We start from the raw sequence: 115343 nt of genomic DNA, 5'->3' as shown, positions 1-115343 counted from the left end.
CAGACCGGTCTGGTAGCTCCAGAAATGGCTTTTGTTCTCGTACTTGAAATCACCTGCTGGCGTGGTACGACCGCCAGTGCTGTAACCGCTAGAGGTGGTCTCGTAGTCGTCGTAGCGCAAGCCGAGGTTCAACGACCACTGCTCGTTGAATTTCAGCGTATCAAACACATAACCCGCCAACGTGTCGGTGTCAGTGTCGGTATAGGCCTGGCTGTCGGTGATGGTGCCAGTCCAGCCCGAATCCGGATTCGGGTTGCTCAACGAGGTGCAGTCGCCATTGGCAATCAACGCCGCATTACAGGTAGAACCACTCACCGCAGAAGTCACAACATAAGGGCGGTTATGCACGCCCTGACGGCTGATTTCGATACCGGTTACCAGCGTGTGCTCGATGCTGCCGGTGTTGAACAAGGCCTTGAGGTCGGTCTGGTTGATCCAGCTTTCGTTGGTTGAGTTACGGCTCTTGGCCGAACGATATACAAAACCATCATCGACGTTGCCACGGCTGTCATCCGGGTTACTCACCACGTAGTCGAGGGTGGTGCGCGCCGCGCGGAAGTTGTTGCTCAGTGTCAGGTTGTCGTTCAGGTCATGCTCAAGCTTGATCGTGCCGGCATCACTGGTGCTTTCGCGGTAATCACGCGAGTCGATACCGTAGAAGTTATCTTCATCGGTGTTCACCGGTGTACGGATCGGGTTGCTCGCGCTCGCCTCAGTCAGAGGAATGCCGTAGTCAGGCATGTCGTCTGTTTCAAGGTGATAGTAAGACAGCGTCAGACGCGTCGGCGTATCAAAACCAAAGGTGATAGTCGGCGCAACGCCCCAGCGGCTTACATCGACACCATCGCGACCGGCGACGTTGGCTTCATGCTTGAGCAGGTTCAAACGCCCGGCGATGTTGTCCGCCAACTTGCGGTTCACATCCAGCGTATAGCGGTGAGTCTGGTCGGAGCCGTAGGTGAAGCTGGCATCACCGAAGTCATCCATTTTCGCCGACTTGCTGATCAGGTTAAGGCTACCACCGGTAGAACCTGCACCCGTGTAGGCAGAGCCCGGGCCTTTGCTGACTTCGATCTGCTCGACGTTGAAGATCTCGCGGGTCTGCGAGCCAACATCACGCAGGCCATCAATAAAAGTATCGCTCTCGGCGTTGAAGCCACGAATGATCGGGCGGTCACCGGCAGGGTTGCCACCCTCGCCCGCACCGAAGGTGATGCCGGAAGTGGTGCGCAATGCATCTGCAAGGCTCAGCGAGCCGGTATCCTTGATCACCTGATCAGAAATGACCGTAACGCTTTTTGGGGTTTCGCGCAGTGGCGCGGTGTATTTAGACGAAGCCGACTCAGCTTTGTATTCGCCTTGTTGTTGGCCAGTAACAGTGTCTGACCCCAGCGATAACACCTCATCGGATGTTTTCTGCTCTTCTGCCTGCGCCCAACCGGCAGACATCGCGGTGGCGGCACCTACCGCCGAAACCAAAAGCCGCGTTTTGAACAGATTACCTTCAACTCCACCACGCATGAATCAACCTCCCCTGTGAATTTCAGCGCCAATCTTAAATCGCAATCACAACGAATTACAATTACTAACGATTCGCATTTGACAGAAATTTAAATTAGTATCACGTCCTATCAAATACCCGTATCCCCTCTTGGCACACGTTGTCATTCAGCCATCTGGAGCTTTCCATGCTTGTCCACATACCTGCAGTCTTCACCCGCGACGAAGTCCTGCGTATTCGCGAGGCACTTGAGGCGGCGCAGTGGGTGGATGGCAAAGTCACGGCGGGTTACCAGTCGGCGCAAGCCAAGAACAATATCCAGTTGCCCGAAGGCAGCCCGCTGGCCAAGGAAATCAGCCAGGCCATGCTTGAGCGGTTATGGCAAAACCCGCTGTTCATGTCTGCCGCCTTGCCCAACAAGGTCTTCCCGCCCCTGTTCAACTGTTACCGCTCCGGGGACGATTTCGGCTACCACATCGACAACGCCGTGCGGCAGGTCAAGGGCTCTGCTGAACGCGTGCGTACGGATCTGTCATCAACGCTTTTCTTCAGCGACCCGGATGAATACGACGGCGGCGAACTGACCATTCAAGACACCTACGGCGTGCAGCAAGTGAAATTGCCAGCTGGTGATCTGGTGCTCTACCCGGCAAGCAGCCTGCACAAGGTGGCGCCGGTCACCCGTGGCGCTCGTTTTGCTTCGTTCTTCTGGACCCAGAGTCTGGTCCGCGAAGACAGCCAGCGCGCCTTGCTGTTCGAGATGGATAACGCGATTCAGCAACTCACCCAGGATGTGCCCGATCACCCGGCACTGACCCAACTCACCGGCAGTTATCACAACCTGTTGCGCCGCTGGGTCGAGGTTTAAACGCTGTGGACTATGTGCTGCGCCGCCGCGAGCCAGAAGCATCCAACAACCCTAACGCAACTGCAGCCGACAACCCACGGCAAACTGCGCAGTGGCTGCTTGCCTGCGCCGCTCAAGGCGAGCTTGAAGCGCAAGCGCTGCTCGGCCAGATATTGCTCGATGGGCATGGTATTCAGCGCGACCCGGCATTGGCCCGGCGCTGGTTTTCTATTGCCGCTGCGCGCGGTCACTCCATGGCCATCAACATGCTCGGCCGTTGCCATGAGCATGGCTGGGGCGGCGCGACGGACTTGCCTGCTGCGCTGAACTGCTATCAGACAGCAGCAGCCAAGGGGTTGGATTGGGCCATGTATAACCAGGCCAATTTGCTTGCTACAGGTCGCGCCGGCGTGGTTGATTTAGCACAAGCATTCTGCCTCTATCAGCAAGCCGCAGAACTGGGCCATGCCAAATCAATGAACCTGCTCGGGCGCTTTTATGAGGAAGGCACGGTTGTTCTCGCCGACCCGCAAACAGCCCTTGAATGGTTCCGCCGCTCGGCGGAAGGTGGCGATTTCCGAGGCCAATTCAGCTACGCCGGAAGGCTGCTGGAACAAGGCGACCTGACGGGCGCAATCAGCTGGTTCAACACTGCACTGGCGACGGGAAACTTGAATTTTTTACGCAGTGCCAGCCGCACGCTGCAGGGGCTCAACCACCCCGAGTTATACGACATCAGCCAGCGTTATGCAAAGCGGACAGCAGAGTTAGAATCCAGCGTCTGACACCTGTGCGGAGCCCGAAGATCCAAGCCTGATCAGGCAGCATGCAGCGCAATCAAGCATTTCAACTGCGACAAAATACTGTGCGCGGACGTCGCTCGATCTGCCGACTGTTTCTGCTCACGTCTAGCGCAATGGGCAGGCGGCGCGCCGCCTGCTCATCACCTGATGACTGAACCTTACACCTGCGCCTCAAGGTTTTTCTCACACAGTGAAGCGGCAAAGCGGGCGATGCGCTGGCATGCGTCACGCAGAGGCGCTTCGCCCAGCACCAGACCGAGGCGGATATGGCCGGCGGCGCTAGGCCCGAATGCCTCGCCCGCCAGCACCGACACGCCGCATTCATCAAGCAGTTGATTGGAGAATTGTTGAGCGGACAAACCCGTCTCACGAATATCAACCATCACAAACATTCCGCCATCGGGCTTCAATGCGCGAATGCCCGGGCAATCTGCCAAACGCTCACACACCAGATCGCGGCGCTGACGATAAGCCTCGCGCATGGCGACCAGCTCCGGCAGTTGCGTTTCAAGGGCAACGCACGCAGCGTGCTGGACGAAATCCGGCAAGCCATAGAGCATGCACAAAGCCAGGTTGGTCAGATGATCGGCCAACTCTCGCGGCGCGACGACCCAACCGACTCGCCAGCCGGTCATGGCGTGCGACTTGGAGAGGCTGTTGATCGTAGCCGTGCGTTCAGCCATGCCCGGCAAACTGGCCGGGCTGATGTGCTCGCCTTCGTAAAGTAATTCGCTGTAGACCTCATCAGAGATCAGCCACAAGTCATTGCCAATACACAGTTGCGCCAGTGCTTCCCACGTAGCCTTGGGCAAGCTGGCACCGGACGGGTTATGCGGGCTGTTGACAGCAATCGCCCGGGTGCGTGGCGTGATCAGCGCCGCAACATCTTCGGCCTGCAGGCGAAAGCCATTTTCGGCACGCACCGGCACCGGTATTACCTTGGCACCACAAGCACCGAATACGGCCTCGTAGGTGACATACATCGGCTCGGCGACAATCACCTCATCGCCGGGATTGAGCACACACTGCGCCACACTGAAAAGTGCGCACTGGCCGCCCGCCAACACCACCACTTGCTCAGCCTCAACATTCGCTCCGCTGCGCTGGTTATGCCGCGCGGCAATACGCTCACGCAGCAACTGGTTGCCGCGCACTTCGGTGTAGTGCGTGTGGCCATTGTTGAGGCTGTCGATGGCTGCCTGAACAATCGGTTGCGGGGTGTCGAAGTCCGGGTCACCCACAGACAACAGCAATACATCTTCACCCTGTTCCTGGCGCGCCAGCGCGCGGTAGTGAATATCCCAGGCTGCAGCTCCTTCACCGGCAATACGTCGAGTCACATCAGAAAATCGCATCATGCTCTCCCGCCTGCGCTTACTGCGCGCACGTGTGTTTGAGTTCAATCAGGGTCACGCCAGCATGGGCAAAACCACTGTGTAAATCAGCTTCCAACTGCGCCAGGCTTTGTGGCTCGCGCACTTCACAACCGAAGGCACGCGCCAGCGCTGCGAAATCCGGATTACGCGGCAACACACCTATCGGCTCGATATCCAGCCCGAGCATGTCGTCACGAATCTGCCCCAGCGCATCGTTGTTCCACAGCAACACCACTAGCGGGCTGTCGAGTTCCTCAACCGCCGTGGCCAGCTCTTGTGCGGTGTAGAGAAAACCACCATCGCCGACCAAGACCAACCCGGGCCGTTGCGGGGCACCAAACTTGGCACCGATTCCGGCAGGCAAGCCATAACCAAGCGTGCCGTAACCGGTTGGATGCAACCAGCTGCGTGGCTGCGAGCTGGCAAACGCATAGTTACCGGTGTAGGCCAACTGGGTCATGTCGGTGCTGATAAACGCATTTGCAGGCAAAGCGGCCTGCACACGATCGAGAATAGCCTGATGAATTTTCTGCAAGGGGCCATGCGCGGCTTTGACCGCCGCCTGTACTGTGGCCACGGCATCCTGCGCCTCGCCAGAGGCAGCGTTTGCGGCAGGCAGTTGCTCAACAAGCGCGCGCACTGTGTGCTGCGAATCCCCTTGCAATGCCAGCGCACAGGGATAGAAATCGTTGAACTTGCGCGGGTCGATGTCCACGCGAATGATCTCGCCAGTCAGCGGTAAACGTTCGCGCCAGAAATCGGTATCAGCCATTTCAGTGCCGACGGCCAGCACCACATCAGCCTGCTCAATCAGCTGCCAGCCTGCTTCAGTGCACAAGGTCGAACCGGCATTAAGCGGCTCATCCACGGCCAACAGTCCCTTGCCGGCAACGCTGGTAAACACTGGCGCGGCTAAACGCTGGCTCAGTTGCTGTACCTCGGAAGCAGCGTTCAAGGCACCGCCACCGGCAATAATCATCGGCCGTTTAGCAGCCGATAATTTGGCCGCTGCGGCTGCCAGCACCTCAGTCGCTGGCACCCCGCGCGTCGGACGCCGCACCACCTCAGCGGTCCAGTCCCGGGCAATCGGCGCTGCCAGCACATCCAGCGGCACCGAAATATGCACAGGCCGGGGCCGCTCGCTGTCGAATACCGCGTAAGCACGGGCGATCAGTTCGGGCAGGTCTTCGGGCGTTAGCGCCACGGCCGAAAACGCCGTGATAGGTGCCGTCAGCGCACGTTGATCCTGAGTCTCGTGCAGGCAACCCCAACCTTTGCCCAAGCTGGCGGTATGGTTGACGCTGGAAATCACCAGCATTGGAATCGAGTCCGCATAGGCCTGACCGATTGGCGTCGAGGCGTTGGTAACGCCGGGGCCGGTAATCACAAAGCAGACGCCTGGCTTGCCGGTTACACGGGCGTAACCATCGGCCATGAATCCCGCACCCTGCTCGTGGCGAGTGAGTACGTGACGTATGCCGCTGCCGGGCAAGCCTCGGTATAGCTCGAGTGTATGCACGCCAGGGATACCAAATACGGTATCGACCTGATAGTTGGCCAGCAGGCGCACCAGCGCCTGCCCCCCGGTTAATGTGTCTTGAGTTTGCATCAAAAAATCCTCTTTGCTACGCATAGCCGAAGCCAAACGAGCGCCGCTGTTAAACCGAAAAGCGCACCCGACGTTTAAGCTGCACAACCAACAATGGCCCGACACTCAACATGACCGGGCCATTGCAATGTGCGCGTGGTTAGCCTGGGCTGAGCGCGGGGTTGTTCAACGCCTGCGCATCCGAGCGATCATTTTCCGGCGCGTGCAACGGCATGATCTTGATGCAAAAGATGCCGTAGATCAGCGCGATGATCGGGTTGATCCAGTTGAAGAACGCAAACGGCGCGTAAGACAGTGTGGCGACGCCCAAGGTGGCGGCCATGTATACCGCGCAAGCATTCCACGGAATCAGCGAAGACGTTACCGTGCCGGCATCTTCGATGGTGCGCGACAGGTTCACGGCTGCCAGCCCACGGCGCTTGTACTCTTCTTTCCACATTTGCCCCGGCAGCACCAGCGACAGGTACTGATCGCCGGTCAGCACATTGACCCCAAGGCTGGTTGCCAGCGTGGCGCCGATCAGCGCACCGACCGAATGCACGCTGCGCACGATCAGGCTCAACAGGAAGCGGATGAAGCCGATGCGCTCAAGCACCGCAGTCATCATCATCGAGCAAAACACCAGAAACGCCATAAACACCATGCCGGCCATGCCGCCACGGCTGAGCAGGCTGTCGACAACCTCGTTACCGGTTTGTGAGACAAAGCCGGTGGCCATTACGGTCCACAACGCTTTAACCACCATGAGCGGATGCGCCAGCTCACTTTCACCCATAAAGCGTTCAATGACCGGCATCTGAAACAGCACGGCGAATACGCAAGCCAGCACACTGCACAGCATGATCGCCGGGAATGCCGCAACTTTACGCACCGACAAAGTCAGCAATGCCACCAGCGGAATAAGGTTGTACCAGGCGATATTGAACGAACTGGCCAGCTGCGCCTTGAGCGCCTCGACATTGGCAACTGAATCACCATGTACATCGGCCTTCAACGCCAGAATAGAGAACAACACCAAGGCGATGATCAAGCTCGGCACCGACACCCAGGCCATGTGGCGGATATGGTCGAACAGGTCCGCTCCGGCCACTGCCGGCGCCAGATTGGTGGTTTCCGAAAGCGGCGACATCTTGTCACCAAAGTAGGCCCCGGCAACCACAGCACCCGCGGTAATTTCAGGCGACAGACCGAAGCCGTGCGCGGTGCCCATCAGGCCGACACCAATGGTCGCAGCGGTGGTCCAGGATGAGCCGATGCAGATCGATACGATCGCGCTGATAATGCAGGCCAATGGATAAAAAAAGCCGGGAGATAACAGACTCACTCCCGCATAGAGCAGTGTTGGCACTGTACCGGCAATAATGAACGAGCCGATCAGGACACCGATAGAAAGAAAGATAAAAATGGGTGCAATGGTTTTCGAGTTGGTGGCGATCACCTCGCGTTCCAACTGCTCCCAGCTGATGCCGTTTTTCATGCCGATGAGCGCCGCAAAGCAGCCCACCATAATCAGCGCGAGTTGCAATGGACCCGACATGGGATCATCGAAAAGGCTAAGAGAGCCCGCGATCAGCGCCAGTAAGACGCCAGCGACCAACACAGCGTCGATCGCAGAAAAGTTACGCAGCTTCATTTTTTTATCCCTAATACTCGTCAGGTCTGTTGCCTGACCTCCACTTCAAGTATTCACGGGAGATGTAAGCGCTGATTGACCGCAATGAAAGGACATGTAAGAAGTCGTAACAGCTTTGTTACAAGTCCAGCAGCTTGTTGCGTGCAGCGCTAACAGCCGCTGCCGTATGTTGCAGCAAGCGCTTCAATGGCTCGCGAGCCGCTGTGCATGCTGGCCCATCCTCGCGCTCTGCGGCCGCTTCAATCGTGTGCAGCGTATCAGCCAAATGCCGTGCACCCAGCGACTGGCTGGAGCTGGCCAGACGGTGTGAGTGCGCAACAATCTCGGGATAATCGAGCACTGCCAGTGCATCCAGAAGAGCATCGGCCTGCTGCAAGCTGGTTTGCAGGAGTGCCAACAAGTGCTCCAGTTTTTTATTGCCGAGCAACTGCTGATGGGTTTCCAGCACATGGGAATCCAGCGCGGCCTGATCGGGCCCGGCGGGCTTGCATTGCGCGACGTCGGCCAGCGCCTGGCGTAAACCTGGCAGCTGTACCGGCTTGGCGATAACACCGCGCATGCCTGCATCCAGATAACGCTGGACCATGGCCGGTTGCAGGCTCGCGGTAAACGCATAGATAGGCGTGTTCTGATTGAGCCCTTGCGGGTCTTGGCGCACCTGCTGACAAACACCAATGCCACTGCCGCCGGGAAGATGTTCATCGAGCAGAATCATATCGAAGAGATGGCGCTGGCATGCTTCAAGCGCCGGAACAACATCATCCACCATCGTCACCCGATGCCCCTCTCGCTCCAGCAACCCTTGCGCCACCTCGCGGTTGATTTCGACATCTTCGACCACCAGCACATGCAGTGATGCAATTGACTGTGCAGGCTGCGAGTTAGCCGGTTCACTCAAGGCCTGGCGGGTAATCGGCAGGCACAGCTCAAAGTAAAAACGACTGCCCTCGTCTTCACGACTCTGCAGAGTGATTTCACCGCCCATCAATTCGACCAGATGTTTGCAGATCGCCAACCCCAGACCAGCGCCACCGACGCGCTCATCAGCCTGAACGAAACGCTCGAAGATGTGGGTTTGAATAGCTTCGGGAATGCCGATCCCATTATCTTCCACAGCAAAGCCCAGCCGCTGATTGCCATCTTCCCAGCCCAGCAACTCAACGTGCAAATGCACACGTCCGTGCTCGGTGTACTTGATCGCATTGGCCAGTAAGTTCGTCAGCACTTGGCGAATAAACTGCTCAGGGCCCACACAATTACTGTGCAGACTCGGGTCGATGGTTAGCTGCAGACGGTTGTGATTGGCGTGTGCGTTGGGCTCAAGCAAGGTGAAGACTTGCTCGCACAATTCGCGCAGACCAAATTCAACCGACGAAGCCCGAGCCTCGCCACTGTCGAGCGTGGCAAAGTCGAGCAAGTCGTTAAGCAACGCCAGCAATCCTTCACCTGCTTTCTGCAAGGCGCCCAGCCTGCGCTGCGGCAACTCGCCAACAGTGGCCTCGTGTAACAACTCGGCCATGCCCAGAATGCCATTGAGCGGCGTGCGTAACTCATGGCTCATGGTCGCGAGAAACCGTGACTTGGCCAAGTTGGCAGCCTCAGCCTCTTCCTTGGCCCGGTGCAAACTGGCAGTACGCCGCTCGACCATGCGCAGCAGTTCATCCTTCTTGCCTTGCAAGGTGATTCGGTCTGCCTCGCTACGGCGGCGATCCTCAACAATCGCCTGACGCATTTCATCAAGGGCGCGGGCGACCGCATCGATTTCGTCCTCAACTGAATTCAGCGTCTTGTCGAGTTGCAGCGGCTGCTGCCATTGGCCCTTGGCGAGTTTGCGCGAGAACTCGGCCATCGCCAGCAAGTGCCGGGTCACCAATCGGTAGAACAACCACGACAAGGTGATTGCCAGCCCACAAATGAACAGTCCCATCCACAGCAGATTGGTCAGCCCGCTGGCGACCAGTCGGCGATGTACCGCAGCGATATCAATGCCGACTTCAAGTGTTCCGAGCGCGCGCGGCGCCTGGTTCTCGACCTGAAAGCTAAGGGGGAATTGTTCGACCTGAACCGACTCCAGCTCCAGCTTGCTGCCGTGCGTTATGTTGAAGTCATTGCTGGAAAGACGTACCCAGGTGATATCCGGAAAATCAACCAAGCCCTGCAACTGCACCTCAAGCTGATTGCGATTGAGGTCCCACACGCTGCGCTCGATGCTGGCTTGATAACCATTGCGGATCAATTCCAGACGTGAGGCGATATTGCTCATTTCACGCTGGTATTCGAAGTACATCTGCACGGCACTGGCCAACAAGGTGAAGCACAGGCTGAACAACAAGATGAACCGCAGCAACCGCTGCGACACGCCACCGGACGGTGTAACTTCCAGCGCAATCATGGTGCTGCCTGCATGGCCCGGTAATCCTTTTCACTGTCATGCAGCCATTGTTCGACCTCTCCGGCATCCACAATCCGCTGCAATTCTTGGTCAATTTCGGCCATGTGCGCCGCTAACGGCGAACGTTTGGAGACGGCGAAGTAAAGGTGATCCACAGCAACTGGCACTGGCAACACCTGAATGTTTTCGGCGCCAGCCAGGTGTTCGACGAACAACTGCCCCGTTCTGCGCTCCTGGGCAATGAAGTCGATTCGGCCGCGCACGAGTTTGCCGAAGTTCTGCCGGTTGCTGGTGACCCACTCGATGTTGCCGTTCTCGGCCACAAACTTGTCGAAGGCCTGCCCATAGCTTTCACCGAACAGCAATCCGCCGCGATACCCCTTGAGGTCTTCAAGCTTGTTGACTGTCAGGGGTTTATCACTGTTATAGAACAGCGCCACCTCTTCGCGCAGTAAAGCGACCTGACTGAATAACAGGTCTTTTGATCGCCCCTCGGTGCGGTAAGCGATGACCATATCGACTCGCCCTTGAGCGACGTCAGTCAAGCAGCGCTTCCAGCTGCCCAATACAACCACTTCAACCGGCATATCCAGGCGGGCAAAGACTTCACGCACAGCATGCGGGGCCAGACCACGGACTTCACCTGAGTTATCGCGCCAGGAAATGGGTGGATAAACCGGGTAATCACAGTAACGAATGGTCGCCATTGGCGAGTCGCCGGCCGGGGCCAGCTCAGCCGCGTTCGCCGCCAGCGCAGGCGTCAATGCGATGAGCATGAAGAGGCGGATAAAAAGCCGGCTCATTGGCGGCTGCTGACGTCTGAGCTGAACAGATAGCCCGCGCCGTGAATGGTGATAATTAACTGAGGGTCCGCCGGATCGTCACGCAACTTGCGCCGCAGTCGACCCACCAGCACGTCGATAGAACGGTCATTGGGCACCCATTCGCGATTACGCACCTGATCCATCAACTGATCGCGACTCAAGGTCTGCCCGGCATTGCGCAGCAACGCACTGAGCAATTGAAACTCGCCGTGCGTGAGCAGGTTTTCATGGCCTTCGGCGTCGATCAGGCGGCGCCGGTCGATGTCCAGCGCCCAGTCACCGAAGTATTTGATTTGCCGGCCCTCTTCGCTGCCAGCCGCCTCTGACTCGAGCGATTGTGCATGGCGAACGCGACGCACCAGATTCTTGGCCCGCGGGACCAGTTCACGGGGGTTAAAGGGCTTGACCACGTAATCATCGGCGCCCATTTCAAGGCCGACAATACGGTCCACCGCATCATCGCTGCCGGTGATCAGAATGATGCCGACTTCACTGCGTGCGCGCAGTTCGCGAGTCAGGGTAAGGCCATCCTTGCCCGGCAGGCGGATATCCAGCATCAGTAAATCAATCATCTGCTGCTCAAGGATTGTCTCTGCTTCTTCAGCTGTTTCGGCGCAAAGCACCTCATAGCCATCACGCTCCAGATAAGCCTTCAGCATCTCGCGGATGACCGGATCGTCATCAACAATCAGGACACGGGGTGTCGCCATCATCATCTCGCCCTCGTCGCCTCATGGTGCGATGATTATAAAAGGTATCGCTGTTCCATCAGCTTGCCGAGTGGCGCGCAAAGCGACCGCCTTGCCTGAAATGCGCCACGCCTGCGAATTGCAACGGCAAAGGTGGGCGTGCGCCAGCGGCGGGCAAATATTGAAATTGCTGCGCGCCAGCGTGAAGCCAGTTTGTTGCCACTGCAGCTTTGTGGGGCAATAACTCTACAGCAACAGCCAGGCCTACTTAAACGATTTAGCCCGGCCATCGCCTCGTCAGGCCACAACGTGCTGACGCAGACGGCTCTGGCTGCGCGTTCCAGGCCCGCTCAGCAGCCAGCCACAGCAGACCTACCCTTAAGGGGAATGGGCAAGCGGCCGAGTCATGGTCAATATGACCCCACCAACCAATTCGAAAAAAGAAAAAGGTGGGATTTAGTTTGAATAAAACCTTCGTTGCAATTTTCAGTATGGGCCTGGCTTTCAGCCCACTAACCAACGCTGCAAGTGAGACCAAGCCAAACACCCTGCACCTGTATAACTGGTCAGATTACATTGGCGAAAACACCATCAGCGACTTCGAGAAACAAACGGGAATCAAGGTCGTTTATGACACGTTCGATTCCTACGAGACAGTTCAAGGCAAGCTGTTAACCGGGCGCTCCGGCTACGACCTGGTACTGCTAAACGCCGCTTTAACACCACCGCTGATTGAGGCTGGAGCCTTCCAGAAGCTCGACAAAAACCAGCTCAAAAGCTGGAACAACCTTGACCCGCTAGTCCTCAAAAATCTGCAAAGCTACGATCCGGGCGTCGCCTACTCAGCGCCTTATACCTGGGGCAGCAATGGCGTTACCTACAACGTCAAAGAAATCAAAGAACGCATGCCCGACGCCCCCATTGGCTCACTGGCCATGATCTTCGACCCCAAAGTGGTGTCGAAATTTGTAGACTGCGGCGTGACCATCACCGACTCCCCGACCGATGTATTACCGCTGGCGTTGAAGTACCTCAACCGCGACCCCAACAGTGCCAGCAAAGAAGACCTCAAAGCCGCCGAAGAAGTAATCTCAGCAGTACGCCCTTATATCCGTAAATTTGACTCAGTCAGCTACCTCACAGGCTTAGCTAATGGCAACCAGTGCATGGCGATGTCATGGTCCGGCGATTACGCCACAGCCCAAGCCCGCGCAGACGAAGCCGGCTCCGATGTGAAGTTGGATTACTTCATTCCCAAAGAAGGTTCACTGATCTGGTTTGATGATTTCTACATCCCGGTCGACGCACCCAATCCCGGCAACGCGCATAAATTCCTCGAGTTCTTGTTGCAGCCCGAAGTCATTGCACAAGTCAGCGACTACATCCATTACGCCAATAGCAACAAGGCCGCAACGCCGATGCTTAAAGCCGAAGTCCGTGATAATCCGGCCATTTATCCAGACGACGAAACGCGCGCCAGACTATTCACTCAGCGACCTAAATCGCCCGCAGAAATACGTCGAATTTCCCGTACGTGGAACACCATCAAAACCGGTTACTAATCGCCACGGAGCTTCTGCGCAAGAAGCTCCAGCTAACCGCACGCTGAACTGAGGTAAAGACATGACAACTCCAACACCTGCCTTCTTTGAGCAATTTGACGACGAAGCGTTGGTTGCTGCCGACAAAGCGCACTACATGCACGGCTACCATGTGTTTGACGACCATCGCGAAAATGGCGCGCTGAACATTGCCGCCGGTGATGGCGCCTACATTTACGACACCAAAGGTAATCGCTACCTCGACGCAGTGGGCGGAATGTGGTGCACCAACATTGGTTTGGGCCGCGAAGAAATGGCCGATGCCATTGCCGATCAGGTGCGCAAGCTGGCGTACTCCAACCCGTTCTGCGACATGGCCAATGTCACCGCTATCGAGCTGAGCGAAAAACTTGCAGAGCTGGCGCCCGGCGACCTCAACCATGTGTTTCTGACCACTGGCGGCTCAACCGCGGTCGACACGGCTTACCGGTTGATTCAGTTCTACCAGAACTGCCGCGGCAAGCATGACAAGAAGCACATCATCAGCCGCGTCAATGCGTACCATGGTTCAACCTTTCTAACCATGTCGCTGGGCGGCAAAGCGGCGGATCACCCTGCCGAGTTCGATTTTTTACAGGACAAGATTCACCACATCTCTTGCCCGAATCCTTATCGCGCCCCCGAAGGCATGACCGAGGCCGACTTCCTCGAGTTTCTGGTTAATGAATTCGAAGAGAAAATTCTCAGCATTGGCGCTGATAACGTCGCGGCCTTCTTCGCCGAGCCAATTATGGGTTCTGGCGGTGTAATCATCCCGCCTACCGGCTATCACCAGCGGATGTGGGAAGTGTGCAAGCGCTACGACGTGCTCTATGTAGCCGATGAAGTGGTCACCTCCTTCGGCCGTCTGGGCGCATTTTTCGCCTCGGATGAAGTGTTTGGCATGCAGCCAGATATCATCACCACCGCCAAAGGCCTGACCAGTGGCTATCTACCGCTGGGCGCGCTGATCTTCTCAGATAAAATCTGGAACGAAATCGCCCAAGCGGGTCAGGAGCGCTGCTTCGCCCACGGCTTTACTTACAGCGGACACCCGGTCAGTTGCATCAGCGCGTTGAAGAACATTGAGATTATCCAGCGCGAAAAACTGCTGGATCACGTACAGGACGTGGGCAGTTACCTGGAAGAGCGCCTGCAGACTCTGGCAAGCCTGCCGCTGGTGGGTGACGTTCGCTGCAAAAAGCTCATGGCCTGCGTCGAATTCGTGGCGGATAAGCGCACTAAGGAACTGTTCCCTGAAGCGCTCAACATTGGCGAAAAAATTCATTTGAAGTGCCAGGCTCGCGGCTTGTTAGTGCGCCCAATCGTGCACCTCAATGTGATGTCGCCGCCGTTGACCATTACCCACGCTCAGGTTGACGAGATTGTCGAAACCCTGCGCGAAGCCATTGAGCAAACGGCTGAAGAGCTGCTCAAAGACGGCAGTTACGCTGGCAACTAAACCGTCACACGCAAAGGCCTGCCAGCAACCACTGCCAGGCCTGTTGCCGCGATACGGCGGGTTGTTTTGTTGCAGTATTTTGCAGGTTATCAGGGCAGTCAGTAGACTGCCCGCATGAACACTAAAGCCTCGCGTCACCCTTCCCTCACACCCAGCCTTGGTTTTCAGGCCTGGAACGTCAGCGTGGCCCAAGCCGTGGCCAACGTTGCGCAGGCCAATTTCCCCGCCTACCTGGACGATGCACTTAGCAGTTTATTGCCCGTCGAATGCGTACTTCTGGGCCTTGAATGCAAAGGCCAGCCGCCGCAACCAATCTATCAACGCGGCATTCCAGAGATTTACCTTGAAGACCTCACCAGCCGTTACTACGCACGCGGCTACTTGCTCGACCCTTTTTGTCTGGCGATTGAAAACGGCTTAGCCCAGGGCTTTTATCCGCTTGCCGAGATTGCGCCGGATAACTTCTTCAGCAGTGAGTATTACAAGAACTACTACCTCAAATGCGGGGCAGTAGAAGACAGCCACTACATCATCGACCTGGATGATCAACGCAAACTGTCGTTATGTGTTTATCAGGGCTGCAGCGGGTCACGCTTCAGTAAGTCGCAACTCAATTTACTCAGGTCTGCAGAGCCGCTCGTGCGCGAATTGTGTTTGCAGTTTGACCGCACAGGCGGCCTTGCCCAATGCCTGCCTGACGAGCATGCACCGAGTAATTTGAGCCGGCATATTCGCGCCGCATTTATGAGTTTCGGGGGCGATGGCCTGACCGATCGTGAGCGCGAAATTGCCCACCTGTTGCTGCGGGGGCACTCGGTAAAATCCAGCGCCAAGGTGCTGGAAATTTCACCGCAAACCGTGCGCATGCACCGCAAGAATCTCTACACCAAGCTTGCCGTCAACTCGCAGGCGGAGTTGTTTGCGCTGTTTATTGACTGGCTGACGCGCTATTAGCCCAGGCTTTTGCAGCCAATAGCGCGCCGCCAATCATCGGCGCTGTGAAGGCCGATGTGACGGATTCACCGTTACCGGCCCAACCGTCAAACAGCGTAGCTGACCTCGACCTCGTCACCGATTACCGCCGGGTCAAACGGGGTTCTGGCAAACACCCGCCGCAACATCGGCTCGAAGTGGCTCAGTGGCGGTGTTGGGTAGTTTGGATCGAACGACTTCTGATCCCACTTTTCGCAAAAGTCCACGCAGCTCTGATAGAACGGATGATCCTTGTAGCGATCCCGCTCATAACGGTCACCGCCGTAGTGGTGCGCGTAGTAGTAGTTTTGAAACAAACCGTGATGGTGAACAATCCACGTGACCTCACTGCGCACGTATGGGCGAATAATCGACGCGGCATACTGCGAGTGATTGTAGGGCGCGAGGCTGTCGCCAAGGTCGTGAAGCAGCGCGCCGACAATCATGTCTTCGTCCGCGCCATCAGCTTCAGCTCGGGCGGCGCTTTGCAGCGAGTGCTCCAGGCGGTTGACCTGATAACCGCTGAGCGTCTCAGCCGTTTGCTCCAACGCCAGCAGAATCCGGTCTACTAGGCCTTTGTTGTAGTCAGTTTCGAGCCGCTCAAGGAGGTGATACTCCTCGGCAGTACCCGCCTTCATTTCAATGAAATTAACGCGTTCCATTATTCTTGTCCTGCTGTGCTGGAGAGTAGCTTGTAGGTGCTGGCGAAGCGTTCCTTGGGGCCATCCAAGTCGATATAACAACCCTGCAAATGGCGATGCCCTTCGCTCGAGTCGTAGCTGGTCCGGCCGTGCAGCACGCGGCTGTTGTCAAACAGCATCAACTCGCCAGGTTCGAGGCGGAACTGGATTTCGTTACGGCTGTCGACAAACAATTCGCCAAGCCGCTGGCGTGCCCGGTGATAGGCGCGCAACTCAGCCACAGGCAACAACGGCAAACCATCCAGACGTGGGCTGTAATGCACGCCCAGGGTATTGCCGCGTTCATCGGTACTGATAATCGGGCGCTTGCTGCAAAGCTCTGTGCCTTTGTCGACAAAGCGGAAATTCACCGCGGTATTGCACAACAACGCATAGCCTTGGGGGTCTTCTGCAGCGAGTTGGCTGACCACATTGACGCTGTCGACCAGCGTCGACAAGCCGCCGGATGTCTGGTTGACCAGGCAATGTAAAAGCTGAATGCCAGGCACCGGGTTACGGTATGGGTTGTCGGTATGCGGGCCTAAATGCACCGAGCGATACGCCAGATCATTGCCGTCTGGTCGCGAGTACACCTCGAAATAGCGGCCAAAGTTGGTTTCTTTGACGTAACCAAACTTGCGCGCCACATCAAGAATGCTTTCAGGCTCAGTCGGCACATCGTGAACAATCACGAACCCGTATTTCAGGTAGACCGTCAGGGCATCAAGGAAGGCTTGCGGCTGGTCCAGCGTTTGCCAGTTGGCGCGCACCGCGCTGCGATCCAGATCGCTGCCCCAGGCCTGAGCCTGCGGGAAAATCGAGTGGCCGACAATTTCATCTACTAAACCACGAAAATCATACAGCGCGCGGTGTCCGTCGGTGAACGCGAGCCACGCCTGCTCTTCGGCGACAGGTTCGAGATGAGTGAGATTGATCAACGGATCAATGCCATGAGAATTGAACAGCCGCTGCTGGGTCATCTCATCGAGTTGCTGCGGCTCGCGGCTGCGCTCACGCAACCACAGAACCGGAATATCAAATACACCGACTTGCGAACTGAACGTAACGGTTGCAGCTGCTTCATCGTGGGAGAACGAAACATTGCTCATGGTGAGCTCCTGCCGATAGTGGCGAATGGCATGGTTCAGGTTCAGCAAGTGCGCTGCAGCACCAGAATGCGTGACAACAACTCATCACGATCCATGTAGCAGCCACGCAAGTGACGCATGCCGCTGGTCTGGTCAAACGCATTGCGTGCGTGCATGGTGCGGCGGTTATCGAAGCACCACATTTCACCGGCAGCCAGACGATGGCTGACAATAAATGCAGGGTCGCGGGTCAGCGCGAAGAAGCGCCGGTAAGCACGGTAGAAGGCTGGCATGTCTGCACCGGCCACATCGAACGGAGCCCGCAGCCAGTTGGCCAGACGAATCTCGCTGATCTCACCACGCGCATCCAGACCAATAATCGGCGCATAGCTGCGGTAGTCACTTTGCGGCGCCTTGTTGCGGAACGACACCGGCACTTCTGTGAGCAGTTTGAAATCTTCCGGGGACTGTTCGCGAACAGCTTTGGCAATCGCAAATCCGTCGACAAAGGTGCTTTCACCGCCGGTTGCATCGTTGACCAGACAATGCAAAAACTGCAAACCCGGCTGCAACTCACGGGTCGGCAGATCGGTATGCGCCGGCAGTTGCAGCGAGGTGTAGGCATTACTGTTGACTGCCTCAACCTTGGTGCGCACTTCGAACAAGGTGCCGAAGTTACTTTCGCGGATGAACGAAATACGGTGCGCGACCTGCTCCATGATGTCTTCGGTAGTGGGCATGCCCGTCATCAGCGTCAAGCCCGTGTCGCGCACGGCCAGCAGCCATTGCAACAGCGCCTGGTCTTCGCTCATCACCGCTTTGTAATCAAAGGTCGGAATCGCCAGATCCGTCTTCCACACGTTTGCAGTACGCAGCGTTTGCTGGCGCTCCTGGCGGCTGTCCGAGTCATAACTGTGGGCACGCAGCCAACCTGTGCCATAGGCACTTTCGTGGCCATCCTGCCAGCGCACCAGCAGCTCGTCGCCTTTCAACTCGGCCGTCTCGGCGTGCAAGTCTTCCGGCACATCAATGATTTCAAATATCTGTTCACGCGTGCCCGGATGAATGCACTGCGGGCACGGGCAGTTATCGCGCAACCACAAAAAGTGGTAATGACTGACGCGTTTATCATCCCACTCAATCGCAATGCCATCGCTCTGCAAGCGTGATGTCAGTGCCCGGTTAAGCACGGGAAAGTCGCGCCAGTCGGCGGAGAAATTTTCAAGTTCGGCTTGTTCGATTGCGCTCATGATGACACTCCCTAGTATCGATGCCGATTACCAAACCGGCGGCGTATGGCGTTAGGCGGATGGCTTCGGTGCCGGCAGGCCGATGCGTCGGCCTATGCTTCCTTGCGTTTCCAAGGCTTGATCAGCCTTGGCCATAAGAGCAACGGCAGACGCTACCGTCGGTGCCAGTGGTGTGGCTTTGGGCCCACTCATGTCGACGTTTAGCCAAAGCTGTTCAGCAGTCGCCAACGGCGGCTGTTCGCCCTGCAAATGCAGCGAAAAATTCAGGTGCAGGCGCTTGGCGTCATGCGCGATGATTTGCCCGCGCACCTCAACAACCTGATCAACCTTGACCTCACGCAGGTACTGCACATGGCTTTCAAGGGTGAACATCGAATGGCCGAGCCGTTCGCGCCCTTCTGGCCCGAGACCGATCTGCGCCATCAGCTCATCACCGGCAAAGCTGATGATCAGCAGGTAGAACGCATCACGCAGGTGGCCGTTGTAATCGGTCCATTCGCTTTGCACCGGGCCCGACCAGAACACCGTGGGTAGATTGCTCATATTGGCTCCTCAGTCTTCGATGCCATGGCGCGCTTTAACAGCGGCAATGGTGTCTTGAATGGATTGCAGGCAGTCATCGCGATAGCGCTCCAGCGCGGCTATATCACGCCCTGCCAGCTGCTCTTCGGCACCTGAAACCACACGATCAAGCAGGGTCTCGCTCAACTCTGGCGCCTCAAGATAGGTCCACGGCAGTTTGAGTGCGGGGCCGAACTGCTGCATGAAGTGGCGCATGCCGGACTTGCCGCCTGCCAGCGAGAAGGTCATGAATGAGCCCATGAATGCCCAGCGCAACCCGCAGCCATAACGCACGGCGTCATCGATTTCGGCGGGCGTGGCCACGCCGTCATTGATCATGTGCAACGCTTCGCGCCACATCGATTCCTGCAGGCGGTCGGCGATGAAACCGGGCACTTCATGGCGCACATGCAACGCCCGCATGCCCAGTTCGCTGAAGATGCAGCGGGCTTTTTCCAACGTCGCCGCGGAGGTTTTTTCACCGACGACCAACTCAACGAGTGGCAACAGGTAAACCGGGTTGAATGGATGCACGACCAGGCAGCGTTCCGGGTTCACGGCGTCACGGTAGAAGTCGGTTGGCAGCAGGCCCGAGGTCGAAGAACCGATGATTACATCCGGCCGCGCCGCTGCACTGATGCGCGCATGCAGATCGATTTTCAACTGCAGGTTTTCCGGCGCACTTTCTTGAATCAGATCAGCGTTGGCAACGCACTCTTCCACCGTGTCCACCATGCGAAAGCGCTCAAGGGACGCACCCTCGGCGAGCCCGGCACGTTCAAGCGCGGGCCATGCACTGGCAATCCGCTCGCGCATATTCTGCTCAGCGCCAGGGCCCGGGTCCCACGCCACTACATCCAGGCCGTAAGCCAGTGCACGGGCTGCCCAACCACTGCCGATAACGCCACCGCCGACCAGGGCAATGGTCTTGATTTCACTTAGCATCTCATTCTCCGGGTGCGCGCAGGCACTTCCCGGAAAACCGGGAAGTCCTGAGGTCATTACGTTCTGTATCAGTCGGTCAGATCAGACCAGGTTCAGCGTTTTACGAGCCTGGGCTGGGGTCTGCGGACTCGCGCCCATGCGCTGCATGAGTTCAATCACGCGCTCAACCAGCTTGCCATTGCTGGCGTAAACGCCTTTGTCGAGCCAGATATTGTCTTCCAGGCCCACACGTACGTGGCCGCCCAGCAGCATCGCTTGCGCCGCCATTGGCATCTGCATGCGACCAATACCGAATGCCGACCACTGGTGGCCGCCCGGCAGGTTGTCGACCATGGCTTTCATGGTCGAGGTGTCCGCTGGCGCGCCCCACGGAATACCCAGGCAAAGCTGGTACATCGGATCCTTGATCAGACCTTCTTTAAGCATCTGGTTGGCAAACTGCAGATTGCCGGTATCGAAAATCTCCAGCTCGACCTTAACGCCAAGCTCGGTAATGCGCTTGGCACCCGCGCGCAGCTGGGCCGGCGTGGCCACATAAATAGTGTCGCCGTCGCCAAAGTTAAGCGTGCCGCAGTCCAGCGTGCAGATGTCTGGGCGCAACTCTTCAACATGCACCAGGCGCTCCAGCGGGCCGACCAGATCAGTGCTTGAGCCGAACTTGAAAGGCTCTTCACCCGGCCCGATTTCCAGATCACCGCCCATGCCGGCGGTCAGGTTGACGATGACATCGACATTGCTGCTGCGGATGTGCTCCATCAGCTCGCGGTACAACGCCGGATCGCGGCTCGGATTGCCGGTTTCAGGGTCGCGCACATGGCAATGGACGATGGTCGCGCCAGCATTGGCTGCCTCAATTGCCGAGTCCGCGATCTGCTTGGGCGTCACCGGAATAGCGGGGTGCTTGCCAACAGTGTCGCCGGCACCGGTAATTGCACAGGTTACGATCACATCACGATTCATTTGGGGTCTCCGAAAATTGTCTGAAAACGAGTGATAAACGGCTCAGGGAGCTTCGTTCATCACCAACGAAAGGCTTTCATCGCCAGCAAACGAGGTCACACCGGCGAGCCAGCTTTTAACCAGTTCCGGGTGTTCATCGATGAACGTCTTTGCGACATCCATTGGCTGGCCGCGCTTGAGCAGCTTCACCATCATTTCGGCTTCCTGCTCAGCGGTGAAATGAATGTTGCTCAGCAGTTTGTAGGCATTCGGGCACTCGTCGGCATAGCCGGAGCGAGTCACCGTCCAAACGGTGGCTTTGCCCTCTTCCGGGCCCATAAGGCCATCGCTGCCAGTGAGGTAGGTGAGGTCCATGTCGATGTTCATCGGGTGCGGTTTCCAGCCAATGAACACGATGGCGTCTTTACGCTGATTGGCGCGTTTGACCGCGGCCAACATGCCGGCTTCACCGGATTCGATCAGCTTGAAATTTTTCAGGCCGAAACGGTTATCGCTAATGGCTTGCTGCAGGCGCTTATTGATATTGGTGCCCGGATCAATGCCGTAAATGCGACCATCGAGCTCATCCTCGAAGCGGGCGATGTCGGCAAAGGTCTTCAGGCCTTTTTCAGCCAGCCACGTTGGCACCGCGAGGGTCATCTGGCCGTCGTCCATGTTCGGCGTGGGCATGATCTGCACATCGCCTTTATCCACGAACGGGCCGACGATTGCATTCGAAGACGGGCTCCAATGGCCCATAAACGCATCGACTTGCTTGTTGCGCATGCCCGAATAAATCATCTGCTGAGCGGCGATGGTCTCTTTGCTCGTGTAACCTAAACGCTCAAGTACGGTTCGGGTTACGGCCGTGGTGGCGATGACGTCGGTCCAGCTCATCAGCCCGATGCTGATGTTTTTGCACTGCGCGGGCTCAGCCGCTTGAACGTTACCAGCTGCCAAAATCAAAGCAGCGCACCCCATCAGGGATTTGAAAGGTTTTGTAGTTATCAAATTAATACTCCGGCAAGGCTGATCGGAGACAGTCAAAACGCAAAAGGTGCTGCATTAGGGGGGTATATCTGTCTGCACGTTGTATCTGGCGCGCTCAAAAGGTGCGCAAGCCAGTCCACTCTGTCGGTGGCAGAGGCAAGACTAGGGGCGTACACGAAACGAAAACCGCAGCTTCGCGACATCGAATCTGACTAATGCGACATCGCCACACCAACATGGCAACCCTTTTGCAGGCTGTCAGCCACCACCAACGGAGTATGCGGATGAGCCAACTTTTCAACTTTCTGCTATTGCCCGGCTTTTCCATGATGGATTTTTCGGCGGCCGCAGAACCGCTGCGCTCGGCCAACAGAATGGGCGGAGATTTATACCGTTGGCGCACGCTCAGCCAAGACGGCCTTCCCGTCGTTGCCAGCAATGGCATGTCGATTGCCGTGGATGCGCCACTGCTGGACCTGCATGAAGACGAAGTCCTGTTCGTGGTTGCCACCTACGAACCCCTCGCCCACATCCAACCCGCACTGATGCAATGGTTGAAACGTCAGGACCGCGCAGGCGTTACTTTGGGCGGAATCGACACCGGCGCTTTTGTGCTGGCAAAAGCCGGGCTGATGCGCGGCTACCGCATGACGGTGCATTGGGAAGCGATCGATTCACTGGTCGAGAGTTACCCTGATCTCGATGTGCGCCATGCGTTATTCGAAATAGACCGGCGCCGGATCACCTCCGCAGGCGGCACCGCCTCCATGGATTTGATACTCGAACTGATCGCTCAGGGCCACGGCCGCGAGCTGGCGCAGCGCGTGTCCGAGCAATTCATTCACGCCCGAATTCGCCCGCGCGGTGACACCCAGCGTGAAGATGTTCTGCAGCGTTACACCCTGGACAACCCAAAGCTGCAAGCGGTGATTGAGCGCATCGAACTGAACATTGAAAAAAATATCGATGTGGATGAATTGGCCAAAGGGGTGGCCATAACTCGCCGCCAACTCGAGCGCCTGTTTCGCACTTACCTGCATGAATCGCCAGCGGCTTTTCGCCAACGCTTGCGTCTCGACAAGGCCCGCCATCTGTTGCAGCAAAGCGACTTGAGCATCCTGCAAATCAGCATTGCCTGCGGTTTCGATTCACCGTCCTATTTTGGCCGCTGCTACCGCCAACGCTTCAATCGCACTCCACGCCAAGACCGCACAGTAATGACCGGCACTGCCCGGCAAAATTGACATCGCCGGTTGCAACCGGCAAGGTCTTGCGCGAAATCAGCGGCTCAACGCCCTCTTCTGTCGAGCCAATAAGCTCTCGCTCAGAGCGACATCTACACGTCTTTTCGCGACCACCTCTCTGGTGCTCAAGTCTTCAGATCAGGCATAACACACACCTCAATTTCGGGAGGTCCTAATGAATATCCCTGACAACATTTCCCCTCAAGAGTGGCAAGTACGCTGTGAGCTGGCAGCGCTGTACCGGATGGTTGCGCACTTTCGCATGACCGATCTGATCGACACGCACATCAGCTTGCGCGTGCCCGGCCCTGAGCATCATTTTCTGATCAACCGCTACGGCGTAATGTTCCAGCACATGCGCGCCAGCGATCTGGTAAAGATCGATCATGCAGGTAAAGTCGTCGATCCTGTGTATAAAGATCACGAAGTAAACGAAGCGGGTTTTGTCATTCATTCAGCCATCCACATGGCCCGTGAAGACATGAACTGCGTGATTCACACGCACACGGCAGCGGGTATTGCGGTGTCTGCGCAGGATCACGGTTTACTGCCGATCTCGCAGCATGCGTTGAAGTTTTACGGCAAGTTGGCGTACCACGATTACGAAGGAGTCGCCCTGTGCCTGGACGAACGTGAGCGGCTGGTTAATGACCTCGGCACGCACCGCGCGATGATTCTGCGCAATCACGGCCTGCTCGCCGGTGGCCAGAATGTGGCGCAGGCATTTTATGAAATTCACTTTCTGGAGCGCGCATGCCAAGCGCAGATTCAGGCACTGGCCGGCGGCAGCAAGTTGCGCTATCCGTCAGAGCAGGTGTGCAAGCTCACCGCCAGCCAGTTCACCGATGACGATGACGGCATGCGCATGATCCAAATGGCATGGGAGGCAGCACTGCGTTTGATCGAAGATCAACGCGAGGATTACTGTTCATGACGCGCATTGTTTTACTCAGCCAGGACAGTGACCTGACTGAGTTGCGCAAGGTGATGCAGCTTAAAGCGCCAGACATCAGCGTCCATCTGCCGGGCGAAACCGATGCCCATCTGGCCGACGTAGCAGTGTGCTGGAATCCGCCGCAGGGCAGCCTCGGCGCACTGGAAAATTTGCGCCTAGTGCACTCGCTTGCGGCGGGCGTCGATCATTTGCGTACCGACAGCAGTTGCCCCGATGTTCCAGTTTGCCGGGTAGTTGACCCCGACCTGCGACGCGGCATGGCGGAATACGTGCTGTGGGGCGTGCTCCACCATCATCGGCATTTCGATCAGATGCTCGCGAATCAAGCGCAGAGCCTCTGGCGCGAGCCGGTGCAGCGCCCAGCCTCCTCATGGACAATCGGCGTCATGGGACTGGGCGATCTGGGTGCTCATGTAGCGACCATGCTCGCCAGCCTGAGCTTCAATGTGCGCGGCTGGGCCCGTTCGCCAAAGACCATCGCCAACGTCAGCACTTGGGCTGGCCCTGAACAGTTCGGCGATTTTTTGAATGGCGTGGATTGCCTCATCTGCCTGATGCCATTGACCGATGAAACCCAAGGAATCCTCAACGCCAGCACCTTCTCCCAACTCAACCCCGGCGCGGTGGTGATCAACTGCGGGCGTGGCGGCCATGTGGTGATGGATGATTTGCTGCAAGCATTAGCCAGCGACACACTCAGCGCTGCCCTGCTCGATGTATTCGAGCATGAACCATTGGCCGCCGATGATCCGTTATGGCAAATACCTGGCCTCACCATCACGCCGCACATTGCATCGTCAGCCACCCATGAGTGCATCGCTGAACAGGTAATCGCCAATGTGAGCCGCCTGAACAACAACCTGGCGCTGCATAATCAGGTCAATACGCGCGCCGGTTACTAAGCCTGCGACGGCATCATCTGAGTAATGCGCTTTGCCAGACAGTGACACCGCTGAGTTGCGCACGGCTTAAACGAAAAACCCGCCAGCAGGCGGGTTTCTCAGTTCAACGAACGCTTACAGGTAGAACGATTTCAGCGGCGGGAAGCCGTTAAATTCCACTGCGCTGTAGCTGGTGGTGTAGGCACCGGTCGAGAGCCAATACAGGCGGTCGCCGCTGGCCAAATTGAGCGGCAGGCCGTACTTGTAGTTCTCGTACATGATGTCGGCGCTGTCGCAGGTTGGACCGGCGATCACCACTTCTTCCATCTCGCCCTTCTTCTCGGTCCAGATCGGGAATTTGATCGCCTCATCCATGGTTTCAATCAGGCCCGAGAACTTGCCGACGTCGGTGAATACCCAACGCTCAACGGCGGTGCGCGACTTACGCGAAACCAGTACCACTTCGCTTACCAGAATACCGGCGTTGGAGATCAACGAACGGCCCGGCTCAAGAATGATTTCCGGCAGGTCATCACCGAAGTCATCCTTAAGGAAGCGGATGATTTCTTCGGCGTAGGTTTCCAGGCTGTTGGTGCGTTGGATGTAGTTAGCCGGGAAGCCACCGCCCATGTTGATCATGCGCAGCACGATGCCATCTTCTTCTTTAAGACGCTCGAAGATCACCTTAACCTTAGCGATTGCCGCATCCCAGACGTCAATGTCGCGCTGCTGCGAACCCACGTGGAACGACACGCCGTAAGGATCAAGGCCGAGCTGCTTGGCCAGAATCAACAGGTCGAGCGCCATGTCGGTCTGGCAGCCGAATTTGCGCGACAACGGCCAGTCTGCCGAGGTCGAGCCTTCAGTCAGAATGCGCACATAAATTTTCGAGCCTGGCGCTGCCTTGGCGATGTTGCGCAGATCCGCTTCGGAGTCGGTGGAGAACATGCGCACGCCCTTCTCGTAGAAGTAGCGGATGTCCTTGGCTTTCTTGATGGTGTTGCCGTAACTGATACGGTCCGGGCTCACGCCGCAGCCCATGACCTTGTCCAGCTCATAGATCGAGGCGATGTCGAAGCTCGAGCCTTTGTCTTTCAGCAGCTCGATAATTTCCACTGCCGGGTTGGCCTTGACCGCGTAGTAAATCTTGGCGAAATCAAAACCCGCTTTCAGATCATCGTAAGCCTTGCTGATGATTTGAGTATCAATCACCACAAACGGAGTTTCGTGCTGGTCAGCAAACTCTTTCATCTTCTGAAAGGTGGCACGTGGGTAGTAATCTTCAACGTTGATCGACATGCGTGGACTCCATCTTGGCTAAACCGGGACTCATTAAATTCGATTGACCGAACCTTTGAGGGTTCAATAAATCGGCGGGGCCGGTCGTTCAGAACAAACATTCAGCACGTCAAATGCACAACGTGCTTCTGTGTATCCAAACAACCAAATTGGTTCATAGGTGCAGCGAGCGATGACCAGACAAGGCGGAACCGGCTGAGGCGCGGAATTTACATAAGTAAATGAGCACTTCGATGTCGATCCCAACTCAGCAAGCCAAGCGCAGCCCCACACAAACCAATAATGGGCTCATAGGCGTAGCGAGCGCAGGCCAGACAAGGCGGAATCGGCTGAGAGCGCGGAATTTACATTAAGTAAATGAGCACCTCGAAGTCGATTCCAACGCAGTATGGCCAAGCGCAGTAGCCTACAAACCAAAAATTGGTTCATGGGCGTAGCGAGCGCAGGCCAGACAAGGCGGAATCGGCTGAGAGCGCGGAATTTACATAAGTAAATGAGCACTTCGAAGTCGATTCCAACGCAGTATGGCCAAGCGCAGTAGCCTATGGACCAATTTTGAACGTCTGATCAGTCTCCCCACTTTGGTCGCCTACTTCCCAAGGCATTTCGCCGAGAATCACCGCTCGCCCTGTTTTTAGGTTAGAGCAAAATCTATGACCTCTCGTCGTCTGTACTTGAGCCGGATGGATCGTTGCCAGCATGGACGTTCGGGGCGGAACTTTAGGGCTATGCGCCACGCAGATCAATCATAAATAAGGCCTTTTTTGACCCTATTTGACGCATTGCTGGTTGAACGTTTTAGATTCAAAACAAAACGTGTTTTATGCTGCACGAATCAGGCTTTTCGACGAAATATCGCTTTGCTCAATGACAACTGGATGACGGTGTTTTCATCGGTTTGCACACTACTCGAAACCTCTGCTTCCGGCCCCGCCAGGCTACTGATCGGCGATTCCCCAAAAGCTGCTGCTTTTCACGTTATAATTGGCGGTTTTACGGGCCGGCCGTAGTCCGCCCGCCCGCAACCGCATTCAGTCAGGCAAGTACCCATGACCACTCAGGCCGCCGAAGTCGCGAAACGTCGCACGTTCGCCATTATTTCTCACCCCGACGCCGGTAAAACCACGATTACCGAAAAACTGCTGTTGATGGGTAAAGCCATCTCCGTTGCGGGGACCGTTAAATCGCGTAAATCCGACCGCCATGCGACATCCGACTGGATGGAAATGGAAAAGCAGCGTGGTATCTCGATTACCACGTCGGTCATGCAGTTCCCGTATCGCGAACACATGATCAACCTGCTCGACACCCCGGGCCACGAAGACTTCTCGGAAGACACCTACCGCACACTTACTGCGGTGGACAGTGCGCTGATGGTGCTCGACGGCGGTAAAGGGGTTGAGCCGCGCACGATTGCCCTGATGGATGTGTGCCGTTTGCGCGACACGCCGATTGTCAGCTTCGTCAACAAACTCGACCGCGACATTCGCGACCCGATCGAATTGCTCGACGAAATTGAAGCGGTTCTGAAGATCAAGGCGGCGCCGATTACCTGGCCGATTGGTTGCTACCGCGACTTCAAGGGTGTTTACCACCTCAGCGAAGACTACATCATCGTTTACACCGCCGGTCACGGCCACGAACGCACCGAAACCAAGATCATCAAGAATCTTGATTCTGATGAAGCGCGTGCCCATCTCGGCGACGAGTACGAGCGTTTTGTCGAGCAACTCGAGTTGGTGCAAGGCGCCTGTCACGAGTTCGACCAGCAAGAGTTTTTGTCTGGACAGTTAACCCCGGTGTTCTTCGGCACCGCACTGGGCAACTTTGGTGTCGACCATGTGCTCGACGCAGTTGTGGACTGGGCGCCAAGGCCGCTGCCACGCGCTGCGCATGAGCGGGTGATTGAGCCGACCGAAGAGAAGTTCAGCGGCTTCGTGTTCAAGATTCAGGCGAACATGGACCCTAAGCACCGCGACCGAATCGCTTTCATGCGTATTTGCTCGGGCAAGTATGAGAAAGGCATGAAGATGCGCCATGCGCGCCTCGGTAAAGATGTGCGCGTGCCGGATGCGTTGACGTTCTTCTCCTCCGAACGTGAGCAGCTTGAAGAAGCCTACGCCGGTGACATTATTGGTTTGCACAACCACGGCACGATTCAGATCGGCGATACCTTCACCGAAGGCGAGAGCATCGGCTTTACCGGTATCCCGCACTTCGCGCCGGAAATGTTCCGCCGTGTACGCCTCAAAGACCCGCTCAAATCCAAGCAGTTGCGCCAAGGCTTGCAGGAGCTGGCCGAAGAAGGCGCAACTCAGGTGTTCTTCCCAGAGCGCAGCAACGACATCATTCTCGGCGCCGTCGGTGTGCTGCAGTTTGACGTGGTCGCCAGCCGCCTCAAGGGCGAATACAAGGTTGAATGCGCCTACGAGCCAATCACCGTCTGGTCGGCGCGTTGGATCGAATGCGACGACAAGAAGAAGCTCGAAGACTTCAAGAACAAAGCCATGGAAAACCTCGCCATCGACGGCGGCGGCCACCTGACCTACCTGGCGCCGACACGGGTCAACTTGTCGCTCATGGAAGAACGCTGGCCAGACATCAAATTCCGCGCCACCCGCGAACACCATTAATCCCCGATGCACCCCGGGTGGCGGCACCAGCGCCACCCGGCCCCGCGTTACCGCATTACCAAACACCCCACCCGCCACGCCCCCCGATCACCGAACCCGGACACCGGACGCCGGACGCCGGACGCCCGGAGGATGGATAGCGTGCGCAGCAACGCAATCCGTCATGACAATTTCCGAAACACCACCAACCCCGCGTGAACCCGAACCACCGCCATGTCGGAAGCCGCGATGCGGATTCCAACCTCCATAAAAACCCAACATCGAACACCCGGAGGATGGATAGCGTGCGCAGCAACGCAATCCGTCATGACAATTCCCGCAACACCACCAACCCCGCGTGAACCCGCACCACCGTCATGTCGGAAGCCGCAATGCGGATTCCAACCTCCACAAACAACCAACACCGAACACCCGGAGGATGGATAGCGTGCGCAGCACCGCAATCCGTCATAACAATTCCCGCAACACCACCAACCCCGCATGAATCCGCACCGCCGCCATGTCGGATGCCGCGATGCGGATTCCAACCTCCACCCAAAACACGAACCGCCAAAAACCGGAGGATGGATAGCGTGCGAAGCACCGCAATCCGTCATGACAATTCCGGAATCACCACCAAACCCGCGTGAACCCGCACGACCGTCATGTCGGAAGCCGCGATGCGGATTCCAACCTCCGTCTGGCGGTATAAAAATATGCGTTACGTCTCGACTGGTTTGGCGAAGATAATCACGATCACGCCAATCATCACGGCGACGGCAAATAACGCGGCACGGCCTTTGTGGCCGTTTTGCCAGGCGGTGTATGCGGCCTGCAAGGATTGCAGGGCGTAATAGGCGACGAACACTTTCGAGGCGTAGGTGATGATCTCGAAGATATTGGCAAACCAGGTAATGGCAATGGCAACCAAGGCCGTCACCACATTACCGACGCGCACCGACACGTGCTTTTTCGAGACTTCACTGAGCAACCCGCCGGCACCATTCATGTCCGCGACCGCGGCTGACAACTGCGACGACAAGGCCGTCAATATCAACAACGGCGCAACCAAAACGCCAATCGGCTTGAGGGTGTCGATAATCGCTGTTTCACTGCCCTGTTTGGGCAAGCCATCGCTGAACTGGCTGGTGATCAGCAGCAGGAACAACAAGTAGATCGCTGTAGCAATCCACTGCGCCCAATGCATGCTGCGCACGCGAACCTTGGCGCTGTATTTGGAGCCCAGATAGCGCGAGGTCTCGAAGCCCTGCACCAGTATCACCAGCCCCAGCAACACACTAAAAGATTCCCAACCCTGATCGTGACGCTTCACCGCCCAGACCAGCTCAGAGGACTGCCACGCCTCAAAGTTGACGTACGCCAGCAGCACCAGCAAACCACCAATCAGAGTGAGTTTCAGCGATACAACCCACACCTCAAGGCGCTCCAAACCGCTAAGCCCGCCAAACGCGCCCAGCACACCGATAAGGGCAATTACTACGGTGCTGACGGTGCGAATCCAGAACGGATCCAGTATCTCGCCCAAACGCAGGCCGAAGGCGGCAAACAAGTTGAGGTAATAGGCGACCGAAACGAAGTAGGCCAACGCCAGCGCCAAATCAGACAAACGTTCGAGGCCAAGCTGGAAGTTGCCTGGCTGATCGGCAAGGCGCGGTTCAAGGTAGACGATGTTGTAGCGAATCGCTGCGCCGAACCAGTAGGCCATCCCGCAGAGCGCAAGCATCGCCAACCAGGCCCAGATACCGACTGCATGCGCGAGTATCGGCCCGGCCACCAGAAAGCCGGACCCGATGATCGACGCCAGCGGCGTGACCGTCGCCCGCCACATCGGCAATCGGGTCAGCCTTGGGTTAAACAGAACTACGCCAAGCAATAATGTAGCTACGATCAAAACAACACTGGTTGTTTGCATACGCCCTCGGCGATCACATGGATTGATAGTCGCCCGCCTGCTTTTGAAGGCTGGAGGGCTCTGGCGCGGGCTTGCGGTATTTGCTTTAAGGTAATCTGGTGAAATTTATGGCAAGATGTTACAGCATATTCCAATCAATATTGCCCCCCGTCAGCCCTTCGCAAAAAGTGGTTCGGACAGCTAATGCCCAGCAGTAAAGAAACACTCGCAGCAAAACCCACCGCTTCACAGCGCTTTCGCGCACGTCGTCGATTCCTGCGGGTATTCCGCCAACGTGCAGCCTTTTGGGTCGGTGCATTGCTGGTCGGCCTGGTCGCGCTGGCGTTCGCATGGCTCGCCGATGAGGCGCATGAATATTTTGAACTGATGCTCGAACACAGTAGTTACTGGCCTTGGCTGGTTACACCGCTGGGCTTTGCCGCACTGGCGTGGGCAACGCAGGGCTGGTTCAGCAACGCCAAGGGCAGTGGTATTCCACAGGTCATCGCGACATTGGAGCGGCCGTCCAGTCGCTTTCGCAATCAGGTTCTGTCGCTGCCAATTGCTGCGGTAAAAATGGTGTTATCGGTACTCGGCCTGCTGGTTGGCGCCTCGATTGGCCGTGAAGGGCCAACCGTGCATGTCGGTGCAGCCTTGATGTACACCTTCGGCAGACGCTTGGGCTTGCATGCGCGCAGTGCTGGTTCGGGCTTGATTATCGCCGGTGGCGCAGCGGGTATCGCCGCCGCATTCAATACGCCACTGGCGGGCGTGGTATTTGCCATCGAAGAGCTCAGCCATCGTTTTGAGCAAAGTCTCAACGGTCTGGTGCTGACTGCCGTACTCATCGGCGGCATGGTCACGCTGGGGCTCATGGGCCATTACAGCTACTTCGGTGAACTCAGTGCCGAGTTGCCGTTAAATCGCGACTGGCTGGCCGTGTTGGCCTGTGGCGTGCTGGGTGGTTTGGTTGGCGGCGCTTACTGCCGCCTGGTATTGCCGGCCAAGCGCGGGCCGCTGGCATTGATGGCCGATTGGCGCAGCAAGCATCCGGTTATTTTTGCCGGTATTTGCGGCTTGATCATGGCCTTGCTGGGGCTGATTTCAGGGCAGCATATTTTCGGCACCGGTTATGCCGAAACCAAGGCCATCCTCGAAGGCCAGCCGGTCACCGACCCAAGCTTCATGCTGTGGAAATTCATCGCCAACGTGGTGTCTTATCTGGCCGGGATTCCCGGCGGCCTGTTCTCGCCATCCTTGGCCGTAGGCGCCAGCTTCGCACCGTGGCTGACCGATCTGTTGCCGGGCATCAGCCTGCAAGCGGCGGGTTTGCTCGGCATGGCCGCTTACCTCGCCGGGGTTACGCGCACACCGCTGACCGCCACGGTCATTACCATCGAGCTGTCGCACAGCCAGGACATGGCTTTGCCAATTCTGGCCGCTAGCCTGCTTGCAAGTGCAATTTCGGGACGTATTTCGCCGATACCGCTGTACCGCGCTCTGGCCGAACAAGTGCTCAGTGTCGACCGCGAAGCCACTACGCGCAAACGGCAGAAACGCGAAAGCGAGCGCCTGAAAAAAGCCCAGGAAGCCGAACAGCAATCTGCGCCGCAAACACCTGCACCTTGAGCACTCATGCGCCGCGCCTGTTAGGCTAAAACGACTCTGGCCAATTGTGAGCGGCGCATGCGCTTGATCGACACCCACACGCACATCGACTTCCCCGATTTCGACGCTGATCGCGCCGCGGTATTGGCGCGCAGCCGCGAACTGGGCGTCGAGCGTATCGTCGTGCTGGGCGTGCATCAGGCCAACTGGCAGCGTGTGTGGCAGTTGGTCGAAAGTGATAGTTCGCTATTCGCCGCCTTTGGCCTGCACCCGATTTATCTGGCTGAGCATCAAGAGCAGCACTTGGCCGAATTACGCGCCTGGCTGCAACGCCTGCACGGGCATGCTCAATTGTGCGCGGTGGGTGAAATTGGCCTCGACTACTTCGTCGAGGATCTGGACCGGCAAGCCCAGCAACACTGGTTCGAGGCGCAACTGGAACTTGCCGTCGAGTTCAATCTGCCCGCGTTGATTCACGTGCGCCGCTCACACGCGGCGACTATCGCCACGCTCAAACGCATCACCCCGAAGCGTGGCGGGATCATTCATGCGTTTGCCGGCAGTTATGAAGAGGCCCGCGAATACATCAAGCTGGGCTTCAAGCTCGGCCTCGGCGGCGCCCCAACCTGGCCGCAGGCACTGCGCATGCACCGGGTATTGCCGAAACTGCCGCTGGAGTCGATTGTGCTCGAAACCGACTCGCCCGATATGCCGCCCGCGATGTACCCCAATCAGCGCAACAGCCCGGAGCACTTAGCCGATATCTGCCAGGCGCTGGCCAGTCGACTGGGTATTTCAGCCGAACAACTGGCAGCCGCGAGCAGCGCCAATGCCGAGCAATTATTCGGCTGGTCCCACGAGCGTTCTAAGAAGTAGACGCGACTGCCAGCTCCTGGGTTTCCGGGCGTTTGAGTAGCGCGTAGACGACTCCGGTAAGTACGCTGCCCGCGGCGATGGCGAACAGATACAGCCCCGCATGATTGATCGCATTAGGGATCAGCAGCACGAACAAGCCACCATGTGGCGCCATCAGCTTGCAGCCGAAATACATCGACAGCGCGCCGGTTAATGCACCGCCCGCGATACTGGCGGGAATCACCCGGAACGGGTCTTTCGCGGCGAAGGGAATCGCGCCTTCGGAGATAAAGCACAGCCCCAACACGCCCGCCGCCTTTCCGGCCTCGCGCTCGGTTTGAGCAAAGCGTTTACGCGCCAGCATGCTGGCGATAGCCATGCCTATCGGCGGCACCATTCCGGCGGCCATGGTGGCGGCCATCGGTGCATAACTCTGCGAGGCCAGCAGCCCGACCGAGAATGCGTAAGCGGCTTTGTTGATCGGCCCGCCGAGATCCACACACATCATCCCGCCGAGTAACACCCCGAGCAGAATCGCGTTGGTGCTGCCCATGCTGTCGAGAAACGTGGTCAAACCGGCTAGCATGCCTGCCACCGGCTTGCCGACGACATAGATCATCACCAGCCCGCTGAATAAACTCGCCAGCAGCGGTATCAGCAGAATCGGTTTCAGCGACTCAATGCTCGACGGCAATTTCAGCCAGCGGTTCAAGCCGCGCGCCGCATACCCGGCAATGAAGCCTGCGGCGATACCGCCCAGAAACCCCGCGCCCAATGAGCTGGCCAACATGCCGCCAATCATGCCCGGCGCAAGGCCCGGCCGGTCGGCAATCGAATAGGCGATGTAACCGGCGAGCATCGGCACCATCAGTTTGAAGGCGCTCTCGCCGCCAATCTGCATAAGCGCAGCGGCAAATGAGCCCTCTTCTTTGAACGCCTCAATGCCGAACACGAATGACAACGCGATCAGCAGGCCGCCCGCCACCACCATCGGCAGCATGTACGACACGCCCGTGAGCAAGTGTTTGTACGGCCCGGCCTTGCTGGCAGCGCCTGATTCGTGATTGCCTCCAGCTTGTTCAGAACTGGCAGATGCCGCCATCGGCAGCGCCTCGGCCAGCGCGCGCTCAAGGGTCTGCCGCGGTTGTTTGAGCGCAACGCCAGTGCCGCAACGGAAGATTTTCTTACCGGCGAAACGCTCGGTATCGACCTCGATATCGGTTGCCAGCAACACCGCATCGGCTTGGGCGATGTCATCTTCGCTGAGCAGATTCTTCGCCCCAACCGAACCCCGTGTTTCCACCTTGAGCTGATAGCCCAGTTGTTCAGCCGCTTGTTGCAGCGCCTCGGCGGCCATAAATGTGTGCGCAACACCGGTCGGGCATGCTGTGACCGCCACCATCCGCACTCCGTCAGCCACCTTCACGACCGCTTGAGGTTCTGCAACAGCCTCAAGGATTTGTGCATTGGCTTCGGCGTCACGCAAGAATTTTTGCGGGTCTTCAAGGGCGTGGGACGGCGTCGACTGCACTACCCGCTTGCCGACAAAACGTTGCAGCGGCAACTCGCCGGTTTTAACTACAACCACCAGATCCGCCTCGGCAATTGCCTGCTCGCTCAGTGGCGAGCCAATGGCTTTGGGGTCGTGTACTTCAACCTGAGTGGTCCAGCCGATTTTCTGCGCAGCGGCTTCAAGCAGGCGCGAGCATAAAACGCTGGTGACCATGCCATTCGGGCAGGCTGTAACAATCAGCAAATTCATAAAAGGTAGAGCCTCTTGTTATTCGTTAGGCAGCGGCGTGACACGCACACCCGCCTCGATTCGGGCCAGTTGCTCGCGGTCCTGAATGCCAAAGCCCAACTGGGTGACAGCTTGCGCAGCCACCGCAGTGGCCAGGCCCAGGCAACGCTCTGGCGGCCAACCGCTCAACAACCCGTGAACTGTTGCGCCGAGCAGCGAGTCACCCGCGCCCACGGTACTCAACACCGCAACCGCTGGCGGCTGCGCATGCAGCGCAATGTTGTCGGCGAACCAGCACACGCCATCCGCACCGAGCGACAGCAGCACATTCTCGACACCGCGTGCATGCACAGCCCTGGCCGCTGCTTGCAAATCGGCCAGCGCCTGCGAGTCAATCGCGCACACCTCAGCCAGCTCGTGTTCGTTGGGTTTTACCAGCCACAGCGGCTGCTTCAAGCCCTCACGCAGGGCTGCGCCGCTGGTATCGAGCGCTACCCGCAGCCCCTGACTGATAAGGCTTTGCAGCAACTGAGCGAGCCACTCGACACTGATGCCGGGGGCGAGGCTTCCTGCCACGATTACCGCGTCATGCTCGCAGGCGATTTGCTCCAGCGACGTCAGTAACTGCTGCTGTTGCGCCGGCCCGACGGTAATGCCGGGGCCATTGAGATCGGTGACGCGTCCACTTTGCTCGGCCAACTTGATATTGCTGCGCGTCTCGCCGGGCACGCGGATAAAGGCGTCGGTGAAACCGCGTGCCGCAAACAGCGCCTCGAACGGCTGGGCATTGGCCTCCCCGAGAAAGCCACTCACCGTAACGCTGTGACCGAGATCGGCCAGCACCTGAGCCACATTCAGGCCTTTACCGGCGGCGTGGGTGTTCAATCCCTTGCTGCGATTAACGCTGCCCGGCACCAGAGTTTCGAGGCTCACAGTCACGTCGAGCGCAGGATTAAGGGTGATGGTGAGTATTCGCGCCATCAGTTCGACTCCTCGACCAGTGCGCGCACGCTCGCGCCGCTGTCCTGAACCAGCGCCTGTTGCGCCAATTGCTGGCTGTGCCGCCAGTCGAGTTCACGCACCCGCGCCTTGACCATGGCCACCGAACGCGCAGAAACACTCAATTCATCCACGCCGAGGCCGACCAGCAGCGGCACCGCCAGCATGTCACTGGCCAGCTCGCCGCAAACGCCTACCCACTTGCCGTGCGCGTGCGCCGCAACCACGGTCTGGCTGATCAGGCTCAGCACCGCCGGATGCAAGCCATCCGCCTGCGCCGACAATGTCGGATGATCACGGTCGATGGCTAAGGTGTATTGGGTCAGGTCATTGGTGCCGACGCTGAAAAAGTCCACCTCGCGGGCCAGAATCGGCGCGAGCAAGGCAGCACTTGGCACCTCGATCATGATGCCCAGCTGCAGGTTCGTGACCGGGATTTCTGCGCGCACCCGCAAGGCGATATCGCGTGCGGCGCGCCACTCTTCGACGCTGCCCACCATCGGAAACATGACCCGCAGCGGGCGGTCGTCTGCCGAGGCAAACAATGCACGCAGTTGGGTTTCGAGAATGTCCGGGCGCTGCAGACTCAGACGAATACCGCGCACACCCAGAAACGGATTGGTTTCAGCCGGCATCGGCCAGTAAGCCAGCGGTTTGTCGCCGCCCACATCCAGCGTGCGCACCACCAGCGGCAAACCATTCAGCGTGTCCAGAACCCGCCGGTACTCACGCTCCTGCGTGGCTTGGTCTGGCGCCTTGGCGTGGTCCATGAACACCAGTTCGGTGCGCAGCAAGCCGATGCCTTCCGCGCCCAGCTCAACGGCCATGTCGGTTTCGCTGCTGGCGCCAATATTCGCAGCCACTTCCAGTGCATGGCCGTCACGGGTAACGGCGGGTTTATAGCGTTCGGCGTGCGCCTGCTGCTGGCGTTGCTGGCTGATTTCGCGCTCGCGCAGCGCCTGCTGCAAAGTCTGCTCGTCTGGCGAGACGCGCACCGAACCATGGTCGCCGTCGAGCAACAACGGAGTGCGCTGCGCCAACGCCAGCACCTGCTCACCGGCGCCCACCACGGCGGGAATGCCAAGCGCGCGAGCGATAATTGCACTGTGCGCGGTAGCGCCGCCCCGCGCGGTGAGAATGCCGGCGACGCGCTGGCGATTGAGATTGGCGACATCCGAGGGCGCCACTTCTTCCATCACCAACACATAAGGCTCGTCCGGCTCGGCCAGCGGTTTGACCCCGCACAAGCTGGCCAACACGCGCCGGCCAATATCACGCAAGTCTGCCGCGCGCTCGGCGAGCAGCATGTCATGCAGCGCCTCCTGCTGCTTGGCCGCCGCGTCAATTTCGGCACTCCAGGCGGCTTCGGCACTGGCGCCGTCAGCGAGGCGCGTTTGAATATCATCATGCAGCGCCGGGTCGCTGAGCATGGCCTGATGCATGCTGAGGATGTCGCGCACGCTGGCTTCCTCACAGGAATCCACCACCGTTTGAATGTCGGCGCTCACCGCCTTTAGCGCCGCCTGCAGGCGCTCACGTTCATGCGCCTCGCCCTGCCCTTGCGCCGGATAATCCAGAGTCTGCGGCACACGCACCAGCGCAGGCCCAATCGCAATGCCCGGCGATGCGGCCACGGCGCGCAAACGCGAACCGGCAGCTGGCGCTTCAACCACATAAGCACGCTCGGATGCCAGCGCCTGCTCAACGGTTGCCTGCACCGCTGGCTCGGTGAATACCGGCAGTGGCTCGACGGTCTCGCCCAGCCCTTGCTCGACAGCAGTTTGCAGCGCTGCCAGCGCATCGGCGGCGATGCCCGGCTCGGCGCTGAACTCCAACACCTGCCCACGGCGCGCGCCCAATGCCAGCAACTTGCTCAAACTCTTGGCGGAAACACCCAGACCCGGCTCTTCGGCCAGACGCACACGAATGTCACCGTCGAACTGCTGGGCAATCTCGCTCAGCACCTTGGCCGGCCGCGCATGTAAGCCGTGCGAGTTGGCCAGGGTGATGGACACACGCTGCCAGTCCGGCGGCACTTCGCCGCCCAGCGCCTCCAGCACTGTGCGCCTCGACTCAGCTCCACTCAGGGTATCTCCGCGTCCCTCAATCAGCAGATCACACAAGCGCTCCAGTAACTGGCGATGCGCCTCGCCCAAACTGGCCAGACAGAACAATCCCTTAACCGGTTTGCCGTCGCGCTCAAGGCGTTGATCCGGCGTGACAAACGACAAACCCGGCAATTGCACAGCCTGCTCATTGTTCAGCCACCACAAGCCATCGCCCAGCGGCAACGGCTCGGTTTCCATCAAGCGCGGGATAAATGCAGAATCGACGCAGCCGGACTTTTTCAGCAGCCGGGCGCCCTGCCAAACCAGTTCATCGAAGTCTTCGGCGGGTACATTGAGGCGGATCAACTGGCTGTCCAGCGCCAACTCCTGCGGCGCACCCTGCAGCAAGGCGACGATGGTTTCAGCCTCGGTGGCTTGATGCAGGGCCTGGCTCAGATCGCCATCACCCAGCGCCCGTGTGAGTAATTGAAGCAACCGTAAGTGCTCATCGGAGCGCGCCGCGATGGCAATTGCCAAGTACACCTGCTGGCCATCGCCCCAATCCACGCCCTGCGGAAAGTGCATAAGGCGCACGCCGGTCTCAAGCACCTGATCACGGGTGTCAGGGGTGCCGTGTGGAATGGCGATGCCCTGACCAAGATAAGTCGAGCCCTGCGCTTCGCGCGCCTGCATGCCGTTCAAATAGCCAGGACGAACCAGCCCGTCATCGCTCAACGTCTGCGCCAACAGGGCCAGCGCTTCCCGTTTATTCGCGGCGCTGCGGCCCATCTGGATCTGTGCGGTATTCAATTCAAGCATTACAGGGCTCCTCGGGGAACGGGCACGCGAGCGCTACCAGCGTGCAGGCTGCGTCGCTCGATGCATGTAGCAAGGATAGTCAGCCTGAAATTTTGCTGAATCGTTTCAGCTAATTGTGGAACATTACCCGAAAATGCTCAATTCTTGAAAGCACCTGAGTCATAATCCTGTCATCAACGTTCAGGAACAGCCCCTTGAAACTTGCCGATATCGCTCGCCTGGCCGAGGTTTCCGTCACCACTGCAAGCTACGTTATCAACGGTCAGGCCGCTAAACGGCGGATTGCCGCGGCGACCGTTGAGCGCGTTCTCGCGGTCGTTGCGCAATACGATTACCGCCCCGACCCGCAAGCCGCCGGGCTGCGCAGCGGCCAAAGCAAGTGCCTTGGTTTTATCCTCCCCGATCTGGAAAACCCCAGTTACGCGCGCATCGCCAAGCTGCTCGAACAAGGCGCCAGAGCCGCGGGCTACCAGCTACTGATTGCCAGCTCCGACGACAACGCGCAAAGCGAACGCCAGTTGATCGAACTGTTCCGCTCACGGCGATGCGACGCACTGATTGTTGCCAGTTGCTTGGCGCAGGATGAGCCGATTTTCGCGCAGCTGATTGAATCCGGCATGCCAGTGATCGCGGTTGACCGCGCACTGGATGCCGCAACAATTCGCTCGGTAGTCAGTGATGATCAGCACGCCGGCGCGCAACTCACGCACACCTTGCTGGCACGAAAACCACGGCATATCGCCCTGATTGGGGGGCGCGCAGAGTTAGCCATCAGTCAGGCGCGGGAGTTGGGTTTCCGCCAGGCCGTGGCCGGCTCAGATGCGTTAGTCAGCGTGGTCAATGGCGAGCAATTCAGCCGCCCATGCGGCGAGGCGCAAATGCTCAGACTGATAAACAGCGAGCAAGGGCTGCCAGACGCTATCGTAACCACCGCCTATGTTCTGCTCGAAGGCGTGCTGGATGCGCTGCAAAGCGTGGCGCCAAGTCAGAGCCAAGACCTGCAACTGGCGACCTTTGGTGACACCCAGTTGCTCGACTTCTTGCCGTGGCGGGTGAACACCATTGCTCAGCAGCACCAGCAGATTGCCGAAAAAGTGCTGTATTGGGCGCTGCAGGCGATAGAGCACAACCACTATTCGCCTGGCATTGAGGCCATTGCGCGAACCCTCAAGATTCGCCAATAGCCTCATCTGCAGTGCGCTTTAAACCCGGAAGGCACCGATCAGCTGCTTGAGTTGCGAGACCTGACTGCTGAGTTCGCGGCTGGCCTGCTCGGTGTGCGCGGCCCCTTGCGCGGTGGTTTCCCCAGCGCTGTTGATCTCGACAATGTTCTGGTCGATATCATGCGCCACCGCTGTTTGCTGCTCGGCGGCGGCAGCAATTTGCTGGTTCTGATCGACGATCATGCCAACTGCCGCCAGAATATTTTCCAGCGCCTGCTGCACCTGACCGGACTCACCGACAGTGCCGTCGGCCATCTGGTGACTCACGCCCATGGTCTTGACCGCTGCGGCAACACCGCTTTGCAGCCGGTCGATCATGTTTTCGATTTCAGCCGTGGACTGCTGCGTACGCTTGGCCAGGCTGCGCACTTCATCGGCAACCACAGCAAAGCCACGGCCCTGCTCGCCCGCCCGCGCCGCTTCAATCGCAGCGTTAAGCGCCAGCAAGTTGGTCTGCTCGGCAATGCCCTTGATCACATCCAGCACCTGGCTGATCGAAGCGCTGTCGCTGGCCAACTGGTTAATCACGCTTACCGACTGGTCAATTTCTGCTGCCAAACGCTGGATGCTGCTGACCTGCGAGCCGACCAGTTCACGGCCGCTCTCGGTCTCCATATTCACACCCTGAGCGCTGCCCACTGCGGCCGCTGCGCTGCGCGCCACTTCTTGCGCGGTCGCAGACATCTGGTTCATGGCGGTGGCGACCTGTTCAATCTGGCTACGCTGCCCGGCAACGGCCTGATTGCTCTGCGCCGACACGCTTTCGACCCGATCAGCCTGACGCTCGACCTCAACCACGGTTTCACCGACGCGCTTGATCAGCTCGCGAATTTTCGCCACTGCGCCATTGAATACCTGGCCCAGCTCGGCAATTTCATCGTTGCTCCAGGATTTAAAACTGACTGTCATGTCGCCGGCTGCGACCTGATCCATGGTCCGCCCCAGCGCTTTCAGGCTGCCGCGAATCGAGACATAAAACGCGCTGTAGAGGTAAACAATCAGCACCAGCACCACACCAAGAGCAACGGCCATCAACAGCATGCGGTTAAGGCTGGCTTGCAGGCGCTCTTGCAGGCGCTGGTCGAGGAACTTCAGCACCTCATCATTGAGTGCGTAAGTGCGCTGGATCAGCTCGCTAGTCTGGTCGTAAAAGCTCAACCACGGCGTATCCAGCGATTCGGCAATGATCACGCTGTCTTCAAACAGGGCGACACCTTCGCTGATCGACTTTTGGCTTAATTCGGCTTGCGCCTCAAGTGCGCTGCGCACTTGCGGATTGATACTCAGCGCTTGCTGGATATCGACAGAATAAGCGCCTTCCAGCGTCTCCATCGACTCGAGCAAATTCGAGAACGAAGTGGTGTCGACCGAGTTGAGCAAGCCGAGAATCAACGCAGAAGAACCCAATGAACGACCCTGCGCCAACTCGGCCGTAACAGCCGGCATGCTGGTGGTCAGCAGTTCGGTAAGTTGAAGCACGGCGCGTTCACGATCCTGACTCAAGCCCGCCTGACTGGTCATCAGTTTGATGAGAACGCCGGTCTTGGCCAACACAGCCTGGCTCAGATCGACTTTGCTGCGCAGCGATGGCTCGGCGTCCACCGCTTGCAGGCTGGCCTGCAGAGCATCGCGCTGGGCAACAAACTCTTGCTGCTGCTCGGGCTCAGTGACGAAAGGTTGCAGGCTGACAAGCTGCGCATCAATCGTCTGGCGCGTGCTGCTGATGCGCTGCGCCAGCTCATTGTTGGTTGCACGGGAACGCAGCTCGGCATCAACCCGCAACAGATCGCTGTAGCTTTCGAGATTTTGTCGCAACTGCAACGCAGTGTTGAGCACCTCGATGCTGCTACGGGCAATGCGGGTCGCCTGATACTGGTTATACACATCCCGCATCAGGTAGTAATTGGTCACCAGCATGGGCAGAAAAAACAGAATGCTGATTAAACCAAACTTCATACCGAAGCTCAGGCGGTTCATCAGGGCGATGGCCGGATACAACACGGTCTTCACAAGCGCTCTCCACTTTCTAATTATTGTGTTTAGCCTGAACAGGCCTGCCCAACAGACGGCGAAGCAGGGTTCGGTATAACGTTTATCGGCAGGAGGGCTGCTAACTTAAGGCAGGCAACGCGTACTCGGGCGGGCAGCACGCAAGTGCTGAAAGTAGCGCGGTAGAGCGCGGCGACCGGCTTCAGTGCTGGCCGCCGCTGAACACATCAGAAAAATAGCGTGAAAATCGCAAACACCGCGTACCAGAGCACGGCAGCGCGAACCAGTAATTGCCAAAGCTCGTAGAGCGTTTCAACGCCCTCTTCGCCCAGCACTGGCGCAGGCGTGGCACAGGCAGAACGGGCTACATGGCCGAGCAATATTGAAGCATGAATATCCCAGCTCAACAGCTCATGCAGCAGCGCCCGACTCACACCTACAAAATTGCCAACCAGCCCTAAACTCAGGGCCAAGGCCCGCGCTGGCAACCAGTCCACAGCATGGCGCAACTGTTCGGCGCGCGCCTGCAAAAGCGGCTGCTCGGCATGTTCAGCCAACAGCGCAATCAGGCGATACGCCAATGCGGCCATCGGCCCGAGCAGCGCATACCAGAAGATCACCGCAAAGAAACTCTGAAAACCCTGCCAGATCAGATAGTTCTGCACGCTGTTAAGCAGGCTGTCTTGCGCACTGGCATCAATCCCCAGATCGCGCTGCGCAACCAGATAAGCCGCCTCGCTGTCCCCGCGCCGCCAGTTATCCCGGAACGGCCCGAGCGCCGCCTGCAAATCCCCACGCCCCAAGCTGTAAATGAGCACCAACAGGTGCAGCGGCAGCAATAACCAGCCGTAAAACACGGCCTGCAAATAGCTCATTGCAACCCCAAGCACGGCCACCGGCAGCACCACCAGCAGAGCAATCGCCAGCCATGCGTTAGTCGCAGAGTCTGGCTTTTGCTGCACCTTGCGCAGCCAGCCCAGCCACAAACCGTCCTGTTGCACGGCACTGCGCCACGCCGAAAACTTCTCGACCCAGACAGCCAACAACAACACCAAAAAACTCATAAATCCTCCTCACTCATCGCCAGTGCTGCACGCAAGCGTGACCAGTCAAACGCCGGCCCCGGATCGGTCTTGCGGCCCGGTGCAATGTCACTGTGGCCGCAAATACGCTCCGGGGTAATCGCCGGATACTCACGCTGCAACTGGCGCGTCAGCGCGATCAGGCTATGGTACTGCGCATCTGTGAAGGGCAGATCATCGGTGCCTTCAAGCTCGATGCCCAGCGAGAAATCATTACAATTTTCGCGATCGATAAAACACGAAACGCCGGCATGCCAGGCGCGCGCGTTACAGGAGACAAATTGGGTGACGGCGCCATCGCGTTCGATCAAAAAGTGCGCAGATACCGTCATGTTGGCGATATCCGCGAAGTACGGATGCTCGTCCGCCTGCAGTCGATTCTGAAAAAACTCCTGCACCTTGCCCGTACCAAACTGGCCCGGCGGCAGGCTGATGTTATGGATAATCAATAAAGAGACTTCATCAAGCGGGCGCTCGTTGAAGTTGTCCGAGGGGCAATGCGCAATACCGGCGCACCAGCCACTGCTGGGGTCAAGCTGCATAGTGGGCTCCTGAGCAGACCATTACACCCGCGCCAGTTTTACTGACATTGGGCAATCTGCGTGATGGGCCTACTCTAGAGCAGCGCAGCGCAAAGCAAAAGCCAAACAGGCGACGGTAAGTGATCAGTGTGGGGTTGGCGTTATTGTGTGGCGGATGGTGGGGATTGAGATGATCGATCGGAGATTATTGGCGGGAATCGCGATGATGGATGAGTAATCGTATGCGTAATCGCAATGACGGATAAATAATCTTCGCGGAAAACGTCACGACGGATAAATAACCTCGCGGAGATCGCAATGACGGATTGCGGCGGGAGCGCCGCTATCCATCCTCCGCATCATTCGCATACGACGGTATGTGAGCGTGCATGGCCGGGTTTGATTGCTTTAGGAGACGTCTTTCAGGCGGCGCAGGTTGCCGATTACTGACTCAAGCGCACGGTCGAATAACAGGGCGTCATCGAGCATGCGAATCGACTGACGGCGATATTCTACCGCCAGCCCCATGCGGGTCTTTTCCAGCACTTTCATGCCGGTGCGGTTGACGAAGATGTACTTGCCGGTCGGCTTGATCATCGCGGCCAGTTTGCAGCGAACCTTGTGCTCGTCGTCTTCAACCAACTCGAACCAACTGCCGACACGCAAGGAATCCACCCACAGAAGGCTTTCATCATCGTCTGGCAAGCTGGGCGGTGGCACTTCGCTGATCGGTTCATCGGGCGCCGACAAGACGATTTCTTCGACGACCTCAACCATCTCGACCGCTTCAAGAATCGGCGCAGGCTCTGACTCCACTTGCGGCGCGGCTTCAAGCACTGGCGCGGGTTCGGCTTGCGCCTGCTCAGCCTCAGCTTCAACCGGGTCGGGCTCATCAGGTGGCGGCACTTCGAGCAACGCAATACCGCTATCGGTGGTGGCCCGCTCAAACGCAATCACCTGAGCTGGCGCGGCCCGCTCTATGGTTTTCTCTGCCCGGCGAATGCTTTGAATATGCAGGGCTTCAAGCTGAATCAGTAACTCGCCACTGGAGAACGGATCGACCCCGGAGTCGGCCAAACCTTCACGAATGGCTTTCACCAGCGTCGGAATCATTTTAATCAACCGCGCTTGCGTGCCCGGTTCGGTGTGCGGTTGTACGCTCCAGATCAAGTCATCCATCAGCGCCAGCGCGCCCTTCCATTCAGCAGACTCGGTGCCACTGCGCAGGCAAATCAGTTGCAATTGCTTGCTCCAGGCTTCCTGCAACAAACGCACGACAACCTGCGGTAGCGTTTCGCCCAGTAGCCGCTGGTTCAGCACTTCTTCAACCTGACCGCGGGCAACCTCAACGCGCGCAGCACCTTCTTCGGCGTCACGCATGCGCTGTTCAAGCCGTTCGCTGCGTCGACGTTCATGGTCACTAAAGGCGATGAAGTCTTCGAGCAGCTCGGCAAAAATCTGCGGATCATCGACAAATTCGTTCAGCAGTCGCTGCACAACTTGTTCGATTTTCTTGTACAGGCTGTCGCGGCGGGCGTTGTCATGCTCCACCCAACCCAGCGCCGCCGACGCAATTTCATTGAGCAAGCGCCGCGCCGGATGACTCCCACGGCTGAAGAACGTCTTATCCAGCACCGCGACCTTGAGCATCGGAATTTGTAGGCGCGCGATCAACGCCTTGAGCGAGCCCGGCAAGGTACGGTCATCGAGAATAAATTCGAAGAGCATCGACACCAGGTTGATTACATCCTCATCAACCTCACCCACCACGCGGTTCTTGCCGCTTTTCTGGCTGGCGCGGCTGAGCAAGGTATCGAGTTGCCCGCGCAGGTCGACACTCTGCTCAGCCGAGTCGGGCTGACGCTGCTGCATATAAGAGAGCAGGCGCAATAAATCATTGGAGCTGATCGGCTGCGCATCTGTTTGCGCCGCTCGGGCGACCGGCTGCACAGCCCGGACCTGCGATAAAAGCCCCTGCAATACGCTGAACACTTCCTGCACATTTTCGCCAGCAAAACCGGAGCTGGCGCCCTCGGCTTGTTCACCGTCACCGGACAAGGCAGCAGCACTTGATGCGGATGAGGAGCGCGCCGGCTTGCGTTGCGGCTGCACCGATTTCAGTTCGGGCAGCACGCCAGCGGCGATCAATTGACGGTTGGCCTCTGCATAGAGTTGGTCGATGTCCGCCAGCACATAGCGTTCGAACAACTTGAGGATAATCAGTTTGACGCGGATCTCGACACCGAGGATCGCGCTAGCCGCCACGAATCCTTCACACAGCGCGTAAGGCCCCATCGGGTTAGTGCGGTTATCAATTTTTTTACTGACCATCGCATTGATACGCGTGGTCAGATGACTCAGCGCCGGGCCGCCGCGATTGGTCACTTTGGCGACCATCACATCTATCGCAACCGACTGCTCAAGCTCATCGTTTTGAACCAGCGAAAGGCTGTCGTAGTTGACCGAATCAATCTCGGGCATCTTTGCCGGCGTCAGCTGATTGAGGCCAGCAAAGGAGTTGTGCATGGACTGCAGCAGCGCACGCTCGATATTTTTGCGCTTTAAGCGTAAGTCGCGCATGGCCTCGAAAAAGGCTTGCTGCTCGGTGTCGCTTGAGGCGCGGTCGGCAATGGCGAACAGCGAGTCGTCGGCGTTATCGAACAGTTCCTGCAATGCCTGACGCACATGCAGCACAGCTTGCTCACGCACCTCAATAAGGGCGTTAGGAAGGCGTGTTTGCGGTGCATCTTGGGATGGCTCGGGTTGCTGTTTTTTCAGCGTAACCACGTTGGCATCGCTCGTCATTGCGGGTCTCCTGCAAGCCCAACAGTCCTAAAAGCTGCTGTCCTTGCAACCTCATCTACACGCTGATCGGGCGAAAAGCCAAAAGCGTGACGTCAATGTTCGATCAGTATTTATACACTATAACGATCATTTACCGATTAGCCATATGCCGCTTAATCACAGATATGACCCAGATCACACATGGGAAAAGCTGCTTATACGGTGGCCATTTGCCACACAAACACACTTGCGAACGCACAACTGCTGCATGGCCAAGCACCAACCCCTATAATCGCCGCACTCAGACTCAGGAGCCGACCATGCCCAACCTCACACTTGCTGACCTCACCTCCGAAATCGAGGCCAACGTACGTCGCGCACTGTCTGAGGACGTCGGCAGCGGCGATATCACCGCCCAACTTATCCCGGCAGAACGCTTGGCCCATGCCACCGTTATCAGCCGTGACGCCGCCATCATCTGCGGCACTGCCTGGGTCGATGCGGTTTTTCGTCAACTTGACGACCGCGTGGCCGTGCACTGGCAAGTCGCAGACGGTGATCGCGTCAGCCCCAATCAAGCCCTGTTCCACCTGGAAGGCCCGGCGCGCGCATTGCTCACCGGCGAGCGCAGCGCGTTGAACTTCCTGCAAACCCTGTCAGCAGTCGCCACCCACTGCCAGCACTACGCCGACATCGTGCAAGGCACCGGCATCAAGATTCTCGACACCCGCAAAACCCTGCCCGGCCTGCGCATGGCGCAGAAGTACGCCGTCACCTGTGGCGGCTGCCATAACCACCGTATCGGCCTGTTCGACGCTTTCTTGATCAAAGAAAACCACATCGCCGCCTGCGGCAGCATCGACGCCGCCGTAAAAGCCGCGCACCAGATCGCCCCGGGCAAACCGGTCGAAGTTGAAGTAGAAAGCCTGAACGAACTGCGCGAAGCCCTCGCCGCCGGCGCCGACATCGTCATGCTCGACGAATTGTCACTCATCGATATGCGCGAAGCGGTGAAGATCAATCAGGGCAAGGCAAAACTGGAAGCGTCTGGCGGAGTAAATGAAAGCACATTGCGCGCTATCGCCGAGACTGGGGTTGATTATGTTTCGATTGGTACGCTGACTAAGGATGTTAAGGCGGTGGACTTGTCGATGCGATTGAGTTTGTGAAGAGGGGATAAACCCGAAAGAACTACAAGATAAAAACCGACTAAAAGGGATAAAGCACATAAACCCAACCGGCCGACTGGACTAAATAAACAATGCACGCTATAGCTCAGCCGGACGCTAAATAAAGAACCAACTACCGCCAGAATAATAAATTAATTAACCTGAAAAAATAAAAAAACAGCAAACCTCATTACAATGCGGCCTGCTGTTTTTTTGCCTCAGCAAATCATGCTTCCAACAGAAACTGCTCTTCTGTTAAGGAGCGGCAACTTGCGGGCAAGTTTTTGGGGCATACTTAGGATCGGTAGCACCGCTTGACGCACAAGCCCAAGTGCCGTCAGCTGCAGTACGAGTCCAAGTCAATTTGGCGCTAGCGACTTGTGTAGGAGCGTTAAGGATTGCACACTCAATGCTGGTCGCAGACAAGGTGATAGTGCAGTTCTGGGTGGTGGTTGCCAGGCCCAACTTGCTGTTATCGCCAGCAGCAACTGCATCACCGTTATTAACAGTTTCCTCGAAGGCAGTACGGCCAGCAGAAATTTCAGCAAGACCAGCAGTCATTTTAGACCGTGCTTGGTAATCGCTGTAGGCTGGAATAGCGATCGCAGCCAAAATACCAATGATCGCAACAACGATCATCAGTTCAATCAATGTAAAACCCTTCTGAGCTTTCATGAAATTCTCCTAGTAATGTATAGGCCTAATGACCTATCAGCACAAAAGCATTTTCCATGCCAACCTCAAAATCATCATCCATTGCATAAATTGGGGCTCTATTCACATAGCAGCGACCATCTATAAGGCACTTAGTGACGTAATTCGTCACTTGGGGTCACGCTGTTTGGCAGCCACAGCGAACTGCGCTATAACGCAGGCATAGTTATGGAGCCTGTAATGAACGATCGCGTATCCCTCACCGGACTGGCCAAGCAAATGGTCATTGCCGAGTTGCTTGATGAAAAAGCCGCCCTCAATGCCCAGCAACAGGCCCAGCGCAACAAGCTTTCTCTGGTGACCTATGTCGTTCAAAGCAAGCTGGTTAAAAGCAAGGACATGGCCGAATTGGCCATGGAGCAATTCGGTGTTGCCTTTGTCGACCTCAACAGCATCGACAGAGAAGCACTACCCAAAGATTTAATCAGCGAAAAGCTCGCGCGTCAGCATCGCGCCCTGCCTTTATGGCGGCGCGGCAACAAGCTGTTCATCGCCGTGTCTGACCCTTCCAACCACCAAGCCGTGACTGATGTTCAATTCAGCACCGGCCTGAATACCGAAGCGATTCTGGTTGAAGATGACAAGCTCGGCCACGCCCTCGACAAATTCTTCGAATCCGCCACCGGCGGCCTCGATGATATGGCTGATATTGACTTTGATGATGTCGATACCGCAGCTGTTAGCGATGAAAATCAGGTTGTTGACGGCTCAGCGCAGGATGATGACGCCCCGGTGGTGCGTTTCGTCAATAAGATGTTGCTAGACGCAATTCGCGGCGGCTCATCTGACTTGCACTTTGAACCCTACGAGAAAATTTACCGCGTGCGTTTGCGCACCGACGGTATCTTGCATGAAGTGGCCCGCCCACCGATTCAGCTGGCGCCGCGCATTTCTGCACGACTCAAGGTTATGGCCGCTCTAGATATATCCGAGCGGCGCAAACCGCAGGACGGGCGCATTAAAATGCGCATATCTAAAAGTAAGTCCATCGACTTTCGGGTGAACACCCTACCGACGCTGTGGGGCGAGAAGATCGTAATGCGTATTCTCGACCCAACGAGTGCACAGATGGGCATTGATGCATTAGGGTACGAAGAAGACCAGAAAGCTCTGTACCTCGAAGCCTTGAAGCAACCGCAGGGGATGATTCTTGTGACCGGCCCTACCGGTTCTGGCAAAACGGTTTCGCTGTATACCGGCCTGAACATCCTCAACACTCCGGATGTGAATATCTCCACGGCGGAAGACCCGGTCGAGATCAACCTCGAAGGCATCAATCAGGTCAACGTCAACCCTAAGCAGGGCATGGACTTTACCCAGGCGTTGCGCGCCTTCTTGCGCCAAGACCCGGACATCATCATGGTCGGTGAGATTCGCGACCTGGACACGGCATCCATTGCGATCAAGGCCGCGCAAACCGGCCACATGGTGATGTCGACCCTGCACACCAACAGCGCCGCTGAAACCCTGACCCGTATGCGCAACATGGGCGTGGCCTCTTTCAACATTGCCACCTCGGTGAACCTGATTATTGCCCAGCGCCTGGCCCGCAAACTTTGCACAACCTGCAAGAAGGCGGTAGACGTACCGCGCGAGGCGTTGCTGGAAGAAGGCTTCCCAGCCGACAAGATCGGCAGTTTCAAAATCTATAGCCCGGTAGGCTGCGAAAATTGCAACGGTGGTTACAAAGGCCGTGTCGGAATATATGAAGTGGTTAAAAACACGCAGTCCCTGCAGCGGATTATCATGGAGGAAGGCAACTCCATCGAGATTTCAGCGCAGATGCGCAAAGACGGTTTTAATGACCTACGCACCTCGGCATTGGTGAAAGCCATGCAAGGCGTCACCAGCCTCGAGGAAGTCAACCGGGTGACCAAGGATTAACCATGGCGGAAAAAGCGCTTAAAACCAGTGTATTCACCTGGGAAGGTAAAGATAAAAAAGGCAGCAAGGTCAAGGGCGAGCTCAAAGGCACCAACCCGGCACTGGTCAAGGCGCAACTGCGCAAGCAAGGCATAAACCCGACCAAGGTACGCAAGAAATCGGTTTCGATTTTTAGCGCAGGCAAAAAAATTAAACCCATGGACATCGCGCTGTTCACCCGACAGATGGCGACGATGATGAAAGCCGGCGTGCCACTGCTTCAATCATTCGACATCATCAGCGAGGGATTGGATAACCCCAATATGCGCAAGCTGGTCGACGAAGTTAAGCAAGACGTTGCAGCAGGTAATAGCTTTGCAGCGTCACTGCGGAAACGTCCTGACTATTTTGACGATTTGTATTGCAATTTGGTTGACTCGGGTGAGCAATCAGGCTCACTGGAAACGTTGCTTGACCGTGTCGCTACCTACAAAGAAAAAACCGAGGCACTTAAAGCAAAAATTAAAAAAGCCATGAACTATCCAATAGCGGTAGTAGTTGTAGCACTCATCGTTTCGGCAATCTTGCTGATTAAAGTGGTACCGCAATTTCAGTCAGTATTTTCTAGTTTTGGTGCAGAACTACCCGCGTTCACGCTGATGGTTGTTGGAATCTCCGAAGTTGTACAGAAATGGTGGCTGGTAATAATTGCGGGGCTTTTCGCCACAATATTTGCTATCAAAAACCTACATAAACGCTCAGAAAAATTTCGCGACTGGATAGATAGAACCGCACTGAAGACACCAATTATCGGCGATATAATCTATAAGACAGCAGTCGCCCGCTTTGCCCGTACACTGGCCACGACCTTTGCCGCCGGCGTGCCGCTCGTCGACGCGCTTGACTCGGTAGCAGGTGCCACTGGCAATGTGGTATTCAAAAATGCCACAAATAAAGTAAAAGCTGATGTGTCCTCCGGTATGCAACTCAATTTCTCCATGCGCTCAACAAATGCTTTTCCAACCTTGGCCATCCAGATGACCGCTATTGGTGAGGAATCTGGCGCCTTAGATGAGATGCTCGACAAAGTGGCGAGCTTCTACGAAGAAGAAGTTGATAACGCAGTCGACGGCTTAACATCACTGATGGAACCGTTGATCATGTCAGTCTTAGGCGTACTTATTGGCGGCTTGGTTATCGCCATGTACCTACCAATTTTCCAACTCGGCAATGTCGTCTAACTCATGCCAATAATCGATTTTATGGCCAGCAATTTGCTGGCCTTTTCTTTGTGTATTTTGCTGCTTGGCTTGTTGGTGGGTAGCTTCATCAATGTGGTGGTTTACCGCCTGCCGATCATGATGCAGCGCGACTGGCAAATGCAGGCACGCGAGGCGCTGGAACTACCCGAGGAGCCGAAAGGCAAAACCTTCAACCTGATTCTGCCGAACTCGACCTGCACCTCTTGCGCGCATGAAATTCGCCCCTGGGAAAATATTCCCATCGTGAGTTATCTGTTTCTGCGCGGCAAATGCTCAAGCTGCAAAGCCCCCATCAGCAAGCGCTACCCGCTGGTGGAGCTGGCTTGCGGGCTGCTTTCAGCATTCATTGCCTGGCATTTTGGTTTTGGCTGGCAAGCAGCCGCCATGCTCGTGTTGAGCTGGGGCTTGCTGGCAATGAGCCTGATTGATGCAGACCACCAGCTACTGCCGGATGCACTGGTATTGCCGCTGCTATGGGTCGGCTTGATTGTGAACAGCTTCGGCTTGTTCACCAGCCTGGACTCGGCACTTTGGGGCGCGGTCGCGGGGTATTTGAGCCTCTGGTCTGTGTATTGGCTGTTCAAACTGATCACGGGCAAGGAAGGCATGGGTTATGGCGACTTCAAATTGCTGGCCATGCTCGGCGCGTGGGGCGGCTGGCAGATATTGCCGCTGACAATATTGCTCTCGTCATTGGTAGGTGCGGTGCTGGGCTTGATCATGCTGCGCCTGCAAGATAGCGAAACCAGCACACCGATTCCGTTCGGGCCCTATTTGGCAATCGCCGGCTGGATCGCGCTGATCTGGGGCGATCAAATCACCTCGACCTACTTGCACTTCGCCGGCTTCGGCGCATAAAGCAAAGCAATACATTTAGGCTCGAGCATGATCTGTCGGGTGGATGAACCAAACGTCATCCACCCTGCTTCACCGCCCGCTAACACGCGATGCGTGGCGAGCAGGCGTAGTCCCTCTGGCAATTTCAGCACCTTCCAAATTCCCTATTTATCGGCTCAGTATCCCGCAAGCACCGTTACTCTTCGTCATTTTGGCCAGGCCTGCCACTGACCTGCGGGTTCGCCAATAACCGAGGGCTGCTTTACAATCGGGGCTGGTTATCTGTTTGAGCTGCGAGCGCATGAAACCCTGGATACTTGGCCTTACGGGCGGCATTGGTAGCGGCAAGAGCGCAGTGGCGCAGTGCTTCATCGAGCACGGCGTGCATTTGATTGATGCCGACCACGCGGCGCGCTGGGTGGTTAAGCCGGGACGTCCGGCGCTGGCAAAAATTGTCGAGCATTTTGGCGCTGGCGTTTTACAGGCAGATGGCCAACTCAACCGCGCCGCATTGCGTGAGCTGATCTTCAAGGACGCTCAGCAACGGCGCTGGCTCGAAGCCTTGCTGCACCCGTTGATCGGCCAGGAGATTGTCGAGTATTTGGCCAAAGCCGAGTCGCCTTATGCGATTCTCGCCTCGCCGCTTTTGGTTGAGTCCGGCCAAAGCAAACTAACCCAGCGCATCCTGGTTGTTGATGCCAGCGAGACCCTGCAGATTGAGCGCACCATGCAGCGCGATCAAAGCTCGGCCGCACAAGTGCAGGCCATTCTGGATGCGCAGGCCAGCCGCGAAGCACGTCTGAAATACGCCGATGACGTGCTGGTGAATGACCGCGATTTGGCGTGGCTGCGTGATGAAGTCGCGCGCCTGCATGATTTTTATTTGACCCTTAAAGGAGGCCAGCCATGAGCAGCCCAACTCTCGTCGCATGCCCAACCTGCGAAGCCCCCGTTGAATGGGGCCCACAAAGCCCAAGCCGGCCGTTCTGTTCTGAACGCTGCAAACTGATCGACCTCGGCGCTTGGGCTTCCGAACAACACGCCATCCCCGGCAACGAACTGGAAGACGACCTGTTCTCCGAAAACCTGACCCCAACACCCCGCCAACAATAAGCCCCCCCCCCCAAAGAGCACCCCAAGCTCTTTTGTAGAAATCTTCTGTGGAGGATGGATCACCGCAGGTTAATCCGTCATTGCGATATCTTGGTCGTGCGCGGTTTGGATTTTGGTTTGCGTGTGAATCGGCGTATTTGGGCGACGGGGTCGCCATGACGGATTGCCTCCTTGCGGGGCTATCCATCCTCCATCTTTCGGTTTTGTCGAAATCCTCCGTGGAGGATGGATCAACCGCAGGCTGATCCGTCATTGCGGTGTCTTGGTCGTGCGCGGTTTGGATTTTGGTTTTTGTGTGGATCGGCGACTTTGGGCGACAGGGTCGCCTTGACGGATTGCCTCCTTGCGGGGCTATCCGTCCTCCATCTTTCGGTGTTGTCGAGATCTCCCGCGGAGGATGGATCAACCGTAGGCTGATCCGTCATTGCGATGTCTTGGTCGTGCGCGGTTTGGCTTTTGGTTTGCGTGTGGATCGGCGTATTTGGGCGACGCAGTCGCCTTGACGGATTGCCTCCTTGCGGGGCTATCCATCCTCCATTTTTCGGTTTTGTCGAAATCTTCCGTGGGGGATGGATCAACCGCAGGCTGATCCGTCATTGCGATGTTTTGGTTGTGCGCGGTTTGGCTTTTGGTTTGCGTTTGGATCGGCGAATTTGGGCGACGGGGTCGCCTTGACGGATTGCCTCCTTGCGGGGCTATCCATCCTCCATCTTTCGGTGTTGTCGAAATCTCCCGTGGAGGATGGATCAACCGCAGGATGATCCGTCATTGCGATGTATTGGTTGTGCGCGGTCTGGCTTTTGGTTTGCGTGTGGATCGGCATAGTTGGGCGACGGGAGCGCAGTAGCTTTCAGCGCTCCCAAATCAAGGTTCGTTCCAGGGGGCCGAGAGATATCGGCTTCGGTTGAAGGTTTCGAGCCAATCGGGGTAGAACACCACCAGCCCCGTCACCAACATGCCGTTAATAAAGGCCTCGGGGAATATCACCAGCCACAGGTAGCCGATAAAGTCTTCAAGCCAGGGCGGCATCGGAAACAGACCATCCACCCACAGCACGCCAAGCCCCAGCAGAATGCTCAGCAGCGTACCCAAAGCAGCGGGAAAGAAACCGCAGAAAAATATATAAACGAACAGGTTTTTCGGCTGCGCCCGCTCAACACGCAGCGCGCAGAGTTCGGTAACGAGCACGGGCACCAGCACCAATAACAAACCATTCATGCCCAGCGCCGGTAAGTCCTGCCGCCCTAATGCCAGCATGCCCAATTGCGCCGCAAAGCCAACCAATATTGCCAGCGGCCAATCCAGCAGCAAGGTAACAACGGTCATGCCTAAAAAGTGATACGACAGGCCTGATTCGAAATCTCGGCGCACCAGCCACAGTAAAAAAACCGCAAACGCAGTGCCAAACAACAGGTGCTGACGGCGCGTGTCACTGATCAGCTGCAACCAGGGCGCTCGCCAGATTGCCCACAGCAACGCGGGCGCATAAATCACCCAGCCGGCTACCTGGCTCGTCGTTGAGAGCAGCTCTGCAGCAATCATCACTCACTCCACCCAACCCAACTCTATTGGCAGTCTACTCCCGGCGGTAAAATCCCGACAGTTGCTACTGATTGCCGATACAGCCACTCGACGCGCCCTGTGCAAGAACTTAAGCTGCTGACATGGACGATGCAGAGTACTTACGCCTGCTCACGCAACAAGCCGAGCAAGCCAGCGACTTTTTATCCAACTCACGCAAATGGGAACGTGAAGTCTGGGTGTGCCAGCGGTTATTACAGGCCCTGAACATCCGCTACCGGCAAGATGAATTCAGCCCGCCCGATCACGAGCCGCCCGACGCCTTATTTCGCGATGCCAATTTCGAGGTGTTTTTTGTTCTGGATGAAGGCCGCCGCCTGAATGACGAATGGCGCGCGGAGCTGGAGCGTCGACGCACGGCTTTCTCGCTGAGCCAACTGGTCCGGCGTGAGGCCAAACCCCGGCGCATACCGGCCGCCGAGCTTGTTGCCAGGCTTGCGCCCACACTGCGCAAGAAATCGCACAATTACAAAGAGCGCGGGCTGGACCCTGGCGAGCTGGACTTGCTGGCATTCGTCAGCCTTAAACGCGCAGTGCCGGATTTCAACAGTCATTTCCCGCCGCCCACCGAATACCTGCGACAAGGCTGGCGTTCGCTGTCTTTGGTAGGCCCAACGTTTGCCCGGGTGTTATTCGCCCACTCCGATGCCCCAGACTTTCTGCGCAGCAACTGTGGTCGCACGGTATTGTTTGATGCAGGCGTCGGCCTGTGAGCACATGCTGAGAATGCAGCCCACTGAACCTCAACTTCCCTATGTTCTGCGCTACGATGGAGTGCAATGAGCCCTTTACAAGAATTACTCGCGGCAGTGCCGCAACAAGGCCGTGTGCGCTGGATTGGCGTGCGCCCGGCCTCGCGCGCACCGATGATTGAGCTGGACGCAGTAGAAGCCAGACTTGATGCCGGCCTTACCGGCGATCACAGCCGGGCCAGCGCCCGCAACGCACGCCAGGTGACTTTTATTCAGTGGGAACACCTGCCTGTGGTGAGCGCCCTGCTTGATCGCGCGCCAGACAACCCGATTCGCCCGCACGATTTGCGCCGTAACATAGCCATTAGCGATATCAATCTGTTCAGCCTCAAGGGCCGGCGCTTTCGTATTGGCTCAGCCATTTTCGAAACCACCGGATGGTGCCAGCCTTGCGCACGCCTTGAGCAGAACCTCGGGCTCGGGACCTTTCAAGCCATGCGCGGGCATGGCGGCATTACCGCTCGCGTGCTGCAAGGCGGGGTTATTCGCCTGGATGCCAAACTGGTCGTTGAGCCGCTATGAAGCACACAGCTAGAATACCCCTATAAGAGAAGGGCGTAGATGCACTCCGTGCTCATTCGCCCACTGCCAAGAGGTGCACATGTCGAGTAGATTGAGCCCCGAAGACCAAAAGCGTGTTGATCAATACCTCAGCGCGCCGCAGCACCAAGTTGAACGCAAGCCGTTTCGTGGCTGGCGGCTGGTACTGATTCTTGTCTCGATCACCATCGCCCTCGGCATTCTCAGCCGTCTTTTAGGTCAACTGGTGCTATGAGCTGCCTTGCGCTCGCCCACGCGATCTCTGCCTGTTTTATTCAAAACATTATGAGAACTCTAAATGACCCATCGAATAGTGATCGTTGGCGGCGGCGCCGGCGGCCTGGAGCTTGCTACCCGCCTGGGTAGAAAACTGGGCAAACGCGGCAAGGCGCAGATCACCCTCGTCGACAGCAACCTCACGCATATCTGGAAACCGCTTCTGCATGAAGTGGCAGCAGGCTCACTCAACTCATCGGAAGATGAATTGAATTATGTCGCGCAGGCCAAATGGAACCACTTCCAGTTCCAGCTCGGCCGAATGAGCGCACTGGACCGCGAAAGTAAAACCATCACGCTGACAGCCACGCTGGATGAAAACGGCGCGGTTCTGGTGCCCCAGCGCGAGCTCAGTTACGACAGTCTGGTAATTTCCGTCGGAAGCACCACCAACGATTTTGGCACTCCCGGCGCGGCTGAAAACTGCCTGTTTCTGGATACCCGTGAGCAAGCCGAACGCTTCCACCGCCAGTTGCTCAGCCATTACCTGCGCGCGCACGCCAATCAGGACGTAACCACTGAACAGATTTGTGTGGCGATTGTTGGCGCAGGCGCAACCGGCGTTGAGCTGGCTGCCGAGCTGCACCACGCGGCGCATGAGCTATCGGCCTACGGCCTTGACCGGATTCGCCCGGAAAACATGCGCATTACTTTGATTGAAGCAGGTCCGCGCGTATTACCGGCACTGCCCGAACGCATTGGCCAACCGGTGCATGAAACGCTGGAAAAGCTCGGCGTGACCGTACTGACCAATTCCGCAGTCAGCGAAGTCACCGCAGATGCCCTGAAAACCAAGGACGGCAACACTATCACCGCCTCGCTTAAAGTCTGGGCGGCCGGTATTCGCGCTCCTGACTTTCTCAAGGACATTGCCGGCCTGGAAACCAACCGGATCAATCAACTGGTTGTGCGCCCTACCCTGCAAACCACGCGCGATGAAAATATTTTTGCCTTTGGCGATTGCGCCGCGTGCCCGCAACCCGGCACTGAGCCTGGCACTGTCGGCGCTAATGTGCCGCCCCGCGCCCAGGCTGCACACCAACAAGCGTCATTATTAGCTAAAAGTTTGAAGCTGCGCATCGAGGATGCAGGCCAGGCATTGCCGGAATATCGCTATCGCGATTATGGCTCGCTGATTTCGCTGGCGAGTTTTTCGGCTGTCGGCAACCTGATGGGCAACCTGACCGGCAGCGTCATGCTGGAAGGCTGGCTGGCGCGCATGTTCTACATCTCGCTGTATCGGATGCACCAGATGGCGCTGTACGGCGTAACGCGCACCGCGCTGTTGATGCTCAGCGACCTGATCGGCCGCAGCACAGAGCCGCGACTCAAGCTACACTGACAGAAGAACACGGCAGGCCGAGCGCTTAACGGCGTATGGCCTGCCAGCATCACAGCTTTTTGCACGCGGATGGCGGCCAGCATCACAAATCGCAGGCATAAAAAAAGCGCCCTAAGGCGCTTTCTTTAACCGGTTGCGATAATCGTGTTATCGCTCCCTAAGATTCGACTCTTGAACAGCAAGAGCGAAAATGGTGGGTCGTGTAGGATTCGAACCTACGACCAATTGGTTAAAAGCCAACTGCTCTACCAACTGAGCTAACGACCCAAATTGGTCGGGGTAGGGGGATTCGAACTCCCGACATCCTGCTCCCAAAGCAGGCGCGCTACCGGACTGCGCTATACCCCGATGTTGAAGATTTGGCTCCACGACCTGGACTCGAACCAGGGACCCAGTGATTAACAGTCACTTGCTCTACCAACTGAGCTATCGCGGAACTATCACCTTCAAAGTTCTCAGTTTTGGGCTTTTGCTTTCGCGCTTTCCCTCATCTGAGGCGCGCCATTTTACGGATTATTTACTACCTGTCAACACCCTATTTTGCTTTTATGACAATACTTTGCAGATAAGTGCTTCACTGCTATATCTTCACTGAAAACAACACCCGCGGACACCGCAGGAACTCATCGCTGCAGGCCAGGACTACAATGACAGACAAGGAAATCCCCAAGGGCCCAAAAGCAAATGAGCCGACGCTTGCTCGCCGAGGAATACAGCCACGCCTAGGCGAATTGGCCCTCAGCTGCCGCAAGCTATTAATGAACAACCTGGCTGAAAACCTTACTGAGGTATTCAACTGGGCCGATAGCGCATTGCTCGAAGCTTCATCTGCTCAGCACACCCCCAATGCTCAAGCCCTCTTTTATGACGCCAGATCGCGAATCCGTGATCTGCGCAAAAAGATCGAGCATGACTACCACCAGAAAATCTCCCACAACTTCACCGAATTCTTTGAAGCCAAAGCAAGGATCAAAGCACCCGGCGCTCAAGCCCCGAGTGAAGAGCAACCGCTTACACTGATTGAGCCGGATGTGTATGAAGAGAACATGCACATCACCAACATGGTCAACCGGGTCAGCACAGCAAGTGCCCCTCATCTATATGCACTTGAGCAGCGCCTGGCGTTGCTTAACCGTGGCGTCAGACCGGATACAGAACTCAATCCGCTCGGCCCGCGCTTGATCGCGGAGGCTTTTCAGCTGGCCCTGAAACCCCACGATCTGCAAATCCAGATAAAGGTGGTGCTTTATAAGCAGTTCGATCGCCATGTCATGAGCGGTCTCGACCTCACTTATCAGGCAGTCAATCAGCTCCTTATAGATGGTGGGATTCTGCCGAACCTTAAATACAGCATCCGCAAACCGAAAAGTTCCGGCACAACCGGGCCCGCCGGCGGCAACCACGCGCCAGCCGCGCATACGGGCGAAGGAACACAGCCCGGCGCACCTGCTGGCATGCAAGGCGCGCCCAGTTCAGGGCATCCCGGCACCGCATCAAGCTTCTCTGCACCTGAAGCTCCCGGCACGTTCAGCGCAACACCGCCGACAGATCCCAACGTTCTGCTGAGCAGTCTGGCCGGCTTGATGACTGAACACCGCCGCTCGCACCGCGATGATCCATTGCTCGGCGGCACGCACAGCATTGCCCACTTTGCCCCGACTGGCGCCACACGCAGTTACAGTGCAGGCGAGTTACTGGATGCCCTCAACCGCATGCAGCAACTCACCGCACAGGACATTGCCAAGCGGCTGATGGCGCCGCAACCTGTAGAGGCGCTGAAGGCAGACCTGCACCAGCAGCTCTCTTCCTATAGCGATGAGCCCGAGCAGCACAAGCTGACTGAGCAACAAGCCAACGTCATTGACCTGGTCGGTATGCTGTTCGATTTCATCCTTGATGACGAAAACCTGCCAAACGCTTGCAAGACCGTGCTCTCGCACTTGCATACGCCGTACCTCAAAGTCGCCCTGCTCGACAGCGCGCTGTTCAGCCAGCACAGCCACCCTGCCCGTCAATTGCTCAACACCATGGCCCAGGCTGGGGTGATTTATGGCTGTGAAGGTGAAGACTCTGATTTGCTGGGTAAAATGCAGCAGGTTGTCGAACAGGTAATCAACGGGTTTACCGGCGATCTGGCGCTATTTGGGGAATTGACCGAAGAGTTCAGCGCCTACGTCGACACGCTCAAGCGCAAGGTAGAACTGCGCGAACGCCGCGCGGTAGAGACAATCAAGGGGCGCGACAAGCTACTCGAAGCCCGCGAGTTTGCCAATGAAATGATCTCGGCCAGCCTTGCGGACCGGGAACCACCGACTATTATCCGCAACTTCCTGAAGCTGACCTGGACCGATGTTCTGGTGTTTATCTACCTGCGTCACGGCCGGGACAGCGAAGACTGGCAAAGCGCCTGCAATGCCGCCGAGCAACTGGCATGGAGCGGCACCGTACTCGACGCACAGGGCCTCAAGCGCTTGCATGAAGTGCGCGTGCATTTACTCGAATCACTGCACGACGGCCTTAACCTGCTGGGCGGATACAACGAAGAAGGTATTCGCCGGCTGCTGCAGGACATCGTCACCTGCCAGCATGCCGTTCAGGCACGCCAGCCGGAGCTGGCCGAGAAGCTCAACCCGAGCTTACTCGAAAGCCAACTGGGCAAAATGATCGAGGATCAACCCGTCGCCAAACCGGAGGACAGCGAAATCCCTCCACGCATCAAGGCGCTGATCAAAGAACTTGAACTGATCGAGTTCGGCACATGGTTCGAGTGCACGACCAATACCCCGTCGCGCCGTCTCAAACTTTCATGGTTCAGCCCCACCACGCGCAATTACATGTTTGTGGATAACAGCGGGCAGCGCGTGAGTATCAAAACCCTGCGCGAACTGGCCGAAGAGGTCGAAAAAGGCGTGATGCGGATAATCCCGGCAGACTCTGCCAACCCGATCATGGATCGCGCCCTGAACGCGATTTACCGCATTATGCAGCGCTTTAGCGGCCGCACCACCGAGACATCCTGAGGAGTTTTCATGGACGAGCGTCGCCAGCAGAACCGCTACAACACCGAGCTGCAACTGGAAGTTTACGACCTGCACTCCGAGGAATACCTCGGACGGGTCGTTGATCTTTCAAGCGAGGGTTTCATGCTGTTCTGCAACACTGAAATTGCCGTAGACAGCATCATCGCAGGGCGCCTTAAATGCGCGCAAACCATCGAAGGTCTGAGTGATATCACCTTTGGTGCAGAATGCCTCTGGAGCCGCCCTGGCGCGGATGGCCAGCATGGCTGGGCAGGATTTCACATTATCGACCTGGCCGAGGAGCACGAGGCCACCCTGCAAGCTCTGCTCAAGCTGCATTGAAACGCCCGAGCATGCTTGACCAGGCGCTTGGCGAGCACCTTTGACGCCAGGCGCAAGCCAAAAAACAGGCAAAAAAAGCCCCGCACTGGGCGGGGCTCATCTGACGCTAGCCGGTTACTGCGCAAAAACGATTTCATCGTCTTCGACACGGCCTATCAACGGGCTGCCGGGCTGGTACTTGCCAGCCAGAATCAACTGCGCCAGCGGGTTCTCGATCCAGCGTTGAATCGCACGTTTTAGTGGCCGCGCCCCGTATACCGGGTCGTAACCAATGGCGATCAACTTCTCCAGCGCCTCATCACTCAGCTCAAGCGTCAGCTCACGCTCAGCCAGACGACCACGCAGGCGCTCCAACTGAATCTGCGCAATGCCTGCGATCTGCTCATGGGCCAGCGGCTCGAATATCACAACCTCGTCGATCCGGTTAATGAACTCCGGCCGGAAGTGTGTGCTCACGGCGTCCATCACGGCCGCACGCTGCGCTTCGCGATCACCCACCAACTCCTGAATCTGCGCCGAGCCCAGGTTGGAGGTCATCACCACAACCACATTACGGAAATCCACTGTGCGCCCGTGGCTGTCGGTTAGCCGGCCATCTTCCAGCACTTGCAGCAAGATGTTGAAGACGTCCGGATGGGCTTTTTCAACCTCATCCAGCAGCACCACCGAGTAAGGCTTACGCCGCACTGCTTCGGTCAGATAACCGCCTTCCTCGTAACCCACATAGCCAGGTGGAGCACCAATCAATCGGGCCACGGAGTGTTTCTCCATGAACTCAGACATATCGATACGCACCAAAGCCTCTTCGGTATCAAAGAGGAACTCGGCCAGCGCCTTGCACAGCTCGGTTTTGCCCACACCAGTAGGCCCGAGGAACAGGAACGAGCCGCTTGGCCGATCCGGATCAGAAAGCCCCGCACGCGAGCGACGCACGGCGTTGGATACGGCCACCACGGCCTCATCCTGACCAATTACCCGCTCATGCAGCAGCGTCTCCATTTTCAGCAGCTTGTCGCGCTCGCCTTCGAGCATTTTCGACACGGGAATGCCGGTCCACTTGGAGACCACTTCGGCAATTTCTTCCTCGGTTACCTTGCTGCGCAGCAACTGGTTCTCGGTCTTGCCGTGCTGATCGACCATCTCAAGGCTGCGCTCAAGATCCGGGATAATGCTGTACTGCAGGCGCGCCATCTGCTCAAGCTCGCCCTTGCGCCGGGCAACCTCAAGCTCCTGACGGGCTTGCTCGATCTTCTGCTGAATCTGCGCGGAGCCATGGACCTCGGCCTTCTCCGACTTCCAGATATCTTCCAGATCGGCGTATTCGCGCTCCAGACGACCGATTTCATCCTTGAGCTTTTCCAGACGCTTCAAGGCTGCATCGTCTTCCTCGCGCTTGAGCGCCTCACGCTCAACCTTGAGTTGAATCAAGCGCCGCTCCATGCGATCAAGCACTTCTGGCTTGGAGTCGATTTCCATGCGGATACGGCTCGCAGCCTCGTCGATCAGGTCAATTGCCTTGTCCGGCAGTTGCCGATCGGTGATGTAGCGATGGCTGAGTTTGGCCGCCGCAATGATCGCGCTGTCGCTGATCGCAACCCGGTGGTGCACTTCATAGCGTTCTTTAAGGCCACGCAGAATCGCAATGGTGTCTTCCTCGCTTGGCTCATCGACCAACACCTTCTGGAAACGCCGCTCCAGCGCGGCGTCCTTCTCGATGTACTGGCGATATTCGTCAAGCGTGGTTGCGCCCACGCAATGCAACTCACCCCGTGCCAATGAAGGCTTGAGCATGTTGCCCGCGTCCATCGCGCCCTCGCCTTTACCGGCGCCGACCATGGTGTGCAACTCGTCGATAAACAGGATGATCTGGCCTTCCTGCTTCGACAGTTCGTTGAGTACCGCCTTGAGGCGCTCCTCGAACTCACCGCGGAACTTGGCACCCGCGATCAACGCCCCCATATCCAGCGAGAGCAGGCGCTTGCCTTTAAGGCCATCCGGCACTTCGCCATTGATAATGCGCTGGGCAAGGCCTTCAACGATGGCGGTTTTACCGACACCGGGCTCACCGATAAGCACGGGGTTGTTCTTGGTGCGGCGCTGCAACACCTGAATGGTGCGACGAATTTCATCATCGCGACCAATCACCGGATCAAGCTTGCCCTCTTCGGCGAGCTTGGTCATGTCGATGGTGTATTTGTCCAACGCCTGACGCGACTCTTCGACGTTGGGGTCATTCACCGCATCACCACCACGCAAGTTGTTCACGGCGTTTTCCAGGGCTTTCTTACTGACACCCTGGCCGAGCAACAATTTGCCGAGTCGAGTTTTATCGTCCAGCGCGGCCAGCAGCACCAGCTCGCTGGAGATAAACTGATCACCTTTCTGCTGCGACAGGCGATCAGCCTGATTAAGCAGGCGCGCGAGATCCTGCGACAAGTTCACATCGCCGGTAGGGCTCTGAATCTTACCGAGCTGATCAAGTTCTTTGGTCAATGCGCTCCGCAGGCTGTTCACATCAAAACCGACCTGCATCAGCAGCGGCTTGATGCTACCGCCTTGCTGATCCAGCAAAGCCTGCATCAGGTGCAACGGTTCAATAGCTGCATGGTCGAGGCCGACAGCCATCGATTGGGCGTCGGACAAGGCAAGCTGCAATTTACTGGTTAAACGGTCTATTCGCATAACGTCACCCTTCCTTTAAAAGCAGGCCGGCGCACACAACCGCACCTAAAAACAAAACCTGCCGAGATGAACAATAGATCGGGGCGATTGTGCAAAATTCAAGCAACGAAGGAAGGATTTGATATTCAAACCACGCCGCGCGCCCCACACCAAACCATAAGACGGAGGATGGATAGCCCCGCAAGGAGGCAATCCGTCATGGCGACCCCGTCGCCCAAACACGCCGATCCACGCGCAAATCAAAAGCCAGACCGCGCACGACCATGACACCGCAATGACGGATTAACCTGCGGTTGATCCATCCTCCACGGAGGATTTCGAAAAAACCGGAAGACGGAGGATGGATAGCCCCGCAAGGGGCAATCCGTCAAGGCGACCAAGTCGCCCAAATTCGCCGCCCCGCGCACAAATCAAAAGCCAGACCGCGCACGACCATTACATCGCAATGACGGATTAACCTGCGGTTGATCCATCCTCCACGGAGAATTTCGACAAAACCATAAGACGGAGGATGGATAGCCCCGCAAGGAGGCAATCCGTCAAGGCGACCAAGTCGCCCAAATCCGCCGCCCCGCACACAAATAAAAGCCAGACCGCGCACGACCATGACACCGCAATGACGGATCAGCCTGCGGCTGATCCATCCTCCACGGAAGATTTCGACAAAAACAGAAGACGGAGGATGGATAGCCCCGCAAAGGGCAATCCGTCAAGGCGACCCCGGTCGCCCGAGTCCGCCGTCCCACGCGAGAATCAAAAGCCTGGCAGAGTAGGACAAACCAGCCGATTAATTCGCCAGCCAGATCAGCGATGCAAAGCGTCCGGTGCGATTGGCCAGACGGTAGGAATAGAACCGTGGATCTGTCACGGTGCAAAAATCGCCGCCGTACACAGCGGTAATTCCGCGAGCAGCCAGGCGAATGCGCGCGAGCTGATAGATGTCCGCCATGAAACGGCCACTATTCTCGCTGGGTTTGAATGCCTCTACGGCATTGGCGTGCTGAGCGACGAAGGCTTCGCGCACCTCGGCACCCACTTCAAATGCTTGCGGGCCAATCGCAGGCCCCAGCCAGACCAAGGTTTCTTCAGGCTCGACGGCCATTTCATCCAGCGTCGCTTCAAGCACGCCAGCCGCCAGCCCACGCCACCCTGCATGCGCAGCGGCGACGCGCTTGCCGGCGCGATCACAGAACAACACAGGTAAACAGTCAGCAGTCATTACCGTACAGGCGACGCCCGGTGTTGCAGTCCAACTGCCGTCGGCACTGAGCACTTGCGTCGGGTCTGCCTCGACCACAGCAACGCCATGCACTTGGCTCAGCCAGGCAGGCTTGCAACCAATCAGGCTGATCAGACGCTGGCGGTTTTTGGCCACCGCAACCGGATCATCATCAACATGCTCGCCCAGATTCAGCGTATCGAACGGCGCCAAGCTGACACCGCCCGAGCGTGTGGTAATGCAAGCTCGAACCCAGGCTGGCGCGGGCCAATCCGGGGTTAGCCAGTCGTGCGCAAAACTGCTCACCCGATAAATGCCTCGCGGTCTTGGCGCAACAATGTCAGCAGCCATACCAGATCATCCGGTAATGGCGACTCCCACTTCATGCGCTTACCGGTCTCTGGGTGATCCAGCTCCAGAAAGCGCGCGTGCAGGGCCTGACGTGGAAACTCTTTAAGGCTTTGCACCAGTGTCGGGCTGGCAGCCGGCGGAATCCGGAAACGCCCGGCATAAACCGGATCGCCAACCAACGGATAACCGACGTGGCTCATGTGCACACGAATCTGGTGGGTGCGCCCGGTTTCGAGTTTGACCCGGGTGTGCGTGTGCGAGCGGAAACGTTCCAGTACGCGGTAATGACTGGTGGCCGGCTTGCCGCCATCCGTCACTGCCATGCGCTGGCGCTGCGCCGAGCTACGCCCGATAGGTGCATTGATGGTGCCGCCGGCGGTAATCACGCCGATAACGATGCACTCATAAATACGACTAACGGTACGTTTTTGTAACTGATCCACCAGTTGCGTCTGCGCCTGAATGGTTTTTGCCACGACCATGAGGCCCGTGGTGTCTTTATCCAGACGATGGACAATGCCGGCGCGCGGCACGTTGACGATATCCGGAACATGGTGCAACAACGCATTCAGCAATGTACCGCTGGCATGCCCGGCAGCCGGATGCACAACCAATCCGGCCGGTTTGTTGATCACCAGGATATGTTCGTCTTCGTAGACGATATCCAACGGGATATCTTCCGCAACCCACTCACCCTGCGCTTCTTGCTCGGCATTAAGAACCAGCACTGAGCCGCCGTGAACGATGTCACGCGGGCGCACCACCTGATCATCAACGGTCAGCAGGCCTTCTTTTATCCAGGCGGAAAGGCGCGAACGGGAGTGCTCCGCGAAGAGTTGGGCGGCGACTTGATCGAGGCGTTGACCACCCATTTCGGATGGAACCTCGGCGCTTAAATGAATGGCCTGCTTAATTATTGATGACATACTCTGCAACAGCGGGGGGCATAGCCTTTGGTTTCAGCTACGCGCTTGTGGTTAAATACGGCGACTTTGCCCCAGGGCTACCGGGGGCGTTCATCATAACAGGACGGCTGAGCTCAAGACAGCCGCCGTCACAGGGACGCAAGCCGCCATGCAAGTGAAACACCTGCTGCTGATCGCCATCCTCGCTCTAACAGCCGCCTGTTCGTCTAAAGAACCGCTGGACGAGAACCTCAGTGAAACCGAGCTGTACCAGCAGGCCCAGCTTGACCTGGACAATAATAGCTACTCCAGCGCCGTTACCAAGCTGAAAGCGCTGGAGTCGCGTTACCCGTTCGGCCGTTACGCTGAGCAGGCTCAGTTAGAGCTGATCTACGCGCATTACAAGAATTCGGAGCCGGAAGCTGCACGCGCGGCGGCCGAGCGCTTTATTCGTCTGCACCCGCAGCACGCCAACGTCGATTACGCCTATTACCTCAAAGGTCTGGCGTCGTTCGACCAGGATGTCGGCCTGCTCTCGCGCTTTCTGCCGCTGGACATGACCAAGCGTGACCCAGGCGCTGCCCGTGACTCGTATAACGAGTTTGCCCAGCTCACCAGCCGCTACCCGACCAGCCGTTACGCGCCGGACGCCAAGCAGCGGATGATTTACCTGCGCAACCTGCTGGCCGCCTACGAAATTCACGTGGCGCATTACTACATGACTCGCCACGCCTATGTTGCGGCTGCCAACCGTGGCCGCTATGTGGTTGAGAACTTCCAGGAAACCCCGGCAGTGGGTGACGGCCTGGCGGTAATGACCGAGGCGTATCAGCACCTGACCCTGACCGAGTTGGCCAACACCAGCCTGGAAACGCTGAAGCTCAACTACCCGGATCACCCAAGCCTTGAAGACGGCCAGTTCGTGCCTCTCGAAGAAGAGGAAGACAACCGTTCCTGGCTGGCCAAGATGACTCTGGGCCTGATTGAAACCGACGCTCCGCTGCCGCCAGGTGAAACCCGCGCCAGCCAGGATGTTGAGCGCCAGTACCAAGACGCCCAGGACCAGATCCCGAAAGAGATCCGTGAAGGCGCGGTCGAAGAGCCTGAAGTCGAGAGCAATGATCGGTCATGGTTCAGCTACATGACCTTTGGCGTGTTTGACTAAACGCCAACGCGTCACACAAAAAAGGAGGCTCAGGCCTCCTTTTTTGTACCTGCGATTTGTTCAATCAACACCATCGGAGGTGGATGGATAGCCCCGGACCAAGGCAATCCGTCGCGCAACAACGTCGCCAAAATTCGCCAATCCACCCGCAAATCAAAAGCCAAACCGCGCACGACCGCGAAATCGCCATGACGGATTAACCTGCGGTTTATCCATCCTCCGCCGGTGACGGCACGCAGCATTACGCCACGTCGCGTCATTACACATCACACCAAACCACGCCACACGGCGACCGGAGGATGGATAGCCCCGCTCCGGGGCAATCCGTCGCGCGACACCGTCGCCAAAATTCGCCAATTCACCCGCAAATCAAAAGCCAAACCGCGCACGACCGCGAAACCGCCATGACGGATTAACCTGCGGTTTATCCTCCGCAGGTGGCGACACGCAGCATTGCGCCACGTCACGCCATTCCACGCCTCACCAAACCACGTCACACGGCGATCGGAGGATGGATAGCCCCGTACCGGGGCAATCCGTCGCGCGACAACGTCGCCAAAATTCGCCAATTCACACGCAAATCAAAAGCCAAACCGTGCACGACCGCCAAACCGCCATGACGGATTAACCTGCGGTTGATCCATCCTCCACGGGTGGCGACACGCAGCATTACGCCACGCCATTCCACGTCACGCAGCGACCGGAGGATGGATAGCCTCGCACCGGGGCAATCCGTCGCGCGACAACGTCGCCAAAATTCGTCAATTCGCGCACAAATCAAAAGCCAACGGCGCACGACCGCGAAATCGCCATGACGGATTAACCTGCGGTTTATCCATCCTCCATGGGTGGCCACGCGCAGCATTGCGCCACGTCACGCTTTATCACAACCGGAGGATGGATAGCCCCGTACCGGGGCAATCCGTCGCGCGACAACGTCGCCAAAATTCGCCGATTCGTGCACAAATCAAGAGCCAAACCGCGCATGACCGCGAAATCGTTATGACGGATTAACCTGCGGTTTATCCATCCTCCGCAGGAATTGGCCCGCCCTGCTTACGCTTCACGCGAAGCAATCGATCTTAATCCCCGCGACGCCAGCCTGAGGTGATTGGGTAACGGCGGTCACGGCCGAAGCCGCGCTGGGTTACGCGCACGCCAACGGCGGCCTGACGGCGTTTGTACTCGTTCAGATCAACCAGGCGCAGCACGCGGTTTACTGTGTCGGCATCAAACCCTTCGGCAATGATGGCATTGGCCGACAGGTCGTATTCGATGTAAAGCTTGAGGATTTCATCGAGCACCGGATACGGCGGCAGCGAGTCTTCGTCTTTTTGATCCGGCGCCAGCTCGGCTGATGGCGGACGGTCAATAACCCGCTGCGGAATCACCGGGCTCAGCGTGTTGCGGTACTCGCAAAGACGGAATACCAGAGTTTTGGGCACGTCTTTGAGCACATCAAAGCCACCGGCCATGTCGCCGTAAAGCGTGGCGTACCCCACTGCCATTTCACTCTTGTTGCCGGTGGTCAGCACCAGATAGCCCTTCTTGTTCGAAATGGCCATCAACAGCGTGCCACGGCAGCGCGCTTGCAGGTTCTCTTCGGTGGTATCGCGGCCCATGCCCTCGAATACCGGTGCCAGGGTCGTCATGAACGACTCGACCATCGGCGCAATCGGCAGCACCCGATAGGTGACGCCCAGCGCACGCGCTTCGGCCTCCGCATCTTCCAGGCTGATTTGCGCGGTGTAGTGATAAGGCATCATGATCGCTTCGACATGCTCAGCGCCCAGCGCATCAACCGCCACCGCCAACGTCAGCGCCGAGTCGATACCGCCCGACAACCCGAGCAGCACGCCCTTGAAGCCATTTTTGCGCACATAGTCACGCACGCCCACAACCAACGCTTCGTATACGCTGGCTTCCAGCTCTGGCAGCGCTGCACTGGCCGCTTCACGCGGGACAATTTGTTGATCGTCGAGAATCTGCAAATCGACCGGATACAGCCCTTCACGGAATGCGGCAATTCGCGAATGCACCGTGCCATCGGCTGCAACCACACAGCTTCCGCCATCGAACACCAGCTCATCCTGACCGCCCACCTGATTGACGTAGACGATCGGCATCTGCCCGGCACGCGCGCGCTCACTCAGCACTTCTTCGCGCTCACGCTGTTTATCCAGATGGAACGGTGAGGCGTTGAGGCTGAGCATCAACTGCGCACCGGCGTCACGCGCCTGCTGCATGGGCTCGGCGAACCAGATGTCTTCACAAATGGTCAGGCTTACGGCAATACCCTTGATGTCGACAACGCACGGCTGATCGCCCGGGATGAAGTAGCGTTTTTCGTCGAAAACCTGATAGTTGGGCAGCTTCTGCTTGTAATAGCGGGCCAGCAACTGGCCGTCAGCGATGACTGCGCAGGCGTTGTAACGCACCTCGTCTTCCAGCCACGGGAAGCCAACCACCACATATATGCCGCGTACTTCGTCCTGCACACGCTTGAGTGCCTGCTCGATGCGCAGCTGCATGCTCGAACGCAGCAGCAAATCTTCTGGCGGATAGCCGCTCAGCGCCAGCTCGGGAAACACAATTACGTCAGCATTCCACTGGTCGCGGGCGCTGCACGCAGCCTCGATCACTTGCTCGGCGTTGCCGTGAACGTCGCCGACTCGCATATTCAATTGGGCCATCACGACCCGCAGGGTTTGGCTCATGGCCGCCTCCACCAAATAAAAAGCATGTGCAATGGCATTCTGATGCTCATCGCCGTATGGCGCGCATTGTCCCGCATCGGCGCGTCCGAGAACAACGTCAAGCCCACTATTTAGCGCGAGCAATGTCACCTATTGCGGGTAATCTTAGGCGCAACACTGCCGAGCAATAGACAGTAAGACGATTAAAAATCACCGATCATAGGCATTCGCTGATTCGCCCGCCGAATTAAGTCGAAATTAGCGGCTGTGCGCACCGGACAAGCTTCGCTAAACTGCCTGCACCCCTTTTGGAAGAGCATTTTATGGGCCTTTTTCGCCTGATACTGATTATTGCAATTGCAGCTGCCGGCTACTGGCTGTTCCGCCGAATCACCCGCCCTGCCCGGCCCAAGACCAAAGCCAACACGGCCAAGCCCATGGTTCGTTGCGCGCATTGCAATCTGTACTTGCCGCAAGAGCAGGCGCTTGAGCAAAACAGCCGTTGGTACTGCAGCAAGAAGCACTTAGAGCAAGGCCCGAAATCCGGTGATCGCTGATAAGTTCACCCTGCGCGGCGCTCAAGGCCGACGGATACTCAAGCTCTACAACCTTTACCGCCTGATCATTGGCCTGGCGCTGGCCTTCCTTATTTCCAGCGACCTCGACAGCCAGTTACTCGACATGGTGCATCCGGCGCTATTTCGCGCCGGCAGCTGGTTCTACCTGATTCTCAACATCACCATTGCGGTCAGCGTGCAACGCCCGCGCAGCACGGTGCAGATATTCAGCCTGGCCTTGGTCGATGTTATTTTGCTCTGCGCGCTGTTCTTTGCCGCAGGCGGAACGCCGAGCGGTATCGGCAACCTGCTGATTGTGGCGGTTGCCATATCCAATATTCTGCTGCGCGGCAGAATCGGCCTGCTGATCGCGGCCATTGCCACTATCGGCATGATTTACCTGACGTTCTACCTGAGCATCATTCACCCATCGGCATCGAGCCAATATGTGCAGGCCGGAGCACTCGGCACCCTGTGTTTCGCTGCTGCGCTGTTCGTTCAGGGCATCAGCAAACGTCTGTATTTGAGCGAGACCCTGGCGGAGCAACGTGCTGAAGAAGTCGCCAACCTGGAAGCCCTCAACTCGCTGATTTTGCAGCGCATGCGCACCGGCATTCTGGTGCTGGATACGCATAACCGCGTGCTGTTGGCCAACGATGGCGCCAAACGCCTGCTGGGACACACGGACATTACCGGGCTGATTGTTGATCCGCACTGCCCCGAGCTAATCAACTGCCTGCATCAATGGCATTACAACCCGACCCTGCGCTCGGCCGAGTTCAGGGCTCAGCCGGATGGCCCGATGCTGCAACCAAGCTTTGTTAAGGTGCAACACGGCGCGCAGCAGAACGTGCTGGTGTTTCTGGATGACACCACCGAGCTAGCCCAACAGGCGCAGCAACTCAAGCTGGTTGCCCTTGGCCGCCTGACCGCTGGCATCGCCCACGAGATACGCAACCCGTTGGGCGCCATCAGCCACGCCTCTCAATTGCTCAATGAGTCGGAAGATTTGCAGGCCCCCGATAAACGTCTGATCCAGATTATTCAGGATCAGTCCCGGCGGATGAACCTGATTATCGAAAACGTGCTGCAGCTATCCCGCCGTCGCCAGCCGGAGCCGCAACTGCTCGACCTTAAATACTGGGTTCACCGTTTCGCCAGCGAGTTTCGCGGCACCCTGAAAAGCTCGCAGACGCTGCACGTTGAAACACTCAAGGGCAATACCAAAACCCGCATGGACCCCAACCAGCTGACCCAAGTGGTCACCAATCTGGTGCAAAACGGCTTGCGCTATAGTGCTCAGAACAACAGTCAGGCGCAGGTCTGGTTACGCTTGTTCTGCGCCGATGAAACCGAATTGCCGGTACTTGAGGTTCTCGATGATGGGCGTGGCGTTCCAAGCGATCAGGTCTCGCACATCTTCGAACCCTTCTTTACTACCGAGAATAAAGGCACCGGCCTTGGCCTGTATATTTCGCGCGAGCTGTGCGAGAGCAATCAGGCCAGGCTGGATTACAAACCTCGTGATGAAGGTGGTAGCTGTTTTCGCATCACCTTTGCCCACCCGCGTAAATTGAGCTGAACATGACCCGCCAAAGAGCATTGATCGTTGACGACGAGCCCGATATCCGCGAGCTACTTGAGATAACCCTTGGCCGCATGAAGCTCGACACCCGTTGCGCGCGCAATGTTAAGGAGGCGCGTGAATGGCTGAGCAAAGAGCCGTTTGACCTGTGCCTGACCGACATGCGCATGCCCGACGGCACCGGCATTGAGCTGGTGCAATACATCAGCCAGCGCCACCCGCAGATGCCCGTGGCGATGATTACCGCGTACGGCAGCCTCGACACAGCGGTAAACGCACTTAAGGCCGGCGCGTTTGACTTCCTGACCAAGCCGGTGGATCTAAACCGCCTGCGCGAGTTGGTGAACAGCGCATTGCGCCTGGGTTCGGTCGATAATCAGAAGTTGCCGGTTGATAGCCGCCTGCTCGGCGACTCACCGCCGATGAACAGCCTGCGCAAGCAAATCCACAAACTGGCCCGCAGCCAGGCGCCGGTTTACATCAGCGGCGAGTCAGGCAGCGGCAAGGAGTTGGTGGCGCGGTTGATTCACGAATCCGGCCCACGCACCGAACAGCCGTTCGTGCCGGTCAACTGTGGCGCCATTCCATCCGAGTTGATGGAAAGCGAGTTCTTCGGCCACAAGAAAGGCAGCTTCACTGGCGCCATAGAAGACAAGCAAGGGCTGTTTCAAGCGGCCAATGGCGGCACCCTGTTTCTTGATGAAGTTGCCGATCTGCCGTTGGCAATGCAGGTAAAACTGCTGCGTGCGATTCAGGAAAAAGCCGTGCGCCCGGTGGGCGGTCAGCAGGAAGTGGTGGTCGATGTGCGCATCCTCTCGGCCACCCATAAAGACCTCGGCGCCGAAGTGGCTGCCGAGCGCTTCCGTCAGGATTTGTTCTACCGCCTCAACGTGATCGAATTGCGCGTACCGGCCTTGCGTGAACGCCGCGAAGACATCAGCCAATTGGCAAATGCCATGCTTGCAAGACTTGCCACAGGCTCCGGCGCAAGCCCCGCGACGCTTACCAGCGAAGCACTGGACAAGCTCAAGTGCTACCGTTTTCCCGGCAACGTGCGCGAACTGGAGAACATGCTTGAGCGCGCCTACACCCTGTGCGAAGGCGACGAGATCAGCGCCGGCGATTTGCGCCTTGCCGACGCTTCACCGGGCGGCGATGCCAGCGAGGCGAGCCTGGCCGAGATCGACAACCTTGAAGATCACCTCGAAGAGATCGAGCGCAAATTGATCATGCAGGCGCTGGAAGAAACCCGTTGGAATCGCACCGCCGCGGCCCAACGGCTGGGACTGACATTCAGGTCCATGCGCTACCGTCTGAAGAAGCTGGGCATCGATTAAACCCAAACGCCAAAGCCCGAAAGCGATGATCACGGCGACAGCAACTGCGTAGGTTGACTGTCGCCTCGCCACGCTTACAGGCGGTTGTCCGGAGCGTAGGGATCGGGGGCGATGATCGGCGCGCGTCCCAGCAGCAAATCGACCAGCAACTGGCATGACGCTGGCGCCAGCACCAGCCCATTGCGGTAATGGCCGCAGTTCAGCCACAAGCCCGGATACGCGGAAACAGGCCCGATAAACGGCACACCGTCCGGCGATCCTGGTCGTAACCCGGCCCAATGCCCGACCACTTCGGCATCCGCCAATGCGGGCAGCAACTCTATCGCCGAGGCATGCAGGCTCGCGAGCGCAGTCTCGGTTGGCGTCTTGTCATAGCCTTCATGCTCAAGGGTGCTGCCGACCAGAATATGCCCGTCGCGGCGCGGAATGGCATAACGGCCTTTGGCCAATATCATGCTCGGCAGAAAGTCATCGGCACACTTGAACAAAATCATCTGGCCTTTCACCGGCACCACCGGCAACTCGATGTTCAGGCTGCGTAATAAATCGCCGCTCCAGGCACCTGCCGCCACAATCACCCGTTCTGCCAGCCACTCGCCTGCGGCGGTTTTAACGCCAACCACCCGCTCGCCATCACGGACAAAGCCGGTCACTTCAGCGGCTTCGCGCAGCTGTACATTGCCCAATCCCTGCAAGGCAGCGCGCAGCGATTTGATCAGCCGAGGGTTACGCACATTGGCCACTCCGGGCATGTGCAGGGAGCGTTGATAGCCAGGCCCAAGCGGCGGGACAGCGCGATAAACAGAGTCGATATCTTCTGCAAACAAGGGCCGCTGATTGCGCTGCGCCCAACTCAGCGCGTCTGCCTCGTCGTCGAGATCCAGCCAGTGCAGCCCGGTCACATGAACTTCGGGGTCGATGCCGGTAGCCGCCAGTAATTGCTCGGCAAGCTTGGGATAGAAGTCTTGCGACCAGTGCGCCAATGCCGACACAGCCGGTGCATAACGCCAGGGATACAACGGCGAGACAATGCCACCACCGGCCCACGACGCCTCACTTCCCACCTGTTGCTGGCGCTCCAGCAACAACACTTTCTGGCCGGCCTGCGCCAACCCGAGGGTGGTCAGCAAACCGATTACACCACCACCAATTACGACTGCATCAACCCCTGACATGCACCCTCTCTTGTTGCTGTGTATGAACAAACGTGCTGCGACATTGGCCAATTATGCCCGTCAGCGCCGCGAGGGGCAGCAACAAAACCGCAATCACCCCGGTTGTGCCACACAGCAGATTTGCGACATGCGTCGCGCAAATCCTCCTGACGCAATTTCCTGTAGTAATTCCCGACCTTTCGCCGCCCCGGATTGAGAACCCTCACCGCACTCATGCAGGCCAAATCCGGCTGAATGGCGTTGTTGGCTAACCGTTGCGCACGAACCTGTTGAATTGAGTCGCGCAATCTATGGACATGGTTAGCGCTATCGGATGGAACCGAGGAGACCCAATGCGCACTCAAAAAGGCTTCACCCTGACCGAGTTACTGATGGTGGTGGCCATCATAGGGATTTTGGCCACAATCGGCGTTCCCAGCTTCCGCTCACTGATACTCGAAAACCGCCTGACCAGCACCGCCAATAACCTGCTCGGCGTGATGCAAATGGCCCGCAGCGAAGCGGCCAAGTTGCACAGCACCATCACGGTATGCGCTGCCAGCCCGGATCAAAGCACCTGTGTGAATGATGCGAACTGGAGCGCAGGTATTTTAATCACGCAGGGCGACGACATTCTGCGTGTGGTGCCGTTGAGGAGCGCCGGTGTAACCATCACCAGTACACGGCCGCGCATCGACTATCGCGGAGACGGTAAAACCACTGCAGCCTCCTTCACGCTCAACGACTCACGCGGCGATGACTTCGAGCGGGTGATCCAGGTTAATGCCATCGGCCAGGCCTGCAGCGGTGTGTCTTGCTCATGAAAAAACCCACTCAGCAACGCGGTTTCACCCTGATTGAAGTGCTGATCGCCGTGGTGATTTTATCCATCGGTTTACTCGGCATGGCAACGCTGATGATGACCAGCGTTCAGGCCAGCCAAAGCGCTTACTTGCGCGGCCAGGCCAGCTTGATGGTGTATGACTTCTCTGAACGCACTCGCCTCAACCATGCACTAGCTAGCAGCGCCGATGACTATCTGCTCGACGCCGACGACAGCCTCGGTGAGCGCCCCGAGTGCGCCGATGAAGGTTGCACAGACACTGAGCAAGCGCAGCTTGATCTGCACCAATGGCAAACCATGCTGGCCTCAAGTATTCCCGGGGCTCGGGCCAACATTACCCGCACCGACAACCAGTACAGCATCGAAATTATCTGGGTGGAATCCTCCGCGCTTGAGGGCGTAACAGGTGACTCCAGCTTTGCCGTGAGTTTTGACTTATGAGCAAGCAAACGGGCATGTCCCTGATAGAACTGATGGTGTCCATTTTGATCAGCTCATTGCTGATTCTCGGGGCAATCGAGTTGTTCGCTGGCACATCGGCCTCGAACCGCACAAACGTTGCGATCGCCCGGGTTCAGGAAAGCGGGCGGATCGCACTGGAGATCATCGGCAGTGATGCCCGCAGAGCCGGGTATCAAGGCTGTCGCTCAGCCAGAAGCACACTGAAAATCAAGGGGCTGACCCTGCCCAACGATGCCATTGAAGCAGACGATCAGAGCATTACGTTCAACTACGCCACCACGCAAGACACCGGTGTGCCGTTCTCGTACTACAAAACCTGCCAAGGCGAAGCGCTGTTTCTCAAGCGCGTGACCTACCGCCAATGCGAAACCAACCGCCTGTGCATGGACGACGAACCGGTGCTGGATCACACGCGTATCAATGTCATTGAATTCGCCGTCGTGGCAGCCAGCAAAACCTTATGGGTAGAGAGCAGCGAAGTCACCCCCGAACAACTTGCCGACACCCGCGCCGTACGCGTGAGCCTGAACATTAACGATGCACGTGACGAGGTATCCCGCACTTACAGCAACACCTATCAGCTGAGGAATCGACTCTGATGAATGCTCGTCATGAACAAACCGGAGCGGCCTTGCTGATCAGTCTGTCGCTGTTGCTGCTGCTCACCATTATCGCCATTGCAGCCGCGTATCAGTCGTCGCTACAGGTACGCATGGCCACCAACAGCCAGGAACAAAACACTGCCTTTCAAGCTGCAGAAAGTGGCATTCAGGCATGGATCGAGAACTTCAAGAAATCCCTGAACATAGCCGCCTCACCCGATGTGCTGGGCACCGTCAGTCTTCTAAGCAGCGCCGATAGCAGCAGTGAAACCCAAGTGGCGCAATTCATTGCCAAGGCTGCCAGCCCCGGAACCTGCGAAAAAGTAGTGCCCGCCTATTCGCTGGACGCTGCCGAAGATTCGAGCACCTTTCAATTCGCCTGTTTCAACATAATCAGTCGCAGCAACACCTGCATTGATACGGATATCAGCTGCTCACCCGCTGAGCACCCCGCACGAGCCGAGCACCGTCAAGGTCATCTGGTCCGCTACTAATCAAGGAGAGCAGCATGCATCGCTCGAATAATCGCCCGCGCGCACTCACAACCACCGCTGCATTTTTATTGGCGCTGCATATTCCTCTGAGCGCTGGCGACGATACTGAAATTTTCTTTGGCGAGCCGCCACCTGAATCAACAGCGCGCCCAAACGTGATGTTTATTCTGGATAACTCAGACTCCATGAGCGCAGTCGACAAAGGCCAAAACAGCTCGCGACTGGTGCAGATGAAGCAAGCATTCCGCGGCCTCCTCAATACTGCAGAAGACATCAACATCGGCCTGATGACCATTCAGCCAAACCCGAAAACCAGGTCACGCATGCTGATGAAAGTTCAGCATATCGACCAACCGTTGAATACCAAGCTGGCCACGCCGGCATTGCGCCAAAGCGGTGACGACTCAAGCTACCTGAGCAACGGAACCAGCCGCGCCAGTGATAAAACACTGGTAATGGGTTTCGTCAAAGCGCCCATTGGCCAGCTGTTCAACCCATCAAGCATTAGCCGCTCACTGGGTGAGTCCGCAGCTTACAACAGTGATTTCTCGTCGTACTTTGTGCTCAATCAGAATGGCGACTCAATAATTTGCTCAGCCAAGCTGGACGCCACCAGCACTGAATGTCCGGGCGGCGCTAAAACCCAGCTTGAAAGTAGCAACGGTGCGTCCGGCAACGATGGCTTGTTACTGTTTCGCAACCTCAATATTCCGCGGGGCGTGACTATCAGTTCAGCCAAGTTGGTTCTCAAAGGCACCTCAACCAAAACACCCAGCCGGTTTACTATCAAGCTCGAAAATAGCAAGACGGCCAGCGCCATTAATGCTGGCAACCTGATCAACCGACGCAACTTTGGCAACACCGACCTGCACCTCAGCCAGATCCCAGCTCGCAATCTCGACACGATTACATTCGACCTCACCAACCAACTGCAAAAACTTCAGCGACTGGCGCCTTCACTCAACCCAATCGGCGATGTCGCTTTGCGTGTGCGCGGCGCTACGCCTGCAAGCTATCCCTGGCACATTGGTGACGGCGCGGCTGATTCCCCTCGCCTTGAGATCAGCTGGTCGGGCAATGAAGACAGCAGCCGAACCACTGGGCTGCGCTTTGAAGATGTGGCGATCCCACAGGGGGCACGCGTCACGTCTGCACGAATCGACTTTGTGCCCGCGAGCTCGGATGAGCGCCCGGTTACCTTCGCCATCGCTGCGCAGAACAGCACCGATGCTGAGGTGTTCGGCAGCACAGAGAACTTCACTAACAGGAGTAAAACCAAATCGATCAGCTGGAAAGCAGATGCATGGCGAACAAGTGCGGAAAACAATTACATTGAAGGCCCCGATGTCACCGAATTGGTTCAAGGCATCATCAACAGGCCTGGCTGGTGTGGCAACAACTCACTGGCATTCTTCCTGTCTCCAACTGCTGGAGAAGGCAGCCGCACGGCTTATAGTTTTGATCACGGTGAAGACCTCAAACCCGCGCTGAGGCTGACCTTTTCCGATGGCGACGACGGTTGTCTGAACCCGATTATCAATGTCTCGGTGCTCAACAAGAAAGACGACGGTTCGCAGAACAGACCCCGTTCCTGCGTCAATGGAAATAATTGCAACGGTGGACAGGTCAACATCACGAACAATTTCTTACCGTTTGCGCATAAATTCATCCTCAGCCGCTTTCAACATGTCCCGGTGAAGAAAAACGCCCAGGTGATGAGTGCTGAAATTCTGGCGACGCCGAATACTGACGCAACAGGCAGGACACAAGTCTTTTTCGAGAACACAGGCCACTCTGCGGCCCTTGCACAGAACATCAATAATTTAAGTAGGCGTACGTATGGTCAGCAAGCAGGCGCCTGTGAATTTGGCGGTGCGGGCACCAGCGACGTGCAGCAGCGCTGCACGAACACAGCGCTGAAAGGCCGGCTACAGGCGGTTTTCAATCATCCGAAGTGGACCGACGACAACGCCCTTTCTCTCTTGTTCAAAACAGTAAGTGGCTCAGCGAACCTGAAGAGCCGCGAGCATGGCGCCGAGTCTGCCGTGCAATTACGCATCAAGCTGCGTCATGGCGGATTGGGGAAGAACACATACACTTCGCGCGACTTCATGCGCGCCCAGGTAAACGCCTTGAGCTTGCATCTTGGCACTCAAATTGTGCCCGCGCTTAACGAGGCCGCGCGGTATTACACGCAGATACCGGGCAAGCACATCGGTAAAAGCCCAAGCCCTATCGAAAGCTCGTGTCAGCCCAATTATGTAGTCCTGCTCACTGACGGTGCGGCCTTCAACGGCCCTGCCGAGAACACGATTGGCGAAGCCGCACGTGCCAGCATTCAAAAGCTTGCAGGTTCGTGTCGGAGTGACAGCAATAATATCTCCGAAAAGTGCGGGCGTACCCTCGCCCGCTGGATGCATGAGCAGGATCAATCACCGCTCGAAGGCCACAATAATATAATCACCCACACCATCGGGTTTTCCACCGGCGTCAATACCGGCCCCGCTCGGTTTCTCAATCAGTTGGCGAACTTAGGCGGCGGCACCGCTTACCGCGCCAACAACGCGAGTAGCTTGACGGATGTATTCAATAATATTTTAAGCAGCGCGATGTCGGCTGACACCACCTTTGTTAATGCCAGCGCGCCGATCAATAGCCTTAACCGCTCAGACAATCTCGATCAGCTGTACTTCTCCATGTTCCGCCCCGACAGTACGAATCGATGGGCAGGCAATCTCAAGCGCTACCGCCTCAAAACCGAGGGCACTGAAGCGACTATCGTTGATGCGGATAATGCACCGGCAGTCGACCTGGAGACCGGCTTTTTCTACGACAGCGCGCGTAGTTACTGGAACAATATCCAGGATGGCTCAGACGTCACCCTCGGCGGAGCAGCGGCAAAATTGCCCAAGCCCGGCCAGCGCAATATTTATACATTCAAAGGCACACCGGTTAACGGCCAGGCCAACACACTGCACTCATTAAGAACAGCGCATGCAGGCAACATATCGCCTACCCTGTTCGGGCTTCAATCCACTCAAGCGGGCGCACGTGACAACCTGGTGAAATACATCAACGGGTATGAGCGTGACAACAGCACGATCCGTTATGCACTCGGTGATTCCCTGCACTCATCACCCCGCCAGATCACTTATGGCTGTATAGGCAACTACAGCAACGGCCGCTGCAGCGATCCTGACATCACTGCGATATTGGGCACCAATGAAGGGTTCATCCATGGTTTTGATACGGCCACCGGCATCGAGCAATTTGGGTTTATGCCTAAAGAGTTGCTGCCCAATATCCGCCTTCTGCGCGCCGACCAGCAATCCACCAATGACACGCCTCACCTCTATGGAATGGATAACACAGCAACCATCTGGTTTAACGACCTTAACAATAACGGGGTGATTTTTGGCGACCCGGCATCAGGCAGTGCCGGGCTTAATTCAGGCGAATTTGTATACGCATACGCCAGCCAGCGCCGTGGCGGCAACAACCTCTACGCGCTGGATATCACCCGTCGGAACAGCCCTAAACTACTCTGGCAAATCAACGACTCCTATCCCGGCTTCAGCCAACTTGGGCAAACGTGGTCAGTGCCCCAGAAAACCAAAATCAAAGTCGGTGATGAGATTCGTGACGTACTGATTTTTGCGGGTGGTTATGACCAGAATCAGGACGAGCTCAACTACACCACCAGCGTGTATACCCCCGACACCGTAGGCAACTCGATTTACATCGTCGATGCCAAAACGGGCAGCCTGATTTGGTCCGCCAGTAACCGCTCAGGGCACACCCTGAAACTCGACAAGATGAAGTACAGCATCCCTTCCAACATCCGCGTCATCGATATCCAGCAGTCCAACGACGTATTGGTCAGTGACGATGAGAAACTCGCCGACCAGTTCTTTGTCGGCGATACCGGTGGCCAGGTATGGCGCTTCTTCATCAACAACGGCAACAGCGCTGCCAACCTTGTAACCGCTGCCAGCAATGGCGGTGTACTTGCCAGCCTGGGCAATGCAAGCGCCGCCGAACATGCACGCAAGTTCTTCAGCGCGCCAGATGTTGCGGTGCTGGACGTAGACGGTCAGCGTTCACTCAGCATCAACATTGGCAGCGGTTATCGCAGCCACCCGTTAAACAAAACCATTCGCGACCGCTTCTATTCACTGCGCACCTCCGCGGTCTTTGCTGATGACTCACAAAGCGTGCTGACTGAAAGCAAGCTTTATGACGCGACTCAAAACCTGGTGCAGCAGGGCAGTTCACAGGAGCAGGCCACGGCGCAGGATGCATTTGGCGACCCGGATCGAGGCTGGTTCATCGCCATGGGCAACACTGGCGAAAAGATCCTTTCCAGAGCGCTGACGGCGGGTGGGACGGTCAATTTCAACACCTACGAGCCCACGCCACCGAATGGCTGTCGCCCTTCAAGCGGCAAGAACCGCGCGTATTCGGTGCGGTTACGCGACGCCACTCCGACACTGGTCGGTGTGGGCGAAACCGGCAGCCATGCTGACCGCTCAACCGAAAGCAACAGCAGTGGCATCGCTGGCGACCCGCAACTGTTTTGCAGCGGCGATAACTGCTGGGTGCTGCCCGATCCATCGGTCGAGCCCACGGAAGCCAACATGATTCCGCTGGGTAAGACCTACTGGATGGATAACTCGCAACTGTAATGACACTTTATGGCGACGCAAAGCGCGTCGCCATAAAGTGCAACCGCCAAGAGAAGGATCTCATGCGCAAGCAAGTCGGCTTTACCCTGATTGAATTAATGATCACCGTCGTGGTGATCGGCATTCTGGCAGCCATCGCTCTGCCCAATTACAACAGCTACATACGCCGCAGCCATTGCGAGAATGCCAAGGCAACAATACTCGGCGCCGCCAACCTGATGGAACGCCATCGGGCACAAAGCAACAGCTACCTGAATGCCAGCCTTGGCAGCTACGCCCAAAGCCCGACCGATGGCAGCGAGCAATTCGTCCTCGCGCTGACCACCTCATCGCCCACCCGCTTCAAAATTGTCGCCATCCCTACAGCAATGCTCAGCGGCAAAGGCACATTAGTACTGGAGTCGACAGGCAAGCGCAGCGCTACGGGAGAGTTTGAAGCCATTGACGCGTGGAGTAGCTGCAACGGGATTTAAGCCTTCAAGGGTGCTTCGCTACGTTCACTCTTATCTGTCAGGGCGCTACAGAAAACCCCTTCAATAATGACTCAACCGCGGCGATCCGGGACTGAAACACCACCAAAAATCCTCGCGCCACCCGCGAAAAAACCACCGATAAAGTAGCCCGAAACCAATCATCGGCGTTCCAGCTCCTTTCATCTCATCATATGGGACAGTTGCCTGTGTGCTATGCAAACCTTAAAGCTCGGCAAAGGAGCAGGTTTTTATGCACGCAAGACGACACGCCTCGGGTTTCACCCTCATCGAGTTGATGATTGTGGTGGTGATATTGGGGATATTCGCCACAGTGGCCCTACCCGGCTTCAACAACCTGATGCAATCGAACCGCGTAAAAAGCTCAGCTGAAGAGTTGTTCAGCTTGCTGCAAAGCGCTCGCAGCGATGCAGTGAATAAGCGCATGACCGTGTCGGTGAGCAAGGTCGACGCCAGTAACTGGAGCGCCAAACACGGTAACGAAACTGTCCGCACCGTGACCTTTCCGAGCAATATCACCGTGACCTCAAGCCTCGACACCATCAGCTTCAAGCCTGATGGTACGGCTGCAAATTCCGACATCAGCATCAGCGGTGCGGATGCCAGCAACACCTACTCGATTGCCGTGAAGAATGCCGGCAGCCTGCGTATCTCCCATTCTGCGGCGACAACAGGAAGCAACTGAGATGATTTCACGCGTGCGCAATCGCGGTTTCAGCATGATCGAGGTATTGGTCACCTTGGTGCTTATCAGCATTGGCGTGCTTGGCATGGTCGCCATGCAAGCCAAAGGAATCACCTACACCCAAGACTCCGTAGTTCGTAATCAGGCGGCGCTGCTCGCCGATGAGCTGATGGAAATCCTGCGCAGCGACCGGCAGACCATCCTCGATGTGAAGGGTGTTCCTACCAGCACTTCAGACTATTACAAGAAAAAAGGTACGGCGTTCCCGGATGCACCGGCGAGTTGCAACCCGCTGCCAGCGTCGGCTGAAGATCGCCTCGGCTGCTGGGCGGCAAAAGCATCGCAGACCCTGCCGGATGCGGGCGCCCTGCTCACCAGCGACTTCTATGTTTGCCGCACCGATGGTTCGGCAGTTTGCCCTGACAAAGGCGCCGCCATCGAGATTCAGCTCGCCTGGCGGGTCAAGGAAAACGAATGCATGGACGCCAACGCTCAAGCGGGCGATGACCTGACTATTTGCCACTATCACCTGCGCGCCGAGCTTTAGGAGCCTGTATGAACACCGTTAATAAGCAGGCAGGTCTGTCGATGGTAGAACTGCTCATCGCGCTGGCGATCAGCAGCTTCCTGATTCTGGGCGTGACCCAAATCTACATTGATAACAAAACCAGTTACCTGTTCCAGCAAGGACAAGCCCAAAACCAGGAGAACGGTCGCTTCTCCCTGATGGTGCTTGAACAGCATCTGGCCAAAGCGGGCTTTCGCAGACGCCCGGACGACTCGTTGGAGCAGGCCTTTGCTGCCGGCACCTTCAATACCACCACCGGCGCTGGCACGTGCACATTCAGAGCCGGGCAAGCGGTCACGAAAGTGGATGACTCAACCATTTGCCTGCGGTTCGAGCCGCGCGATGCGACCGAAGTAGATTGTGCCGGCACCGGGGTTACCACGCCTGCCGACTTCGCCACGCCTTACACAACATCAAGCCAGGAATTCGTCGAGAAATTCAGCGTAAACAACAACGCCGAGTTGGTCTGCAATGACGCGGTTCTGGCAGACGGCGTCAGCCAGGTGCTGTTCACCTTTGGCATTGGGCCGGCCAGCGAACGTGAAGTCTCGTCGTACACCCAAACCCCTGGCACCAACACAATCCGCAGTGTGCGCTATTCACTGTTGCTGACTACCGATCAAAACAACCTGTCGCAAGGGATGACCAGTAAAGCGTATTGCGACTGGCAAACCCTGATGGGCAACACCGACCCTTGCACACCGCCGGACAACAACCTTTATCAGATTGCCAGTAGCGGCATCATGCTCAGGAATCTAATGCCGTGAGAAGTCATCGCACATACGACCTACCCAAAAAACAGAACGGTGCCGTGCTTTTCGTCGCCCTGATCATGCTGCTGGTTATCACCTTGCTGGCCGTCAGCAGCATGCGCGAAGTGGCGCTCGAATCGCAAATTACCGGCAACCTCATGGAGCAAAAGCGCCTGAGCAGCACCGCCGAGTCGGCCCTGCGTGAAGCGGAGTGGCGGCTCGAAAACAATGGCGTGCCACCGGATGTTTGCACAGGCAGCAATCCCACGACGCTGTGCATTACCGAAATTGCCAACACTTACGACACCGACTTCTCTGTTTCCACTGCTTATACAGGCGCAGATGGCGCCACCACACTTGAACGCAGCGCGCGCTGGTATGTGCGTGACGCCACCAACGTGGGCAGCGTGCAGGCGAACTGCACCCAGACCGAAGACATTCTCAGCGGTAAGAATTGCACCAACTATTACGAAGTGAATGGCCAGGCGTTTAACGACAACAACACCGCCGGTAAAGATTGCGGCCCGGATGCCTTGTGTATCCGCTCCGTTATTGCCGCCATTTTCAACTGAAGCCCGAATTGGAGATTCACATGAAACACACCACCGCTCTGATTTTCGGGCTGCTTGCTGCCAGCCAAGCCGTACAGGCCGACACCAATATTGATCAGGTTCCATTGTTCGTCAGTGAGTCTGTACCGCCACTGAACATGCTGGTAATGGGCCGCGACCACAAACTTTTTTACGAAGCCTACAACGATGCCTCTGACCTCAACGGCGACGGTGTTCTTGATGTGGGTTACAAGGGGTATTTGAGCGCCGACAACGGCGGTATCGATTACTACGGCTACTTCAATTCCAACGTCTGCTACACCTACACAGGTGGCATATTCGTACCGTCCAGCGTAGCCAACAATAAAATGTGCTCGGGTAAATGGAGCGGTGACTTTCTCAACTACCTGGCCACGTCACGGATGGACGCACTGCGCAAAGTTCTCTACGGCGGCTACCGCGTAGAAGACACTGCAGGCAGCACCAACACGCCGGCGAAAACAGTTTTGGAAGCGGCATTTGTACCTCAGGATGCACACACCTGGGGTAAGGAATACCAGAGCCTGAGCAAAGACGGTTATCGCATTACCGACTACACCCCGCTGAACCAGCCTACCAATGGCTATCGCCACTTGTTTGCCGTGGTCTCTCTCACCGACGGTGGCGTACCGCAGTTGCGCACACTCACTAACACCACCTTCCGTATTTGGAACTGGGTCTCGAAAGAACGTCCTGTGGCTGGCGATGCGTGTGACGGCGGCGCCTGTACCTCGCGTGGCCCGAGCGGCGGCTGGTCGATTGTGCCAGCTACTGTACTGTCCAACCTTTACCTGACCACGTGGCGCGACACCGACAGTGCACCAAATAACGAATCGGAAATGAACAGCCGTTTCAACAATCCGAAAAACGAGTGTGGCAACGGTACCCCGGGCTTCACCAACATCAACACAGTTACCGACTTTGTTAACCCGTACTCCTCCAACAAATGTAAATCGAACCAAAACCAAGACAACTACATCACCCAGATCACCGGCAAGCTGACGCCAACCGAAACGGGCATGTACCAGTTTTCGGTGGACGGCGACGACGCAGTTGACGTCAAGCTCAACGGCACCGTGATCGCGTCTTACTACGGCGCCCATGCCAAGCAAGGCTCAGGCGGCGCTGGCTCCCCAAGCAACGACCGGGCTTTGACTGCAGGCGTCACCTACGACATTGAGTTCCGCCATAAAGAAGTCTCCGGCGGCTCCAGCTTTTTCCTCTACTGGAAAACCCCGGACACCGGCGTGAGCACGCTGACTAACGCCAACATCAAGGTTGAGGTGTGCCCAACCGATGCAACCCTGCGTGAAGATAACTGCGTTGCCTACGCCAATGGCGCCAAGCCAACCGGCATTCTGCATGACTACGGCAGTGCCGATAAAATGTTCTTCGGCCTCACATCGGGCTCGTTCCAGAACAACATGAGTGGTGGTGTTCTGCGTCGTCAGCTCGGCAGCTTCACCAAAGAATTCAACGCCTCTACCGGCCAATTCTGCTCCAGCAGCAACAGCAACTGCGCGAGCGACAGCATTGCCAACGGCATTGTCGATACCATCAACAAATTCCGCATCATCGACTTCAAATACAGCAACCAGAGTTATGGTTGCGGCTGGATTGCCGGTCGTGCCATGCAACAAAGTGACGGCTGCTACATGTGGGGCAACCCCGTCGCCGAAATGATGTATGAAACCATGCGTTATTTCTCCGGGGCCACTGCACCTACCAGCTCTTACAAGTACAGCACGAGCGCAGTGGATGCCAAATCTCCGCTCAACCTGCCGGTTGTCGACACTTGGCTGCCACCGTACAAGACCACCACAGCAACTAACGGTGGTTATGAAAAATGTGCGGTACCTGTAATGACGGTGATCAGTGACATCAACCCGTCTTACGATGGCGATGTGCCTGGCAGTGCATGGAGTAATGCGGTGACAGGCGCTGGCGATCCTGCATCACTCAGCGGTTTGAATGTTTCGACCGAGGCTGACAAGGTCTGGGCCAAAGAAGGCGGCGGTAGCCGAAAAGTCTTCATCGGCGCTTCAACAGTCAGCAACGAAGATGGCGCGCCTACTGAAAAGACCGTGACTAATCTGTCCACGGTGCGCGGTCTCGCTCCTGAGGAGCCAAGTAAACAAGGTACTTATTACTCGGCAGCACTGGCTAACTTCGGTGCCAACAACCCAATCGGCGGCGACAAGAACCTGCAAACCTACGCCGTGGCGCTGGCATCGCCTCTGCCGACGATCAAATTCCCGGTGGGCAAGTCAGCCGACGGTACAACACAGTCGGTCACAGTCGTGCCGTTTGCCAAGTCTGTTGGCGGCGCTTATGGCATTAGCGCCACCAGCAACTTCCAGCCGACTGACCAGATCGTCGACTACTACGTTGAAACCATCGTCAACACCGACGCCAACTGCCCTGCTGCTGGCAAAGACTGCGATGCTTCGGTTAACAACGGGCGCCCTTACGCCAAGTTCCGCATCAACTATGAAGACGTCGAGCAAGGCGCAGACCATGACATGGACGCCATCGTGCTCTATGAACTGCTGCTGGACGCCAATGGCAAGTTGGTCATCAACCTGACGTCTGAATACGCTGCGGGCAGCATCGACCAACACATGGGTTATGTAATCTCGGGCACCACCAAAGACGGCATTTACCTGGATGTTAAAGACCAGGGCGGTGCAAACGTCGCTTACAAGCTCGACACTCCGCCCGGCTACGATGCTGGCGTGTGCGCCAAGTCCGGAGCCAACTGCCCAACGTTGAGCAACCTGACTTCCAGCCGTACATTCACCCCAACCGGTGCTTCGGCGAACTTCCTCGAAGGCCCGCTGTGGTACGCCGCCAAATACGGCACCGATGGCAGCCCGGATGTGGACAACGACGGCGTGCCGGACAACTATTTCCTGGTAACCAACGCGTTGACTCTGAAAGCGCAGCTGGACAAGGCATTCAACGACATCACGCAAAAGAACAGCTCGGTGAGCAGCCCGACAGTAGAAGTGCCGCGTGACAGCACAACAACAGATGATGCATTTGTTTATCGCACGGACTTCAACATCGACGGCTGGACCGGCGATCTGATCAAGGAAAAGCAAACCGAGGTCAGTGGCCAACTGGTCAAGGAAACCGTGTGGAATGCGGCCAGCAAAATACCGTCCACGCGCAAGATCTACATGGCTGACAGCAGCCAAACCACAAAACTGGGTGACTTCACTTGGGATCGTCTGGCGAACAAGTCGTTTGAAACCATCGACTTCCAGACCGCACTCAACAAAGACGGCATCACCGGCACAGTCGATAACTACGGCCGGGCGCGGGTGAAGTACATCAAAGGCGAAAGCTGCGCGACAGAAACGGGTTGCAGCACCTTCCGGGTGCGCAGCACAAAACTGGGCGACATCGTCAACTCATCCCCTGTACTGGTGAAAGGTGCTCAATATCTGGCCTACCGCGCCGGCGCACTGGACGGTGACGCATCTACCTATGCTGCCTTCCAGGCCTCGGTTAAAAACCGCACGCCGATGATCTATGTCGGCGCCAACGATGGCATGCTGCATGCTTTCAATGCAGACACCGGCGCAGAGGTTTTCGCCTTCATTCCAACGGCCGTTATCAATAACCTCAACAAGCTGACCTCGCCTGAGTACGGCGGCACGGATGGCGTGCACCAGTACTTCGTTGACGGCACGCCGACGATTGCCGATGTGTATTACGGCAATGCCTGGCACACGGTGCTTGTCGGCAGCCTGGGCGCGGGTGGCCGTGAGGTGTTCGCTCTGGATATCACTGACCCAAGCGCGCCTAAATTGCTTTGGGAGTTCACCAGTGATGGCCATAACAACATGGGCTACAGCATTCCTAAACCGATCATCACCCGCCTCAACAGCGGCCAGTGGGCAGCTGTGTTTGCCAACGGTTACAACAGCGCCAACAACAACGATGGCCGCGCTGTGCTGTTCCTCAAGGACATTGAAACCGGCGCTGTGATCAAGAACCTCACAGCTCAAGGCGAGGCGTACACCAACGGGCTTTCAAGTGTGCGCACGGCGGACTTCAACGCCGACGGAATCACCGACTACGTTTACGCCGGTGACTTGCAAGGCAATATGTGGCGCTTCGACCTGTATGACACCAGCGCCAGTGCGCCGTTCGACAAGTGCACCAGCAGCTGTAGCGGCATCAGCAATCGCTTCCGTGTCTCATTTGGCGGTGCGCCGCTTTACGTTGCCAAAGACGGTTCCACAAGCTCGGCTAAGCGCCAGCCGATCACCAGTGCCCCGACACTGGCCAGGCATCCGACGTCTGTCGGTTACTTGGTGACGTTCGGCACCGGTAGCTACCTCAACAGTAACGACAAGATCTCCGATGACACCCAAACGGTCTATGGCATCTGGGATCGCAACACTGTGGGTCAAAACGTCAGCAGCATGCCATCGCTCGACCGTTCGAACCTGCAGCAACAGACAATGACCGAGAAAAGCATGTCGGTGGATGGCACACCGACAGCTGTGCGCGTGCTCAGCGATAACAGCATCTCCTGGTACAACGATGGCGCCACGGGTACATCGGACTCAGACGTTAAAACCTGGGGCTGGTACCTCGACCTTAAAGCCTCCGGCGTAGCCAAAGGTGAGCGTGTGGTTGCCAACATGACGATTTACGGCGACGGCCTGATCTTCTCGACCATCACGCCGAACCCGGATACCTGTGCAGCGGGCCTTGACGGCTTCACGTATGGTATTAATCCGACAACCGGCCAACGCACGCTGTATAACGTGTTCGACATGAACGGCGATGGCAAGGTGAACGCCAACGACAGCCTGAACGGTGATGTTGTCTCTGGCCACGAAACGCCAGCAGGCGGCACTAGCATCAACGATGGCTTGCAGTACCACACGGACGGCAGCTCAACCGCAATCGCTGCGGGCAGCAATTCGAGCGGCCGCCAACTGTGGCGTGTACAACCTGAAAACCAGCCCTGAGGCCAAGAAATGAAACAAGCAAAGCAGTCTGGCTTTACGCTGATTGAAGTGATGATAACGGTGGCAATCATTGGCATTCTTGCCGCGATTGCCTACCCCAGCTACACCGAGTATGTGTTGCGCGGTAATCGCTCAGAAGGCTTAGCGCTTCTGAGCGAGGCGGCTGCACGCCAAGAGCGTTACTTTGCGCAGAACAACACCTATGCCGATACCGCTGCAAAGCTCAACGTGCCGGTGAACTCGACCAATAATCTCTATCAGCTGAACATTGCTGATGTGACCAGCAATACCTACACGCTGACTGTGGTGCCACAGAACCAGCAAACCAAAGACACCAAATGCGGCACGCTGGGTTTGAACCAGAAGGCTGAAAGAAGCAAAACCGGCAGCGCCAGTTCGATTAACGACTGCTGGAAATAAGCGCTTCGCACGCAAACAAAAAGGCCAAGCTTTCGCTTGGCCTTTTGCTTTTCGGGTTAATCCCGAGTCAGCGCTTGATTGTTTAAAGCTGTTTGACCCGCAACTCTTTAGGCATCGAGAACGTCACGTTCTCCGGCCGCCCATCCAGCTCGCTTTCAGCGCTGGCGCCCCACGCCTTCAACTGATCAACCACGCCGCGCACCAACACTTCCGGGGCCGAGGCGCCTGCAGTTATGCCCACGTTGCCGGCACCCGCAAACCACTCCTGCTTGAGGTCTTCGGCGCCGTCAATCAGGTAGGCGGGCGTACCCATGCGTTCGGCCAACTCGCGCAGGCGATTGGAATTGGAGCTGTTGGGGCTGCCGACCACCAACAGAACGTCCGACTCATTGGCCAGTTGCTTAACAGCGTCCTGACGGTTCTGGGTGGCGTAGCAGATGTCGTCCTTACGCGGGCCGCCGATGCTCGGGAACTTGCGGCGCAGCGCGTCGATCACTTTGCTGGTGTCATCCATCGACAACGTCGTCTGGGTGACGAACGCCAAGGACTCGGGATTGCGCACCTCAAGCCTGGCTACGTCGTCTTCGTCTTCAACCAGATAAATAGCGCCGCCGTTGCTGGCGTCGTACTGGCCCATCGTGCCTTCGACTTCCGGGTGGCCGGCATGGCCGATGAGGATGCATTCATGGCCTTCGCGGCTGTAGCGCACGACTTCCATATGAACCTTGGTCACCAGCGGGCAGGTTGCATCGAACACTTTCAGACCGCGGCGCTCGGCTTCGTTGCGCACAGCCTGAGAGACGCCGTGGGCGCTGAAGATGACGATAACATCGTCTGGCACCTGATCCAGCTCTTCGACAAACACCGCGCCGCGTGCGCGCAAATCCTCGACCACAAACTTGTTGTGAACGACCTCGTGGCGCACATAAATCGGCGGCCCGAACACTTCGAGCGCGCGATTAACAATTTCGATGGCGCGGTCTACGCCAGCACAGAAGCCACGAGGATTAGCGAGTTTGATATGCATAATAATTCTCGGCACGCGGTGCATCAGTTGGCCCGTTTGCAAGGGCTGCGCTGTTGCCGGCAGCCTTGCAAAAAGGGAGCGCACCTGCGGTTGCAGGCAAGCTAATTAAACCGCTTTGACGTCGATGATTTCGACTTCAAAGCTCAGCGTCTTGCCGGCCAGCGGGTGGTTGAAATCAATGGTCACCTGCTCTCCTTCAACGCTTTTAACCACGCCAGGCAATTCGGCATTGGCGGCGTCGTTGAAGATCACCAGCAAGCCGGGCGAAAGCTCCATATCGGCAAAGTTGCTCAGTGGCATCACTTGCAGATTCTGCGGATTAGGCTGACCAAAGCCCTGCTCCGGCAGGATCTCGACCACGCGCTTGTCACCCGCCTTGAAACCGTACAGCGAGGTTTCAAAACCGGGCAGCAGGTTGCCGTCGCCAACGCGGAAGGTCGCAGGCTTTTTGTCGAACGTGCTGTCCACCACATCGCCATTTTCCAGTTTGATGGCGAAGTGCAGGGTAACTTCCTTGTCCGGGCCAATACGTACATCAGTCATGGGCTACTTCTCCGGACTTTTTACTTTTGAACATATCCAGCGCAAGCATGACTGCGCCTACGCTAATGGCGCTATCGGCAATATTGAACGCGGGGAAATACCAGCGGTTTTGCCAATGCACCAGAATGAAATCGACTACGTGGCCAAGCACGATGCGGTCGAACAGATTACCGATAGCCCCGCCCAGCACCAGTGCAAGCGCGATTGCCAGCCAGGTCTCATCGCTTTTCAGGCGCTTCATCCAGACCACCAATACAGCGCTGACGCTTAACGCGATCAAGGCGAACAGCCAGCGCTGCCAGCCGGATTCACCGGCCAGAAAGCTAAAAGCAGCGCCGGTGTTGTAGGCCAGCGTCCAGCTGAAGTATTGCGGGATCACCACAATCTGCTCGTACATCTCGAGCGTGCCATCGAAGTAGAACTTGCTGGCCTGATCGATAACGAACACCAGCAAGCTCAGCCACAACCAAGCCAATCTGCCGAAACGGCTGGCATCAGGCATAGTGACGAACCTCGCCAGCGCCTTCGATGTTATCGACACAGCGCTCACAGATTTCCGGATGCGCCGGGTTCACGCCGACATCTTCACGGTGGTGCCAGCAACGGGCGCACTTGGCGTGAGCCGACTTCACCACTTTAAGCTTGAGGCCAGCCACTTCAGTCTCAACGGCATCTGCCGGAGCAGCGCTCAGCGGCGCAAGGCTTGCGGTGGAGGTGATGAGTACGAAACGCAGCTCATTACCCAGCTTGCCCAGTGCTTCGATCAGGCTGTCTTCACCGTAAACGGTCACTTCAGCCTGCAGGTTGCCGCCGATGGCTTTTTCCTTGCGCTGATTTTCCAGCTCCTTGTTCACCGCGACCTTGACTGCCATGACCCGCTCCCAGAACTCGCGATTCAACTCGACGTCCTGCGATTGCTCGGTCAGGCCCTGATACCAGCCATTGAGCATGACCGACTCATTGCGCTCGCCCGGCAGGTACTGCCAGATTTCGTCGGCGGTGAAGGCCAGAATCGGCGCGATCCAGCGTACCAGCGCTTCTGCGATATGGAACAGTGCAGTCTGGCACGAGCGACGCGCCACGCTGTCTGCCGCAGTGGTGTACTGACGGTCCTTGATGATATCAAGGTAGAAGCCGCCCAGTTCCTGCACGCAGAAGTTGTGGACTTTCTGGTACACGTTCCAGAAACGATAGTTTTCGTAGGCTTCTTCGATTTCGCGCTGCAGCAGCAATGCACGATCCAGTGCCCAGCGATCCAGCGCGAGCATTTCGTCTACCGGCAGCGCGTGTTGTGCCGGGTCGAAGCCGCTCAGGTTCGAGAGCAGGAAGCGAGCGGTGTTACGGATACGGCGATACGAGTCGGCGCTGCGCTGGAGGATGACGTTGGACACAGCCATCTCGCCGGAGTAGTCGGTCGACGATACCCACAGGCGCATGATGTCCGCGCCCAGGCTGTCGTTGACTTGCTGCGGCGCGACCACGTTGCCCAGCGACTTGGACATTTTGCGGCCGTTCTCGTCCACCACAAAGCCGTGAGTCAGCAGCTCTTTGTACGGCGCATTGCCGTCAATCGCGCAACCGGTGAGCAAGGATGAGTGGAACCAGCCACGGTGTTGGTCCGAGCCTTCAAGATACAGATCAGCGCGTGGGCCTGTTTCGTGACCCATGTTGTGCGAGCCGCGCAGCACATGCCAGTGCGTGGTGCCCGAGTCGAACCAGACGTCCAGCGTGTCACTGATCTTGTCGTACTGGTTGGCCTCGTCACCGAGCAGTTCGGCTGCGTCCAGTTTGAACCAGGCCTCGATGCCCTCGCCTTCAACGCGCTTGGCAACTTCTTCCATCAGCTCGGTGGTGCGCGGGTGCAGCTCACCGCTTTCCTTGTGCAGGAAGAACGGGATTGGCACGCCCCAGTTGCGCTGACGCGAGATACACCAGTCCGGACGGCCAGCGATCATGCTGTGCAGACGCGCCTGACCCCAGGCCGGAACGAATTCGGTCTTCTCGATGGCGGCCAGTGCGCGCTCACGCAATGTGCCGCCGTCGTTGGGCTGCTTGTCCATGCCGACGAACCACTGCGCCGTCGCGCGATAGATCAGCGGAGTTTTGTGACGCCAGCAGTGCATGTAGCTGTGCTGGATCGGCTGATGCTTGAGCAGCGCGCCGACTTCATCAAGCTTGGCGACGATGTTCGGGTTGGCCTTCCAGATGAACTGGCCACCGAAGAACGGCAGCGACTCAACGTAAACGCCATTGCTCTGCACCGGGCTGAGAATGTCGTCGTTGCTCATGCCGTAGCCTTTGCACGAACGGAAGTCGTCTTCACCGTAAGCCGGAGCCGAGTGGACGATGCCAGTACCGGAGCCCATTTCGACGTAGTCAGCCAGATACACCGGCGACAGACGCTCATAGAACGGGTGACGGAAACGGATCAGCTCGAGTTTTTCACCGGTGGTCGTGGCGATAACGCTGCCTTGCAGGCCGTAACGCTCAAGGCTGCTTTCAACCAGCTCTTCGCCGAGCAGCAGCAACTTGTCGCCGACATCAACCAGCGCGTAGTTGAACTCGGGGTGCACATTGAGTGCCTGGTTGGCGGGAATGGTCCACGGCGTGGTGGTCCAGATAACGATGCTTGCAGCCTTCGGCAAGCTGGCCAGACCGAATGCGGCGGCTAGCTTGTCGGCGTCTTCACAGACGAATGCAACGTCGATGGCGTCGGACTTTTTGTCCTGATACTCAACTTCGGCCTCAGCCAGCGCCGAACCGCAATCGAAACACCAGTTAACCGGCTTCAAGCCTTTGAATACAAAGCCTTGCTTGACCATTTCAGCCAGCGCACGGATTTCACCTGCCTCGTTGGCGAAGTCCATGGTGCGGTAGGGCTTTTCCCAGTCGCCAAGAACGCCAAGACGAATGAAGTCGGCCTTCTGGCCTTCGATCTGCTCGCCGGCATACGTACGGCAGCGCTCGCGGGTCAGGTCCGCTGGCTGGTTTTTGCCGAAGGTGGTTTCGACCTTGTGCTCAATCGGCAGGCCGTGGCAATCCCAGCCCGGAACGTAAGGCGCGTCATAGCCGGCCAGCGTTTTCGAGCGGGTGATAATGTCTTTGAGAATCTTGTTAACCGCGTGACCGATGTGAATGCTGCCGTTGGCGTAGGGAGGGCCATCGTGCAGGAGGAATTTTGGGCGGCCTTCGCCCATTTCACGCAGCTTCTGATACAGACCAATATCGTTCCAGCGCTGCAGGGTTTGCGGCTCGCGCGTCGGCAGGCCAGCCTTCATCGGAAACTGGGTATCAGGCAGGTTTAGCGTGGCTTTATAGTCGGTCATCAGAGGCTCTTCACTTTAGCGGTTAGCCCTGCCAATAGGCACGGGCGGCGGCAATATCGGCAGCAATTGCCGTCTTCAGCGCCTCGAGCGAGGCAAAACGCTGCTCATCACGCAGCTTGCGGTGGAACGCCACCGTTAAACGCCGGCCATACAAATCACCGGCAAAATCCAGAAGGTGCACCTCTAAGTGGGCACAGCCGTCACTTTTGACGCTTGGGCGTACGCCGATATTGGCGACGCCAGCAACCGTCTGGCCATCAATGTCGATGCTGACCATATACACACCGGTCAGCGGCACACGACGGCGCTTGAGCTGAATATTGGCTGTAGGCGCGTTCAGTTGGCGCCCCAGCTTTTGCCCGTGCAGCACGCGCCCGGCAATTTGAAACGGACGCCCGAGCAGGTGTTCAGCCAGCTCAAAATCACCCACGCTCAGCGCTTCACGCACGCGGGTGCTACTCACGCGAATACCGTCCAGCTCGACGGTAGTTGCCGCCTCGACGGTAAAACCTTCACGCGCGGCCGCATCGGCAAGAAACGCGAAGTCGCCGGCACGATCACAGCCAAAGCGGAAGTCGTCACCCACTTCGAGATGGCGCACGCCCAAACCGTCGATCAGCACTTTTTGCACGAACTCTGCGGCACTCAACTCACGCAAGCGCGGGTTGAAAGCCAAACACAGCACACGGTCGACGCCTTCAGCCGCCAACAAGGCAAGCTTGTCGCGCAGCCGCGTCAGGCGGGCTGGCGCTGTGTCTGGGGCGAAGAACTCACGCGGCTGCGGCTCGAAAATCACCACGCAGCTGGGCACGCCCAATTCGGACGCACGCTCGCGAAGGCGCGCCAAGATAGCCTGATGGCCACGATGGACGCCGTCGAAGTTGCCGATAGTGGCGACACAGTCCCGATGCTGGGGCCGTAAATTGTGGAGGCCTCGAACCAGCTGCATAACGCGCTTCTTGCTCATAAAGTGGTCGATTATACCTTCACGCGCCCGCAGACAACAGGCACCAAATAAACCCTGTTGCCATTCAACTGACCGCTCGGCGGGAGAAGTCGCGCAGACGGAAGCCCAAGAGCAGCAAGGTCGCGAAATAACTGGCTAAACCTGCCGCCACCAACACGCCCAAACGCAGCAGCCGCCAGAGCATCGTACCCTCCGACCAGACCGGCATGTAATGCATTACGCCCAGCAGCGCCGCCGCCATTACCAGCACAGCGACCACCAGCTTGAGCAGAAACACCAACCAGCCCGCCTGCGGCTGAAAAATATTGCGCTTGCGCAACTGCCAGAACAGCAGCCCCGCGTTCAGGCAAGCGGCCAGACCAATCGACAGCGCCAAGCCGGCGTGCGCCAACGGACCGATCAACAGCAGGTTCATCAGCTGCGTGAACACCAATGTTACCAGGGCAATTTTTACCGGTGTCTTGATGTTCTGCTGTGCATAAAAGCCGGGCGCCAGGATCTTCACCAGAATAATCCCGAGCAGGCCGACCGAATAGGCGATCAGCGCTTGCTGGGTCATCAGCGCATCCGTCGCACTGAACTTACCGTACTGAAACAGTGAAACCGTCAGCGGCTCGGCAAGCAGCGCCAACGCCACCGCACTCGGCAACACCAGCACAAAACAAAGGCGCAGCCCCCAGTCGAGCAGCCGTGAATACTCACCGTGATCGGCGCTGGCGTAAGTTTTCGACAGCGCTGGCAGCAAGATTGTCCCCAGCGCCACGCCGAGCACGCCGGAAGGCAGCTCCATTAAACGGTCGGCGTAGTACATCCAGGAAACTGAACCGGCGACCAGAAACGAGGCAAAGATAGTGTTGATGATCAAGGATATCTGGCTGACAGACACCCCGAAGATTGCCGGCCCCATTTGCTTGAGCACCCGCCACACGCCCATGTCTTTAAGATTGAGGCGCGGCAAGACCAACATGCCGATGCGTTTCAGGTGCGGCAACTGATAGCACAACTGCAACAGGCCGCCGACCAGCACCGCCCAGCCGAGCGCCATGATCGGCGGATCGAAGTACGGCGTCAGAAACAGCGCAAACACGATCATGCTGACATTCAGCAGCGTCGGCACAAACGCCGGCACCGAGAAGCGGTTCCAGGTATTGAGCACCGCACCGGCCAGCGACGACAGCGATATAAGCAATATATAAGGGAAGGTAACCCGCAACAGATCGGTGGTCAGATTGAACCGATCCGGCTCATCGGCAAAACCCGGCGCTGAAATCCACACGATCCAGGGCGCGGCCAATATTCCGATCAGCGTGACCAGCGCCAGCACCAATGTCAGCAAACCCGAGACATACGCGATGAAGGTTCGGGTCGCCTCCTCGCCTTGCTGGGTCTTGTATTCAGCCAAAATAGGCACAAATGCCTGCGAAAAGGCTCCTTCCGCAAAAATTCTTCGCAATAAATTTGGCAGCTTAAAAGCCACCACAAATGCGTCAGAAGCCACGCCCGCGCCGAATGTACGGGCGATGATGGTATCGCGCACGAAACCTAGAACACGCGAAAGCATGGTCAATGAGCTGACAGCGGCCAGCGACTTAAGCAAATTCATGAGATAATGATTTTTCCGCTAGAGCAAGTGAGCCTGTGGACGATCCATAAGCTCACGAAGGCATCGAGTGTAGCGGCCTGCCACTTGTCAGGCTAGCGCCAGGAAATGTCTTTGGACTTGACAGCAGCGATTCATCTCGGCATGATTCGCGGCCTTATTTGTTTGTAACCCCCCATTTTCGAGGAGCTTGACGGTGGCCAATACACCTTCTGCCAAAAAACGCGCAAAACAGGCTGAGAAGCGTCGTAGCCATAACGCCAGCCTGCGCTCCATGGTACGTACCTACATCAAGAACGTGGTCAAGGCTATCGACGCCAAAGATCTCGAGCTGGCTAAAACTAGCTACACCGCAGCTGTTCCGGTCATCGACCGCATGGCTGACAAAGGCATCATTGCCAAGAACAAAGCTGCTCGCCATAAGAGCCGTCTGAATGCCCACATCAAGGCACTCAGCCAAGCTGCAGCTTAATAAGCTGTAAGTTCTTGCAAAAAACCGGCTTCGGCCGGTTTTTTGTTGCCTGCAATAAAGTCAAATCTACTATTAGCGCGCAAACCTCAGCCTGCACACACAACAGCCTGACGCTATTTAGTTGGCCAGGGCATGATCGGAATAGCCGTGATGCCGTTGTGCGGACTGCCTTCAATGACCCGATCGCTGTACACCAGATAAATCAGCACATTGCGATTGCGGTCAAAGAAACGCACCACCTGCATGCTCTTGAACACCAGCGAAGTGCGCTCTTTGAACACCTCTTCGCCATCCTTGAACTCACCCTTGAAACTGATCGGCCCAACCTGACGGCACGCAAGGGAGGCCTCGGAGCGATCCTCAGCCAAACCCAGGCCACCCTTTATGCCGCCAGTCTTGGCGCGCGACAGGTAGCAGGTAATGCCTTCAACTTTAGGATCATCAAACGCCTCGAGGACGATCTTGTCGTTCGGCCCCATCCATTTGAAAACCGTCGAGACCTCACCGATTTCCTCGGCGGATGCCAGCAGCGGCGCTGCCAGCAAAACGCTGAACATGCCCAGTTTCTTGCTAAATCCCAGCATCCGCACGCACTCCCTTTAAACCAGAATCAGATTATCGCGATGAACCAACTCGGACTCATCAACATAGCCCAGTAAACGCTCAATGGCATCTGACGGCTGACCGATAATTTTTTGCGCCTCCAAGGCGCTGTAGTTCGCCAGGCCGCGCGCAATCTCACGACCATCCGCTGCCACGCACACCACCATCTCGCCGCGCCGGAAACTGCCTTTGACAGCCTTCACGCCGATTGGCAGCAAGCTTTTGCGATTTTTGGCCACGGCCTTCACTGCGCCTTCATCGAGCACCAGAGTTCCGCGGGTCTGCAAGTGCCCGGCAAGCCACTGCTTACGCGCTGCCAACATGCCGCGCTCCGGCTCAAGCAAGGTCCCAAGACGCTCACCCGCACCCAAGCGCGCCAGCACCTGATCAATCGCACCACCCACAATGACCGTATGCGCACCGGAACGCGCTGCCAGTCGCGCCGCACGCAACTTGGTCTGCATCCCGCCACGCCCCAACGCACCGCCAACGCCGCCGGCGACTGCATCAAGCGCCGGATCATCGGCACGCGCCTCATAAATCAGCTTGGCATCAGGATTGTGCCGCGGGTCGGCATCGAACATACCGTCGCGGTCAGTCAGGATCACCAGCAAGTCGGCCTCGACCAGATTGGCCACTAGCGCCGCCAGAGTGTCGTTATCGCCAAAACGGATTTCGTCGGTCACCACCGTGTCGTTCTCGTTGATGACCGGAATCACATCAAGTTCGACCAGCGTACGCAACGTGCTGCGGGCATTGAGGTAACGCTTGCGATCAGACAAGTCATCGTGAGTCAGCAGAACCTGCGCAGTGCGACGATCAAACTCGGCAAAGCTCGACTCCCACGCCTGCACCAGACCCATCTGGCCAATGGCTGCGGCAGCCTGCAGCTCATGCATGGCGCTCGGTCGGGTTTTCCAGCCAAGGCGACTCATGCCCGCAGCCACTGCACCCGATGAGACCAACACCAATTCAACACCAGACGCACGCAGTGCATCCATCTGCCGCACCCAGACTCTCATCGCGTCGCGATCCAGGCCCTTGCCATCCGCCGTCAGCAGCGCACTGCCAATCTTGACGACCCAGCGCCGCGCACTCGTCACCTTGTCACGCATTTGTTCCAACCCCAACCAAAAAGCGCACTACAGATTTGCAGAGCCCATGCCCTGCAACGGATCAACTCTACACAAAAACGCCGCTGTTAAGCGGCGTTGAATAATTGCTTAATCCCGGACGTATATGATTTCCGGGCCGTCGTCGTCATCCTCATCATCGAAGTCGTCTTCGTCGACATCATCGACACTCTTGACGCCAGCACGACGCAGGGCACGCTGATCATCCAGCTCCTGCAAGCGGGCACGCGCTTCATCTTCGATGCGCTGATCGAGCTGAGCCAGCTCGGACGCGAACTGCGGGTTCTCGGCGATCTTCTCGGCACGCGCCTCAAGGTAAGTCATGATGTCCTGACACAACCGCTGAGTACCGTCGCCGGAAATAGCCGAGATCACATACACAGGGCCTTTCCAGTCCAACTGCGCAACGATGTCAGCCACGCGCTCGGCGCGCTCTTCTTCGAGCATCTGGTCGGCCTTGTTCAGCACCAACCAACGATCACGCTCGGCCAATGCCGGGCTGAACTTGGTCAGCTCGTCGACAATAACCTGCGCAGCCTCCACCGGATCAGTCAGATCCAGCGGCTCCATATCAACGAGGTGCAGCAACAAGCGCGTACGCGACAAGTGCTTGAGGAAGCGAATACCCAGACCCGCGCCCTCGGAAGCGCCTTCGATCAGCCCCGGAATATCAGCCACCACAAAGCTCTTGTAGCGATCGACGCTGACCACGCCCAAGTTCGGGATCAAGGTGGTGAACGGATAATCTGCCACTTTCGGCTTGGCCGCAGAGATAGCGCGAATCAGCGTGCTCTTGCCTGCGTTTGGCAGCCCGAGCAGACCCACATCGGCCAACACCTTGAGCTCCATCTTCAGGTCACGCGAGTCACCCGGCTTGCCCGGCGTAGTCTGGCGCGGCGCACGGTTGGTACTGGACTTGAATCGGGTATTACCCAGACCGTGCCAGCCACCCTGAGCCACCAGCAGCTTTTGCCCGGCTTTGGTCAGGTCGCCAATGACTTCCTGAGTACCGGAGTCGATCACGGTGGTGCCAACCGGCACGCGCAGGAACAGATCTTCACCCTTGCGCCCGGTGCAATCGGTACTGCCGCCGTTAGCGCCACGCTGGGCATCAAAACGACGGGTGTAGCGATAGTCGATCAGGGTGTTGAGGTTTTCGTCGGCAACCATATACACCGAACCACCATCACCGCCGTCGCCACCGTTAGGGCCACCGTTCTCAATGAATTTTTCACGGCGAAAGCTCATGCAGCCATTGCCGCCATCGCCAGCCTTTACAAATATCGATACTTCATCGACGAATTTCATGGGTACGCCTCCCGCAAAAAAAGCGGGTTAACAAACAAGGAACACTGGGTGCTTGCAAAATTGCCCTTAAACCCTAATGAAAGCATCGCGCGCCGAAATCAGCACGTCGCCTGCACCAAAAGCTCAATTAAGCTCAGCACTTAATAATAAGCGCACTGCCAGGACAGTTTGGCAAGAACCCCTAGAATACAGAAACAAAAAAGCCCCGTCGCATGGACGGGGCTTTTCACATTCTCGCGATTAGGCCGCGACAACGCTCACGTAACGACGACCGAAGGCGCCTTTTACTTCAAACTTGATCACGCCTTCGACTTTAGCGAAGAGAGTGTGATCTTTACCCATGCCAACGCCGTAACCAGCGTGGAATTGGGTGCCGCGCTGACGCACGATGATGTTGCCTGCTTTGATAGCCTGGCCGCCATACATCTTAACGCCTAAGCGTTTGGCTTCTGAGTCGCGACCGTTGCGGGTGGAACCGCCAGCTTTTTTGTGTGCCATGAGTCAATACTCCTATAAAGGGTCAGAAACCCCTGAAAACCGTACTAAAAGCACTGCATTTTCAGCGGCGTCTTGGCTTGATTAATATCAGGCCGAAATACCGGTGATTTTGATCTCAGTGAACCACTGACGGTGGCCCTGACGCTTCATGTGGTGCTTACGACGACGGAACTTGATGATGCGGATTTTATCGTGACGACCTTGCGACACAACTTCTGCAACAACTTTAGCGCCATCTACAACTGGTGCGCCGATTTGAACGTCGTCACCGTTGCCGATCAACAAAACGCGATCGAAAGTGACGGATTCGCCAGTGCCGATTTCGAGTTTCTCGATCTTCAGGAATTCGCCTTCGGTGACTTTGTATTGCTTGCCACCAGTAACAATTACAGCGTACATGGTATATCTCCGTTAATCCTGCTCACCCAGTGCTTTATAGGAATAGCTATTGACTGGCATGGCTGCTTGGGGCCGGAAGGACGCCCTTGCAATTGCGTAAGGCAGGGAAATGCCCAGGGGGAAGTTCAGGGTGCGCGATTGTACGCAAGCTTCTTAACCAGCGCAAGTCCCCCAAGCTCTTGCCTTGACAGGCCTTAGCCTGCCCCATAGCATGCCGCGCTACATATGAGGAGCCTGCGCAACTAATGCAACCCCAAGCTTTCTACCGCGTGGTGGCGGACGATTTTACCGCTGTTGATGGCATCATTCGCCAACAACTAGTATCGCGTGTACCGCTGGTAGAGAAAATCGGCGATTACATTATTTCGGCCGGCGGTAAGCGCTTGCGCCCACTGCTGGTACTCCTCAGCGGCAAAGCCCTTGGTGTGCAGGATGAAAACCTGCGCCTGCTGGCCGCCACTATCGAGTTCCTGCACACCGCGACCCTGTTGCACGACGACGTCGTCGATATGTCCGACATGCGCCGTGGCCGCTCAACCGCCAACGCACAATGGGGCAATGCGCCCAGCGTTCTGGTAGGCGACTTCCTCTATTCGCGCTCGTTCGAGATGATGGTCGAACTGGGCTCGATGCCGGTCATGAAGATTCTCTCCAAGGCCACTCGCGTGATTGCCGAAGGTGAAGTGCTGCAACTGTCGAAAGTTCGCGACGCCAGCACCACCGAAGCGATTTACATGGAAGTCATCCGCGGCAAAACTGCCATGCTGTTCGAGGCCTCGACCCACAGCGCAGCGGCATTTGCCCAGGCAACTCCAGAGCAAACTGAAGCGTTGCGCACCTTTGGGGACCACCTTGGCGTAGCCTTCCAACTGGTTGACGACCTGCTCGACTACCGGGGCGATGCGGCCGCGCTGGGCAAAAACGTCGGTGATGACCTTGCAGAAGGCAAGCCAACCCTGCCGCTGATCTACACCATGCGCGAAGGCACCGCCGAGCAAGCCACTCTGGTTCGCCAGGCGATTCAAAAAGGCGGCATTGAAGACCTCGAAAGCATTCGCAATGCAGTTGAAGCAGCCGGTGCACTCGACTACACCGCCCAGAAAGCCCGTGATTTCGCCGAACGCGCCATTGCTTGCCTCGATGCACTGCCGGACAACGAATATCGCCAGGCACTGATTGAGCTGAGCCATTTCGCTGTAGCCCGCACCCACTAAGCAAATAGACTGACGAGGTCGCATCTGCGGCTTCGTCAGGCGCCCTCCTCTCTCCCTGCACACACGCTCTCGGCCTCGCATCCGAGGCGCCGCTCTTCGCCCCCAACTTGAACTGAATTGCCAGTCGTCGGCCGGCGCCTGACGCAAATCAATAGATGTCCAATTGACCCTTGCTATTTATTGAATAAGAATTATTCTCATTGGCGTACCCAAGGAGAACACTCATGACCTATTTGATTGATGCATGGCTCGACCGGCCACAACCTTATGTGCGTATTCTCGAACGCGACACCGGCAAAGTATGTGCGAGCTTGGAAGATGAAGCACTTGAAGCCTTCCGCGAACAAGGCGGCCTGGACCTGCATGAACTCAGTTCAAACGAGCCAGTGGTGATCAAGGAATTGGTGCGCAATCTGTTTCTGTTTTGCTACTCGCAGGCATTGCACCCTTGAGCTGACAGACGAGAGCCCTGCCGCCAGCAACGCTGTCGGCAGGGAATCTCCGGGCAGACCAGTACAGCGTCTGCCGCTTCGACTTACAGAACTTCGAGCAGCTCTACGTCGAATACCAGCACGCTGTGCGGCGGGATGCTGCCAACGCCTTGCGCGCCGTAAGCCAACTCGCTCGGCACGTACAGGCGCCACTTGCTACCAGCCTTCATCAATTGCAGGGCTTCAGTCCAGCCGGCGATCACGCCGCCAACCGGAAACTCTGCTGGCTGGCCGCGATCGTAGGAGCTGTCGAACACAGTGCCGTCGATCAGGGTGCCGTGGTAATGCGCACGGATAGTGTCTTCGCGGGTCGGCGTGGCGCCTTCACCGGTGGTCAGTACTTCGTACTGCAGGCCCGAAGCCAGAACGGTGATGCCATCACGGCCAGCGTTTGTGGCCAGGAATTCTTTGCCCGCACCAGCAGCAGCTTCAGCCTTGGCTTGAGCTTCTGCCTGCATGACTTCACGGATAACCTTGAAGCTGGCATTCAGCTCAGCTTCGCTGACGCGGCTTTCTTTGCCAGCGAAAGCGTCGGTCAGGCCCGCCAGAATAGCGTCGAGGCTAACACCCGGTGGCGGATTGTCACGCAGTTGGCCACCCAACTGACGGCCAATGCCGTAGCTGACGCGGGTTTCATCAGTAGCAAGATTAAGTTCGGACATGTAACGCTCCGCAGGGGGGTTGAAAAGGTCGGCCAGCCTAGCATAGAAGCAAAGGCCGCCCCAGCCGAACACCCGACACCGCGAAGGTAAATCTATTTGAGCCAGATCAATGAGTTGGCGATCAGGCCGGATCCAAACCAAGGGCGCTGCCGAGCGCCAAAAGCCATCTGCCGAACGGCGCAGATCACTCGCCGTTCAAATGTTCACAGAAACTCAGCAACACGTTTTGGAAAGGCTACCACTGCGAGTTCATCGAGATGGGCACGCGCAAGGTATCCTGAGGGCCGTCCGGCATGCCGCACATCTCATCATGCACCACCGCGTGGACCAGGTTGAACGGCAGCCTGGGCAACTCGTGGAGCACATCACGGGCATGCTCAATAGAGCGCATATGCTGCGATTTCCCGGACGCATCGGTAAAGCCATAGGCGATGCCATCCATCTGCACCTCCAGTACATAGATACCGCCTTCGATGGAGATCAGGTTGAGTTCATCAACCTCACCCGCCAGCGCATGCCCACGCAATTCTTGAAGATTCATGATCGCCGCCTCGATAACTATACATAACTTATACAAAATTTATTCTTGTACAAATAAACAAAAGCTCAAGGCTAAATGCAAACCGCCCGTCCGTTTTGCAACGGCCGGGCGGTTTGATGGGCGTTTTACTGCTGCCGGATCAGTGGTCGTGCTTGGTCAGCTTATCCAGATAACCCATGGCGAAGGCCGACAATACAAAGGTCATGTGGATGATCACGTACCACATCAACTTGTTGTCCGGGATGTTCTTGGCATCCATGAACACCTTGAGCAGATGGATCGATGAAATCGCCACGATCGACGCGGCCACTTTCATCTTCAATGAACCGGAGTCCATCTTGCCCAACCAGCTGAGTTTCTCGCGGCCCTCTTCGATGTCGAGTTGCGAGACAAAGTTCTCGTAGCCCGACAGCATCACCATCACGATGAGCCCGCCGACCAGCGCCATGTCGATCAGCGACAGAATAACCAGCACCAAATCCGCCTCAGCCATCGAAAAGATGCTGGGCAGAATGTGGAAAATTTCTTGGAAGAACTTGAGCGCCAGGGCAAACAACCCTAACGACAGGCCAAAATAGATCGGCGCCAACAACCAGCGCGATGCGTACATCGCGTTTTCAATAAAGCGTTCCATGGTGTCTCACAAAGGTTGAACCGGAGCGGAGTATACCCAGCCATGTCCCGCCAAAAAAGGCGCTGAAACACCTTTAAAAAATTATCTTGGGCAAATGTGGATAACATTTTTCAAGTGCAGCGCTTTTATCGGTAAAAAGCCTTGATTTAAAGCCCCGCGAAGGGTAGCGCCATCCCTGTACAACGGCGAATTAAGTTTCTGGATGAAACTGGTAATCGCCGAAATTACGTCTACGCTCTCCGTTCAATTGCCGTAACTGCGCTTGAATGTGCAGACGCCAGATAGGCAGGTCACAACATTCACAATAGCCCTGCACGATCAGGTTATCGGCAATCCCAGCCAAGACCCCTTCGGCCACCAAAGGCCCGCAGAATGGGCCTTGCGCCTTTATGGCCGTCGGTTGCTCACCGGACAGACCCGCCGCGCAAATCAGGGTCCAGAGCCCATTACCGCCAGCCAATGGCAGCACCACGCACTCGATGCGTGTGACCATGCCCAAGCATTGACGGGTGAGACATAGGCTTCGTGACATGACGGCAACCCTCGCAAGATTGGTCACTTGCCAGTCACCGCCAAGACTTGCAGGAGGGTCACACAGTTATTCACTCAACCTGTGGATAACTGTGTGGATGAACCGTGGGAAAGCCGCGCAAAACGTCCAAATCAGCGGGCTTCCCCAGCATCGACTGCGCCGCAAGTGATGCGGCTCCGACGCCCCTGTTCAATCAACCTTCGGACTTTGGCGCCCGTGGCTTTTTCTCCTTGGCGGGTACAGGCTTTTGAGATTTCTCCTCTACAGCTTTGACCACTTTTTCGTCCTTGTCCTGTTTTTCGTCTTTTTCCTCCTCGCCCATGCCCATTTCGGCAATCGCGCGCAAACGCTCAACAACCCGCGCATTGACGCTGCCCGCCGGGAATTGACCGCGCTCATCCGCTTCTCCCACAGGCTCACCGGCCAGCAGGCTCAGCGCCTCGTCCACCTGACGCACCGCGTAGATATGGAACTGGCCAGCGCGCACCGCGTTCAGCACTTTCTCGTCGAGCATCAGCGTCGAGACATTGGAACTCGGGATGATTGCGCCCTGCTCGCCCGTCAGCCCACGCGCCTCACAAAGGCGGAAGAAACCTTCGATCTTCTCGTTGACGCCACCCACAGCCTGAACTTCACCGAACTGGTTGATCGAGCCGGTGATCGCAAAGCACTGCTTGAGCGGCGTGCGAGACAGCGCTGAGATCAGCGTGCACACCTCACCCAGCGAGGCACTGTCGCCATCCACGTATCCGTACGACTGCTCAAGCGCGATGCTGGCGGAAATCTCCAGCGGGAATTCCTGCGCGTAACGGCTGCCAAGGAACCCGGTCAGGATCATCACGCCCTTGGAGTGAATCGGCTGGCCGAGATTAACCTCACGCTCGATATCGACAATCCCCGAGCCGCCCGGATACACCGTGGCCGAGATTCGCGCAGGAACGCCGAACGCGGAATCACCCACTTCCAGCACCGTCAGCCCGTTACACTTGCCGACCGCCGCACCGGCCGTGTCGATCAGAATGATCCCGGCCAGCATGTCGTCGATAATCCGCGCCGAAACACGCCCGGTGCGCGTAGCTTTGGCTTTGAGCGCCCGCTCGATATGGCCGACATCAGTCACGGTCTCATTGGCCAGTTGGCGAATAAAGTCAGCCTCGCTGACCAGTTGGAACAAATCACCGATGCGTGCCGACAGCCGCCCCTGATGCTCAGCCAGCCGGGCACTGTATGTCGCCAGACGCGCTACCGCTGCCGCCGTAAGCGGCGCCATGCCCTCCTCGGTGGTGCGGGTTTTCATCAACTGGGCGAATTGCTCAAGGCTTTCGTCGCCCAACGGAATGTCCTCGTCGAAGTCGACAAGAACACGGAACATTTCCTGGAAGTCCGGATCATGATCTTGCAGCGCGTAATACAGTTGGCGCGCGCCAATAATGATCACCTTGACCTGCAAAGGAATCACTTGCGGGCTCAGCGTGATCGTGGCAATCCGCCCCAGCTCGCCCAGCGGCGATTCCATTTTTAGCTGACGCGAATGCAGGGCGCGTTTGAGCGCATCCCAGACAAACGGCTCGCTGAGCATTTTCTCGGCTTCGAGAATCAGGAAGCCGCCATTGGCACGATGCAATGCGCCGGGGCGCAATTGCCGGAAGCTGGTGTAGATCGCCCCGGAGTCGGTGCTGTACTCGATGCGGCCAAACAGGTTGTCGTAGGTTGGATGCGACTCGAATACCACGGGCGCGCCGCCGTGCGCATGATGACCAACCACCAGGCTCGGGCAGTATTGCTCTTCGAGTAACTTGCGCTGCGGGATATCGGTCTTCTCGATATCAACCAGCTGCTCAACCACGGTTTTCAGCAGATTGACTTGCACCGCCTGCAGGTAGGCACACACGCCGGCGTTCTCGGCATACTTCTCCGAAAGCGGCGCCAGCAGCGGCTGCAATGCAACAGTGATGGTTTCCTCGTTGAGCTGACGCAGTTGATTACTGGTTTCTCGCTTCCACTGCGGCAAGCTCGCCAGCTCTTCATTGAGGCATTCTTCAAGCGCGGCGATGTCGGCGTGAAAACGCTCCCGATCAGCCTCGGGCAGTTGCGCAAACTCAGCTTCATCCAGCGCCTTGCCTTCGAGCATCGGGGTAAACGCGATGTTGCTGCTATCACGGTACAGGGCAATGCTCTTTTCAAGCGACATGCGCTCGATAATATCCAACGCCTGGTCGTAGCGTTTATTGAACGCCCGGTCGACCGCGTTCTTCTTTTGCTGGTACGACGGATGCTCGAACACCGCCGGGAATGTCGCCAGCAGGTTGTCGATCAGCAGCCCGATATCGGTAATGAACTCACCGGCAGTCCCGGCTTCCAGCTCTAATGCACGCGGCTCGCGCGGCTCATCAAAATTATTGACGTACACCCGGTCAGCCGGTGTCGCCATGCGCTTGCCTTCAGCTTTGAGGTAGCGATTAACAAATGAAAAACGCCCGGTACCGGGCTCGCCCATCACAAATACGTTGTAGCCGGGACGCGGCATCGCCACGCCAAATTGCAACGCTTCAACGGCACGCTCCTGGCCGAGAACACCACGAAAAGGTTCAAGATCATCTGTGTTGCTAAAGTTGAATTGCTCAGGAGAAAACGGGCGGGTTAGAGCTTCAGGCGCTAACCGCAGGTGGGTAGCAACAGAGTCTGGCATTGGAAATCCTTGTACGAGGGGCACACGCATGAGAAATCATGGCTGTATCGAGCCGCCTCGACAAGCGATAACCGCATATCTGTGCAAGGTTGTGTAGCGCACTGGCAAAACTCATGGGACATGGCAACACACGTCGCAGTTATACGACGTTGATTCGCCGCGTCATGTTCGGCTTTCACAACGGCTAACTGCCACCATACTGATACAACGCAGCTTTCGCCCGATGCCCAAGCGTTATGCTCAATACATCTATCAGGGATTCAGACGCATGAGCTTATTTCAGGAAGTCGCAGCATTACTGGTGTTATCGGCCTTGTTTGGCGCGATTGCCTTGAAGTTGCGACAGCCCTTGATCATCGCCTACATCGTTGTCGGCATTCTTGCAGGCCCAAGCTTCATGGGTTTGAGCAGTGAAATGGAGCCACTGGCGCTGCTCGCCGAAATCGGCATTACCGTGCTGTTGTTCGTTGTCGGACTCAAACTCGACACTCAACTGATCAGCTCTCTGGGCCGCGTTGCACTGATCGCCGGCACCTGCCAGATAGCGCTGACCCTCGGGCTCGGTTATGGGCTGTGCATCTTGCTTGGCATGAGCAGCAGCATGGCGCTGTACATGGCAATGGCGCTGGCCTTCTCCAGCACTATTATCGTGGTCAAACTGCTCTCGGATAAAAAAGAGATCGACTCCCTGCATGGCCGAATCGCCATGGGCATCCTGATTATTCAGGACATTGTTGTAGTCGCGTCGATGTTGGTTCTCAACCTGCTCAGCCCTAAACAAGCCACGGCTGAACAACCCATGAGCCTTTTCTGGCTAGGTGTGCTGGCGCTGATTACCGTGGCCGGGATTTACCTGATATCGCGCAAGGCCATGCCGTGGCTGCTAAAGGCCATGTCACGCTCTCCCGAACTGCTGATGCTGTTTGCAGTGGCGTGGGGCACCGCGCTGGCTGGCATTGCCGAATCGTTTGGCTTGTCCAAAGAGCTTGGGGCATTTGTCGCGGGCGTGTCTCTGGCCTCGACACCGCTGCGCGAAGCCATCTCAAGCCGCCTGACCAGCTTGCGCGACTTTCTCCTGCTGTTCTTCTTCCTCTACCTGGGCATGCAGCTCGACTTCAGTCATATCAACGGTCAGATATTTCCAGCGCTGGTACTTTCGGCATTTGTCCTGATCGGTAAACCGATGATCATCATGCCGATTGTCGGCGCACTGGGTTATCGCAAGCGCACCGGATTTGTCGCGGGGCTGACGCTGGCGCAGATCAGTGAGTTCTCGATTATTTTTGTCGGCGTCGGTGTCGGCCTCGAGGTGATTGATCCCTCCGCGCTGGGCCTGATCACGCTGGTGGCGCTGATCACAATTACCCTGTCGACTCACATGGCGATGTATACCCAGCCACTGTTTGCGCGCCTGGCGCCAATGCTGAGTTTGTTTGAGCGTAAAGTTGCCTACCGCGAGACAGCCTCCGACACACCGAATCGGGTCCGGCATCCGGAAATTATTATCTATGGCATGGGCCGCTACGGGCGGCTATTGGCCGAGCAATTTCAACAAGCTGGCAAACGCGTGCTCGGCGTGGACTTTGCGCCAGACGAGTTGAAGCTGGCGAAAGCCCGTGGTTTGAGTGTTTGCTACGGTGACGCAGAAGACGCCGACTTTCTGGCTCATCTGCCGCTGCATGACGCCAAACTCATGGTCAGCACCATTCCCCAGCGCGAGGTCAACGCGATTCTGTTTCGCGCCCTGCGTAGCAACGGTTTCAAGGGGCAGATCACCTTGAGCGCTTTCCATGAGGGCGACGCCGAGGCGTTCCGTCATGCCGGCGCTGGCAGTGTGCTTATCCCGTATGCAGACGCCGCCGAAAGCGCTGCCCGCCGCCTGCTTGATGAGTGCATGCCGGCATCCAAGCCAGCCGCGCCGCCGCACGTTGATGCTCTGCCGGCACAGGACTAACACGCACACAGACAATATCCGCAACACGCAACCGGCCTTGAAAGGGCCGGTTGCGTGTTGCGCTTGACACTTTACGGCTCCATCGCCAAAGCTCAGGCATCATCGGCGGACAACCACGAGTGTTACTTGAAACGGACTTTACCCCTTGCGCTGCTCTGCATCGCCGGCGCGACGCAGGCAAACCCAATGCCGAACGAAGCCCGCCTGAACGAATTGGCCAGCGACCCGTACTGGATTGCACTCGGCCATTACGAAACCGGCAAGCTCGGCGGTTGGCGCAGTTACGTCGATGAGCAGAAATTCTTCCTTGCCGAAGATGGCGCCAGCAACCCGCAAGCAGAGCTGCGCGCCACCCTTGAAGCGATATACCAGCCTGCGCCGCTGAACGACGAACATGCACAGTGTCGGTATCCGGCCCGTACTCGCTGGCTGAGCGAACAACTCAAGCTCAGCGACTTGCCGCAGCCGACGTGCGCCGAATACGACAAGTGGATGACCGATGTCGCCCCTAACAGCACCGTGCTGGTGTTTCCCGCCGCCTACCTGAACAGCCCGTCGTCCATGTTTGGCCACACGTTGCTGCGCATTGATCAGGCCGACATCGACACCAACAACACCGCCCTGCTCAGCTACGCACTGAATTTTGGCGCGTACATCGAGGGCATGGACAACAGCATTCTGTATGCATGGAAAGGCCTGATGGGCGGCTATCCGGGGCTGTTCTCACTGGTGCCCTATCGCGAGAAACTGGCCGAGTACCGCAGCCTGGAAAACCGTGACCTGTGGGAATACCGGCTGAACCTGACGCCGGTTGAAACCCGTCGCATGATCCAGCACGTGTGGGAACTCAAAGACATCCGTTTTGATTACTTCTTCTTCGATGAGAACTGCTCATTCCGCCTGCTCGAACTGCTTGAAATCGCGCGTCCCGGCCTTGAGCTGACAAACCAGTTCCCGATCACCGCGATTCCGACTGACACCGTTCGGGCGATCAAACAAGCAGGCCTGATCGAGCGCACGGATTATCGCCCCTCACGGGAGCGTGAACTGGTCACCCGCACCGAACCACTTACTGCCAGCGAGCTTGTCTGGGTTGAACGCCTGGCCGATGAAGACATTGCCCTTGAAGACGAAAACTTCAAGAAGCTGGGACAAGCACGCCGCGCGCTGATTACCGATGCCGCATTCCGCCTGCTGCGTTATCGCGCCAGCGGTGAAGGTCGTGAACCGCAAACCGTGAAGCGCAGCTTCAACCTGCTGCGTGAAATCAACAGCAATCCACCGCCCGAACTTGCAGTAGAACGACCAGGGTTACCGGAAGAAGGCCATGAATCCCGCACTTGGCAACTGGGCGCAGGCAGCCGCGGCGACAAAGCGTTTGCCGAGTACGGCCTGCGCATGGCGTATCACGACCTCAACGACAACCAATATGGATTCCCGGCAGGCGCGCAGATTGAAATCATGCAGATGAAGTTGCGCCAGTACGAAGGCAACCACTGGCAGCTGCAGAACCTCGATCTGGTCAGCATCCGCTCGCTGACGCCGCGCAGCGAACTGCTCAAGCCGTTGTCATGGCAAGTTGCCGCGGGCTTCGAACGCGTGCCCGGCAAAGACGACGATGAGGTATTAGCCGCGCATATCAACGGCGGTGCGGGTGGCAGTTGGAGCCTGACAGACAACGTACAAGCCTTTGCCCTCGCCACCATGCGTATCGAGCACCACAGTGACTTCGCCGCCTATCTGGTGCCTGCCGCCGGTTTCAACACAGGCCTGCTGTGGCGCAACCCGCTGGGCAACATGCTCGCCGAGGTCAATAACGATTACTTCATCAACGGCGAAGTTCGCCGCAGCATGGCGCTGAGCCAACAGTGGGAAATCTCACCCAACCTTGGCCTGCGCCTGGCGGCAGAACGCGAGTTCAGCCACTTGAGTACACCGGAAAACACCTTGAAGCTCGAACTCAGGTGGTACGACTATTGAGAGTGAGCAATAGTCGCTGAAAACTGCTGCCTGCGCAGCCTCACCTTGGCCCGCGCTCCATCTGATGGGGCGCCAGCCATTCAAGCTGTGCTAGCAAAATCCAGACTCATCGCACTGCGCACGACTGCAGCGAAGGGTGCCCGAGCTGGATTCGTTTCACCAATAACCCAACACCTTCCACCACGCGCCGCCGACGACCGCCCAGATCAGCAAGTTGACAACACTCATGATGAAGCCCGCTATCCACCAACGACCCAGCGACACAAAGCCGGAGCCAAAGACGATTGGCGCGGTGCCAGTGGCGTAGTGAGTGAGCGACATCATCAGTGAAGAAGAGAACGCCAGAATCAGCGCCAGCAGCAACGGCGGAGCGCCCAGCGCAATACCGGCGGCGAGGAATGCAGCGTACATCGCGGTGATGTGTGCGGTGGTGCTGGCAAAGAAGTAGTGGGCGTAGAAATACACCAACACCAGCATCGCAATCACCCCAGCCCAACCGAAGCCCAGCGCACCGACGTTTTGTTGAATGACGCCTGAGAACCAGCCAATCAAGCCCAGCTTGCCCAAGTAACCGGCCATCATTACCAGCGCCGCGAACCAGGTAATGGTATCCCAGGCCGTCTTTTCCTTGAGGATGTCATCCCAGGTCAGCACGCCGGTCACCAGCAAAATTGAGAGCCCAAGGAAGGCCACAGTGGTCGCATTAAACTTGAACTCCGGCCCAAAAATCGCTGCCGGCACACCTGCCCACAGCAAGAGCAGGAGGGCGAACACTCCAAGCAAAATTTTCTCATTGAGTTTGAACGCGCCCAACTCACTGAGTTTTTCCTTGGCAAATGCCGTCGCATTCGGGGTTTGCTTCAATTCAGGCGGGAAGCAGAAATACAAAACCAGCGGCATCACCAGCAACGAAACGATGCCTGGCACCAAGGCGGCCAATGCCCACATGCCCCAACTGATCGTGATATTCGCCTCGGTGCCCTTGGCAATCAAACTCACAATCAGTGGGTTGGGCGCTGTGGCGGTAATAAACATCGCCGAAGTAATTGGGTTGGCGTTGTAGTTCACCAGCGCCAGGTATTCACCCACTTTGCGCTCAGTGCCCTTCTCCGCTGTTGAGCCAAAGCTGTCTGCAATCGAGCGCATGATCGGATGCATGATCGCCCCGCCACGCGCCGTGTTACTCGGCGTAATCGGCGCCAGCGTCAACTCGGAAATGGCCAACGCGTAACCAATCCCGAGCGTGCGCTTACCAAAAATGGAGATGAAGTAATACGCGATCCGATTGCCCAATCCGGTTTTGATCAGGCCCCGCGAAATCATGATGGCGATACCAATCAACCAAATCAGCGAATTGGAAAAGCCACTCAGTGCATCGGCTATCGCCTGGCTCGGCTTGTCACTCGTCACCCCGGTAATAGCAACCAGCATGATGCCGATAATTGCCAGCGCACCGATCGGCATGGCCTTGCCGATAATCCCCGCAATCGTACCGATGAAGATCGCCAACAGATGCCACGCCTGCGGGGTCACCCCTTCTGGCACTGGAATCACAAACCAAATAATTAACCCAAGAGCCAATGCGACCATTGAGGGGATCGGCTTTGCGTAGGACATGCGGCGCTCCTTGCTCCAGCGCAGAAAAATTAATTCACGGATGCTGCTGATTCACTATAGCTGGCGGCCCGAAAATTGCGGCGTAAAGCCAGCCACGGCGCGCTATTGTCTTGGTTGTTGCCGGAGCCTGATGTGTCTTGCATCAATAGAGATGGATGTTCTGGCGGGGGAGACATGGCAGTTGTGCGCAAGACTGAGAAATGACTGCGCTGTAACAGCGCCATCGTCCGCTGCGATAGCCGGGCTTAGTTAGTGGCTTAACAATAGTTTCTAAATCCGTGTCACAGCGCTCGACTGACTGGGTTAGTCAGGAATATCGGCTGGGTTATAGGCTGTGGCAGCATAGAAGCTGCATGTAGCTCATTACACAAAGTAAGCGCTCCATAAATCCCAC

General features: G+C 57.2%; 92 protein-coding genes, 3 tRNA genes and 1 pseudogene (1 of these 96 running past the window's edge). 45 read left to right on the top strand and 51 right to left on the bottom strand.

What is annotated here, in order from left to right; translation table 11 throughout:
* A protein-coding gene (locus tag FEZ62_RS06470; RefSeq protein ID WP_069898053.1) for a TonB-dependent siderophore receptor crosses the window boundary here: on the bottom strand, positions 1–1521 show its 5' portion. It extends 714 nt beyond the left edge of the window; only the first 1521 of its 2235 coding nucleotides appear in the window; its start codon is at positions 1519–1521; its stop codon lies off the left edge, out of view.
* A gap of 167 nt (positions 1522–1688) precedes the next feature.
* Between FEZ62_RS06470 and FEZ62_RS06465 the strand changes: the two genes are divergently transcribed.
* On the top strand, positions 1689–2369 hold the full coding sequence (locus FEZ62_RS06465) for a Fe2+-dependent dioxygenase (RefSeq protein WP_090509652.1): 681 nt from the start codon (positions 1689–1691) through the stop codon (positions 2367–2369).
* Positions 2370–2383: 14 nt separating this feature from the next.
* The gene (locus FEZ62_RS06460) at positions 2384–3133 is read left to right on the top strand and encodes a tetratricopeptide repeat protein (RefSeq protein WP_345940434.1); all 750 of its coding nucleotides are present in this window, start codon (positions 2384–2386) and stop codon (positions 3131–3133) included.
* A gap of 176 nt (positions 3134–3309) precedes the next feature.
* On the opposite strand, the gene FEZ62_RS06455 is transcribed toward FEZ62_RS06460, so the two are convergent.
* From FEZ62_RS06455 to FEZ62_RS06430, 6 genes are all read right to left on the bottom strand, one after another.
* Positions 3310–4506: a pyridoxal phosphate-dependent aminotransferase gene (locus tag FEZ62_RS06455; protein WP_172927270.1), complete on the bottom strand. Its 1197-nt coding sequence runs from the start codon at positions 4504–4506 to the stop codon at positions 3310–3312.
* A 19-nt stretch (positions 4507–4525) separates the two neighbouring features.
* Positions 4526–6136, bottom strand: coding sequence for a 5-guanidino-2-oxopentanoate decarboxylase (locus tag FEZ62_RS06450; protein WP_172927192.1), 1611 nt, complete (start codon positions 6134–6136; stop codon positions 4526–4528).
* Positions 6137–6275: 139 nt separating this feature from the next.
* Positions 6276–7769 (bottom strand): Na+/H+ antiporter NhaC, encoded by a 1494-nt coding sequence (gene nhaC / locus FEZ62_RS06445; protein WP_150547647.1) that lies wholly within the window; start codon positions 7767–7769, stop codon positions 6276–6278.
* A gap of 118 nt (positions 7770–7887) precedes the next feature.
* Positions 7888–10161 carry an ATP-binding protein gene (locus FEZ62_RS06440; RefSeq protein WP_172927191.1) on the bottom strand — a complete coding sequence of 758 codons (2274 nt, stop codon included), beginning with the start codon at positions 10159–10161 and terminating at the stop codon, positions 7888–7890.
* Positions 10158–10868, bottom strand: a complete 711-nt coding sequence (locus FEZ62_RS06435; RefSeq protein ID WP_242454910.1) for a transporter substrate-binding domain-containing protein — start codon at positions 10866–10868, stop codon at positions 10158–10160. The genes FEZ62_RS06440 and FEZ62_RS06435 overlap by 4 nt, the downstream gene beginning before the upstream one ends.
* 92 nt (positions 10869–10960) lie before the next feature.
* Positions 10961–11698 (bottom strand): response regulator, encoded by a 738-nt coding sequence (locus FEZ62_RS06430; protein ID WP_150547650.1) that lies wholly within the window; start codon positions 11696–11698, stop codon positions 10961–10963.
* Positions 11699–12165: 467 nt separating this feature from the next.
* On the opposite strand from FEZ62_RS06430, the gene FEZ62_RS06425 reads away from it, so the two are divergent.
* The 3 genes from FEZ62_RS06425 to FEZ62_RS06415 all read left to right on the top strand — a co-directional run bounded on the left by FEZ62_RS06425 (position 12166) and on the right by FEZ62_RS06415 (position 15670).
* Positions 12166–13236: a polyamine ABC transporter substrate-binding protein gene (locus tag FEZ62_RS06425; RefSeq protein ID WP_172927268.1), complete on the top strand. Its 1071-nt coding sequence runs from the start codon at positions 12166–12168 to the stop codon at positions 13234–13236.
* A gap of 61 nt (positions 13237–13297) precedes the next feature.
* Entirely contained in the window at positions 13298–14716 is a 1419-nt protein-coding gene (locus FEZ62_RS06420; protein WP_090509638.1) for an aminotransferase, read from the top strand.
* A 114-nt stretch (positions 14717–14830) separates the two neighbouring features.
* Positions 14831–15670 (top strand): helix-turn-helix transcriptional regulator, encoded by an 840-nt coding sequence (locus tag FEZ62_RS06415; protein ID WP_172927190.1) that lies wholly within the window; start codon positions 14831–14833, stop codon positions 15668–15670.
* 86 nt (positions 15671–15756) lie between these two features.
* Here FEZ62_RS06415 and FEZ62_RS06410 read toward each other — a convergent pair whose 3' ends face one another.
* From FEZ62_RS06410 to FEZ62_RS06380, 7 genes are all read right to left on the bottom strand, one after another.
* Entirely contained in the window at positions 15757–16350 is a 594-nt protein-coding gene (locus FEZ62_RS06410) for an HD domain-containing protein (RefSeq protein ID WP_172927189.1), read from the bottom strand.
* Complete coding sequence (locus FEZ62_RS06405; protein WP_069898065.1) at positions 16350–17477, bottom strand: TauD/TfdA family dioxygenase; 1128 nt, start codon at positions 17475–17477, stop codon at positions 16350–16352. The genes FEZ62_RS06410 and FEZ62_RS06405 overlap by 1 nt, the downstream gene beginning before the upstream one ends.
* Positions 17478–17518: 41 nt before the next feature.
* Complete coding sequence (locus FEZ62_RS06400; protein WP_172927188.1) at positions 17519–18706, bottom strand: gamma-butyrobetaine dioxygenase; 1188 nt, start codon at positions 18704–18706, stop codon at positions 17519–17521.
* Positions 18707–18757: 51 nt separating this feature from the next.
* A complete protein-coding gene (locus FEZ62_RS06395; RefSeq protein WP_172927187.1) occupies positions 18758–19249 on the bottom strand; it encodes a thioesterase family protein in 492 nt (163 codons plus the stop codon).
* A gap of 9 nt (positions 19250–19258) precedes the next feature.
* On the bottom strand, positions 19259–20212 hold the full coding sequence (locus FEZ62_RS06390; protein ID WP_172927186.1) for an L-carnitine dehydrogenase: 954 nt from the start codon (positions 20210–20212) through the stop codon (positions 19259–19261).
* A gap of 81 nt (positions 20213–20293) precedes the next feature.
* Positions 20294–21172, bottom strand: a complete 879-nt coding sequence (locus FEZ62_RS06385) for a 3-keto-5-aminohexanoate cleavage protein (RefSeq protein WP_069898069.1) — start codon at positions 21170–21172, stop codon at positions 20294–20296.
* Between the two features lie 42 nt (positions 21173–21214).
* Positions 21215–22132: a glycine betaine ABC transporter substrate-binding protein gene (locus tag FEZ62_RS06380; RefSeq protein ID WP_172927267.1), complete on the bottom strand. Its 918-nt coding sequence runs from the start codon at positions 22130–22132 to the stop codon at positions 21215–21217.
* A gap of 293 nt (positions 22133–22425) precedes the next feature.
* Here FEZ62_RS06380 and FEZ62_RS06375 point away from each other — a divergent pair, with 293 nt between their 5' ends.
* The 3 genes from FEZ62_RS06375 (at position 22426) to FEZ62_RS06365 (ending at position 25242) form a co-directional block, all read left to right on the top strand.
* Positions 22426–23385: a GlxA family transcriptional regulator gene (locus tag FEZ62_RS06375; RefSeq protein ID WP_172927185.1), complete on the top strand. Its 960-nt coding sequence runs from the start codon at positions 22426–22428 to the stop codon at positions 23383–23385.
* Positions 23386–23560: 175 nt separating this feature from the next.
* Positions 23561–24319 (top strand): class II aldolase/adducin family protein, encoded by a 759-nt coding sequence (locus FEZ62_RS06370; RefSeq protein ID WP_150547656.1) that lies wholly within the window; start codon positions 23561–23563, stop codon positions 24317–24319.
* Complete coding sequence (locus FEZ62_RS06365) at positions 24316–25242, top strand: glyoxylate/hydroxypyruvate reductase A (RefSeq protein ID WP_172927184.1); 927 nt, start codon at positions 24316–24318, stop codon at positions 25240–25242. Before FEZ62_RS06370 ends, FEZ62_RS06365 begins: the two co-directional genes overlap by 4 nt.
* Positions 25243–25356: 114 nt before the next feature.
* On the opposite strand, the gene FEZ62_RS06360 is transcribed toward FEZ62_RS06365, so the two are convergent.
* On the bottom strand, positions 25357–26520 hold the full coding sequence (locus FEZ62_RS06360; RefSeq protein WP_069898074.1) for a type III PLP-dependent enzyme: 1164 nt from the start codon (positions 26518–26520) through the stop codon (positions 25357–25359).
* 1049 nt (positions 26521–27569) lie between these two features.
* On the opposite strand from FEZ62_RS06360, the gene FEZ62_RS06355 reads away from it, so the two are divergent.
* Positions 27570–29153: a peptide chain release factor 3 gene (locus FEZ62_RS06355; RefSeq protein ID WP_069898075.1), complete on the top strand. Its 1584-nt coding sequence runs from the start codon at positions 27570–27572 to the stop codon at positions 29151–29153.
* Positions 29154–29853: 700 nt separating this feature from the next.
* On the opposite strand, the gene FEZ62_RS06350 is transcribed toward FEZ62_RS06355, so the two are convergent.
* Positions 29854–31065, bottom strand: coding sequence for a hypothetical protein (locus FEZ62_RS06350; protein ID WP_172927183.1), 1212 nt, complete (start codon positions 31063–31065; stop codon positions 29854–29856).
* Between the two features lie 183 nt (positions 31066–31248).
* Between FEZ62_RS06350 and FEZ62_RS06345 the strand changes: the two genes are divergently transcribed.
* Both FEZ62_RS06345 and FEZ62_RS06340 read left to right on the top strand, forming a co-directional pair.
* On the top strand, positions 31249–32673 hold the full coding sequence (locus FEZ62_RS06345) for a chloride channel protein (RefSeq protein WP_172927182.1): 1425 nt from the start codon (positions 31249–31251) through the stop codon (positions 32671–32673).
* Between the two features lie 57 nt (positions 32674–32730).
* The gene (locus FEZ62_RS06340; protein ID WP_172927181.1) at positions 32731–33528 is read left to right on the top strand and encodes a TatD family hydrolase; all 798 of its coding nucleotides are present in this window, start codon (positions 32731–32733) and stop codon (positions 33526–33528) included.
* Here FEZ62_RS06340 and FEZ62_RS06335 read toward each other — a convergent pair.
* The 3 genes from FEZ62_RS06335 to ptsP are packed head-to-tail and all read right to left on the bottom strand — an operon-like array spanning position 33518 to position 39114.
* Positions 33518–35269, bottom strand: a complete 1752-nt coding sequence (locus tag FEZ62_RS06335; RefSeq protein WP_172927180.1) for a PTS fructose-like transporter subunit IIB — start codon at positions 35267–35269, stop codon at positions 33518–33520. The two genes, FEZ62_RS06340 and FEZ62_RS06335, sit on opposite strands and share 11 nt — an antisense overlap.
* 18 nt (positions 35270–35287) lie before the next feature.
* Entirely contained in the window at positions 35288–36229 is a 942-nt protein-coding gene (gene pfkB / locus FEZ62_RS06330; protein ID WP_172927179.1) for a 1-phosphofructokinase, read from the bottom strand.
* On the bottom strand, positions 36229–39114 hold the full coding sequence (ptsP, locus tag FEZ62_RS06325; RefSeq protein ID WP_172927178.1) for a phosphoenolpyruvate--protein phosphotransferase: 2886 nt from the start codon (positions 39112–39114) through the stop codon (positions 36229–36231). The genes pfkB and ptsP overlap by 1 nt, the downstream gene beginning before the upstream one ends.
* Positions 39115–39308: 194 nt before the next feature.
* Here ptsP and cra point away from each other — a divergent pair, with 194 nt between their 5' ends.
* Positions 39309–40298, top strand: coding sequence for a catabolite repressor/activator (cra, locus tag FEZ62_RS06320; protein WP_090509594.1), 990 nt, complete (start codon positions 39309–39311; stop codon positions 40296–40298).
* 18 nt (positions 40299–40316) lie between these two features.
* Here the strand turns inward: cra and FEZ62_RS06315 are convergent, their stop codons facing one another.
* The 4 genes from FEZ62_RS06315 to FEZ62_RS06300 form a co-directional block, all read right to left on the bottom strand.
* Positions 40317–42347: a methyl-accepting chemotaxis protein gene (locus FEZ62_RS06315; RefSeq protein WP_172927177.1), complete on the bottom strand. Its 2031-nt coding sequence runs from the start codon at positions 42345–42347 to the stop codon at positions 40317–40319.
* 206 nt (positions 42348–42553) lie between these two features.
* Complete coding sequence (ampE, locus tag FEZ62_RS06310; protein ID WP_090509590.1) at positions 42554–43390, bottom strand: regulatory signaling modulator protein AmpE; 837 nt, start codon at positions 43388–43390, stop codon at positions 42554–42556.
* On the bottom strand, positions 43387–43950 hold the full coding sequence (gene ampD, locus FEZ62_RS06305; RefSeq protein WP_172927176.1) for a 1,6-anhydro-N-acetylmuramyl-L-alanine amidase AmpD: 564 nt from the start codon (positions 43948–43950) through the stop codon (positions 43387–43389). The genes ampE and ampD overlap by 4 nt, the downstream gene beginning before the upstream one ends.
* Positions 43951–44337: 387 nt before the next feature.
* Positions 44338–46734, bottom strand: coding sequence for a DUF1631 domain-containing protein (locus tag FEZ62_RS06300; protein WP_172927175.1), 2397 nt, complete (start codon positions 46732–46734; stop codon positions 44338–44340).
* Positions 46735–47033: 299 nt separating this feature from the next.
* On the opposite strand from FEZ62_RS06300, the gene nadC reads away from it, so the two are divergent.
* Positions 47034–47882: a carboxylating nicotinate-nucleotide diphosphorylase gene (gene nadC / locus FEZ62_RS06295; protein WP_172927174.1), complete on the top strand. Its 849-nt coding sequence runs from the start codon at positions 47034–47036 to the stop codon at positions 47880–47882.
* A 255-nt stretch (positions 47883–48137) separates the two neighbouring features.
* On the opposite strand, the gene FEZ62_RS06290 is transcribed toward nadC, so the two are convergent.
* Positions 48138–48557, bottom strand: coding sequence for a pilin (locus tag FEZ62_RS06290; protein ID WP_172927173.1), 420 nt, complete (start codon positions 48555–48557; stop codon positions 48138–48140).
* A gap of 219 nt (positions 48558–48776) precedes the next feature.
* On the opposite strand from FEZ62_RS06290, the gene pilB reads away from it, so the two are divergent.
* The 5 genes from pilB to yacG all read left to right on the top strand — a co-directional run bounded on the left by pilB (position 48777) and on the right by yacG (position 53671).
* Positions 48777–50480: a type IV-A pilus assembly ATPase PilB gene (gene pilB / locus FEZ62_RS06285; RefSeq protein WP_172927172.1), complete on the top strand. Its 1704-nt coding sequence runs from the start codon at positions 48777–48779 to the stop codon at positions 50478–50480.
* Positions 50481–50482: 2 nt separating this feature from the next.
* On the top strand, positions 50483–51700 hold the full coding sequence (locus tag FEZ62_RS06280; protein ID WP_172927171.1) for a type II secretion system F family protein: 1218 nt from the start codon (positions 50483–50485) through the stop codon (positions 51698–51700).
* Between the two features lie 3 nt (positions 51701–51703).
* Positions 51704–52579 carry an A24 family peptidase gene (locus FEZ62_RS06275; RefSeq protein WP_172927170.1) on the top strand — a complete coding sequence of 292 codons (876 nt, stop codon included), beginning with the start codon at positions 51704–51706 and terminating at the stop codon, positions 52577–52579.
* 280 nt (positions 52580–52859) lie between these two features.
* Entirely contained in the window at positions 52860–53468 is a 609-nt protein-coding gene (gene coaE / locus FEZ62_RS06270; RefSeq protein WP_172927169.1) for a dephospho-CoA kinase, read from the top strand.
* The gene (gene yacG / locus FEZ62_RS06265) at positions 53465–53671 is read left to right on the top strand and encodes a DNA gyrase inhibitor YacG (protein ID WP_172927168.1); all 207 of its coding nucleotides are present in this window, start codon (positions 53465–53467) and stop codon (positions 53669–53671) included. Before coaE ends, yacG begins: the two co-directional genes overlap by 4 nt.
* Before the next feature lie 864 nt (positions 53672–54535).
* Here yacG and FEZ62_RS06260 read toward each other — a convergent pair.
* Positions 54536–55213 (bottom strand): energy-coupling factor ABC transporter permease, encoded by a 678-nt coding sequence (locus tag FEZ62_RS06260; protein ID WP_172927167.1) that lies wholly within the window; start codon positions 55211–55213, stop codon positions 54536–54538.
* Positions 55214–55335: 122 nt separating this feature from the next.
* Here FEZ62_RS06260 and FEZ62_RS06255 point away from each other — a divergent pair, with 122 nt between their 5' ends.
* The 4 genes from FEZ62_RS06255 (at position 55336) to FEZ62_RS06240 (ending at position 58162) form a co-directional block, all read left to right on the top strand.
* Positions 55336–55965 carry a DUF1780 domain-containing protein gene (locus tag FEZ62_RS06255; protein WP_069898095.1) on the top strand — a complete coding sequence of 210 codons (630 nt, stop codon included), beginning with the start codon at positions 55336–55338 and terminating at the stop codon, positions 55963–55965.
* Positions 55966–56031: 66 nt separating this feature from the next.
* Positions 56032–56526 (top strand): MOSC domain-containing protein, encoded by a 495-nt coding sequence (locus tag FEZ62_RS06250; RefSeq protein ID WP_172927166.1) that lies wholly within the window; start codon positions 56032–56034, stop codon positions 56524–56526.
* 79 nt (positions 56527–56605) lie between these two features.
* A complete protein-coding gene (locus tag FEZ62_RS06245; RefSeq protein WP_069898097.1) occupies positions 56606–56779 on the top strand; it encodes a DUF3094 family protein in 174 nt (57 codons plus the stop codon).
* 63 nt (positions 56780–56842) lie between these two features.
* Complete coding sequence (locus tag FEZ62_RS06240; RefSeq protein ID WP_069898098.1) at positions 56843–58162, top strand: NAD(P)/FAD-dependent oxidoreductase; 1320 nt, start codon at positions 56843–56845, stop codon at positions 58160–58162.
* A 191-nt stretch (positions 58163–58353) separates the two neighbouring features.
* Here the strand turns inward: FEZ62_RS06240 and FEZ62_RS06235 are convergent.
* From FEZ62_RS06235 to FEZ62_RS06225, 3 genes are all read right to left on the bottom strand, one after another.
* Positions 58354–58429 (bottom strand) — tRNA-Lys (locus tag FEZ62_RS06235).
* Between the two features lie 4 nt (positions 58430–58433).
* Positions 58434–58510: transfer RNA gene (locus FEZ62_RS06230), tRNA-Pro, on the bottom strand.
* Positions 58511–58522: 12 nt separating this feature from the next.
* Positions 58523–58598 (bottom strand) — tRNA-Asn (locus tag FEZ62_RS06225).
* Between the two features lie 211 nt (positions 58599–58809).
* Here FEZ62_RS06225 and FEZ62_RS06220 point away from each other — a divergent pair.
* Positions 58810–61182, top strand: a complete 2373-nt coding sequence (locus FEZ62_RS06220) for a DUF1631 domain-containing protein (RefSeq protein WP_172927165.1) — start codon at positions 58810–58812, stop codon at positions 61180–61182.
* Between the two features lie 9 nt (positions 61183–61191).
* Positions 61192–61524: a PilZ domain-containing protein gene (locus FEZ62_RS06215; RefSeq protein WP_069898100.1), complete on the top strand. Its 333-nt coding sequence runs from the start codon at positions 61192–61194 to the stop codon at positions 61522–61524.
* Positions 61525–61638: 114 nt separating this feature from the next.
* Here FEZ62_RS06215 and clpB read toward each other — a convergent pair whose 3' ends face one another.
* From clpB to rluD, 3 genes are all read right to left on the bottom strand, one after another.
* Entirely contained in the window at positions 61639–64206 is a 2568-nt protein-coding gene (clpB, locus tag FEZ62_RS06210; protein WP_172927164.1) for an ATP-dependent chaperone ClpB, read from the bottom strand.
* Between the two features lie 787 nt (positions 64207–64993).
* Complete coding sequence (gene pgeF / locus FEZ62_RS06205) at positions 64994–65776, bottom strand: peptidoglycan editing factor PgeF (RefSeq protein ID WP_090509547.1); 783 nt, start codon at positions 65774–65776, stop codon at positions 64994–64996.
* On the bottom strand, positions 65728–66702 hold the full coding sequence (gene rluD / locus FEZ62_RS06200; RefSeq protein WP_069898103.1) for a 23S rRNA pseudouridine(1911/1915/1917) synthase RluD: 975 nt from the start codon (positions 66700–66702) through the stop codon (positions 65728–65730). The genes pgeF and rluD overlap by 49 nt, the downstream gene beginning before the upstream one ends.
* Before the next feature lie 148 nt (positions 66703–66850).
* Between rluD and FEZ62_RS06195 the strand changes: the two genes are divergently transcribed.
* Complete coding sequence (locus FEZ62_RS06195) at positions 66851–67846, top strand: outer membrane protein assembly factor BamD (protein WP_172927163.1); 996 nt, start codon at positions 66851–66853, stop codon at positions 67844–67846.
* A 29-nt stretch (positions 67847–67875) separates the two neighbouring features.
* Here the strand turns inward: FEZ62_RS06195 and FEZ62_RS06190 are convergent, their stop codons facing one another.
* Positions 67876–68088, bottom strand: a complete 213-nt coding sequence (locus FEZ62_RS06190) for a hypothetical protein (RefSeq protein ID WP_172927162.1) — start codon at positions 68086–68088, stop codon at positions 67876–67878.
* 840 nt (positions 68089–68928) lie between these two features.
* A complete protein-coding gene (locus FEZ62_RS06185) occupies positions 68929–70563 on the bottom strand; it encodes an NAD+ synthase (protein WP_172927161.1) in 1635 nt (544 codons plus the stop codon).
* Positions 70564–70865: 302 nt separating this feature from the next.
* Here FEZ62_RS06185 and FEZ62_RS06180 point away from each other — a divergent pair, with 302 nt between their 5' ends.
* Genes FEZ62_RS06180 through FEZ62_RS06170 form a run of 3 tightly spaced genes read left to right on the top strand, consistent with a single transcriptional unit; the run spans position 70866 to position 74021 of the window.
* On the top strand, positions 70866–71099 hold the full coding sequence (locus FEZ62_RS06180) for a PP0621 family protein (protein WP_150547680.1): 234 nt from the start codon (positions 70866–70868) through the stop codon (positions 71097–71099).
* Positions 71089–72681 carry an ATP-binding protein gene (locus FEZ62_RS06175; RefSeq protein ID WP_172927160.1) on the top strand — a complete coding sequence of 531 codons (1593 nt, stop codon included), beginning with the start codon at positions 71089–71091 and terminating at the stop codon, positions 72679–72681. Before FEZ62_RS06180 ends, FEZ62_RS06175 begins: the two co-directional genes overlap by 11 nt.
* Positions 72682–72683: 2 nt before the next feature.
* Positions 72684–74021: a sigma-54 dependent transcriptional regulator gene (locus FEZ62_RS06170; RefSeq protein ID WP_069898108.1), complete on the top strand. Its 1338-nt coding sequence runs from the start codon at positions 72684–72686 to the stop codon at positions 74019–74021.
* 74 nt (positions 74022–74095) lie between these two features.
* Here the strand turns inward: FEZ62_RS06170 and thiO are convergent, their stop codons facing one another.
* Entirely contained in the window at positions 74096–75196 is a 1101-nt protein-coding gene (gene thiO / locus FEZ62_RS06165) for a glycine oxidase ThiO (RefSeq protein ID WP_172927159.1), read from the bottom strand.
* A 332-nt stretch (positions 75197–75528) separates the two neighbouring features.
* On the opposite strand from thiO, the gene FEZ62_RS06160 reads away from it, so the two are divergent.
* From FEZ62_RS06160 to FEZ62_RS06105, 12 genes are all read left to right on the top strand, one after another.
* Positions 75529–75999, top strand: coding sequence for a GspH/FimT family pseudopilin (locus tag FEZ62_RS06160; RefSeq protein WP_172927158.1), 471 nt, complete (start codon positions 75529–75531; stop codon positions 75997–75999).
* The gene (gene pilV / locus FEZ62_RS06155) at positions 75996–76460 is read left to right on the top strand and encodes a type IV pilus modification protein PilV (protein ID WP_172927157.1); all 465 of its coding nucleotides are present in this window, start codon (positions 75996–75998) and stop codon (positions 76458–76460) included. Before FEZ62_RS06160 ends, pilV (FEZ62_RS06155) begins: the two co-directional genes overlap by 4 nt.
* Positions 76457–77080 carry a prepilin-type N-terminal cleavage/methylation domain-containing protein gene (locus FEZ62_RS06150; RefSeq protein ID WP_172927156.1) on the top strand — a complete coding sequence of 208 codons (624 nt, stop codon included), beginning with the start codon at positions 76457–76459 and terminating at the stop codon, positions 77078–77080. The genes pilV (FEZ62_RS06155) and FEZ62_RS06150 overlap by 4 nt, the downstream gene beginning before the upstream one ends.
* A complete protein-coding gene (locus tag FEZ62_RS06145; protein ID WP_172927155.1) occupies positions 77080–77577 on the top strand; it encodes a pilus assembly PilX N-terminal domain-containing protein in 498 nt (165 codons plus the stop codon). The genes FEZ62_RS06150 and FEZ62_RS06145 overlap by 1 nt, the downstream gene beginning before the upstream one ends.
* A 14-nt stretch (positions 77578–77591) precedes the next feature.
* A complete protein-coding gene (locus tag FEZ62_RS06140; protein ID WP_172927154.1) occupies positions 77592–82262 on the top strand; it encodes a PilC/PilY family type IV pilus protein in 4671 nt (1556 codons plus the stop codon).
* A gap of 62 nt (positions 82263–82324) precedes the next feature.
* Positions 82325–82735: a type IV pilin protein gene (locus FEZ62_RS06135; RefSeq protein WP_172927153.1), complete on the top strand. Its 411-nt coding sequence runs from the start codon at positions 82325–82327 to the stop codon at positions 82733–82735.
* Between the two features lie 250 nt (positions 82736–82985).
* Positions 82986–83438, top strand: coding sequence for a GspH/FimT family pseudopilin (locus tag FEZ62_RS20840; protein WP_172927152.1), 453 nt, complete (start codon positions 82986–82988; stop codon positions 83436–83438).
* Between the two features lies 1 nt (position 83439).
* Entirely contained in the window at positions 83440–83985 is a 546-nt protein-coding gene (pilV, locus tag FEZ62_RS06125) for a type IV pilus modification protein PilV (protein ID WP_172927151.1), read from the top strand.
* A gap of 8 nt (positions 83986–83993) precedes the next feature.
* On the top strand, positions 83994–84773 hold the full coding sequence (locus FEZ62_RS06120; RefSeq protein WP_172927150.1) for a prepilin-type N-terminal cleavage/methylation domain-containing protein: 780 nt from the start codon (positions 83994–83996) through the stop codon (positions 84771–84773).
* 44 nt (positions 84774–84817) lie between these two features.
* Positions 84818–85330 carry a pilus assembly protein PilX gene (locus tag FEZ62_RS06115; protein ID WP_345940432.1) on the top strand — a complete coding sequence of 171 codons (513 nt, stop codon included), beginning with the start codon at positions 84818–84820 and terminating at the stop codon, positions 85328–85330.
* A gap of 20 nt (positions 85331–85350) precedes the next feature.
* On the top strand, positions 85351–90339 hold the full coding sequence (locus FEZ62_RS06110; RefSeq protein ID WP_172927149.1) for a PilC/PilY family type IV pilus protein: 4989 nt from the start codon (positions 85351–85353) through the stop codon (positions 90337–90339).
* A gap of 9 nt (positions 90340–90348) precedes the next feature.
* A complete protein-coding gene (locus tag FEZ62_RS06105) occupies positions 90349–90759 on the top strand; it encodes a type IV pilin protein (RefSeq protein ID WP_090509504.1) in 411 nt (136 codons plus the stop codon).
* Positions 90760–90841: 82 nt separating this feature from the next.
* Here the strand turns inward: FEZ62_RS06105 and ispH are convergent, their stop codons facing one another.
* From ispH to murJ, 6 genes are all read right to left on the bottom strand, one after another.
* Positions 90842–91786: a 4-hydroxy-3-methylbut-2-enyl diphosphate reductase gene (gene ispH / locus FEZ62_RS06100; protein WP_172927148.1), complete on the bottom strand. Its 945-nt coding sequence runs from the start codon at positions 91784–91786 to the stop codon at positions 90842–90844.
* A gap of 105 nt (positions 91787–91891) precedes the next feature.
* The gene (locus FEZ62_RS06095) at positions 91892–92329 is read right to left on the bottom strand and encodes a peptidylprolyl isomerase (RefSeq protein WP_090509500.1); all 438 of its coding nucleotides are present in this window, start codon (positions 92327–92329) and stop codon (positions 91892–91894) included.
* Entirely contained in the window at positions 92322–92831 is a 510-nt protein-coding gene (gene lspA, locus FEZ62_RS06090; protein ID WP_090509497.1) for a signal peptidase II, read from the bottom strand. The genes FEZ62_RS06095 and lspA overlap by 8 nt, the downstream gene beginning before the upstream one ends.
* Positions 92824–95655 (bottom strand): isoleucine--tRNA ligase, encoded by a 2832-nt coding sequence (gene ileS, locus FEZ62_RS06085; RefSeq protein WP_172927147.1) that lies wholly within the window; start codon positions 95653–95655, stop codon positions 92824–92826. The genes lspA and ileS overlap by 8 nt, the downstream gene beginning before the upstream one ends.
* Before the next feature lie 22 nt (positions 95656–95677).
* Complete coding sequence (gene ribF, locus FEZ62_RS06080) at positions 95678–96604, bottom strand: bifunctional riboflavin kinase/FAD synthetase (RefSeq protein WP_069898124.1); 927 nt, start codon at positions 96602–96604, stop codon at positions 95678–95680.
* A gap of 82 nt (positions 96605–96686) precedes the next feature.
* On the bottom strand, positions 96687–98225 hold the full coding sequence (murJ, locus tag FEZ62_RS06075; RefSeq protein ID WP_090509489.1) for a murein biosynthesis integral membrane protein MurJ: 1539 nt from the start codon (positions 98223–98225) through the stop codon (positions 96687–96689).
* Positions 98226–98418: 193 nt separating this feature from the next.
* On the opposite strand from murJ, the gene rpsT reads away from it, so the two are divergent.
* Positions 98419–98694 (top strand): 30S ribosomal protein S20, encoded by a 276-nt coding sequence (rpsT, locus tag FEZ62_RS06070; protein WP_069898126.1) that lies wholly within the window; start codon positions 98419–98421, stop codon positions 98692–98694.
* Positions 98695–98807: 113 nt separating this feature from the next.
* Here rpsT and FEZ62_RS06065 read toward each other — a convergent pair whose 3' ends face one another.
* The 5 genes from FEZ62_RS06065 to rplU form a co-directional block, all read right to left on the bottom strand.
* Positions 98808–99251 (bottom strand): CreA family protein, encoded by a 444-nt coding sequence (locus FEZ62_RS06065; protein ID WP_090509794.1) that lies wholly within the window; start codon positions 99249–99251, stop codon positions 98808–98810.
* 42 nt (positions 99252–99293) lie between these two features.
* The gene (proB, locus tag FEZ62_RS06060) at positions 99294–100412 is read right to left on the bottom strand and encodes a glutamate 5-kinase (RefSeq protein ID WP_090509485.1); all 1119 of its coding nucleotides are present in this window, start codon (positions 100410–100412) and stop codon (positions 99294–99296) included.
* A 108-nt stretch (positions 100413–100520) separates the two neighbouring features.
* Positions 100521–101738, bottom strand: a complete 1218-nt coding sequence (gene cgtA / locus FEZ62_RS06055) for an Obg family GTPase CgtA (protein WP_069898129.1) — start codon at positions 101736–101738, stop codon at positions 100521–100523.
* A 240-nt stretch (positions 101739–101978) separates the two neighbouring features.
* A complete protein-coding gene (gene rpmA, locus FEZ62_RS06050) occupies positions 101979–102236 on the bottom strand; it encodes a 50S ribosomal protein L27 (RefSeq protein WP_003281574.1) in 258 nt (85 codons plus the stop codon).
* Between the two features lie 87 nt (positions 102237–102323).
* A complete protein-coding gene (gene rplU, locus FEZ62_RS06045; protein WP_069898130.1) occupies positions 102324–102635 on the bottom strand; it encodes a 50S ribosomal protein L21 in 312 nt (103 codons plus the stop codon).
* 245 nt (positions 102636–102880) lie between these two features.
* Here rplU and FEZ62_RS06040 point away from each other — a divergent pair, with 245 nt between their 5' ends.
* On the top strand, positions 102881–103849 hold the full coding sequence (locus FEZ62_RS06040) for a polyprenyl synthetase family protein (protein ID WP_069898131.1): 969 nt from the start codon (positions 102881–102883) through the stop codon (positions 103847–103849).
* Positions 103850–104073: 224 nt separating this feature from the next.
* Positions 104074–104301, top strand: a complete 228-nt coding sequence (locus tag FEZ62_RS06035) for a hypothetical protein (protein WP_069898132.1) — start codon at positions 104074–104076, stop codon at positions 104299–104301.
* 83 nt (positions 104302–104384) lie between these two features.
* Here the strand turns inward: FEZ62_RS06035 and FEZ62_RS06030 are convergent, their stop codons facing one another.
* The 5 genes from FEZ62_RS06030 to FEZ62_RS06010 all read right to left on the bottom strand — a co-directional run bounded on the left by FEZ62_RS06030 (position 104385) and on the right by FEZ62_RS06010 (position 109398).
* Positions 104385–105002 (bottom strand): FKBP-type peptidyl-prolyl cis-trans isomerase, encoded by a 618-nt coding sequence (locus FEZ62_RS06030; protein ID WP_069898133.1) that lies wholly within the window; start codon positions 105000–105002, stop codon positions 104385–104387.
* Positions 105003–105237: 235 nt separating this feature from the next.
* Positions 105238–105543 carry a DUF6482 family protein gene (locus FEZ62_RS06025; protein WP_069898134.1) on the bottom strand — a complete coding sequence of 102 codons (306 nt, stop codon included), beginning with the start codon at positions 105541–105543 and terminating at the stop codon, positions 105238–105240.
* A gap of 139 nt (positions 105544–105682) precedes the next feature.
* A complete protein-coding gene (locus FEZ62_RS06020) occupies positions 105683–106177 on the bottom strand; it encodes a TIGR00645 family protein (protein WP_069898135.1) in 495 nt (164 codons plus the stop codon).
* A 190-nt stretch (positions 106178–106367) separates the two neighbouring features.
* Positions 106368–106709 (bottom strand): hypothetical protein, encoded by a 342-nt coding sequence (locus tag FEZ62_RS06015; RefSeq protein ID WP_069898136.1) that lies wholly within the window; start codon positions 106707–106709, stop codon positions 106368–106370.
* A 193-nt stretch (positions 106710–106902) separates the two neighbouring features.
* Positions 106903–109398, bottom strand: a complete 2496-nt coding sequence (locus FEZ62_RS06010) for an ATP-binding protein (RefSeq protein ID WP_172927146.1) — start codon at positions 109396–109398, stop codon at positions 106903–106905.
* Positions 109399–109666: 268 nt separating this feature from the next.
* On the opposite strand from FEZ62_RS06010, the gene FEZ62_RS06005 reads away from it, so the two are divergent.
* Positions 109667–111352 carry a cation:proton antiporter family protein gene (locus tag FEZ62_RS06005; protein WP_172927145.1) on the top strand — a complete coding sequence of 562 codons (1686 nt, stop codon included), beginning with the start codon at positions 109667–109669 and terminating at the stop codon, positions 111350–111352.
* A gap of 201 nt (positions 111353–111553) precedes the next feature.
* Positions 111554–113332: pseudogene (locus tag FEZ62_RS06000) on the top strand (DUF4105 domain-containing protein); the annotation flags it as partial.
* Between the two features lie 156 nt (positions 113333–113488).
* Here FEZ62_RS06000 and FEZ62_RS05995 read toward each other — a convergent pair.
* Positions 113489–114949: an anion permease gene (locus tag FEZ62_RS05995; protein WP_069898139.1), complete on the bottom strand. Its 1461-nt coding sequence runs from the start codon at positions 114947–114949 to the stop codon at positions 113489–113491.
* Positions 114950–115343: the final 394 nt, after the last annotated feature.

This window comes from Pseudomonas sp. MS19 (assembly GCF_013277615.1).
Lineage (GTDB): Bacteria > Pseudomonadota > Gammaproteobacteria > Pseudomonadales > Pseudomonadaceae > Aquipseudomonas > Aquipseudomonas marincola.
The sequence above is the reverse complement of the archived record's forward strand: the minus strand, read 5'-3'. Positions and strand labels throughout refer to the sequence as shown.

Bases quoted from the DNA above. Each gene is read 5' to 3' on its own strand.
- FEZ62_RS06465 (WP_090509652.1), top strand. From the start codon at position 1,689: ATGCTTGTCCACATACCTGCAGTCTTCACCCGCGACGAAGTCCTGCGT.
- FEZ62_RS06455 (WP_172927270.1), bottom strand. From the start codon at position 4,506: ATGCGATTTTCTGATGTGACTCGACGTATTGCCGGTGAAGGAGCTGCA.
- FEZ62_RS06450 (WP_172927192.1), bottom strand. From the start codon at position 6,136: ATGCAAACTCAAGACACATTAACCGGGGGGCAGGCGCTGGTGCGCCTG.
- nhaC (WP_150547647.1), bottom strand. From the start codon at position 7,769: ATGAAGCTGCGTAACTTTTCTGCGATCGACGCTGTGTTGGTCGCTGGC.
- FEZ62_RS06440 (WP_172927191.1), bottom strand. From the start codon at position 10,161: ATGATTGCGCTGGAAGTTACACCGTCCGGTGGCGTGTCGCAGCGGTTG.
- FEZ62_RS06435 (WP_242454910.1), bottom strand. From the start codon at position 10,868: ATGGCGACCATTCGTTACTGTGATTACCCGGTTTATCCACCCATTTCC.
- FEZ62_RS06430 (WP_150547650.1), bottom strand. From the start codon at position 11,698: ATGATGGCGACACCCCGTGTCCTGATTGTTGATGACGATCCGGTCATC.
- FEZ62_RS06425 (WP_172927268.1), top strand. From the start codon at position 12,166: ATGGGCCTGGCTTTCAGCCCACTAACCAACGCTGCAAGTGAGACCAAG.
- FEZ62_RS06420 (WP_090509638.1), top strand. From the start codon at position 13,298: ATGACAACTCCAACACCTGCCTTCTTTGAGCAATTTGACGACGAAGCG.
- FEZ62_RS06415 (WP_172927190.1), top strand. From the start codon at position 14,831: ATGAACACTAAAGCCTCGCGTCACCCTTCCCTCACACCCAGCCTTGGT.
- FEZ62_RS06410 (WP_172927189.1), bottom strand. From the start codon at position 16,350: ATGGAACGCGTTAATTTCATTGAAATGAAGGCGGGTACTGCCGAGGAG.
- FEZ62_RS06405 (WP_069898065.1), bottom strand. From the start codon at position 17,477: ATGAGCAATGTTTCGTTCTCCCACGATGAAGCAGCTGCAACCGTTACG.
- FEZ62_RS06400 (WP_172927188.1), bottom strand. From the start codon at position 18,706: ATGAGCGCAATCGAACAAGCCGAACTTGAAAATTTCTCCGCCGACTGG.
- FEZ62_RS06395 (WP_172927187.1), bottom strand. From the start codon at position 19,249: ATGAGCAATCTACCCACGGTGTTCTGGTCGGGCCCGGTGCAAAGCGAA.
- FEZ62_RS06390 (WP_172927186.1), bottom strand. From the start codon at position 20,212: ATGCTAAGTGAAATCAAGACCATTGCCCTGGTCGGCGGTGGCGTTATC.
- FEZ62_RS06385 (WP_069898069.1), bottom strand. From the start codon at position 21,172: ATGAATCGTGATGTGATCGTAACCTGTGCAATTACCGGTGCCGGCGAC.
- FEZ62_RS06380 (WP_172927267.1), bottom strand. From the start codon at position 22,132: ATGGGGTGCGCTGCTTTGATTTTGGCAGCTGGTAACGTTCAAGCGGCT.
- FEZ62_RS06375 (WP_172927185.1), top strand. From the start codon at position 22,426: ATGAGCCAACTTTTCAACTTTCTGCTATTGCCCGGCTTTTCCATGATG.
- FEZ62_RS06370 (WP_150547656.1), top strand. From the start codon at position 23,561: ATGAATATCCCTGACAACATTTCCCCTCAAGAGTGGCAAGTACGCTGT.
- FEZ62_RS06365 (WP_172927184.1), top strand. From the start codon at position 24,316: ATGACGCGCATTGTTTTACTCAGCCAGGACAGTGACCTGACTGAGTTG.
- FEZ62_RS06360 (WP_069898074.1), bottom strand. From the start codon at position 26,520: ATGTCGATCAACGTTGAAGATTACTACCCACGTGCCACCTTTCAGAAG.
- FEZ62_RS06355 (WP_069898075.1), top strand. From the start codon at position 27,570: ATGACCACTCAGGCCGCCGAAGTCGCGAAACGTCGCACGTTCGCCATT.
- FEZ62_RS06350 (WP_172927183.1), bottom strand. From the start codon at position 31,065: ATGCAAACAACCAGTGTTGTTTTGATCGTAGCTACATTATTGCTTGGC.
- FEZ62_RS06345 (WP_172927182.1), top strand. From the start codon at position 31,249: ATGCCCAGCAGTAAAGAAACACTCGCAGCAAAACCCACCGCTTCACAG.
- FEZ62_RS06340 (WP_172927181.1), top strand. From the start codon at position 32,731: ATGCGCTTGATCGACACCCACACGCACATCGACTTCCCCGATTTCGAC.
- FEZ62_RS06335 (WP_172927180.1), bottom strand. From the start codon at position 35,269: ATGAATTTGCTGATTGTTACAGCCTGCCCGAATGGCATGGTCACCAGC.
- pfkB (WP_172927179.1), bottom strand. From the start codon at position 36,229: ATGGCGCGAATACTCACCATCACCCTTAATCCTGCGCTCGACGTGACT.
- ptsP (WP_172927178.1), bottom strand. From the start codon at position 39,114: ATGCTTGAATTGAATACCGCACAGATCCAGATGGGCCGCAGCGCCGCG.
- ampE (WP_090509590.1), bottom strand. From the start codon at position 43,390: ATGAGTTTTTTGGTGTTGTTGTTGGCTGTCTGGGTCGAGAAGTTTTCG.
- ampD (WP_172927176.1), bottom strand. From the start codon at position 43,950: ATGCAGCTTGACCCCAGCAGTGGCTGGTGCGCCGGTATTGCGCATTGC.
- FEZ62_RS06300 (WP_172927175.1), bottom strand. From the start codon at position 46,734: ATGACGAGCGATGCCAACGTGGTTACGCTGAAAAAACAGCAACCCGAG.
- nadC (WP_172927174.1), top strand. From the start codon at position 47,034: ATGCCCAACCTCACACTTGCTGACCTCACCTCCGAAATCGAGGCCAAC.
- FEZ62_RS06290 (WP_172927173.1), bottom strand. From the start codon at position 48,557: ATGAAAGCTCAGAAGGGTTTTACATTGATTGAACTGATGATCGTTGTT.
- pilB (WP_172927172.1), top strand. From the start codon at position 48,777: ATGAACGATCGCGTATCCCTCACCGGACTGGCCAAGCAAATGGTCATT.
- FEZ62_RS06280 (WP_172927171.1), top strand. From the start codon at position 50,483: ATGGCGGAAAAAGCGCTTAAAACCAGTGTATTCACCTGGGAAGGTAAA.
- FEZ62_RS06275 (WP_172927170.1), top strand. From the start codon at position 51,704: ATGCCAATAATCGATTTTATGGCCAGCAATTTGCTGGCCTTTTCTTTG.
- coaE (WP_172927169.1), top strand. From the start codon at position 52,860: ATGAAACCCTGGATACTTGGCCTTACGGGCGGCATTGGTAGCGGCAAG.
- yacG (WP_172927168.1), top strand. From the start codon at position 53,465: ATGAGCAGCCCAACTCTCGTCGCATGCCCAACCTGCGAAGCCCCCGTT.
- FEZ62_RS06260 (WP_172927167.1), bottom strand. From the start codon at position 55,213: ATGATTGCTGCAGAGCTGCTCTCAACGACGAGCCAGGTAGCCGGCTGG.
- FEZ62_RS06255 (WP_069898095.1), top strand. From the start codon at position 55,336: ATGGACGATGCAGAGTACTTACGCCTGCTCACGCAACAAGCCGAGCAA.
- FEZ62_RS06250 (WP_172927166.1), top strand. From the start codon at position 56,032: ATGAGCCCTTTACAAGAATTACTCGCGGCAGTGCCGCAACAAGGCCGT.
- FEZ62_RS06245 (WP_069898097.1), top strand. From the start codon at position 56,606: ATGTCGAGTAGATTGAGCCCCGAAGACCAAAAGCGTGTTGATCAATAC.
- FEZ62_RS06240 (WP_069898098.1), top strand. From the start codon at position 56,843: ATGACCCATCGAATAGTGATCGTTGGCGGCGGCGCCGGCGGCCTGGAG.
- FEZ62_RS06220 (WP_172927165.1), top strand. From the start codon at position 58,810: ATGACAGACAAGGAAATCCCCAAGGGCCCAAAAGCAAATGAGCCGACG.
- FEZ62_RS06215 (WP_069898100.1), top strand. From the start codon at position 61,192: ATGGACGAGCGTCGCCAGCAGAACCGCTACAACACCGAGCTGCAACTG.
- clpB (WP_172927164.1), bottom strand. From the start codon at position 64,206: ATGCGAATAGACCGTTTAACCAGTAAATTGCAGCTTGCCTTGTCCGAC.
- pgeF (WP_090509547.1), bottom strand. From the start codon at position 65,776: ATGGCTGCTGACATTGTTGCGCCAAGACCGCGAGGCATTTATCGGGTG.
- rluD (WP_069898103.1), bottom strand. From the start codon at position 66,702: ATGTCATCAATAATTAAGCAGGCCATTCATTTAAGCGCCGAGGTTCCA.
- FEZ62_RS06195 (WP_172927163.1), top strand. From the start codon at position 66,851: ATGCAAGTGAAACACCTGCTGCTGATCGCCATCCTCGCTCTAACAGCC.
- FEZ62_RS06190 (WP_172927162.1), bottom strand. From the start codon at position 68,088: ATGCTGCGTGCCGTCACCGGCGGAGGATGGATAAACCGCAGGTTAATC.
- FEZ62_RS06185 (WP_172927161.1), bottom strand. From the start codon at position 70,563: ATGAGCCAAACCCTGCGGGTCGTGATGGCCCAATTGAATATGCGAGTC.
- FEZ62_RS06180 (WP_150547680.1), top strand. From the start codon at position 70,866: ATGGGCCTTTTTCGCCTGATACTGATTATTGCAATTGCAGCTGCCGGC.
- FEZ62_RS06170 (WP_069898108.1), top strand. From the start codon at position 72,684: ATGACCCGCCAAAGAGCATTGATCGTTGACGACGAGCCCGATATCCGC.
- thiO (WP_172927159.1), bottom strand. From the start codon at position 75,196: ATGTCAGGGGTTGATGCAGTCGTAATTGGTGGTGGTGTAATCGGTTTG.
- FEZ62_RS06160 (WP_172927158.1), top strand. From the start codon at position 75,529: ATGCGCACTCAAAAAGGCTTCACCCTGACCGAGTTACTGATGGTGGTG.
- pilV (WP_172927157.1), top strand. From the start codon at position 75,996: ATGAAAAAACCCACTCAGCAACGCGGTTTCACCCTGATTGAAGTGCTG.
- FEZ62_RS06150 (WP_172927156.1), top strand. From the start codon at position 76,457: ATGAGCAAGCAAACGGGCATGTCCCTGATAGAACTGATGGTGTCCATT.
- FEZ62_RS06145 (WP_172927155.1), top strand. From the start codon at position 77,080: ATGAATGCTCGTCATGAACAAACCGGAGCGGCCTTGCTGATCAGTCTG.
- FEZ62_RS06140 (WP_172927154.1), top strand. From the start codon at position 77,592: ATGCATCGCTCGAATAATCGCCCGCGCGCACTCACAACCACCGCTGCA.
- FEZ62_RS06135 (WP_172927153.1), top strand. From the start codon at position 82,325: ATGCGCAAGCAAGTCGGCTTTACCCTGATTGAATTAATGATCACCGTC.
- FEZ62_RS20840 (WP_172927152.1), top strand. From the start codon at position 82,986: ATGCACGCAAGACGACACGCCTCGGGTTTCACCCTCATCGAGTTGATG.
- pilV (WP_172927151.1), top strand. From the start codon at position 83,440: ATGATTTCACGCGTGCGCAATCGCGGTTTCAGCATGATCGAGGTATTG.
- FEZ62_RS06120 (WP_172927150.1), top strand. From the start codon at position 83,994: ATGAACACCGTTAATAAGCAGGCAGGTCTGTCGATGGTAGAACTGCTC.
- FEZ62_RS06110 (WP_172927149.1), top strand. From the start codon at position 85,351: ATGAAACACACCACCGCTCTGATTTTCGGGCTGCTTGCTGCCAGCCAA.
- FEZ62_RS06105 (WP_090509504.1), top strand. From the start codon at position 90,349: ATGAAACAAGCAAAGCAGTCTGGCTTTACGCTGATTGAAGTGATGATA.
- ispH (WP_172927148.1), bottom strand. From the start codon at position 91,786: ATGCATATCAAACTCGCTAATCCTCGTGGCTTCTGTGCTGGCGTAGAC.
- FEZ62_RS06095 (WP_090509500.1), bottom strand. From the start codon at position 92,329: ATGACTGATGTACGTATTGGCCCGGACAAGGAAGTTACCCTGCACTTC.
- lspA (WP_090509497.1), bottom strand. From the start codon at position 92,831: ATGCCTGATGCCAGCCGTTTCGGCAGATTGGCTTGGTTGTGGCTGAGC.
- ileS (WP_172927147.1), bottom strand. From the start codon at position 95,655: ATGACCGACTATAAAGCCACGCTAAACCTGCCTGATACCCAGTTTCCG.
- ribF (WP_069898124.1), bottom strand. From the start codon at position 96,604: ATGCAGCTGGTTCGAGGCCTCCACAATTTACGGCCCCAGCATCGGGAC.
- murJ (WP_090509489.1), bottom strand. From the start codon at position 98,225: ATGAATTTGCTTAAGTCGCTGGCCGCTGTCAGCTCATTGACCATGCTT.
- FEZ62_RS06065 (WP_090509794.1), bottom strand. From the start codon at position 99,251: ATGTTCAGCGTTTTGCTGGCAGCGCCGCTGCTGGCATCCGCCGAGGAA.
- proB (WP_090509485.1), bottom strand. From the start codon at position 100,412: ATGCGTGACAAGGTGACGAGTGCGCGGCGCTGGGTCGTCAAGATTGGC.
- cgtA (WP_069898129.1), bottom strand. From the start codon at position 101,738: ATGAAATTCGTCGATGAAGTATCGATATTTGTAAAGGCTGGCGATGGC.
- rpmA (WP_003281574.1), bottom strand. From the start codon at position 102,236: ATGGCACACAAAAAAGCTGGCGGTTCCACCCGCAACGGTCGCGACTCA.
- rplU (WP_069898130.1), bottom strand. From the start codon at position 102,635: ATGTACGCTGTAATTGTTACTGGTGGCAAGCAATACAAAGTCACCGAA.
- FEZ62_RS06040 (WP_069898131.1), top strand. From the start codon at position 102,881: ATGCAACCCCAAGCTTTCTACCGCGTGGTGGCGGACGATTTTACCGCT.
- FEZ62_RS06035 (WP_069898132.1), top strand. From the start codon at position 104,074: ATGACCTATTTGATTGATGCATGGCTCGACCGGCCACAACCTTATGTG.
- FEZ62_RS06030 (WP_069898133.1), bottom strand. From the start codon at position 105,002: ATGTCCGAACTTAATCTTGCTACTGATGAAACCCGCGTCAGCTACGGC.
- FEZ62_RS06025 (WP_069898134.1), bottom strand. From the start codon at position 105,543: ATGAATCTTCAAGAATTGCGTGGGCATGCGCTGGCGGGTGAGGTTGAT.
- FEZ62_RS06020 (WP_069898135.1), bottom strand. From the start codon at position 106,177: ATGGAACGCTTTATTGAAAACGCGATGTACGCATCGCGCTGGTTGTTG.
- FEZ62_RS06015 (WP_069898136.1), bottom strand. From the start codon at position 106,709: ATGTCACGAAGCCTATGTCTCACCCGTCAATGCTTGGGCATGGTCACA.
- FEZ62_RS06010 (WP_172927146.1), bottom strand. From the start codon at position 109,398: ATGCCAGACTCTGTTGCTACCCACCTGCGGTTAGCGCCTGAAGCTCTA.
- FEZ62_RS06005 (WP_172927145.1), top strand. From the start codon at position 109,667: ATGAGCTTATTTCAGGAAGTCGCAGCATTACTGGTGTTATCGGCCTTG.
- FEZ62_RS05995 (WP_069898139.1), bottom strand. From the start codon at position 114,949: ATGTCCTACGCAAAGCCGATCCCCTCAATGGTCGCATTGGCTCTTGGG.